100 protein-coding genes and 2 pseudogenes (1 of these 102 running past the window's edge) are annotated in these 106,211 nt (G+C 71.4%); 66 read left to right on the plus strand and 36 right to left on the minus strand.

Annotated elements, in window-relative coordinates; genetic code table 11:
- Both ACIBVL_RS21185 and ACIBVL_RS21190 read left to right on the plus strand, forming a co-directional pair.
- Positions 1-3,862, plus strand: the 3' portion of a protein-coding gene (locus ACIBVL_RS21185) for a hypothetical protein (protein WP_399098757.1). The gene continues 1,178 nt to the left of window position 1, outside the view; the window shows 3,862 of its 5,040 coding nt (coding positions 1,179-5,040); its start codon lies off the left edge, out of view; the stop codon is at positions 3,860-3,862.
- Between the two features lie 241 nt (positions 3,863-4,103).
- Positions 4,104-4,460, plus strand: a pseudogene (locus tag ACIBVL_RS21190) (ATP-binding cassette domain-containing protein); the annotation flags it as partial.
- 71 nt (positions 4,461-4,531) lie between these two features.
- Here ACIBVL_RS21190 and ACIBVL_RS21195 read toward each other — a convergent pair.
- Genes ACIBVL_RS21195 through ACIBVL_RS21205 form a run of 3 tightly spaced genes read right to left on the minus strand, consistent with a single transcriptional unit; the run spans position 4,532 to position 7,580 of the window.
- A complete protein-coding gene (locus ACIBVL_RS21195) occupies positions 4,532-5,404 on the minus strand; it encodes a class I SAM-dependent methyltransferase (protein ID WP_399098758.1) in 873 nt (290 codons plus the stop codon).
- A 45-nt stretch (positions 5,405-5,449) separates the two neighbouring features.
- On the minus strand, positions 5,450-6,811 hold the full coding sequence (locus ACIBVL_RS21200) for a 6-phospho-beta-glucosidase (protein WP_399098759.1): 1,362 nt from the start codon (positions 6,809-6,811) through the stop codon (positions 5,450-5,452).
- Between the two features lie 16 nt (positions 6,812-6,827).
- Positions 6,828-7,580 carry a DeoR/GlpR family DNA-binding transcription regulator gene (locus ACIBVL_RS21205; RefSeq protein ID WP_399098760.1) on the minus strand — a complete coding sequence of 251 codons (753 nt, stop codon included), beginning with the start codon at positions 7,578-7,580 and terminating at the stop codon, positions 6,828-6,830.
- Positions 7,581-7,938: 358 nt separating this feature from the next.
- On the opposite strand from ACIBVL_RS21205, the gene ACIBVL_RS21210 reads away from it, so the two are divergent.
- From ACIBVL_RS21210 to ACIBVL_RS21220, 3 genes are read left to right on the plus strand one after another with little or no spacing between them, the layout of a single operon-like run.
- Positions 7,939-9,216, plus strand: a complete 1,278-nt coding sequence (locus ACIBVL_RS21210) for an extracellular solute-binding protein (RefSeq protein WP_399098761.1) — start codon at positions 7,939-7,941, stop codon at positions 9,214-9,216.
- A gap of 1 nt (position 9,217) precedes the next feature.
- On the plus strand, positions 9,218-10,273 hold the full coding sequence (locus ACIBVL_RS21215; protein WP_399098762.1) for a carbohydrate ABC transporter permease: 1,056 nt from the start codon (positions 9,218-9,220) through the stop codon (positions 10,271-10,273).
- A complete protein-coding gene (locus ACIBVL_RS21220; RefSeq protein ID WP_399098763.1) occupies positions 10,270-11,103 on the plus strand; it encodes a carbohydrate ABC transporter permease in 834 nt (277 codons plus the stop codon). Before ACIBVL_RS21215 ends, ACIBVL_RS21220 begins: the two co-directional genes overlap by 4 nt.
- 30 nt (positions 11,104-11,133) lie before the next feature.
- Here ACIBVL_RS21220 and ACIBVL_RS21225 read toward each other — a convergent pair whose 3' ends face one another.
- Positions 11,134-13,209 carry a SpoIIE family protein phosphatase gene (locus tag ACIBVL_RS21225; protein ID WP_399098764.1) on the minus strand — a complete coding sequence of 692 codons (2,076 nt, stop codon included), beginning with the start codon at positions 13,207-13,209 and terminating at the stop codon, positions 11,134-11,136.
- Between the two features lie 181 nt (positions 13,210-13,390).
- On the opposite strand from ACIBVL_RS21225, the gene ACIBVL_RS21230 reads away from it, so the two are divergent.
- The 17 genes from ACIBVL_RS21230 to hypE all read left to right on the plus strand — a co-directional run bounded on the left by ACIBVL_RS21230 (position 13,391) and on the right by hypE (position 28,929).
- Positions 13,391-13,648: a DUF6400 family protein gene (locus tag ACIBVL_RS21230; protein ID WP_399098765.1), complete on the plus strand. Its 258-nt coding sequence runs from the start codon at positions 13,391-13,393 to the stop codon at positions 13,646-13,648.
- A complete protein-coding gene (locus ACIBVL_RS21235) occupies positions 13,635-13,859 on the plus strand; it encodes a hypothetical protein (RefSeq protein ID WP_399098766.1) in 225 nt (74 codons plus the stop codon). Before ACIBVL_RS21230 ends, ACIBVL_RS21235 begins: the two co-directional genes overlap by 14 nt.
- 149 nt (positions 13,860-14,008) lie before the next feature.
- Positions 14,009-15,793, plus strand: a complete 1,785-nt coding sequence (locus tag ACIBVL_RS21240; RefSeq protein WP_399098767.1) for a hydrogenase maturation protein — start codon at positions 14,009-14,011, stop codon at positions 15,791-15,793.
- A 63-nt stretch (positions 15,794-15,856) separates the two neighbouring features.
- A complete protein-coding gene (locus ACIBVL_RS21245) occupies positions 15,857-16,945 on the plus strand; it encodes a hydrogenase expression protein HypE (protein WP_399098769.1) in 1,089 nt (362 codons plus the stop codon).
- 80 nt (positions 16,946-17,025) lie between these two features.
- Positions 17,026-18,807, plus strand: a complete 1,782-nt coding sequence (locus ACIBVL_RS21250; RefSeq protein ID WP_399098771.1) for a nickel-dependent hydrogenase large subunit — start codon at positions 17,026-17,028, stop codon at positions 18,805-18,807.
- Positions 18,804-19,343, plus strand: a complete 540-nt coding sequence (locus tag ACIBVL_RS21255; protein ID WP_399098772.1) for a hypothetical protein — start codon at positions 18,804-18,806, stop codon at positions 19,341-19,343. Before ACIBVL_RS21250 ends, ACIBVL_RS21255 begins: the two co-directional genes overlap by 4 nt.
- Positions 19,340-19,969, plus strand: coding sequence for a DUF5947 family protein (locus ACIBVL_RS21260; RefSeq protein ID WP_399098773.1), 630 nt, complete (start codon positions 19,340-19,342; stop codon positions 19,967-19,969). Before ACIBVL_RS21255 ends, ACIBVL_RS21260 begins: the two co-directional genes overlap by 4 nt.
- Positions 19,966-20,649, plus strand: coding sequence for a DUF6084 family protein (locus ACIBVL_RS21265; RefSeq protein WP_399098774.1), 684 nt, complete (start codon positions 19,966-19,968; stop codon positions 20,647-20,649). Before ACIBVL_RS21260 ends, ACIBVL_RS21265 begins: the two co-directional genes overlap by 4 nt.
- Entirely contained in the window at positions 20,646-22,064 is a 1,419-nt protein-coding gene (locus tag ACIBVL_RS21270) for a hypothetical protein (protein WP_399098775.1), read from the plus strand. Before ACIBVL_RS21265 ends, ACIBVL_RS21270 begins: the two co-directional genes overlap by 4 nt.
- Entirely contained in the window at positions 22,061-22,600 is a 540-nt protein-coding gene (locus ACIBVL_RS21275) for a hydrogenase maturation protease (RefSeq protein ID WP_399098776.1), read from the plus strand. Before ACIBVL_RS21270 ends, ACIBVL_RS21275 begins: the two co-directional genes overlap by 4 nt.
- An 11-nt stretch (positions 22,601-22,611) precedes the next feature.
- Positions 22,612-22,716, plus strand: a complete 105-nt coding sequence (locus ACIBVL_RS21280; RefSeq protein ID WP_399098777.1) for a DUF6893 family small protein — start codon at positions 22,612-22,614, stop codon at positions 22,714-22,716.
- Between the two features lie 157 nt (positions 22,717-22,873).
- Positions 22,874-23,266, plus strand: coding sequence for a hydrogenase maturation nickel metallochaperone HypA (hypA, locus tag ACIBVL_RS21285; RefSeq protein ID WP_399098778.1), 393 nt, complete (start codon positions 22,874-22,876; stop codon positions 23,264-23,266).
- 3 nt (positions 23,267-23,269) lie between these two features.
- The gene (gene hypB / locus ACIBVL_RS21290; RefSeq protein WP_399098779.1) at positions 23,270-24,028 is read left to right on the plus strand and encodes a hydrogenase nickel incorporation protein HypB; all 759 of its coding nucleotides are present in this window, start codon (positions 23,270-23,272) and stop codon (positions 24,026-24,028) included.
- A complete protein-coding gene (gene hypF / locus ACIBVL_RS21295; protein ID WP_399098780.1) occupies positions 24,025-26,400 on the plus strand; it encodes a carbamoyltransferase HypF in 2,376 nt (791 codons plus the stop codon). The genes hypB and hypF overlap by 4 nt, the downstream gene beginning before the upstream one ends.
- 30 nt (positions 26,401-26,430) lie before the next feature.
- Positions 26,431-26,733 carry a HypC/HybG/HupF family hydrogenase formation chaperone gene (locus tag ACIBVL_RS21300; protein WP_399098781.1) on the plus strand — a complete coding sequence of 101 codons (303 nt, stop codon included), beginning with the start codon at positions 26,431-26,433 and terminating at the stop codon, positions 26,731-26,733.
- On the plus strand, positions 26,733-27,863 hold the full coding sequence (hypD, locus tag ACIBVL_RS21305; RefSeq protein ID WP_399098782.1) for a hydrogenase formation protein HypD: 1,131 nt from the start codon (positions 26,733-26,735) through the stop codon (positions 27,861-27,863). Before ACIBVL_RS21300 ends, hypD begins: the two co-directional genes overlap by 1 nt.
- On the plus strand, positions 27,856-28,929 hold the full coding sequence (gene hypE / locus ACIBVL_RS21310; RefSeq protein WP_399098783.1) for a hydrogenase expression/formation protein HypE: 1,074 nt from the start codon (positions 27,856-27,858) through the stop codon (positions 28,927-28,929). The genes hypD and hypE overlap by 8 nt, the downstream gene beginning before the upstream one ends.
- Positions 28,930-29,003: 74 nt before the next feature.
- Here hypE and ACIBVL_RS21315 read toward each other — a convergent pair whose 3' ends face one another.
- On the minus strand, positions 29,004-29,387 hold the full coding sequence (locus tag ACIBVL_RS21315) for a hypothetical protein (RefSeq protein WP_399098784.1): 384 nt from the start codon (positions 29,385-29,387) through the stop codon (positions 29,004-29,006).
- A gap of 333 nt (positions 29,388-29,720) precedes the next feature.
- Between ACIBVL_RS21315 and rfbA the strand changes: the two genes are divergently transcribed.
- The 3 genes from rfbA (at position 29,721) to ACIBVL_RS21330 (ending at position 32,288) form a co-directional block, all read left to right on the plus strand.
- The gene (gene rfbA, locus ACIBVL_RS21320; RefSeq protein ID WP_399098785.1) at positions 29,721-30,617 is read left to right on the plus strand and encodes a glucose-1-phosphate thymidylyltransferase RfbA; all 897 of its coding nucleotides are present in this window, start codon (positions 29,721-29,723) and stop codon (positions 30,615-30,617) included.
- A 4-nt stretch (positions 30,618-30,621) separates the two neighbouring features.
- On the plus strand, positions 30,622-31,221 hold the full coding sequence (gene rfbC / locus ACIBVL_RS21325) for a dTDP-4-dehydrorhamnose 3,5-epimerase (RefSeq protein ID WP_399098786.1): 600 nt from the start codon (positions 30,622-30,624) through the stop codon (positions 31,219-31,221).
- Positions 31,222-31,451: 230 nt separating this feature from the next.
- Positions 31,452-32,288, plus strand: a complete 837-nt coding sequence (locus ACIBVL_RS21330) for a hypothetical protein (RefSeq protein ID WP_399098787.1) — start codon at positions 31,452-31,454, stop codon at positions 32,286-32,288.
- A gap of 116 nt (positions 32,289-32,404) precedes the next feature.
- Here the strand turns inward: ACIBVL_RS21330 and ACIBVL_RS21335 are convergent, their stop codons facing one another.
- The gene (locus tag ACIBVL_RS21335) at positions 32,405-33,679 is read right to left on the minus strand and encodes a glycosyltransferase (RefSeq protein ID WP_399098788.1); all 1,275 of its coding nucleotides are present in this window, start codon (positions 33,677-33,679) and stop codon (positions 32,405-32,407) included.
- A gap of 125 nt (positions 33,680-33,804) precedes the next feature.
- On the minus strand, positions 33,805-35,292 hold the full coding sequence (locus ACIBVL_RS21340) for a long-chain fatty acid--CoA ligase (RefSeq protein ID WP_399098789.1): 1,488 nt from the start codon (positions 35,290-35,292) through the stop codon (positions 33,805-33,807).
- Positions 35,293-35,442: 150 nt separating this feature from the next.
- Here ACIBVL_RS21340 and ACIBVL_RS21345 point away from each other — a divergent pair, with 150 nt between their 5' ends.
- Positions 35,443-36,603 (plus strand): PucR family transcriptional regulator, encoded by a 1,161-nt coding sequence (locus tag ACIBVL_RS21345; RefSeq protein ID WP_399098790.1) that lies wholly within the window; start codon positions 35,443-35,445, stop codon positions 36,601-36,603.
- 76 nt (positions 36,604-36,679) lie between these two features.
- Here ACIBVL_RS21345 and ACIBVL_RS21350 read toward each other — a convergent pair whose 3' ends face one another.
- Positions 36,680-38,530, minus strand: coding sequence for a protein kinase (locus ACIBVL_RS21350; protein WP_399098791.1), 1,851 nt, complete (start codon positions 38,528-38,530; stop codon positions 36,680-36,682).
- Between the two features lie 249 nt (positions 38,531-38,779).
- Here ACIBVL_RS21350 and ACIBVL_RS21355 point away from each other — a divergent pair, with 249 nt between their 5' ends.
- Positions 38,780-39,343 (plus strand): hemerythrin domain-containing protein, encoded by a 564-nt coding sequence (locus ACIBVL_RS21355; RefSeq protein ID WP_399098793.1) that lies wholly within the window; start codon positions 38,780-38,782, stop codon positions 39,341-39,343.
- A gap of 107 nt (positions 39,344-39,450) precedes the next feature.
- Here the strand turns inward: ACIBVL_RS21355 and ACIBVL_RS21360 are convergent, their stop codons facing one another.
- Positions 39,451-39,972, minus strand: coding sequence for a hypothetical protein (locus ACIBVL_RS21360; protein WP_399098794.1), 522 nt, complete (start codon positions 39,970-39,972; stop codon positions 39,451-39,453).
- A 176-nt stretch (positions 39,973-40,148) separates the two neighbouring features.
- Here ACIBVL_RS21360 and ACIBVL_RS21365 point away from each other — a divergent pair, with 176 nt between their 5' ends.
- From ACIBVL_RS21365 to gndA, 4 genes are all read left to right on the plus strand, one after another.
- Positions 40,149-41,825, plus strand: a complete 1,677-nt coding sequence (locus ACIBVL_RS21365) for a cellulase family glycosylhydrolase (RefSeq protein ID WP_399098795.1) — start codon at positions 40,149-40,151, stop codon at positions 41,823-41,825.
- 226 nt (positions 41,826-42,051) lie between these two features.
- The gene (locus tag ACIBVL_RS21370) at positions 42,052-42,903 is read left to right on the plus strand and encodes an LLM class flavin-dependent oxidoreductase (RefSeq protein ID WP_399098796.1); all 852 of its coding nucleotides are present in this window, start codon (positions 42,052-42,054) and stop codon (positions 42,901-42,903) included.
- Between the two features lie 127 nt (positions 42,904-43,030).
- Complete coding sequence (locus tag ACIBVL_RS21375) at positions 43,031-43,537, plus strand: MarR family winged helix-turn-helix transcriptional regulator (RefSeq protein WP_399098797.1); 507 nt, start codon at positions 43,031-43,033, stop codon at positions 43,535-43,537.
- Positions 43,538-43,669: 132 nt separating this feature from the next.
- A complete protein-coding gene (gndA, locus tag ACIBVL_RS21380) occupies positions 43,670-45,109 on the plus strand; it encodes an NADP-dependent phosphogluconate dehydrogenase (RefSeq protein ID WP_399098798.1) in 1,440 nt (479 codons plus the stop codon).
- 105 nt (positions 45,110-45,214) lie between these two features.
- Here the strand turns inward: gndA and ACIBVL_RS21385 are convergent, their stop codons facing one another.
- The 3 genes from ACIBVL_RS21385 to ACIBVL_RS21395 form a co-directional block, all read right to left on the minus strand.
- Positions 45,215-46,660: a glyceraldehyde-3-phosphate dehydrogenase gene (locus tag ACIBVL_RS21385; RefSeq protein WP_399098799.1), complete on the minus strand. Its 1,446-nt coding sequence runs from the start codon at positions 46,658-46,660 to the stop codon at positions 45,215-45,217.
- A 178-nt stretch (positions 46,661-46,838) separates the two neighbouring features.
- The gene (locus ACIBVL_RS21390) at positions 46,839-48,281 is read right to left on the minus strand and encodes an MFS transporter (RefSeq protein WP_399098800.1); all 1,443 of its coding nucleotides are present in this window, start codon (positions 48,279-48,281) and stop codon (positions 46,839-46,841) included.
- Between the two features lie 28 nt (positions 48,282-48,309).
- Positions 48,310-48,711 (minus strand): DUF3291 domain-containing protein, encoded by a 402-nt coding sequence (locus tag ACIBVL_RS21395; protein WP_399098801.1) that lies wholly within the window; start codon positions 48,709-48,711, stop codon positions 48,310-48,312.
- Between the two features lie 135 nt (positions 48,712-48,846).
- On the opposite strand from ACIBVL_RS21395, the gene ACIBVL_RS21400 reads away from it, so the two are divergent.
- The 4 genes from ACIBVL_RS21400 to ACIBVL_RS21415 all read left to right on the plus strand — a co-directional run bounded on the left by ACIBVL_RS21400 (position 48,847) and on the right by ACIBVL_RS21415 (position 52,097).
- Positions 48,847-49,470, plus strand: coding sequence for a MerR family transcriptional regulator (locus ACIBVL_RS21400; RefSeq protein ID WP_399098803.1), 624 nt, complete (start codon positions 48,847-48,849; stop codon positions 49,468-49,470).
- Positions 49,471-49,593: 123 nt separating this feature from the next.
- On the plus strand, positions 49,594-51,063 hold the full coding sequence (locus ACIBVL_RS21405) for a purine-cytosine permease family protein (protein ID WP_399098804.1): 1,470 nt from the start codon (positions 49,594-49,596) through the stop codon (positions 51,061-51,063).
- Positions 51,060-51,605 carry a cysteine hydrolase family protein gene (locus ACIBVL_RS21410; RefSeq protein WP_399098805.1) on the plus strand — a complete coding sequence of 182 codons (546 nt, stop codon included), beginning with the start codon at positions 51,060-51,062 and terminating at the stop codon, positions 51,603-51,605. The genes ACIBVL_RS21405 and ACIBVL_RS21410 overlap by 4 nt, the downstream gene beginning before the upstream one ends.
- Positions 51,606-51,698: 93 nt before the next feature.
- Positions 51,699-52,097: an SseB family protein gene (locus ACIBVL_RS21415; RefSeq protein WP_399098806.1), complete on the plus strand. Its 399-nt coding sequence runs from the start codon at positions 51,699-51,701 to the stop codon at positions 52,095-52,097.
- Here ACIBVL_RS21415 and ACIBVL_RS21420 read toward each other — a convergent pair.
- Positions 52,060-52,245: a hypothetical protein gene (locus tag ACIBVL_RS21420; protein WP_399098883.1), complete on the minus strand. Its 186-nt coding sequence runs from the start codon at positions 52,243-52,245 to the stop codon at positions 52,060-52,062. The two genes, ACIBVL_RS21415 and ACIBVL_RS21420, sit on opposite strands and share 38 nt — an antisense overlap.
- Here ACIBVL_RS21420 and ACIBVL_RS21425 point away from each other — a divergent pair.
- Both ACIBVL_RS21425 and ACIBVL_RS21430 read left to right on the plus strand, forming a co-directional pair.
- Positions 52,177-52,386, plus strand: a complete 210-nt coding sequence (locus ACIBVL_RS21425) for a hypothetical protein (RefSeq protein ID WP_399098889.1) — start codon at positions 52,177-52,179, stop codon at positions 52,384-52,386. The genes ACIBVL_RS21420 and ACIBVL_RS21425 overlap by 69 nt on opposite strands.
- A 40-nt stretch (positions 52,387-52,426) precedes the next feature.
- On the plus strand, positions 52,427-53,518 hold the full coding sequence (locus tag ACIBVL_RS21430) for a hypothetical protein (protein WP_399098807.1): 1,092 nt from the start codon (positions 52,427-52,429) through the stop codon (positions 53,516-53,518).
- Positions 53,519-53,621: 103 nt separating this feature from the next.
- On the opposite strand, the gene ACIBVL_RS21435 is transcribed toward ACIBVL_RS21430, so the two are convergent.
- The 6 genes from ACIBVL_RS21435 to ACIBVL_RS21460 all read right to left on the minus strand — a co-directional run bounded on the left by ACIBVL_RS21435 (position 53,622) and on the right by ACIBVL_RS21460 (position 58,770).
- Positions 53,622-54,020, minus strand: a complete 399-nt coding sequence (locus ACIBVL_RS21435) for a MarR family winged helix-turn-helix transcriptional regulator (RefSeq protein ID WP_399098808.1) — start codon at positions 54,018-54,020, stop codon at positions 53,622-53,624.
- A 66-nt stretch (positions 54,021-54,086) separates the two neighbouring features.
- The gene (locus tag ACIBVL_RS21440) at positions 54,087-54,434 is read right to left on the minus strand and encodes a VOC family protein (RefSeq protein ID WP_399098809.1); all 348 of its coding nucleotides are present in this window, start codon (positions 54,432-54,434) and stop codon (positions 54,087-54,089) included.
- Between the two features lie 163 nt (positions 54,435-54,597).
- Complete coding sequence (locus tag ACIBVL_RS21445; RefSeq protein WP_399098810.1) at positions 54,598-55,632, minus strand: LacI family DNA-binding transcriptional regulator; 1,035 nt, start codon at positions 55,630-55,632, stop codon at positions 54,598-54,600.
- Positions 55,629-56,534, minus strand: a complete 906-nt coding sequence (locus ACIBVL_RS21450) for a carbohydrate ABC transporter permease (RefSeq protein ID WP_399098811.1) — start codon at positions 56,532-56,534, stop codon at positions 55,629-55,631. The genes ACIBVL_RS21445 and ACIBVL_RS21450 overlap by 4 nt, the downstream gene beginning before the upstream one ends.
- Positions 56,531-57,454, minus strand: coding sequence for a carbohydrate ABC transporter permease (locus ACIBVL_RS21455; protein WP_399098812.1), 924 nt, complete (start codon positions 57,452-57,454; stop codon positions 56,531-56,533). Before ACIBVL_RS21455 ends, ACIBVL_RS21450 begins: the two co-directional genes overlap by 4 nt.
- Positions 57,451-58,770, minus strand: a complete 1,320-nt coding sequence (locus ACIBVL_RS21460) for an ABC transporter substrate-binding protein (RefSeq protein ID WP_399098813.1) — start codon at positions 58,768-58,770, stop codon at positions 57,451-57,453. The genes ACIBVL_RS21455 and ACIBVL_RS21460 overlap by 4 nt, the downstream gene beginning before the upstream one ends.
- A gap of 229 nt (positions 58,771-58,999) precedes the next feature.
- Here ACIBVL_RS21460 and ACIBVL_RS21465 point away from each other — a divergent pair, with 229 nt between their 5' ends.
- The 15 genes from ACIBVL_RS21465 to ACIBVL_RS21535 all read left to right on the plus strand — a co-directional run bounded on the left by ACIBVL_RS21465 (position 59,000) and on the right by ACIBVL_RS21535 (position 75,344).
- Positions 59,000-61,021: a beta-galactosidase gene (locus ACIBVL_RS21465; protein WP_399098814.1), complete on the plus strand. Its 2,022-nt coding sequence runs from the start codon at positions 59,000-59,002 to the stop codon at positions 61,019-61,021.
- 103 nt (positions 61,022-61,124) lie between these two features.
- Entirely contained in the window at positions 61,125-62,693 is a 1,569-nt protein-coding gene (locus ACIBVL_RS21470; protein WP_399098884.1) for an arabinogalactan endo-beta-1,4-galactanase, read from the plus strand.
- A 186-nt stretch (positions 62,694-62,879) separates the two neighbouring features.
- Positions 62,880-63,167, plus strand: a complete 288-nt coding sequence (locus ACIBVL_RS21475) for an ArsR family transcriptional regulator (protein WP_399098815.1) — start codon at positions 62,880-62,882, stop codon at positions 63,165-63,167.
- 155 nt (positions 63,168-63,322) lie between these two features.
- On the plus strand, positions 63,323-64,291 hold the full coding sequence (locus ACIBVL_RS21480) for an SMP-30/gluconolactonase/LRE family protein (protein ID WP_399098816.1): 969 nt from the start codon (positions 63,323-63,325) through the stop codon (positions 64,289-64,291).
- Between the two features lie 22 nt (positions 64,292-64,313).
- Positions 64,314-64,769, plus strand: a complete 456-nt coding sequence (gene crcB, locus ACIBVL_RS21485; RefSeq protein WP_399098817.1) for a fluoride efflux transporter CrcB — start codon at positions 64,314-64,316, stop codon at positions 64,767-64,769.
- A complete protein-coding gene (locus ACIBVL_RS21490; protein WP_399098818.1) occupies positions 64,766-65,146 on the plus strand; it encodes a DUF190 domain-containing protein in 381 nt (126 codons plus the stop codon). Before crcB (ACIBVL_RS21485) ends, ACIBVL_RS21490 begins: the two co-directional genes overlap by 4 nt.
- On the plus strand, positions 65,143-65,508 hold the full coding sequence (gene crcB, locus ACIBVL_RS21495) for a fluoride efflux transporter CrcB (RefSeq protein ID WP_399098819.1): 366 nt from the start codon (positions 65,143-65,145) through the stop codon (positions 65,506-65,508). Before ACIBVL_RS21490 ends, crcB (ACIBVL_RS21495) begins: the two co-directional genes overlap by 4 nt.
- A gap of 83 nt (positions 65,509-65,591) precedes the next feature.
- Positions 65,592-66,428 carry an undecaprenyl-diphosphate phosphatase gene (locus ACIBVL_RS21500; protein ID WP_399098820.1) on the plus strand — a complete coding sequence of 279 codons (837 nt, stop codon included), beginning with the start codon at positions 65,592-65,594 and terminating at the stop codon, positions 66,426-66,428.
- A gap of 169 nt (positions 66,429-66,597) precedes the next feature.
- Entirely contained in the window at positions 66,598-67,275 is a 678-nt protein-coding gene (locus ACIBVL_RS21505) for a FadR/GntR family transcriptional regulator (protein WP_399098885.1), read from the plus strand.
- On the plus strand, positions 67,272-68,711 hold the full coding sequence (locus ACIBVL_RS21510) for an amino acid permease (RefSeq protein WP_399098821.1): 1,440 nt from the start codon (positions 67,272-67,274) through the stop codon (positions 68,709-68,711). Before ACIBVL_RS21505 ends, ACIBVL_RS21510 begins: the two co-directional genes overlap by 4 nt.
- Positions 68,712-68,755: 44 nt before the next feature.
- Positions 68,756-69,778 carry an asparaginase gene (locus tag ACIBVL_RS21515; protein WP_399098822.1) on the plus strand — a complete coding sequence of 341 codons (1,023 nt, stop codon included), beginning with the start codon at positions 68,756-68,758 and terminating at the stop codon, positions 69,776-69,778.
- A 242-nt stretch (positions 69,779-70,020) separates the two neighbouring features.
- Positions 70,021-71,436, plus strand: a complete 1,416-nt coding sequence (gene aspA / locus ACIBVL_RS21520) for an aspartate ammonia-lyase (RefSeq protein WP_399098823.1) — start codon at positions 70,021-70,023, stop codon at positions 71,434-71,436.
- A 56-nt stretch (positions 71,437-71,492) separates the two neighbouring features.
- Entirely contained in the window at positions 71,493-72,422 is a 930-nt protein-coding gene (locus ACIBVL_RS21525) for a glutaminase (RefSeq protein WP_399098825.1), read from the plus strand.
- A gap of 157 nt (positions 72,423-72,579) precedes the next feature.
- On the plus strand, positions 72,580-73,977 hold the full coding sequence (gene mptB, locus ACIBVL_RS21530) for a polyprenol phosphomannose-dependent alpha 1,6 mannosyltransferase MptB (RefSeq protein WP_399098826.1): 1,398 nt from the start codon (positions 72,580-72,582) through the stop codon (positions 73,975-73,977).
- Entirely contained in the window at positions 73,974-75,344 is a 1,371-nt protein-coding gene (locus ACIBVL_RS21535) for a glycosyltransferase 87 family protein (RefSeq protein ID WP_399098827.1), read from the plus strand. Before mptB ends, ACIBVL_RS21535 begins: the two co-directional genes overlap by 4 nt.
- A gap of 83 nt (positions 75,345-75,427) precedes the next feature.
- On the opposite strand, the pseudogene ACIBVL_RS21540 reads toward ACIBVL_RS21535, so the two are convergent.
- Positions 75,428-76,273 (minus strand): annotated as a pseudogene (locus ACIBVL_RS21540) (D-alanyl-D-alanine carboxypeptidase family protein); the annotation flags it as partial.
- Positions 76,274-76,355: 82 nt separating this feature from the next.
- Positions 76,356-77,501, minus strand: coding sequence for a transcription termination factor Rho (gene rho / locus ACIBVL_RS21545; RefSeq protein WP_399098828.1), 1,146 nt, complete (start codon positions 77,499-77,501; stop codon positions 76,356-76,358).
- A gap of 513 nt (positions 77,502-78,014) precedes the next feature.
- On the opposite strand from rho, the gene ACIBVL_RS21550 reads away from it, so the two are divergent.
- A complete protein-coding gene (locus ACIBVL_RS21550; protein ID WP_399098829.1) occupies positions 78,015-78,932 on the plus strand; it encodes a hypothetical protein in 918 nt (305 codons plus the stop codon).
- A 101-nt stretch (positions 78,933-79,033) separates the two neighbouring features.
- Here ACIBVL_RS21550 and ACIBVL_RS21555 read toward each other — a convergent pair whose 3' ends face one another.
- Positions 79,034-79,441 (minus strand): nuclear transport factor 2 family protein, encoded by a 408-nt coding sequence (locus tag ACIBVL_RS21555; protein ID WP_399098830.1) that lies wholly within the window; start codon positions 79,439-79,441, stop codon positions 79,034-79,036.
- 71 nt (positions 79,442-79,512) lie between these two features.
- Here ACIBVL_RS21555 and ACIBVL_RS21560 point away from each other — a divergent pair, with 71 nt between their 5' ends.
- Entirely contained in the window at positions 79,513-80,238 is a 726-nt protein-coding gene (locus tag ACIBVL_RS21560; protein WP_399098831.1) for a class I SAM-dependent methyltransferase, read from the plus strand.
- Positions 80,239-80,296: 58 nt separating this feature from the next.
- On the plus strand, positions 80,297-80,512 hold the full coding sequence (locus tag ACIBVL_RS21565) for a hypothetical protein (RefSeq protein ID WP_399098832.1): 216 nt from the start codon (positions 80,297-80,299) through the stop codon (positions 80,510-80,512).
- An 11-nt stretch (positions 80,513-80,523) separates the two neighbouring features.
- Here the strand turns inward: ACIBVL_RS21565 and ACIBVL_RS21570 are convergent, their stop codons facing one another.
- The 4 genes from ACIBVL_RS21570 to ACIBVL_RS21585 form a co-directional block, all read right to left on the minus strand.
- Positions 80,524-81,315 carry a MerR family transcriptional regulator gene (locus ACIBVL_RS21570; protein WP_399098833.1) on the minus strand — a complete coding sequence of 264 codons (792 nt, stop codon included), beginning with the start codon at positions 81,313-81,315 and terminating at the stop codon, positions 80,524-80,526.
- Between the two features lie 14 nt (positions 81,316-81,329).
- On the minus strand, positions 81,330-82,091 hold the full coding sequence (locus ACIBVL_RS21575) for an ABC transporter permease (protein ID WP_399098834.1): 762 nt from the start codon (positions 82,089-82,091) through the stop codon (positions 81,330-81,332).
- A complete protein-coding gene (locus ACIBVL_RS21580) occupies positions 82,088-82,894 on the minus strand; it encodes an ABC transporter ATP-binding protein (RefSeq protein WP_399098835.1) in 807 nt (268 codons plus the stop codon). The genes ACIBVL_RS21575 and ACIBVL_RS21580 overlap by 4 nt, the downstream gene beginning before the upstream one ends.
- Positions 82,895-83,328: 434 nt before the next feature.
- The gene (locus ACIBVL_RS21585; RefSeq protein ID WP_399098886.1) at positions 83,329-83,973 is read right to left on the minus strand and encodes a class I SAM-dependent DNA methyltransferase; all 645 of its coding nucleotides are present in this window, start codon (positions 83,971-83,973) and stop codon (positions 83,329-83,331) included.
- A 365-nt stretch (positions 83,974-84,338) separates the two neighbouring features.
- Here ACIBVL_RS21585 and ACIBVL_RS21590 point away from each other — a divergent pair, with 365 nt between their 5' ends.
- Together ACIBVL_RS21590 and ACIBVL_RS21595 are read left to right on the plus strand one after the other, a co-directional pair.
- Positions 84,339-85,277: an aldo/keto reductase gene (locus ACIBVL_RS21590; RefSeq protein ID WP_399098836.1), complete on the plus strand. Its 939-nt coding sequence runs from the start codon at positions 84,339-84,341 to the stop codon at positions 85,275-85,277.
- 22 nt (positions 85,278-85,299) lie between these two features.
- The gene (locus ACIBVL_RS21595) at positions 85,300-85,647 is read left to right on the plus strand and encodes a MerR family transcriptional regulator (protein ID WP_399098837.1); all 348 of its coding nucleotides are present in this window, start codon (positions 85,300-85,302) and stop codon (positions 85,645-85,647) included.
- Positions 85,648-85,916: 269 nt separating this feature from the next.
- Here ACIBVL_RS21595 and ACIBVL_RS21600 read toward each other — a convergent pair whose 3' ends face one another.
- The 4 genes from ACIBVL_RS21600 to ACIBVL_RS21615 form a co-directional block, all read right to left on the minus strand.
- On the minus strand, positions 85,917-86,885 hold the full coding sequence (locus ACIBVL_RS21600; RefSeq protein ID WP_399098838.1) for an acetylxylan esterase: 969 nt from the start codon (positions 86,883-86,885) through the stop codon (positions 85,917-85,919).
- Positions 86,886-87,013: 128 nt separating this feature from the next.
- On the minus strand, positions 87,014-87,601 hold the full coding sequence (locus ACIBVL_RS21605; protein WP_399098839.1) for a hypothetical protein: 588 nt from the start codon (positions 87,599-87,601) through the stop codon (positions 87,014-87,016).
- A 94-nt stretch (positions 87,602-87,695) separates the two neighbouring features.
- On the minus strand, positions 87,696-88,490 hold the full coding sequence (locus tag ACIBVL_RS21610) for a ferredoxin reductase (protein ID WP_399098840.1): 795 nt from the start codon (positions 88,488-88,490) through the stop codon (positions 87,696-87,698).
- Positions 88,483-89,088, minus strand: coding sequence for a sulfite oxidase-like oxidoreductase (locus ACIBVL_RS21615; protein ID WP_399098841.1), 606 nt, complete (start codon positions 89,086-89,088; stop codon positions 88,483-88,485). Before ACIBVL_RS21615 ends, ACIBVL_RS21610 begins: the two co-directional genes overlap by 8 nt.
- A gap of 168 nt (positions 89,089-89,256) precedes the next feature.
- Between ACIBVL_RS21615 and ACIBVL_RS21620 the strand changes: the two genes are divergently transcribed.
- Both ACIBVL_RS21620 and ACIBVL_RS21625 read left to right on the plus strand, forming a co-directional pair.
- A complete protein-coding gene (locus ACIBVL_RS21620; protein ID WP_399098842.1) occupies positions 89,257-90,189 on the plus strand; it encodes an NADP-dependent oxidoreductase in 933 nt (310 codons plus the stop codon).
- Positions 90,186-90,887 (plus strand): GNAT family N-acetyltransferase, encoded by a 702-nt coding sequence (locus ACIBVL_RS21625; RefSeq protein ID WP_399098844.1) that lies wholly within the window; start codon positions 90,186-90,188, stop codon positions 90,885-90,887. The genes ACIBVL_RS21620 and ACIBVL_RS21625 overlap by 4 nt, the downstream gene beginning before the upstream one ends.
- Positions 90,888-90,935: 48 nt before the next feature.
- Here ACIBVL_RS21625 and ACIBVL_RS21630 read toward each other — a convergent pair whose 3' ends face one another.
- Positions 90,936-91,367, minus strand: coding sequence for a MarR family winged helix-turn-helix transcriptional regulator (locus ACIBVL_RS21630; RefSeq protein ID WP_399098846.1), 432 nt, complete (start codon positions 91,365-91,367; stop codon positions 90,936-90,938).
- A gap of 97 nt (positions 91,368-91,464) precedes the next feature.
- Here ACIBVL_RS21630 and ACIBVL_RS21635 point away from each other — a divergent pair, with 97 nt between their 5' ends.
- On the plus strand, positions 91,465-92,286 hold the full coding sequence (locus ACIBVL_RS21635) for a putative protein N(5)-glutamine methyltransferase (RefSeq protein WP_399098847.1): 822 nt from the start codon (positions 91,465-91,467) through the stop codon (positions 92,284-92,286).
- Here ACIBVL_RS21635 and ACIBVL_RS21640 read toward each other — a convergent pair.
- Both ACIBVL_RS21640 and ACIBVL_RS21645 read right to left on the minus strand, forming a co-directional pair.
- On the minus strand, positions 92,279-92,974 hold the full coding sequence (locus tag ACIBVL_RS21640; RefSeq protein WP_399098848.1) for a hypothetical protein: 696 nt from the start codon (positions 92,972-92,974) through the stop codon (positions 92,279-92,281). The two genes, ACIBVL_RS21635 and ACIBVL_RS21640, sit on opposite strands and share 8 nt — an antisense overlap.
- 117 nt (positions 92,975-93,091) lie before the next feature.
- On the minus strand, positions 93,092-95,140 hold the full coding sequence (locus ACIBVL_RS21645) for a SpoIIE family protein phosphatase (protein WP_399098849.1): 2,049 nt from the start codon (positions 95,138-95,140) through the stop codon (positions 93,092-93,094).
- Positions 95,141-95,382: 242 nt separating this feature from the next.
- Here ACIBVL_RS21645 and ACIBVL_RS21650 point away from each other — a divergent pair, with 242 nt between their 5' ends.
- The 4 genes from ACIBVL_RS21650 (at position 95,383) to ACIBVL_RS21665 (ending at position 99,452) form a co-directional block, all read left to right on the plus strand.
- The gene (locus ACIBVL_RS21650) at positions 95,383-96,276 is read left to right on the plus strand and encodes a hypothetical protein (protein WP_399098850.1); all 894 of its coding nucleotides are present in this window, start codon (positions 95,383-95,385) and stop codon (positions 96,274-96,276) included.
- A gap of 112 nt (positions 96,277-96,388) precedes the next feature.
- Positions 96,389-96,757 carry a hypothetical protein gene (locus tag ACIBVL_RS21655; protein ID WP_399098851.1) on the plus strand — a complete coding sequence of 123 codons (369 nt, stop codon included), beginning with the start codon at positions 96,389-96,391 and terminating at the stop codon, positions 96,755-96,757.
- A gap of 101 nt (positions 96,758-96,858) precedes the next feature.
- Positions 96,859-98,874: an FAD-dependent oxidoreductase gene (locus tag ACIBVL_RS21660; protein ID WP_399098852.1), complete on the plus strand. Its 2,016-nt coding sequence runs from the start codon at positions 96,859-96,861 to the stop codon at positions 98,872-98,874.
- Between the two features lie 32 nt (positions 98,875-98,906).
- Entirely contained in the window at positions 98,907-99,452 is a 546-nt protein-coding gene (locus ACIBVL_RS21665; protein WP_399098853.1) for a PadR family transcriptional regulator, read from the plus strand.
- 169 nt (positions 99,453-99,621) lie between these two features.
- Here ACIBVL_RS21665 and ACIBVL_RS21670 read toward each other — a convergent pair whose 3' ends face one another.
- Positions 99,622-100,395 (minus strand): sulfite exporter TauE/SafE family protein, encoded by a 774-nt coding sequence (locus ACIBVL_RS21670; RefSeq protein ID WP_399098854.1) that lies wholly within the window; start codon positions 100,393-100,395, stop codon positions 99,622-99,624.
- 235 nt (positions 100,396-100,630) lie between these two features.
- Here ACIBVL_RS21670 and ACIBVL_RS21675 point away from each other — a divergent pair, with 235 nt between their 5' ends.
- The gene (locus ACIBVL_RS21675; protein WP_399098855.1) at positions 100,631-101,872 is read left to right on the plus strand and encodes a patatin-like phospholipase family protein; all 1,242 of its coding nucleotides are present in this window, start codon (positions 100,631-100,633) and stop codon (positions 101,870-101,872) included.
- A 90-nt stretch (positions 101,873-101,962) separates the two neighbouring features.
- Here the strand turns inward: ACIBVL_RS21675 and ACIBVL_RS21680 are convergent, their stop codons facing one another.
- Both ACIBVL_RS21680 and ACIBVL_RS21685 read right to left on the minus strand, forming a co-directional pair.
- Complete coding sequence (locus ACIBVL_RS21680; protein WP_399098856.1) at positions 101,963-103,630, minus strand: amidohydrolase; 1,668 nt, start codon at positions 103,628-103,630, stop codon at positions 101,963-101,965.
- Between the two features lie 30 nt (positions 103,631-103,660).
- Positions 103,661-105,184: an APC family permease gene (locus ACIBVL_RS21685; RefSeq protein ID WP_399098857.1), complete on the minus strand. Its 1,524-nt coding sequence runs from the start codon at positions 105,182-105,184 to the stop codon at positions 103,661-103,663.
- Positions 105,185-105,339: 155 nt separating this feature from the next.
- On the opposite strand from ACIBVL_RS21685, the gene ACIBVL_RS21690 reads away from it, so the two are divergent.
- Entirely contained in the window at positions 105,340-106,083 is a 744-nt protein-coding gene (locus ACIBVL_RS21690; protein WP_399098858.1) for a TetR/AcrR family transcriptional regulator, read from the plus strand.
- Positions 106,084-106,211 lie beyond the last annotated feature (128 nt).

Here is a 106,211-nt window from a genome sequence, read left to right on the forward strand (position 1 = left end):
GGCGGCCCACGCCGGCGGCGAACTCCTGCGGCAGCACCGCCTGCCGGTGCCCGACTCAGGTACACCGGTCTCGCCGCCCGGACAGGACTCCCGGGCACGGATGGACACCGCAGCCGGTGGACGGGACACGCGGACCGCGCCGCGCCGAGCACTCGACGCCCTGCTCGCCGTCGACCGGCGTACCGTGCGCGCCCTGGAGGCGGTACTGCCCAGCCTGGAGTCCCCGGAAACCGCGGCCGTACGTCTGTCCGACCTGTACGTGGTCCGCGACGAGCAGCAGGGACTGGTCACCCATCTGCACACCCAGTGGGCGGGGGACGACCGGCGGGCCGTCGCCGTACTGGGCGACCCCGGCAGCGGGAAGAGCTGTGTGCTGTGGGGACTGCGCCAAGCCCTGCTGGCCGAGGGCCGTGCCGTCGTGACGCTCTCGGCGGCGGCCCTGCTCGGCGGCCCCGACCAGCCCCCCGACCTGAGCGTGCCCGAACTGCTGGACGGACTGGAGGCCTACCGGGAGCAGGGGGGCCGGCCCGACTCCCGCCGTCCGCCGGCCCTGCTGCTGGACACCGCCGACCTGCTCCTGCACAACCCCCGCGACCCCGACCTGCTCGTCACCGTCGTCAGGGAGGTCCGCGCCACCGGCGTGGCGGTCGCCCTGGCCTGCCGGTCGGCGGAGGCCCGCATGCTGGAGGAACGGTACGACGACGGTGGCAGGCACCGGATCGCCGAACTGCTGCACAAGCGGCACCTGGGCAGTTACGGGGACGGCCGCCAGGAAGGCGATCGGGGCGTGGGCGACTCCTGGGTGCCCGGCTCGGAACTGGACCGGGCCGTCGACACCCATCTGCGGGTCTTCTGCCGTCCCGCAGACGCACCCGGCCCCCGCCAGAGCGGCGGCGAGCACCCCGTCGCCGAGCTCGATCCGGCCCGCGCCGGACGGATGCGTCACATCCTGGCCTCCGCGGTCGCCCGCGGCCTGCCCCTGGGCGAACTGGTCCGGCATCCGCTCTCCCTGCGCATGATCTTCGACCTGTACGCGCCGACCGGCCCGGGCGACCCCGACCTGGACGCCACCGGGCTGTTCGACGACTACTGGGAGAACCGGATCGTCACCGACACCCGGCACGCGATCGCGGTCACCGGGCCCGACGGACCCGAGGCGGGCCGGGATCTCTCCGACGCCACCCGCGTCCTCGGACTGGCCATGCTCCGCGCGGGCAAACCCGAACTGCCGCGCCCCGACGCCCGCAGAGCCCTGTCCGTCCGCCTCCGGTGCAGGCCCCAGGAGTGCGACACCCTCCTGGCCGTCCTCCTGCGGCGCGGCGTGCTGCGCCGGCTCCACGGCGACAGCATCGCCTTCCACCACCAGGCGTTCGCCGAGTACGCCGCCGGACGGGCCCTGAGCGCCGCCGGACCCGAGGCCCTGGCCCTGGCCGCCGAGAGGGTCGCCCGGCGCCCCGAGGACCTGCTCCTCGCCGAGGCCGTCCGGCACGCCTTCCACACCGCGGACCGTGACGGCGCGTACGACTGGTACCCGGCGCTCGGCGGGCTGCTCGACACCGAGGAGGCGGTGGCCCGGCTGACCGCCCTGCGGATCCACGCCGGTCTGCGCCAACCTCCCGAGGAGGCCGTCGTACAGGGGGCACGGGCCCTCCGCGCCGCCGACCCCGTGGAGACGGTGGCCTATCTGACGGTCCTCAACGGCACCAGCCACCCGGCGGCGTACGCCTGGCCGACGATGCTGCGGACCCTGTGGGACAACGGCGGGGAGGAGATCCGCCGCAGGGTGCTGACCGCCCTCATCCACCTCGCGCGCCAACAGCCGTCGGCCGCGGCCGCGTTCGTCGCGGACATCGGGCTGCTGCGGTTCCCCGACGCCGCGTCCCTCAAGTGCCTGCCGCCCGGTGGAGCCCTGATGCAACTGCTGCTCGCCCTGGACGCGGCCGACCGTGACGCGGTCGCGCGGGGCTGCGACCGTCTCATCCGGGCGGCCGCCCGGTTCCGCGACCGCACGGCCTACGAACGGGCCCTGTACGCCCTGGCGAGGCTCGCCGCCGAGCAGCCCGCCACCTATGCGGGCAGCGCCGCCGGACGCCCCGAGGACCTGGCCCTGCTGCCGCAGCAGAAGCCGTGGGACAGCAGCTTCGACGAACTCGCCGTCGCCGCCGCCGTCGCATGGGCGACCGCCCACGGCGACGGCGGGATTCCGCAGGACGTCCTGACCCGTTGTGCCGGCGCCCTCGTGCGCGGCACCACCACCGTCTCCGACCGGGCCCTGTTGCGCGGCCTCGCCGAACTGCTGCGCACCGCCGACGAGGAGACCGTCCACCAGGTCCTCGACACCGTCGCCGCGGCCGCCGGCACGCCCGCGTCCGCCGCCGACGGCGCCAAGTACCTGCTCGCACCGCTGTTGGCCGCCCCCGGCGACGTCCCCGGCAAGCGCGCGGCCCGCTCATGGTGCCGCACGGGACTGCGTGCCGTCCCCGGCACCGATCTGAAGACCGGGGTGACCGGCATGATCGCCAAAGCGCTCGACACCGACAAGGTGCCGCTGCCCGCCGCCACGGTCGCCGACTGCGTCCACCCCGGTCTCGACCCGGCCGTCCCGCCCCGCCCCGGTGAACTGGCGCACTGGCTGGCCCCGTCCTGGTCCCCGCCCGTGACCGCGGCCGCCGCCGGAGGCGGACATCCGCACGCCCGCCTCGCCCTGGAGCTCACCCTCACCGACGCCGACACCTCCCGCCGTGTCACGACCCGGCTGCGGGAGGCCGTCGCCCGCAGGGCCGCCGACGGATCCGGCCACCTGCTGGCCTGGCTGCGCGCGGACGCCGAGGTCTCCGGACGGTCCGAAGGGCTCAGACGGCTGGCGGAGATGGACCGGGACCTGCTCCGAAGCCGGCTGGACGACCCCGCGTACCTGGACGAACTGCACGCCATCGCGCTGCGTCTGCAGCGGAATCCGGGCCCCGACTGGCTGGCCGGCATGCGGCTGCGCCTCCAGCTCGTCTCCTGGGGCAGGCTCGAGCCGCCGACCGCGCGGGACACCGCCGATCAACTGCGCTTCACCCGGCAGGCCGCGTACCGGCGGCAGATCATGGACTTCACGACGGCGAACCTGCCTCGGGTGGGTGACCTGTGGCGAGCGGAGGATCCGCTGCCCGTCCTCACGCCGGTCCTCGAGGAGATCATGGCGCTGGGCCAGGAGCAGCTGGGCGCGTACGACCCGGGCGACCACCACGCCCGGCAGATCGTTCTCGCGGGCCATGAGGCGTACCTGTTCCTGGTGGCCCTCAACGCCCACTTCGCCGACCTGTCCCCGGCCGGGCTGGGCACCTCACTCGAACGCGCCAGGGGCCTCGCCTTCGCCCCGCTGGAACTGTGTCTGCCGCCCGACGACAAGGAGGCCCTGCCGCACTGCTGGCGACGCCGGCTGCGGCATCTGCCCGCCCTGGCCGTGCGGCTGGCCAAGGCAGGTCACCTCACCGAGGCGCGGGACCTGCTGGACACGGCCGTCCTGACCATGAACCGGGCCGACCCCCGGCCGCAGCAGAAGTGGCGCAACCCCGCCGCCAACACCTGGCGCCCCTATCTGCGCATCCTCAGCCGGACCGAGCGAACCGCCCTGCGGGAAGTCATCCTCGACTACGCCGAGAGGGACGTGTGGATGGGCCGTCACCTGGTCGAGGTGGCCGCTCAGACACTCGGCGACATCTCGCCCGAGCTGTACGCCCTCATGCGCCACCCGCGCACCCCGCCCGTCCTGCTGGAACCCCTGCGCCGTACGGCCTCATGGGCCGGCCGGGGCGACTTCGGGACGCCGTGGCCCGACATCTTCCCCCGGCTGGACGCGCTCGAGCACCGCTGACCACCTGTGAAACGCCGTCGGGCCGGCACCGGCCCTCGTCCAGTGGAACCCACGGCCCCGTGCACATGTGGCGGGGATCACATCGGGGAAAACCCGCGGCCCGGCCCTGGCGTCTAGCCGGTGTGAGATCAGTGAGGGCAACGCTGAGCGAGTTGGACGAGGAGCGTCTCGTCCGGCTGGTGGCGAAAGGCGACCGTGCCGCGTTCGAGGAGTTGTACCGCTCCGTGCTGGGAGCCCATCGATGACCATCGGAAAGGAACACTCCATGACGTCCGCGGTGAGCGCGGCCGACATCGCACCGACGGCCTACGCCTGGGAGATCCAGGCCACCGGGCTGAAGGTCGGGGTCGGCAGGAAACGGATGGCCGTCGACGGCCTCGACCTGTCGCTGGGCACCGGCGTCCACGGACTCCTCGGACCCAACGGGGCGGGCAGGACCACCCTCATCCGGGCTCTGGCCACCGTGCTGCGCCCCACCTAGGGCACCCTGGAACTGCTCGGCGAGTCCGTGGGCAGCAGGGGCGAGCACCGTGCGCTGCGCCGTCGGATCGGCTACCTGCCACAGGAGTTCGGCTACTACAAACGCTTCACAGTGCGTCGCGGGGACCGAGACGGTGACCGGGCCGCGCCACCGGATCGCGCCACGGCCGTGACGCACCTCGCCCTCGGTCAGGACTCCACGCCGGTCGTCCACCCCGGGTGACCGGCCCCGGGCCCGGGCGCCCGCGCGAGCAGCGAGTACAGGATCGGCAGGTGGGAGTCGCCGAAGGGGAGCCGGTAGCGGCCGTCCTCGCCCTGGTGGAGGATGCCGCGGGGGTCGAATTCGGCGGCGACGTGTTCGCCCAGGTGCTTGGTCGTGAGGCCGGCGTCCGCGGCCGCGGTGACGATCTCGCCGAGCGAGTACGGGTACTGGACGGTCTCCTGGGCCGGCGTCGTCAGGTCGCGATCGGCGTAGGTGCCGGTGACCGTCTCGCGCTGCGGCTCGCCCCCGCCGTAGGGCCAGTCGACCACCAGCGGATCGAGGGCGGCGACCGACTGGAACGCCGGATGAATGTCCACGAGCAGCAGGCTCCCGCCCGGCCTCAGGGCCATCGCCGCACCGCGCATCCACGCCTTGACGTCGGCGATCCAGCACAGGACCCCGTACGTGGCGACGACCAGGTCGAAGCCGCCCTCGAGGTGCGCGGGCAGCCGCTGGGTGTCGGCCTCGACGAAGGTGGCCGCGAGACCGGCCCGTGCGGCCAGCAGCCGGGCCCGCTCGACGGCCGCCGGTGAGAAGTCGACTCCGGTGACCCGGGCGCCCAGACGCGCCCAGTTCAGCGTGTCCATGCCGAAGTGGCACTGCAGGTGGAGGAGGTCCTTGCCGGCCACGTCGCCCGCGAGTTCGCGTTCGAGCGAATAGAGCGTCTGTCGGCCGGCGAGGAACGACTCGACGTCGTAGAAGCGGTCGGCGGGGGTCGTACCGTGGACGCGGGCCCGCAGGTCCCACAGGGCACGGTTCAGCGAGAGGCCGTCCTCGGCGCTCGGCATGGTGTCGGACATGCGCCGAGAATGGCACACGGTCCTGTCGCCCGGGGGCTTCGGACGTCAGCCGCCCAGATAGGCGAGTTCGGGGAAGTGCCGCTGGTACGCGTCGAGCAGGCGCTTGGCGACGGCGTACGAGTCGATCAGCGGGTGGATGGTCAGGGCTCTGACCGCTTGGGCGCGTTCGCCGGTCGTGGCGGCCCGGATCACCGCGCGTTCGACGGCCTTGACCGAGCACACCAGGCCCGTGCCGTGGTCGGGCAGCGGGGCTCCGGCGATGGGATGGGCGCCGTTGGCGTCCACGTGGCAGGGGACCTCGACGACGGCGGCGTCGTCGAGGACGGGGATCCGGCCGCGGCCCCGGACATTGAGGATGAGCGTGGCGCGCTCGTCCAGGGCGATGGCCCGCATGAGGGCGAGGGCCACCTGCTCGTAGCCGCCGGACTCCAGATCGCAGGAGTCGCGGTCCCCCATGCCGACGGCGTCGCGGTTCTCGGCCATGTAGGTGACCTCGCGCTCCAGTCGGGTGGCGTCCCAGGCGTCCCAGGCGGCGCGGGGCGCCGGCGCGGAGCCGCCGACGGCGCTCAGGGAGTCGTAGAAGCGCTGCTGCTGGGAATGGAGGAAGGCGCCCCGGGTCTGCTCGGCGGCCCCCGCCGAGCGCACCGACTCGCGGCCGAAGTAGTAGTAGTGCAGGTACTCGTTGGGCAGCGCCCCGAGGGTGCGCAGCAGGTCGGCACCGAAGAGCTTGCCCTCTTCGAACGAGGTCAGCGTGGTCTCGTCGGCGAGCAGGGACGGCAGCAGGTCACGGCCCTCGGCGTACAGGCCGCGCAGCCAGCCCAGGTGGTTGAGGCCGACGTAGTCCAGGCGGACGTGCGCCGGGTCGACGCCGAGCGCCCCGGCCACCCGGCGGCCCAGGCCCACCGGGGAGTCGCAGATCCCGATCACCCGGTCACCGAGGTGCGCGGTCATCGCCTCGGTCACCATGCCGGCGGGATTGGTGAAGTTGATGACCCAGGCGTCGGGCGCCAGGGCGGCGATGCGGCGGGCGATCGCGACCGCCACCGGGATGGTGCGCAGTCCGAAGGAGATGCCGCCCGCGCCGACGGTCTCCTGGCCCAGTACGCCTTCCTCGAGGGCGATGCGTTCGTCCGCCGCCCGGCCGGCGAGCCCGCCGACGCGGATCGCGGAGAACACGAAGTCCGCTCCGGTGACCGCCTCGTCCAGATCGGTGGTGGCGGTGACCTTCGGCGGGTCGGGATACCCGGCCGCCTGGTCGGCGAGGACCTTGCGAATGGTCGCCAGCCGGGAGGCGTCCAGGTCGTACAGGGTCACCTCGGTGACGCGTCCCTCGCCGCGGTCGCCGAGCAGCGCCCGGTAGACCAGCGGGACGCGGAAGCCCCCGCCGCCCAGGATCGTCAGTCTCATCCTTCGACCACCTCGCTCATACCTCGACCACCTCGACTCCCGCCTCACGCAGCCGGTTGCAGGTCTTCTCGTCGCCCGGTGCGTTGGTCACCACGACGTCGAGGTCCTCGGGGCCGCACACCCGGGCCATTCCGGTGCCCGGGAACTTGCCCGCGTCCGCCAGCAGGACCACCTGGGCGCTCGCGGCGATCATCGCCCTTTTTACGGGGACCTCGACGGCGGTGGTGTCCAGCACCTGTCCGTCGGGGCGGACCCCGCTGGTGCCGAGGAACAGCCGGTCGGCGTGGACCTGGCGCAGGTTGTCCTCGGTGAGGAAGCCGACCAGCGAACGGTAGTCGCGCCGCACCACGCCGCCCAGCAGGATCAGCTGGACGTCCTTGTCGTCCTGGAGTTCCTCGTAGACGGCCAGATTGCTGGTGATCACGGTCAGGGAACGGCCGTGGAGATGGCGGGCGACCCGGTGAGCGGTGGTGCCGATGTCGAGCAGCACGGTCTCGCCGTCCCTGACGAGGTTTGCGCACCAGGCGGCCAGGGAGTCCTTCGCCTCGACGCGGACGGCCGCCACATCGGCGAACGGGTCGTCCTCGCCCACGACGGGGGCGGCACCGCCGTAGACCCGCTTGAGCAGTCCCTCTTCCTCGAGTTGCACGAGGTCGCGCCGGATCGTGGCCTGGCTCGCCCCGACCTGCTCGGCCAGGGCGACCACGGTGGTGGGCCCGTCCGCGCGCAGGGCGCGCAGGATCAGCTGATGTCTTCGGTCAGGGAGCATGCCGCTGACCATACTCGCGATCTCGCCAAACTCAAGCAAAGTCGCGCATGAATGTCTCGATACCTGCTTGACCCTTGTCAAACCCGCGCACCGGGTGCACTCTCTTGCGTAATTCGGAGCCAGGTCCGGACCCCACTCCGGTCGGCCGAAGCGGATGAACGGCAAGTTCCGCCGTCACGGACGCGTCGGCACCGTCTGAGAGGACCAGGTCACAAGCCCCGGGTGGCTGAAGGGTTACCACCCACGCCGATGCTCTTCAGCCACCCGGTCCCGCCGCGCCCCCGCCGCGGCCCACCACGCACAGGTCCTGCCGGACATGCCGGACACGCCCGACCCCGCCGAAATCTAGGAGAAGATCGTGGACCTTTCCCGCAGACGATTCCTTCAGGCCGCCGTACTGACGGCCGCCGCGGCCGGCGCCACCGCTGCGTGCGGCGGCGGCTCCGGATCGAGCGGCAGCAAGGACAGCAAGAACCTGACCCTCTGGTACTGGTCCGGCGGACTGAGCGACAAGGTCGTGGCGGACGCCAAGAAGCACTTCTCCGACATCACCCTCAAGACCTCCGTGGTCGGCGGCGACTTCAAGACCAAGCTGCTCACCGGCCTGCGGGCCGCCCAGTCCGCCCCGGACATCACCGGCATCAAGGGCGAGGACATCGCCTCCTTCCTGCCCAACGCCAACCGCTTCGTCGACTTGAACACCGTGGGCGCGGACAAGCTGGCCCCGGAGTACCTGTCGTGGAAGCTGAAGCAGGCCACCACCCAGGACGGCAAGCTCATCGGCTTCCCGATCGACATCGGCCCCTGCGCCACGTTCTACCGCGAGGACCTCTTCGAGAAGGCGGGGCTGCCCACCGACCCGGCCAAGGTCTCCGCCCAGCTCTCGACCTGGGAGGACTACTTCAAGGCGGGCGTCGAGCTGCACAAGGCCCTGCCCAAGACCTATCTGATCAACAACATCGGCTCGGTGTTCTCGATGATCATCGGCCAGGGCACCCAGCGGTTCATCGACGAGGACAACAAGTTCATCGGCGACCAGGACCACATCCGTACCGCCTGGACCACCGCCGTGAAGCCCTACACCCTCGGCATCGACGCCAAGATCAACGACAACACCTGGAACGCGGCCATCAGCGGCGGCACCCTGGGCACCGAGATCGGCGCCGCCTGGCACGCGCTGGACATCAGCAACGCCGCCCCGGGCACCAAGGGCAAGTGGCGGGTGGCGAGCCTGCCCGGCGGGCCGTCCAACCTCGGTGGGTCCTTCCTGGCCATCCCCGCGACCAGCGGCAACCCCGAAGAGGCCTTCAAGATCATCAGCTGGATCCTCAGCCCGGACAACCAGGCCCGCGGCTTCACCGACGCGGCCCTGTTCCCGACCGCCCCGGCCGCGTACAAGCTGCCGGCCCTGACCGGCGGCGACGCCTTCTTCGGCGGCCAGAAGACCATCGAGATCTTCGGTCCGGCGGCGGAGAAGATCCCCACCGCCTACGAGGCCCCGGCCGACGCCGCGGTCTCCGCGCCCTACTTCAGCGAGCTGACCAGCATCGAGGCCAAGGGCAAGGACCCCGACGAGGCCTGGAAGGACGCGGTCAGCCAGGCCAAGCAGATCGCCCAGCGGCAGGGAGTGAAGTGACATGTCGTCAACCCCGGTAGCCGGCCCGGCCCCCACCGGACCGACCTCCGGATCCGACGCCGGGTCCACCGGCCGGCCGGCCCCGGACCGCCGACGCGGTCCGGGCCGGCCCGGACGCCGGATCCGGCCGGTGTCGGCCGGGGCCGGGCGAGGGCCACGCCGACGGGTCGCCAAGTACTGGCCGCAGTACCTGGCCGTCTCGCCGTACTACCTGATCTTCTCGGTCTTCATGCTCTTCCCGGTGCTCTACACCGTGTACCTGGCGTTCCAGAAGTGGGACGGCATCGGGGACATGCAGTTCGTCGGCTTCCAGCAGTTCCGCTTCCTGTGGGACGACCCGGTGTTCTGGCAGTCCCTGCGCAACACCCTCGTCATCTGGGTGCTGTCCACCGTGCCGATGCTCTTCATGGCGCTGGTGCTCGCGGTGCTGGTGAACTCCACCAAGCGGTTCACGGCCTTCTACCGGGTCGCCCTGTTCATCCCCAGCATCACCTCGCTGGTGGCCATCGCGATCTTCTTCGGCGCGATCTTCAGCAACAACTTCGGCCTGATCAACGCCGTTCTGAGGGCGCTGCACGTGTCGGCCGTGCCCTGGATGAGCAACGAGTGGACGATCAAGCTGGTGATCGCTGCCCTGATGACCTGGCAGTGGACGGGCTACAACGCCATCATCTACCTGGCCGGCCTCCAGGCGATCCCCTCCGAGCTCTACGAGGCCGCCCGGATGGACGGGGCGGGCCCGGTGCGGATCTTCTTCTCCCTCACCATCCCGCTGCTGCGGCCCATCATCCTGTTCACCGTGATCGTCTCCACCGTCACGGGCCTGCAGAGCTTCACCGAACCCCAGGTGCTGTTCGGCAGCGAGGCGGCCACCAACCCCAACTCCGGCGGACCGGGCCAGGCCGGTCTGACCACCTTGCTGTACTTCTACCACCAGGCCTTCGACAACAACGACTTCGGCTACGGCGCCGCGATCGTCTGGGCCTTCTTCCTGCTGATCCTGCTCATCGTCGTCATCAACTGGAGCCTGGTGCAGCGTAAGGAGCGACGGACATGAACAGCTTGAACCGCAAGCGCCTCAGGGGTCTGAGCGTCCATGTGCTGCTGATGCTGGGCGTGGTCATCTCGGTGTTCCCGTTCTACTGGATCGTCGTCATGGCGACGAACACCTCGCAGGACATCTACCGCTATCCGCCCAAGCTGTGGTTCGGCGACAACCTGCTGACCAACCTTCAGCACCTGTTCCACAGGATGGACTTCTTCGGGTCGCTGCTCAACACGGTGATCGTCGCGTTCTGCACGACCGCGCTGGTGCTGTTCTTCGACTCGCTGGCGGCCTTCGCCTTCGCCAAGTACGAGTTCCCCGGCAAGAAGTTCCTCTTCGCCCTGCTGGTGTCGATGTACATCCTGCCGACCCAGCTGGCGATCATCCCGCAGTACGAGATCATGGTGCAGCTGGGCTGGCTGGGCACCCTCAAGGCGCTCATCGTGCCCGCCGCCGCCAACGCCTTCGGCATCTTCTGGATGCGGCAGTACACCACCACCAGCGTCCCCGACGAACTGCTGGACGCCGCCCGCATCGAGGGCGCCGGGTTCTTCCGGCTGTACTGGCACGTGGTGCTGCCGTGCGTCCGGCCGGCCCTGGCGTTCCTCGGCATCTACACCTTCATCGCGGCCTGGAACGACTACATCCTGCCGTTGGTGATGCTGGTCAACCCCGACCGCCTCACCCTCCAGGTGGCGCTGGCCCAGCTGTACGCCGGCCACTCCACCGACTACAGCATGGTGATGTCCGGAGTGCTCCTGTCCGTCATCCCGCTGGTGCTGGTGTTCACCTTCTTCGCCCGCGGCTTCATCGCCGACGCCACCAAGGGGGCCCTGCGCTGACGGGGGACGAGCACGAGGAGACGGGCCCGCCTACAGGGCCCGGGCGACGAGCAGCGCGACGTCGTCGTGGTCGTCGGGGTGGCGCAGACCGTACAGCAGGAGGTCGCAGATCTCTTCCAGGGGGCGGGCGGGTTCGTCCAGGAAATTGAGGAGAACGGCCAGGCGGTCGTCGATGGCATGGTGCCGGGTCTCGACCAGGCCGTCCGTGTAGAGGACCAGGAGATCACCGGGAACGAGATCGGTCGTCACGGTCTCGAACGGGACGCCGCCCACGCCGAGCGGGGCCCCGGAGGGCAGGTCCAGCAGCACCGGGGGATGACCGGGGCCGGCCAGCGCGGGCGGCATGTGTCCGGCGTTGGCGATCCGGCACCGTCGGCTGTGGGGGTCGTAGACGGCGTAGAGGCAGGTGACGATGTAGTGCTCCAGATCGCAGGTGATCTTGTCCAGGTGCTGGAGCACGGCGCCGGGATCGAGGTCGAGGTCCGCGTAGGCGCAGGTGGCGGTGCGCAGCCGGCCCATGGTGGCGGCCGCGTCGATGCCGTTGCCCATGACGTCCCCGACGACCAGCGCGGTCTTGTCGTCGGTCAGCGGGATGACGTCGTACCAGTCGCCGCCGACCTCGCTGGTGGCCTGGGCGGGCTGGTAGCGGGAGGCGAGGTCGAGGCCCGCGTGATGGGGAGGGTGGTCGGGCAGCAGGCTGCGCTGCAGGGTGAGGGCGGTGTTGCGCACGCTTTCGAACCAGCGTGCGTTGTCGATGGCCACGGCCGCCCGGCCGGCCAGCTCGCCGGCGAGGACCACGTCGTCCTCGTCGAACGGGAGCGGGTTGCGGGTCCGCTTGAGGTCGAGGGCGCCGAGCACCTCACCGTGGGCGATCAACGGCACGGCGAGGTACGAGTGGACGCCGGCCCGGGCCAGCAGTGAGCCGGCCTCGGCGTCCCGGGCGATGCGGGGGATGTCGCGGTCGCCGACGTGGCGCACCAGGACCGGCCGGCCGGTGTGTACGCAGAGGGTGACCAGGCGGTCCCCGTCGTAGGCCGCGACGTCACCGGGAGGGTCGGCGGCGCGCAGGGCCACGGTGGGGTGGGCCGCCTTGAGCGCGAGGGCGCGGAAGAGCTCCGGGCCGTCGTCGGGCCGGCGCGAGCGGCGGCAGGCCAGAGCGGAGTCCAGGACGTCCACGGCGACCACGTCGGCGAGCTGGGGGACGGCGATGTCGGCCAGTTCACGGGCGGTCTGGTCCACCTCCAGCGTGGTGCCGACCCGGGTGGAGGCCTCGGCGATGAGCGCGAGGCGGCGCCGGGCCCGGTCCGCCTCCGCCGCCGCGCGGTGCCGTTCGCTGACGTCGACGAGCGAGGTGGCCGCGCCCAGGACCCGCCCGCCCGGATCCTCCAGCCGGTAGAAGGACAGGGACCAGGCGTGCTCGTGGTCGGGGTCGCCCGGCGGGCGGCCCACGTGGTACTGGTCGAGCAGCGGGGTGCCGGTGGTCAGCACCTGGCGCAGCAGGGACTCGATGGTGTCGACGTCGGGCAGGGGCAGGGTCTCCCTGAGCCGACGGCCCACATGGTCCTCGGCGGGGATTCCGTCGATGCGCGCCAGCGCCGGATTGACCAGGAGGTAGCGCAGGTCGGGATCGAGCAGGGCCAGGCCGATGGGTGACTGGCTGATCAGCCGCTCGCACAGGGCCAGATCGGTCTCGACGCGCTGCAGCAGGGTGTGGTCGGCCACGATGCCCAGGGCGTAGACGTCCCCGAGGTCGTCCTGCAGCCGCATGTTGCGGAACTCCATCAGCCGGCTGCTGCCGTCCTTGTGCCGGATGGGGAAGGTACCGGCCCAGCTCCGGCCGGTCTCCAGCACCTCCGTGAACAGCCGCACCACGGCCTTGAGGTGTTTGGAGTGGATGAACAGCCGCGCCGCGTACTTGCCGAGGGCTTCCTCGGCGGTGTACCCGAAGAGCCCCTCGGCCTGCGGGGTCCAGAACACGATGCGCCCCTCGGAGTCGAGGACCATGGCGGACACGTTCAGGACGTCCAGCAGACCGGTGGGCGGGGGCGCCGCGGACGCCTCGGTGCCGTACGCGTTCCCGTCGGACCGGAAGGGTTCGGCTGTCATCCCAGATCCTCCTCCCTCCATGCTGCCCCCGGCGCGGGATCTCCGGAAGCGCGGCGGCCCGGGGGGCATCCCGCCGAAGCCGTGCGCATCGGCCGCCGCTGCACAGCGGGCCCTCCGACCTGCTGTGACTTCCCCCACCTGCTCTTGCCGGAGCGAAGAAGGCTTACCTACGTTCGGTCGCATGTCCCCCCAAGGCTCCACTCCTCCCGGCGAACCGCTCGACTGGTCCCTCGATCTGAGCGCGCACGAAATGCTCCGGCGCGCCCACGTCCTGGACGCCCTCGGCCCCGACTGGGACCCCGTCGAGGCACTGCACGGCGAGGATGCGGCGTACGGCCTGCTCTACTCCGGCCTGAGCGCCGAGCAGCAGCGCCTGTACGACGAGCTGGTCGCGGCCGGTGTGCTTCCGCGCAGGGGAGAGGGCCATGCTGCCGCTTGACCCGCAGGCCGACCTCGGCCGCCGCGCCTGGGTGGCGTGCCCCAACTGCAACGACCACCGTGGGTGTGCCACCTGCGAGGAACGCCGTACCTGTTCCACGCACTGGCGCTACCTGCTCTCCAACGTCGGCAGCCTGCTCCATCTGCAGTGCCCGTCGTGCACGCACATCTGGACCCACGAGACCCGCTTCGGCGCCACCCGCTCCCGCTGACACCGGCGCCCTCGGGGTGAGCCCGGACGGCGGATCCGCGCCCGCTTTCGGATGACCCCGCCGTCTGTCGCCGGGGACGGCGGGCGGACGGGGCGGAGGATCGCCGACGGCGGTCATCCCTGCCTGCCGTTCGTCGCCCGGAGGCAGCCGTGCACATCCTGCTCCTAGCCAGCGCGTTCAACAGCCTGACCCAGCGTGTCCACGCCGAACTGCGCGACCGAGGTCACCGCGTGGCGGTGGAACTCGCCCTGCCCGGCGGTTCGTTGCCGGACGCCGTACGGCGGCACGCACCGCAGCTCGTCGTGGCGCCGATGTTGAGGACGGCGATCCCCGAGGAGGTGTGGACGGCGTACACCTGCCTCGTCGTCCACCCCGGGCCCGTCGGGGACCGCGGGCCGTCCTCCCTGGACTGGGCGATCCACGAGGGATTCGACCGGTGGGGCGTCACCGTGCTGCAGGCCGACGGCGAGATGGACGCCGGTGACGTGTGGGCGTCCGTACCGTGCCGGCTCCCTCCGGTGGCCAAGAGCGGGCTGTACCGGGGTGAGGTCGCCGACGCCGCGCTCGAGGCCGTCCTGCTCGCCGTGGAGCGCTTCGCCGGGGGGACGTACGTCCCGAGCAGGCAGGACGCGGCGAGCCCGGCCGACACCCGGCTGCGCACGCGTCCGTACCTCGACCAGAGCGTCCGGCGGATCGACTGGGCGGAGGACCCCACCCGGACCGTCCTGCGCAAGCTGCGGGCGGCGGACTCCCAGCCCGGGGTGCTGGACGTGCTGTTCGGCGACGAGTGGTATCTGCACGGTGGTCACCCCGAGCGCGTGCTGCGCGGCCGTCCCGGCGAGCTGCTGGCCACCCGGGCGGGCGCGATCTGCCGGGCCACCACCGACGGCGCCGTGTGGATCCCCGAGCTGAGGCCCCGACGGCTGCCCGGACGGCCGCCCACCTTCAAACTGCCCGCCGTCCAGGCCCTGGGCGACCGGCTGCCGCCGCTGCCCGAGGACGAACCACCCCGGCTGCCCGACGCGCGGGACGACACCACCTGGACGGACATCCGCTACCGGGAGGAGGGGAACGCGGGCTTCCTGTCCTTCTCCTTCCCCGGCGGCGCCATGAGCACCGAGCAGTGCCGGCGCCTGCTGGACGCCTACCGGGAAGCGTGCGAGCGGCCCACGTCGGTGCTGGTGCTGGGCGGTGAACGGGACTTCTTCTCCAACGGGATCCACCTCAACCTCATCGAGGCCGCCGCCGACCCCGCAGCCGAGTCCTGGGCCAACATCAACGCCATCGACGATCTGGTGGAGGCCGTCCTGACGACGACGGACCGGCTGGTCGTCGCGGCCGTCGCGGGCAACGCCGCGGCGGGCGGGGTGATGCTCGCCCTGGCGGCCGACGAGGTCTGGTGCCGCTCCGGCGCCGTACTGAACCCGCACTACCGGCTGATGGGCCTGTACGGCTCGGAGTACTGGACGTACAGCCTCCCGCGCCGAGTGGGCCCCGCGGCGGCCGAACGGCTCCTGCGGGAGGCCCTGCCGGTGAGCGCGGCGGGCGCCCTGCGGCTCGGACTCGCCGACCGGGTGGTCGAGTGCGGTCCCGAGGCCTTCGCGGGGGAGGTCGGCGCTCTGGCGGCGCGGCTGGCGTCCCTGCCGGGCACGGCGGCCCGGATCACCGCGAAGAAGACGGAGCTGGACCGTCTGCAGAGCACGACCCCGCTGAGCGGCTTCCGGGAGCGGGAGCTGGCCCGGATGCGCAGGACCTTCGACGACCCGCAGGCGCCGTACCACGCACTGCGGCGGGCGTTCGTCCACAAGACGCGTCCCGCGTGCACCCCTGCGCACCTGGGTCCGGCCCCGGTTGCGGACACCGGGTCGACCCCCTTCGCCGCCGAGGTCACCGCAATGGCCCCCCATGACGTCTCATCCCGGCCGATCCGCTGATACCAAGAGACTCGATGGTCGAAATGCAGGCCTTCATCCCTTACCTCCCCAGGAGGCGGTCCCATGACTGAGGCGACGCCGGACACGGTCGGCGCTGCGGACGCCACAGGCGCGCCCGCCGAAGAGACACCCACGATCCACATCCTCTGGATCAACGCGGGGCTGAGCTGCGACGGCGACTCGGTCGCGCTGACGGCGGCCCAGCAGCCGAGCATCGAGGACATCGCGCTCGGCGTGCTCCCGGGGCTGCCGAAGATCGCCGTGCACTGGCCGCTGATCGACTTCGAGTGCGGTCCGGTCGGCGGCGCCGACACGTTCATCGAGTGGTTCTTCAAGGGGGAGCGGGGCGAGATCGACCCGTTCGTCCTGGTCGTCGAGGGATCCATCCCCAACGAGGCGATCAAGCCGGAGGGCTACTGGTGCGGCTTCGGGGACAACCCGGAGACGGGCCAGCCGATCACGACCAGCGAGTGGATCGACCGGCTCGCGCCCAAGGCGCTGGCGGTGGTCGCCATCGGCACCTGCGCCACCTACGGCGGTATCCACGCCATGGCCGGCAACCCGACCGGCGCGATGGGCGTACCGGACTACCTCGGCTGGGACTGGAAGTCCCAGGCAGGCATCCCCATCGTGTGTGTCCCCGGCTGCCCGATCAAGCCCGACAACTTCGCCGAGACGCTCACCTATCTGCTCTACCAGGCGACCGGCGCCGCCCCGATGATCCCCCTGGACGACAAACTGCGTCCGACCTGGCTGTTCGGGGCCACCGTGCACGAGGGCTGTGACCGGGCGGGCTACTACGAGCAGGGTGAGTTCGCTCTGTCGTACGACTCGCCGAAGTGCCAGGTCAAGATCGGCTGCTGGGGCCCGGTCGTCAAGTGCAACGTGCCCAAACGCGGCTGGATGAACGGGATCGGCGGCTGCCCGAACGTCGGCGGCATCTGCATCGCCTGCACCATGCCCGGATTCCCCGACAAGTTCATGCCGTTCATGGACGAACCCCCCGGCGCCAAGGTGTCGAGCACCACGAGCACCGCCTACGGAGCCGTGGTCCGCAGGCTGCGGACGATCACCGCCAGGACGGTGGACAAGGAGCCCAAGTGGCGCCGCACCGGAGAAAAGATCACCACCGGATACCGACCCCCGTGGTGACGACCCCGCACACCTGATCCGCTTCTGCTTCGCGCACCCCCACACGAACCGACCGCGCAACGAAGGGCACGGCAAAGACGATGGCAAGGACGACGGCGGCCGGAGACGGCAGCGGCCTGGTGGAGATGGCCTGGGACCCGATCACCCGGATCGTGGGCAGCCTGGGCATCCACGCGAAGATCGACTTCAAGCAGAAGCGGATCGCGGAGTGCTACAGCACCTCCTCGGTCTTCCGCGGCTACAGCGTCTTCATGCGCGGCAAGGACCCCCGCGACGCCCACTTCATCACCAGCCGCATCTGCGGGATCTGCGGCGACAACCACGCCACCTGCTCGGTGTACGCGCAGAACATGGCGTACGGCGTGAAGCCCCCGCACCTCGCCGAGTGGATCATCAACCTCGGCGAATCCGCGGAGTACATGTTCGACCACAACATCTTCCAGGAGAACCTGGTCGGGGTCGACTACTGCGAGAAGATGGTCAAGGAGACCAACCCCGGCGTCCTCGAACTCGCCGAGCGCACCGAGGCCCCGCACGCGGCCGAGCACGGCTACCGCACGATCGCCGACATCATGCGCTCGCTGAACCCCCTGGAGGGCGAGTTCTACCGCGAGGCCCTCCACGTCAGCCGCTACACCCGGGAGATGTTCTGCCTGATGGAGGGCCGCCATGTGCACCCCTCCACGCTCTACCCGGGCGGCGTGGGCACCATCGGCTCCGTGCAGCTCTTCACGGACTACCTCAGCCGGCTGATGAAGTACGTGGAGTTCATGAAGCGGGTCGTGCCCCTCCACGACGACCTGTTCGACTTCTTCTACGAGGCGCTGCCCGGCTACGAGGAAGTGGGCCGCCGAAGGGTGCTCCTCGGCTGCTGGGGCGCGCTCAACGACCCCGAGTACTGCGACTTCACCTACGCCAACATGACGGACTGGGGCCGGCGCATGTTCGTCACGCCCGGCATCATCGTGGACGGCAAGCTCGTCACCAGCGACCTCACCGAGATCAACCTCGGCATCCGCATCCTGCTGGGCAGCTCCTACTACGAGGACTGGCTGGGCCAGGAGCAGTTCGTCACCCACGACCCGCTGGGCAACCCGGTGGACCCGCGCCACCCGTGGAACCAGCACACCATCCCCGCCCCGCAGAAGCGGAACTTCGACGACAAGTACAGCTGGGTCATGTCCCCGCGCTGGTTCGACGGCAAGGACCACCTCGCCCTGGACACCGGCGGCGGCCCCATCGCCCGGCTGTGGTCCACCGCCCTGTCCGGGCTCGTCGACACCGGCTATGTGAAGGCCACCGGCCACAGCGTGATCATCAACCTGCCCCGCACGCTGACCAAGCCGGAAACCACCTTCGAGTGGAAGATCCCGAAGTGGAGCAACGCGCTGGAACGCAACCGCGCGCGCACCTACTTCCAGGCCTACACCGCCGCCGTCGCCCTGCACTTCGCGGAGAAGGGCCTGGAGGAGGTCCGGGCCGGACGCACCCAGACCTGGGAGAAGTTCGAGGTCCCCGACGAGGGCATCGGCGTCGGCTTCACCGAGGCCGTCCGCGGCGTCCTCTCCCACCACCTGGTGATCCGCGACGGCAAGATCGCCAACTACCACCCGTACCCGCCGACCCCCTGGAACGCCAGCACCAGGGACAGCCTCGGCACACCCGGCCCGTACGAGGACGCCGTGCAGAACACCCCGATCTTCGAGGAGAACCCCCCGGAGAACTTCAAGGGCATCGACATCATGCGCACCGTGCGCAGCTTCGACCCCTGTCTGCCCTGCGGCGTCCACATGTACGTCGGCGGCGGCAAGACGGTGAAGTCGATGCACGTGCCCACCGGCCTGAGCGGACTGGGCGGATGAGCGCGACGACCGTGACCCGACCCGTGAACGCGGAGCAGACCGGGCGCCGTATCGAGGAGGTCCTCGACCGGCTGGCCGCGAGCGGCGACCCCGACGCCGCGGCGGCGGCCGAGGAACTCGTCCGCTCCCTCATGGACTTCTACGGCTCCGGCCTCGCCCGCATCCTCCACCTGCTGTCCTCCACTCCCGGCGCACCACTCGACGGGCTGCTCGGCGACGAACTCGTCGCCGGCCTGCTCGTCCTGCACGATCTGCACCCCGAGGACCGCGACACCCGTATCGCCCGCGCCCTCGACAGCGTCCGGGACCACACGCTGGAGGTGGTGGACTTCGACGAGGCCGGCGGCACGCTCAGGCTGCGCGCCCGGGCGGGCGGCGGGTGCGGCTGCGGCTCCGGCTCCGGCGCGGACGCCCGGCAGGCCGCGGAGGCGGCGCTCGCCTGCTTCGCACCCGAGGTCACCGCCGTCGACGTACAGACCCCGCCCGCCGGGCCCCCGCTCCTGCAGATCGGCACGGCACCGTCGGGGACCCGATGAGCGCGACCACCGTCGGCCTGCGGAGGTTTCTCACCGAGCGTCCGTCGCAGCCGGAGCGGTGCGAACTGTGCGCCGCAGCGGTGCCCGAGGACCACCGCCATCTGGTCGACACGGAGCAACGCGCCCTCGTCTGCGCCTGCATCGCCTGCGCGCTGCTGATGGAACAGCCGGGCGCCGCCGCGGGCCGCTTCCGCGCGGTCCCGGCCCGCTACCTCACCGACCCCGGCCACCACCTCGACGAGCAGGCGTGGGAGGCGCTGCGGATTCCGGTCGGCGTCGCCTTCTTCTTCCGCAACGCGGCGCTCGACCGACTCGTCGCCCTCTACCCGAGCCCGGCCGGAGCCACCGAGAGCGAACTCGAACCGGCCACCTGGACCGAGGTCCTCGGCGGCAGCCGCCTCGCGGAACTCCTCGAACCCGACGTGGAGGCGCTGCTGCTGCGCCGCCACGACGGCCGCTGCGAGTGCCATCTCGTACCGATCGACGTCTGCTACGCACTCGTCGGCCGGATGCGCCTGCTGTGGCAGGGTTTCGACGGCGGAGCCGAGGCCCGCGCCGCGCTGGACGCGTTCTTCGCGGACGTCGCGCGCCGCGTCCGGCCCCTGGACGAGGCGGGGCGCCCGTGACGGAGTTCTCCTTCGCCTGCGTGGACGTGCGCGCCGACCGGTTCGCCGCCGGACCGACCCTCGTCTTCCGGCTGCGCGTCACCGCCGCCGGCGGCGAGCGCGTGCACGCCGTCGCGCTGCGCTGCCAGATCCGCATCGAACCCGCCCGCCGCGGCTACGCGTCCGCCGAGGCGGACGGCCTCTCGGACCTGTTCGGCGAGCGCTCCCGCTGGGGCAGCACCCTCCAGCCGGTGCAGTTCGCCGAGGTCGCGCTGATGGTGCCCGGCTTCACCGGCGAGACCGAGACCGACCTCGTCGTGCCCTGCACCTACGACATGGACATCGCCGCCACCCGCTACCTCGCCGCCCTCACCGACGGCGAGGTCCCCTTGCTGATGCTCTTCTCCGGTACGGCCTTCACCGGTGCCGGCGGCTTCCGGGTCGAACCCGTCCCCTGGGACCGCGAGGCGGTCTTCCGGATGCCGGTCGCCACCTGGCGGGAGATGGTCGAACAGCACTTCCCCGGCTGCGGCTGGATCCGGCTGTCCCGCGCCACCATGGACGGCCTGCTCGCCTACCGCTCCCGGCACGCCCTGCCCTCCTGGGAGGCGACCCTCGAGGCCCTGCTCGGCGACGGCGACCGGCCCGCGAGCGACCCGTTCCGCGCCCTCACCCGCACCACCGGAAGGACCGATCCGTGACCGTGACCGCGTTCGCCCCCGAGACCGAGGAGCGGTTCGCCCTCGCCCGGCAGGTGGCCGACGCCGTCCTCTTCGAGGGCTATGTCCTCTACCCGTACCGCGCCTCCGCCGCCAAGAACCGGCTGCGCTGGCAGTTCGGGGTGCTCGTGCCGCCCGCCTGGGGCGCGGACTGCGAGGAGCACGACTTCCAGCACACCGAGTGCCTGATGGAGCCGAGGAGGGGCGCGACCCTGTCGGTCGAGGTGCGCTTCCTGCGCGCACGCCGGCGCGCGGTGCAGCGGTCCTGCCTCGACGGCGGCTTCGAGACCGTCGCCGAACTCCGCCTGGAGGACCGGGTGCTGGTGCCCTGGGACGAGGGCGTCGAGGAGCGCGTCGAGGTCGTCGTACCGGTGGAGGAGCTGCTGGGCGACGGCCTCACCCGTCCCTTCCGGCTGCCCGCGGGGGAGGACACCGAGCCGGTCCTGGACGCTTCCGGCCGCCCCGTCGGGCGACTCGTCCGGCGGTGGGAGAGGAGCGACGGCACGGTCCGGCTGTCCGCCCGCGAACTCGACGGCCCCTACCGGGCCATGCGGCTGACCGCCGTCGTCGAGAACACCAGCGACTGGACGCCGCCCGAGGGCCGCGCCGCCGACCGGGACGCGGCACTGCCGCACTCCCTCGTGGCCACCCATCTCCTCATGGCCCTCAGCGCCGGGTCGTTCCTGTCGATGACCGATCCCCCCGAGTGGGCGAGGGGCGCGGCCGCCGCCTGCCGCAACCTGCACACCTGGCCCGTCCTCGCCGGCGAACCCGGCCGCGCCGACCTGGTGCTGTCCTCCCCGATCATCCTGGAGGACCACCCGGCCATCGCGCCGGAGAGCCCCGGCGCGCTCTACGACGCCACGGAGATCGACGAGATCCTCGCCCTGCGCACCGCGGCCCTCACCGACGAGGAGAAACGCGAGGCCCGGGGCACCGACGAGCGCGCGGCCGCCGTGATCGACCTCGCGGACTCGATGCCGGCCGAGGTGCTGGAACGCCTGCACGGAGCGGTGCGCGGGCTCCGGGAGATCACCGGTGACAACGGCGCCGGCTTCCCCGACGAGCACGGCGTGCCGCGCCCGGACACCCCCTGGTGGGACCCGGCCGGCGACGCCGGCTTCGACCCGGCGCGGGACCGGGTGGTCGTGGACGGCCGGCCGGTGGGCCGGGGCAGCCGCGTCGCACTGCGTCCGGGCCTGCGGCACACGGACGCCCAGGACCTGTTCCTCCAGGGCCGCACGGCGATCGTCGAGGCGGTGCTGCACGACGTCGACGGCGTGGTGCACCTGGCGGTCACGGTCGAGGGCGACCCGGGCGCCGACATCCGCCGGGAGCAGGGACGGTTCCTGTACTTCCAGCCCGACGAGATCAGCCCGCTGGAGGACGCCGTATGAACTTCCCCGCACCGTCCGGCCCCAGGACCCTCGTCGCCGGTATCGGCAACATCTTCCTCGGCGACGACGGCTTCGGCGTGGAGACCGCGCGCCGCCTCGCCGAACGCGACCTCCCCGGACACGTCGAGGTCGTCGACATCGGAGTGCGCGGCGTCCACCTCGCCTACCAGCTCCTCGACGGCTACGACACCCTCGTGCTCGTCGACGCCACGGCCCGCGGCGAACCGCCCGGCACGCTGTACGTCATCGAGTACGACGGCCCCGGCGACACCGGCGCGGTTCCCGCGATCGACGGTCACCGGATGACGCCCGACACCGTCCTGGCGCTGCTCGGCACCCTCTGCGCCGGCACCGGCGGCGAGCCACCTCGCCGCGTCCTGATCGTCGGTTGCGAACCGGCCTCGGTCGAGGAGGGCATCGGCCTCAGCCCGCCGGTGTCCGACGCCGTACCGGAGGCCGTCCGGCTGATCGAAGAGCTGCTGCGAGGCGGTGAGCCGTCCGTGGCGCAGGCCTCAACCGCTGAGGCTCCGACATGAGGAGAGACGGGATGAAGAAGATCGTCATCGGTGGAGCGGCCCTCGCCGCCCTGACCGCCGTCGTGGTCGAGGTGTTTCCCGACCTCAGGCGCTACCTGCGGATCCGACGGATGTGACAGGGGGCGACCCCGGCGCCGTGCGGTTGCGTCGAACGGCGTACCCGCACGGCCGGCGACGGCGTGCCGGGCGGTACGACCCGGGTGCCCCGCCTCTAATGAAGGCCCGCCCCTCACGAAGGCCGGCGGGAGGCACGCCCCGGGAGGTCGCAGACCGATGCACGAGATGTCCGTCGCGCTGGCCGTCGTCGACCAGGTGGCAGAGGCCGCCGCACAGGCCGGCGGTGTCACGGCGGTGCGCACGGTCCGGCTCCAGGTGGGCGAACTGGCCGGAGTCGTCCCCGACTCGCTCGCCTTCTGCTTCGAACTGGCCTGCGCCGGGACCCTGCTGGAAGGCGCCGAACTCGTCACCGAGGCCGTGCCGGGCCGGGCCCGCTGCACGGCCTGCGCGCATGAATGGGCCGTCGGCATGCCGCCCCGGCTGACCTGCCCCGACTGCGGCGGCACGCGGACCGACCTCTTCGCGGGCCGGGAACTGCGAATCACCGGCGTGCGGTGGGAGGACGGCGGGCCCACCCCCACCCGCGAACCGATCTCCGAGGAGTGCTGAACCATGTGTCGTGTCGTCGACCTGCGGCAGGCGGTACTCGCGAAGAACGACGCGAGCGCCGACACGCTCCGCGCCCACCTCGCCGCTCGCGGCACCACGGTCGTCAACCTGCTGTCCAGCCCCGGCAGCGGCAAGACCGCGCTGCTGGAACAGGAACTGCTGCGGGCCCGTGAGCGGTCCGTGCCCGTCGCCGCGCTGACCGCCGATCTCGCCACCGAGAACGACGCGGAGCGCCTGGCCCGGGCGGGCGTCCCCGTCAAGCAGGTGCTCACCGACGGACTGTGCCACCTGGAGGCGGGGATGCTCGCCGGGCACCTCGACGGGTGGCTGCCCGACCCGACCCGGCTGCTGTTCGTGGAGAACGTCGGCAACCTGGTCTGCCCCGCCTCCTACGACCTGGGGGAGACCCTCAGGGTCGTCCTGGCCTCCGTCACGGAGGGCGAGGACAAGCCGCTCAAGTACCCCACCGCCTTCGGTCTCGCCCACCTCGTCGTGGTCACCAAGACCGACATCGCCGAAGCCGTCGAGTTCGACGAGCTCGCCTTCCGAGCGAACGTGGAGCAGGTCAACCCCGGTGTCGAGGTGCTCCTGACCTCGGCCCGCCGCGGGAAGGGCGTCGGCGCGCTGCTCGACAGGGCGATGGCCGCGGCGGAGGGCGCGCCGGTCCACACACCGGTCATGGCCGGTCGGCCGGACACCCCGCACGGCCCTACGCACACGGGCGAGGCCGAGGCCGGCGCCCTCGCCCCCACGCCCTCGTGAGCGCTCCACCGCCGTCGGCCGTCCTCGCCGGCGACCCGCCGCTGCGCCGTCGGGTCGTCGTGCGGGGCGTGGTGCAGGGCGTGGGCTTCCGGCCGTACGTGTACGGCCTCGCCACCGAACTCGCCCTGGTCGGACACGTGACCAACACCCCGGAGGGCGTCGTCGCCGAGGTCGAGGGCAGTGCCTCGGCCGTGGCCCGGTTCTGCGACCGGATCGCCGCCCAGGCACCCCCGTTGGCCCGGGTCGAGTCCGTCCACCACCAGGAGCTGCCCGCCAAGGGGGGCGAGGCGTTCACGATCCTCGCCTCCCGCACCGACGGGCCGGCCCGCACCCTGGTCTCCCCGGACACGGCCACCTGCGCCGACTGTCTGGCCGAGCTGACCGACCCCGCCGACCGGCGCCACCGCCACCCCTTCGTCAACTGCACCCATTGCGGCCCGCGCTTCACGATCGTCACCGGCGTCCCGTACGACCGGGCCAACACCACGATGGCCGGCTTCCCGATGTGCGGAGACTGCGCCCGCGAATACGGCGATCCGGCCGACCGGCGCTTCCACGCCCAGCCGGTCGCCTGCCCGGCCTGCGGGCCGCGACCGCGGCTGACCGTCGCGGGCTCCGGGAGTCCCGCCGGGGCGGATCCCGTCGCAGCGGCCCGCGCGTTGCTCACGCGCGGCGCGGTCGTCGCCGTGAAGGGCCTGGGCGGTTACCACCTGGCCTGCGACGCCACCAACGACACGGCCGTCGCCCTCCTCCGGCACCGGAAGGCACGGGGCGACAAGCCGTTCGCCGTCATGGCCCGCGGCACGGCCGACCTCGAGCACCTCGTCCTGCTGAGCGCCGAGGAACGGCGCCTGCTCGAAGGCGGTGCCAGGCCCGTCGTACTGCTGCGGCGGCGCCCGGACCCGTCGCCGCGCGCGGCAGGGGTCCCGTGTCCCGCGGAGGCCGTCGCACCCGGCAGCCCCGACCTCGGTGTGATGCTGCCGTACACGCCCCTGCACCATCTGCTGTTCGGCCTGCCCGGCGACCCGGACGGCCCCCGGCTGCTCGTCATGACCAGCGGCAACGTGTCCGGCGAGCCGATCGTCACCGACGACGCCGAGGCTCGGGAGCGGCTGGCGCATCTGGCCGACGCCTGGCTCACCCACGACCGGCCGATCCACGTCCCCTGCGACGACTCCGTGGTCCGCCTCTGCGACGGAGAGCCGCTGCTGATCCGCCGCTCCCGCGGCTACGCCCCTCTCCCGGTCCCCCTCCCGCTGCCCGTCCGCCCCACCCTGGCCGTCGGCGGGGACCTCAAGAACGCCTTCTGCCTCGGGGCCGGGCGTCGGGCATGGCTGTCGGCGCACATCGGCGACATGGACGATCTCGGTACCCAACGGGCCTTCGAGCGTGCGGAGGCCCACCTGGAGTCGATCACGGGTGTGCGGCCCGGGACCCTGGCCGCCGACCGGCATCCCGGCTACCGCTCCGGCCGGTGGGCCGACCGGAACGCGGGCGCAAGGCCCGTCGTGCGGGTCCAGCACCATCACGCCCATGTCGCCGCCGCGATGGCCGAGCACGGGCTGGACGGCACCCGGTCGGTGATCGGAGTCGCCTTCGACGGTACGGGCCACGGCGACGACGGCGCGGTGTGGGGCGGGGAGTTCCTGCTCGCGGACTACGACGGCTTCACCCGGTTCGGGCACCTGGCGTACGTCCCGCTGCCCGGCGGCGACGCGGCGGTGCGCAGGCCGTACCGCATGGCGCTGTCTCATCTGCGGGCTGCCGGGATCCGCTGGTCGGCCGACCTGCCCTGTACGGCCGCCTGCCCACCCGACGAACTGGCCCTTCTGGAGCGGCAGTTGGAGCGCGGCCTGCACTGCGTCCCCACGTCCAGCATGGGTCGGCTCTTCGACGCGGTGTCCTCGCTCGCCGGTGTGTGCCACCGGGCCGGATACGAGGCCCAGGCCGCCGTCGAGCTGGAGGGGGCCGCCCTGCACGCGCCCGCCGAGGACACCACCGCGTACTCCTTCGGGCTGCGGGCGCCGCGGGAGCGCGGCGACGCGGTACGGGCCGACCCGGCACCCGTCCTCGCGGCGATCGCCCGCGACCTGCGCGCGGGCCACCGGCCGGACCTGGTCGCGGCCCGCTTCCACCGGGGCGTGACCGGACTGGTGCACCGGATGTGCGCGCGGGCCCGGGAGCGGCACGGACTCGACACGGTCGCCCTGACGGGAGGCGTGTTCGCCAACACGCTGCTCTCCTCGGCCTGCGCCGCCGTTCTGCGCGAGGACGGCTTCACGGTCCTGCGGCACCGCCTGGTGCCGCCCAACGACGGCGGTCTGGCACTGGGCCAGTTGATGGTGGCCGCCCGGGCCACCTCCGCCGACTGAGCAATCCGCGACCCACAGCGAGGAGGGCCCATGTGCCTGGCGGTACCCGGCAGAGTGCTGGACATCGAGGAACGCGACGGCACCCGGATGGCCACCGTCGACTTCGGCGGAGTGGTCAAGGAGGTGTGTCTGGAGTACCTGCCCGACCTCCAGGTCGGCGAGTACGCCATCGTCCACGTCGGGTTCGCCCTGCAACGGCTGGACGAGGAGTCGGCGAAACAGACGCTCGAACTCTTCGCCGAACTCGGCATGCTGCAGGAGGAGTTCGGCGACGCCTGGGAGATGGCGGCGGCGGAGGCGGGCGCGGACACGGTGGAAGAGGTGCGCAAGTAGTGAGGTACATCGACGAGTTCCAGAACCCGGAGCTGGCCCGTCGGCTCCTCGACGACATCCACGCCACGGTGACCAGGCCCTGGGCCCTGATGGAGGTCTGCGGCGGACAGACGCACAGCATCATCCGGCACGGCATCGACCAACTCCTGCCTGACAAGATCGAGTTGATCCACGGGCCGGGGTGTCCGGTGTGCGTGACCCCGCTGGAGGTCATCGACAAGGCCCTGGAGATCGCCTCCCGGCCCGAGGTGATCTTCTGCTCCTTCGGCGACATGCTGCGCGTGCCGGGCACCGGACGGGACCTGTTCCAGGTCCGCGGCGAGGGCGGTGACGTACGCGTCGTCTACTCGCCGCTCGACGCCCTGCGGATCGCGCGGCAGAACCCCGACCGCGAGGTGGTGTTCTTCGGTATCGGCTTCGAGACGACGGCCCCGCCCAACGCCATGACGGTCCATCAGGCCCATGAGCAGGGCATCCGGAACTTCAGCATGCTGGTCTCCCATGTCCGCGTACCGCCCGCCATCGAGGCGGTCATGTCCTCGCCGAGCTGCCGGGTGCAGGGCTTCCTCGCCGCCGGGCACGTGTGCAGTGTGATGGGCGTGGGGGAGTACCCCGAACTGGCGGAGCGGTTCCGGGTGCCGATCGTCGTGACGGGCTTCGAGCCGCTGGACATCCTCGAAGGCGTCCGCAGGACAGTCCGGCAGCTGGAACGCGGCGAACACACCGTGGACAACGCCTACGCCCGTGCGGTGCGCCCGGAGGGCAACCCGGCCGCCCGGGCCATGCTGGAAGACGTCTTCGAGGTCACCGACCGTGCCTGGCGCGGCATCGGGGTGATCGCGCGGAGCGGCTGGCGGCTGTCGTCGAAGTACCGCGCGTACGACGCCGAGCACCGCTTCTCCGTGGACGGCATCCGTACGCGGGAACCGGCCGAGTGCCGCAGCGGCGAGGTCCTGCAGGGGCTGCTCAAGCCCCACGAGTGCGCGGCCTTCGGCACCCTGTGCACCCCGCGTACGCCGCTGGGCGCCACCATGGTCTCCAGCGAGGGCGCCTGCGCGGCGTACTACCTCTACCGGCGGCTGGACGTGTCCACCACCACGACGTCCCGGGAGGCGACCCCCGTTGTCTGACACCACCGATCTCCCCGCCCTCGACCTCGAAGGGTGGACCTGCCCTTCCCCGGTGCGCGACCGGCCCCGGGTCGTCATGGGCCACGGCGGCGGGGGAGTCCTCTCCGCCGAACTGGTCCAGCGGATCTTCGCCCCGGCCTTCGGCGGCGAGGTGCTCGCCCAGATGGGCGACGCCGCCGTCGTCTCCCTGGGCGGGGCCCGGCTGGCGTTCTCCACCGACTCCTACGTCGTACGGCCGCTGTTCTTCCCCGGCGGCAGCATCGGGGACCTGGCGGTCAACGGCACCGTCAACGACCTGGCGATGAGCGGCGCCCGGGCCGCCTATCTCTCCTGCGGATTCATCCTCGAGGAGGGCGTCGAACTGGACACGGTCGCGCGGGTGGCCGAGGCACTGGGCGCGGCCGCGCGCACCGCCGGTGTGGAGGTGGCCACCGGGGACACCAAGGTGGTGGAGGCCGGCCACGGCGACGGGATCTACCTCAACACGGCGGGCATCGGTGTCGTCCCGGCGGGCGTCGACCTGCGCCCCCAGCGGGTCGTCCCCGGCGACGTCGTGATCGTCAGCGGTTCCGTCGGCGTCCACGGCGTGGCGGTCATGAGCGTCCGCGAGGGCCTGGAGTTCGGGGTGGAGATCGAGAGCGACTGCGCCGCGCTCGGCGGCCTGGTCGAGGCCATGCTCGCTGTCACTCGGGATCTGCACGTGCTGCGCGATCCCACCCGGGGCGGCCTGGCGGCCGCGCTGAACGAGATCGCCGCCGCCTCCGGCACCGGGGTGGTCCTCCGGGAACGCGACATCCCCGTCCCCGAGGCCGTGGCCAACGCCTGCGCCATCCTCGGCCTGGACCCGATGTACATCGCCAACGAGGGCAAGCTGGTCGCCTTCGTCCCGCGTGAGCACGCCGAGGCCGTCCTGGAGGCGATGCGGGCACATCCGCTGGGCGCGGACTCCGTGATCATCGGGGAGACCGTCGAGGCGCATCCCGGCATGGTGGTGGCGCGCACCGGGCTGGGCGGCACACGCGTGGTCGATCTGCCGATCGGGGAGCAGCTGCCACGGATCTGCTGAGGCGGATCCGTCGAGGCCGGATCGCTCGTCGAGAGCCGGCCGGGGGTGAGCCCGGCCGGGAGTGAAGGCGTGCGCTACCTCGGTCGGCGCCCGGTCTTGGGGTCCTGCGGGTCCACGCCGGTCGTGGCGGACGCGTCCTTGGTGCCGCTGGCACGCTGGGAGCGGCCCTTGCGTCCGGTGTCCCGGCGGCCCTTCTCGTCCTCGCCGGCGTACTCCTCACCGCGGGCGCCGGCACTGCTGACCTTGTCACCCGGGACGGACTTCGTCTCCTCCTTGGACTTCGTCCGGCCCGGGCCTCGTGCGCCGGCCTGCTCCGCGTCGAAGGAGCGGCGGGCGCTGGGGTTGTCCTGCTGGTGTGTCTCGTCGACGTCGGGCGCCCAGCCGTGCTGTCCGGTGCCCTTGTGCCGGCTCGGGCCCTGTCCGTGCGGTGGCTCGGACCCGTGTGGTTTCTTCGGCATGGCCGACCTGCCTGTTCAGTGGGGGGACGCCGGTCGCGCGTCGCCGCGATGCTTGAATTATCCCCTCTCGTGATATTCGGGGCATGTCGGCAGAGGGGGCGGCCGGTCTCGGCACCTCTTGATCGTGCCGCTGATGATCATCTCGAGCTGCTCGGCTGTGCGGCCACCGCCGCGACGGGTGGGATTCCGTCGGCCGGTGGCTGCTCCTGGATCCAGTGGCGTCCGGGCCGCGCCGGCTGATCATGTCTGCGGCGCCGGCCACGATCCGCTGGCCGATGTCATAAGACCGTGTTAAAAACCGGCATTCCCGGATGATTACCCTAGGGTGATGGCGTGCGCGGAATCCTGTTGGCCGGAGGTACCGGCTCGCGACTTTGGCCCCTGACCCGCTCGGTGTCGAAACAGCTGCTGCCGGTCTTCGACAAACCGATGGTCTATTACCCGCTGTCCACTCTTGTGATGGCCGGAGTCCGCGAGATCCTCGTCATCACCACCCCGGAAGACCGGGCCCAGTTCCGCCGCTTGCTCGGTGACGGCAGTCACCTGGGACTGAGGCTGGAATACGTGGCACAGGAACGCCCGGAGGGCATCGCCCACGCATTCTTACTGGGTTCCGGATTCATCGGGCGGGAGTCCGTCGCCCTGATTCTCGGCGACAACATCTTCCACGGCAGCGGCCTCGGCACCCGGCTGGCCCGGCACGACGATCCGGTGGGCGGCAGGGTGTTCGCCTATCAGGTCGCCAACCCCTCGGCCTACGGAGTGGTGGAATTCGACGAACGGGGCCGGGCGGTCTCGATCGAGGAGAAACCGGACCGCCCCAGATCCCGCTACGCCGTGCCCGGACTGTATTTCTACGACAACCGTGCCGTGGACATCGCCCGCGGCCTACGGCCCAGCGCCAGGGGCGAGTTGGAGATCACCGACCTCAACCGCGTCTATCTGGAAGCGGGGGCGCTGCATGTCACGCGGCTCGACCGGGGCACCGCGTGGCTCGACACCGGCACCTTCACCTCCCTGGTACAGGCCTCGGAATTCGTCCGGGTCGTCGAGGAACGCCAGGGCTGCAAGGTCGGCTGTGTCGAGGAGGCGGTCTGGCGGGCCGGCCTGATCGACGACGACCGGCTCCGGGAACTGGCCCGGCCGCTGCTCAAGAGCGGATACGGGCACTATCTGCTGGGGCTGCTCGAGGACTCGCCGCAGCTCGTCACGGCCCACGGAAGGAAGTGATCGGGTGAGACCGCTCGGTATCGAAGGGGCGTGGGTGGACACGCCCAGGGTGTTCACGGACGACAGGGGCCGATTCCACGAGTGGTTCAAGAGCGACGCTTTCCGCGAGGCCGTCGGTCACGCTTTCCGGTTCGAGCAGGCCAATTGCTCCCGCTCCGTTCGCGGCACGCTCCGCGGCATTCACTACGCGGCGGTCCCGCCGGGTCAGGCGAAATACGTCACCTGTGTCAGCGGTGCCGTCCTCGACGTCGTGGTCGACATCCGTGTCGGGTCCCCGGGTTTCGGGAGATGGGAGGCGGTCCGCCTCGACGACACGACACATCGCTGCGTCTATCTCTCGGAGGGCCTCGGCCACGCCTTCATGGCGCTGGAGGACGACGCCACCGTCGTCTATCTGTGTTCGCAGGGATACGCGCCGCAGCGCGAGCACGGGATCAACCCGCTCGACCCTGCGCTGGCCATCGAATGGCCCGGTGACCTCACCCCGCTCCTCTCGGACAAGGACGCCGCCGCGCCCACGCTGGAGGAGGCCGGGCGGCGGGGTCTGCTGCCCTCGTTCGAGGAGTGCGCCGTCTATCGCGGAAGTCTGGTCGGCGGCGCCTGAAAGAACCACCTTGAATCGGGCGCCGAAGGCAACCATGAGAAGCCGCGGAGAATATGACGCCGCCCGGGTGATCCTCCTACGCGAGGCGGGTTGTTCCTTTAATCATTTTGTCATTGTGGGGGAAGGGATGACGTCGTTCATGGCCGAAGGAGATATGGCGGCCAAGCAGAAGGAAGCACAGCGAGTGCGGGCTTGCCGTCTGATCCCTCCCCAACGTGAGGAAGGTTCTCTTGAACCGTAGAACGATCCGAATCTCGCGCCTCAAGTACGTCACGCTGGTGACGTCGAGCGCGGCGGCGGTGGCGCTCGGCGTCGTGCCGAACACGGTGGCCGCCGCCGAGGCGATGCACAGTTCCGGCGGCGGCCGCGCCACGGCTCAGGTGCGCCCGACCGAGCCGGTCTCGGCGGCCATCGCCGACGCGATCCGCAGGGCGGGCCCCGGCGGGACGGCGACGGTGAACGGCCTCGTGAGTACCCCCGAAGACCGGGACCACGACTCCCACCACCGCGGCGAGCGGGGCCCCCGCGGGCCGCAGGGGCCGAGGGGTCACGAGGGCAAGCCGGGCAAGCCGGGACCGCAGGGGCCAAAGGGTCCTCAGGGCGCGCAGGGTGCCCAGGGAGCCCAGGGAGCCCAGGGAGCCCAGGGCGCACAGGGTGCCCAGGGCGCTGGGGGCACGAACGGCGTTCAGGGAGCCCAGGGAGCGCAAGGTGCCCAGGGAGCGCAGGGAGCGCAGGGGGCTCAAGGCGCCCAAGGCGCCCAGGGAGCGCAAGGTGCTCAGGGCGCTCAGGGAGCTACGGGTGTCACTGGGGTCGTCAGGCTCTACGTCAACACGTTCACCGCGACGACCGGGAACACTTCGACCGTGTTCTGCGACACCGGCGACTTCGCCACCGGCGGCGGCGGCGCCATCGGGAACGGCAACCTGCAGAGCAGCTTCCCCATCGGCGGCACGCCTCCCGCGCCTCCCAGCGGTGGCGGCAACCCGCCCACCGGGTGGCAGGTCGTGAACACCGCCACCGACGAGGCCCCCATCGCCTACGTCGTCTGCGCCGACGTGACGCCGTAACTCCCCTGTGAGCGGCGGTCAGGTCCTGGCCGTCCCGCACGACGGGTGCCCCCGAGGCTCAGGCCTCCGGGGGCACGCTCGCATGTCCCCGGCCTCCAAAGGGTGGCTGCCGCCTTTTACACCAGCAGCGGCCCCCCGCACCGTTCGGCGCCGTCCTTCATCGCGATGAGGTTGGCGATCACGTACGAGATGTTCTTCTCGGAGTGCCACTCGGACGGGAAGTGTGTGGCCAGCCGCGAGCTCTGGAACCTGGCCTCGAGCTCGGGCACGAAGGCGCGGTACCGGTCGTCCGTGTAGTACCAGAACGAGTTCTCGTTGTAGTACGCGACGTGACTCGGGTCCTGGTACGCGCCACGGCCGTCGGAGCTGGGTGTCGAGATGAGCAGCATGCCACCGGGGGCCAGGAGCCGGTACAGCTCGTTGATCAGCGGCACCTTCGCCGGCACGTGCTCGAGGAAGTCCACGGCCCGCACCAGGCCTACCGAGTCGTCGGGCAGGTCCAGCCGGCCGGGCAGGGTCGCCACGATGTCGACGCCCTCGGCCGGGAACTTGTCCACGCCCACGTAACCCGGCGGCTTGCGTCGGGCCGCGCCGAGGTCCAGCGCGGTCAGTCCCCTCCGGTAGGTCCAGGCGAGGGCGTTCGCCTCGATGTACTTGTCGTACAGGGCGACCGTCTCCCGCTGGATGTGCGCGTTGATCTCCGGGTCGCGCTGGGTGTTCGCGGGGTGCATCCGCTGGAGGTACAGACAACGGGGGATGTGGTGGAAGTCGCCGACATGGAACAGACGGCACATCAGGTCCTGATCGTCCAGGACGGTACGGGCTGCGTCGTACCCGCCCGCCTCGAGGTAGGCGTTCCTGCGGAAGGCCCGTACGTGGTTGGGCGCGTACCAGATGTACGAGACGTTGTGCGGCGTCGGCGCCATCGACCTGACCTGGAGCAGCTGGCGGCCGTCGACGCGCACCTCCTCGTAGTGCCAGCCGTGAGCCTCGTTGAACCGATCGTCGTCCCGTTTCCCGTCCTCGGTGATCTGCGCGGTGTTGCTGTAGACGAAGACGGCCTCGGGATGGTCGTCGAACGCCTTGCCCAGCTCCGCCAGACACGCCTTCGCCAGCAGGTCGTCGTGGTCGAGCTCCACGAGGATGTCTCCGCGTGCCAGCTCACAGGCCCTGCGCTTGGCCGCCCCCACACCGGTGACGTCGTCCGCGATCTCCACCCGGATCCGCTCGTCGGGATGCTCGGGGCGCCACCGGGCGCCGTTGTTGAGCAGGACGATCCACTCCCAGTCCGGACACGTCTGCGCCTGCAGGGTCGCCAGGCACTCATCGAGGAAACGGGGCCGGTGACTGGGGGTGAAGACGGAGAACCTCGGGGTGGCGGTCGACGTCAAGGGGTACTCCCTGCAGGGCTCGATGTCGGTGAGGGCGGTTCACGTTACGAGCCCGCCCCCACGACGCCGCAGTTCGGCAGGCGGTTGGGTGCACGGACCACCCGAATGCAGCCGCGCAGCCGGGCTCACTTCGCGGGAGCCGTGATCTCCCTTTTGAGGATCTTGCCGCTGGGGCCGGTCGGGAGAGTGTCCATGAGCCAGATCTCTCGGGGGTACTTGTACGCGGCGACCCGGTCCTTGACGAATGCGCCCAGTTCGTCGGGGGTGGCCCGGGCGCCGGGGCGCAGGACGACCGCGGCCGCGATCTCCTCGCCCAGGTGGGCGTGCGCCACGCCCACCACGGCGGCCAGGGCGACGGCCGGGTGCTCGTGCAGGACCTCCTCGATCTCGCGCGGATAGACGTTGTAGCCACCGCGGATGATCATGTCCTTCTTGCGGTCGACGATGTAGAGATAGCCGTCCTCGTCCCACCGAGCGAGGTCGCCGGAGCGCAGCCAGCCGTCCGGGATGGCGGCGGCCGTCTCCTCCGGGCGGTTCCAGTACCCCTTCATCACGTTCGGCCCGCGGACCGCGAGTTCGCCGACCCGGCCGGGCGGGACGTCCTGCCCCTTGTCGTCCAGGAGCCGCACCTCCACGTCCCGGATCGGAGTGCCTACGGACCCGGCCTTGCGCGGCCGGTCGGGGTGGTTGAACGTGACCACCGGACTGGTCTCGGACATGCCGAAGCCCTCGAGGACCACGCAGCCGAAGCGCCGCTCGAAGCCGTGCAGGACCTCCACCGGCAGCGAGGCGCCGCCCGAGACGCACATCCGCAGCGTCGACACGTCCGACTCCTGCGGGTGTTGCAGCAGCGCCGCGTACATGGTGGGTACGCCTTCGAAGACCGTGGCCCGGTCGCGCGCGATGGCGTCCAGGACCGCCTGCGGCTCGAACCGGGGGACCAGCGTGAGGGAGGCCCCTGCCCGGACGGCCACGCTCATCGTGCAGATCTGGCCGAAGATGTGGAACAGCGGCAGACAGCCCACCACCACGTCGTCCGGCGTCATCCGCTGCACATGGACCGTGTTGACCTCGGTGTTGTGCCGCAGCCCTCCGTGGGTGAGGGCGGCACCCTTGGGACGCCCGGTAGTGCCGGAGGTGTACAGCAGCACGGCCACGTCGTCGTCGTTCGTCTCCGTCACGCCCGGCAGCGGCTCGTGCCCGGCCAGCAGACCGGCGAAGGCGGCGGGTTCCACGGCCAGATGCCGCACCCCGGCGGCGGCCGCGCCCTGCGTGCCCTCACCCGGCGCCCGGTACCACTCGAACAGCAGACGCGCCCCGGAGTCGGTGAGGTGGTACTCGGTCTCCCGCGACTTCAGCAGCGGGTTCATCGGGACGACGACCGCCCCGGCGCGCAACACGCCGTAGTACAGGACGACGAACTCGGGAACGTTGGGCAGCATCAGCGCCACCCGGTCGCCCGGCCGTACGCCCTCGGCCCGCAGCAGCGCGGCGGCCCGGGCGCTGCGCTCCTCCAGCTCCGCGTAGGCGGTGACCTGCCCGCCCAGGCGCAAGGCGGGACGGTCCGGCTGCCGCACCGCCGTCTCCACCAGAAAATCCGCCAGATTGGCCATGCCCCGCCTCCACGAATGTCACCGTCGAAATCCGTCGTTCACGTGGAGGACATGGTGCTGGCGTATCGGGCGGCGGCCTATGGGCGGCGGGACAGCGTCTCCGTCGCCTTCTTGTTCCCAGGAACAAGAAGGGATGCTTAAGCTGCGGCAATGGACCTCTCGGGTGTGACCTCCGCGCTCCACGCGCGGCTGCCTGAACTGGGCGAGCGGATGGCGCAGCGCATCCGCGCCGACGTCGCCGCCTACCAGAACGAGTCACTGATCCCCTACGACTCCTTGCGCCGCTCGTGCACCGCCAACGCCGACCTCGTCCTGAGCCACTTCCACCGGGCGGACGCCCCGGATCCCAGCCCGGCCCGTGACACCGGCCGGCTCCGCGCCGAGCAGGGCATGCCGCTGGCCGACACCCTGCACGCCTACCGGATCGGCTTCGAACTGCTCTGGTCGGAGATCATCGAGGAGTCCCGCACCCATCCCGAGGTCTCCGACGCCCAGCTGGTGTCCCAGTCCGCGGAGATCTGGGCGCTGTTCGGCCGCTACGCGGAGGCCGTGGCGGCGGCCCACCGGGAGACCGCCGCCGAGTTGACCTTGCAGCGCGAGGCGCGGCGCTCGGCACTGGTGGAGGCGCTGTTCACCGGTGTCATCTCGGAGCGCACCACGCTGTGGGAGGCCGCCCGTGAACTGGGCCTGCCGGAACAAGGGCCGTACGCGGTCGTCGCGGCGGTGGCGGGCGCGCCCGGCCAGGAGCCCCTCGCGGGTATCGAAACGGCCCTGCGTCAGTCCCAACTCCCCTCTGCCTGGCGGCTGTTGCCCGACCAGCAGATCGGTGTGGTCGCCCTGGCCACGCCGACGGCCGAGCAGACCTGCCTGCGCACCCTGCGCCGCGCTCACGCCCGGGTGGGTGTCAGCCCCGGCTTCCCCTCCTTGCGGGACGCACCGCAGGCCCTGCGCTTCGCGCGGCTGGCCCTGGCCGGTCTGCCGGGCACCGGTCCCGGGGTCGCACGCTTCGACGACAACCCCCTCGCCATGCTCGTCGCCGCCGCTCCGGCCGAGGCGGCGCACCTGACGGAGGTGGTCCTCGCACCGCTGCTCGGCCTCCCCGCCGCCGAACGCGCCCGCCTTCTGGCCACCCTGGAACACTGGTTCGCCGCCGCCGGGTCGGCCGCTGACACCGCCCGGACCCTCTTCGTCCACCCCAACACGGTCCGCTACCGGCTCCGCCGGATCGAGGAACTGACCGGCCGCTCCCTCTCGGACCCCCGCACGGCCGCGGATTTCGGCGCCGCCCTGCTCGCCGTCCGCACCTCGTGACGAGCCGGCGATCGGGGCGCCGGACTCGACGGGCCTGCCGTGGATCTCTCAGGGGATGAAGCCCGCCGTGCGAAGCTCAGTCGTCGGCGCGCAGCGCGGTCCAGGTGCTGCGTGCCACGACACCGTCGGAGGAGAGGCCCCTGTCGGTCTGGAAGGCGCGCACCGCGCTCTCCGTGTCGGGGCCGAACTCACCGTTCACGCCGGCGCTTCCCACGGTGTACCCGCGCTTGGTGAGCATGCACTGCACCTGCAGCACCTTGGTGCCGCTGTCCCCTTGGCGGGTGCGCCCGTTGCCGTCGTAGTACGTGCAGTCGGTGTTCCAGGGCTGGGCGGCCGGTTCCGCCGACGGGCTGTCGGGGGCCGAGCTCGGGCCGGCGGAGGAGCCGGCGCCGGGAGTGGGCGCACTGCTGCCGGCGGCCGTGGAAGCGGATGCCCCGGGCTGCGAGGCGCCACTGTCACCGGCGTCGTCGACGTCGGCGCGTTCGCTGGACGCGCCCGCGGCGGAGGCTCTGTCTCCCACGGTGGGCGTGCCCGGCAGAGCGGCGTTGCTGGGCAGATCACCGGGCACGACTTCGGTCGCCGTGTCAACTCCCCTCGGTGGCAGGGCTGTTGCCGATCCATCCGGACGGGCGAGGACGAGGACGCCCGCGACGGCGGCGCACATGCCGGCGCCCGCCGCGACGGCCAGCACCCGTTTCCGACGCGTCCATGGCCGGGCTCCGCCAAGCCGTAAACGCCCTGACGCCGCCTCGGCGGACACGGCCTCGGCCGACCCGGGCGTGAGCCCGGGGACGTCCTCCGACGGCGCCGCGGCGATGCCGGGCGCGGCGGGCGGGCTCGTGCGGGAGGCGGCGATACCGGACGGAGCGGGGCGGCTCACCGGCCCGGGCGGGGGAGTCGGCGTGGCCGCGGCACGGCGGCCCGAGGGGAGCAGCCGAGCCGCCTGCTCGGCCGGGAGCCGGTGCAGCGTCTCGTACGCCCGCTGTCGGGCCAGCACCTCGCCCAGGAGCGGTTCGGGCCAGTCGGACTCCACGGCGCGCGCTCCGGCGATCTCGATCAGCTCCGGTGCGGTGGGGCGCCGGTCGGGCTCCTTGGCCAGACATCCGGACAGCAGCGCGGCGAGTTCCGGGTCGGCCGCCGAGAGCGCGGCGGTGACCTCCGGATTCGGCTCCTCGAACGCCACGCGGTGCATCACGTCGACCCCGGTGCCGTCACCGAACGGGGCCCGCCCGGTCGCCGCGTAGACCAGCGTCCCCGCCAGCGAGAACACGTCCGACGCGCTGTCGCAGTGGCCCGTCCTGAGGTACTCCGGCGACATGTAGGCCGGGGTGCCCACCCTGTTTCCCGTGCCGGTCAGCGCACTGGCGTCCGCGGCCTTGGAGATCCCGAAGTCGATCAGATGCGTCCCCTGGACCGAGAGCAGGACGTTGGACGGCTTCAGATCCCGGTGGACGACACCGACGTCCGACAGGGCGGCGAGCGCCCGCCCCAGTTCCGCCACCAGCCGCCACACGGTCACCGTCGGCAGGGCGCCGTCCCCCTGTACGACATCCGTCAGATCGAGCCCCGGGACGTAGTCGGTGGCCATCCACAGCAACTCGTCCTCGAACCCCGTACCGCACAGACGGGGCGCGTACGGCGGGCCGAGCCGGGCGTGCACCGCCGCCTCGCGCTCGAAACGGCGCTGGAAGCGGACGTCCTCGGCGTACTCGGGCCGGATCACCTTCACGGCGAAGAGCCCCGGGGAGTCGTCCGCGGCCCGGGCCAGATAGACCCGTCCCATTCCGCCGCTGCCGAGCAGTGCCAGCGGCACATAGGGTCCGACCCGGCCCGGGTCGCCGACCCGCAGGGGGGAGGCACCCGTCTGCCGAAGCGCGGCGGCTTCGTGGGCCGTGGATCTCGGTGGCGTCGGCCGCTGGTCAGTCACGAAACTCCCGAAGTGATGTTCGCCGTACGTCAGTTCGCACCAGGGGTGGGAGAACGAGGCTAGCCCAGTCGCAGCGTGTGCTCAGGCTTTCAATTACTTCCGTCGTCCGCATGATCAGCGAAGCGTTCGCCACCTGCCCTCCGGGCGCGTCGGAGCAGGGCCCCGCCGACGTTCAGGCGGAGGCGCGCGGGGCACCCGTGGCCTGGCGGGTCTTTCCCGATCCGCCACGTCCTGCTGGAGGTGGACGACATGGCTCATGGTGGAAACGTCATCGACGAGCTGGTGACCGATCATCGCGAGGTCGAGGAGCTCTTCGGGAAGATGGAGGCGCTGCCGTCCGGGCACAAGAACCGCAAGACGTACGCGGATCAGGTCACGATGGAGCTGGTCCGGCACTCGGTGGCCGAGGAGGCCTATCTCTACCCGGCGGTGCGCGAGCACATCCCCGGGGGTGACGCGCTGGCCGACAAGGAGCTGCGGGACCACGCCGAGGCGGAGCAGATCATGAAGGACCTGGAGGGCTGCTCGGCGGATGACGCGGACTTCGACCGGCTCGTCGGGAAGCTGATGCGGGAGATCCGCGAGCACGTGGCCGACGAGGAGCAGAACCTCTTCCCCCGGCTGCGTGCCGCGTGTCCGGCGGACGCCCTGGACAGCCTGGGGGACAAGGTGCGCATGGCGAAGAAGACGGCGCCGACCCGGCCGCACCCGACGGCGCCGGACAAGCCCCCGGCGAACAAGCTGCTGGCCCCGGGCGTCGGCATGGTCGACCGCCTGCGGGACGCGCTGTCCGGCCGAGGCAAGATGGACTGACGCCCGAGGCAGGCAGGACCGAAACCCACGGCCGGCACGGCTGCCCGAGGCGATCAACCGTGGCGAAGGTCGCCCCGAGCCAGCAGCACGGACGCCCGCCCCGCCTCTCAGGCGATCAGAGCCTGCTCCGGCCCGAGGAGGTCCAGGAGCCGCTCCTGGTGGAGGGCGGCCACGGGTGCGACCAGGTCGGGGTGGCGCAGCAGGGCCGCCGCGCGCCGGTCGTGGTCGTCGGGGGTGATCAGACGACGGAACTCCACCGGCGTACAGCTCGTGTGATCGCCCCCGGTGAGGCCGGCCACAGCGCGTGCGGCCAGCTCCGGATCGGCGAGCAGACTGGCCGCCCAGCTGGCCACGACCTCGTCGACCCAACTGCGCCACGGCGCCTCGTCACGGGAAGGGTCGCCCTCGGCGCCGCTCATCCAGTCCAGCCCGGCCGAGCCGCCGGGACCCGCCATCCCGACGAGTGCCGCGTCCGTCGCCGTCGGATAGCGCAGCCACGCCGCGACCGTGACGGCCTGGCGCGCCTGCGCCTCGCAGAGGGCGGCGGCGAGTGCGCCGCCGGACGCCGGATAGGCGCGCGTCAGCCACTGGGTCGTCGCGGCTATGAGGGGAGCGAGGTCAGCGAGCACTGGGGGACCGTCCGAGCTGTGTGCGGGGGACGCGGGGATCCGGGGGGTTCTCCCGAAACGGTAGCGGAGCCCTGCGCGATCTCTTGACGTGTACTTGGCATAGTGGCTTTCATGGGAGCGCTCCCACGTGCGCGTCCACCTCCCCCTGCCTTCTTGGCCTCACTCCTGGAGTCGCAGTGAGAACGACAAGAAGCACGACCGGCAGTCCGCCGCGAACAATCTGCTTAACCACCCTCCTGACCAGGCTGACAGTCCTCCTCGGGCTCATCGCCCTCGGCGCCCTCTCCCCGGCCGCCGCCCACGCCCGGCCCTCGGGTGACCTCGCCGCCACCGGCCTCCACATCAGCGGCGGCCGGCTGGTCGAAGCCAATGGGAACGACTTCGTGATGCGTGGCGTGAATCACGCCCACACCTGGTATCCCGGCGAGACCCAGTCGCTCGCCGACATCAAGTCGTTCGGCGCCAACACCGTCCGCGTCGTCCTGGCCGACGGTCACCGCTGGAGCGCGAACAGCGCCGCCGACGTGGCGAACGTCGTCGCCCAGTGCAAGGCCAACCGTCTCATCTGCGTCCTGGAGGTGCACGACACCACCGGATACGGCGAGGACAGCGCGGCCGGCACCCTCGACCAGGCCGCCGACTACTGGATCGGTCTGAAGGACGTGCTGGCCGGCCAGGAGAACTACGTCATCATCAACATCGGCAACGAGCCCTGGGGCAACACCGCCCCCGAAGGCTGGACCGACCCCACGATCGCCGCGATCAAGAAGCTGCGCGACGCCGGCTTCCAGCACACGCTCATGGTGGATGCGCCCAACTGGGGCCAGGACTGGCAGGGCGTGATGCGTGCCAACGCCCGGTCCGTGTACGCCGCCGACACCACCGGCAACCTGATCTTCTCGATCCACATGTACAGCGTCTTCGACACCGCCGCCGAGGTCACCGACTACCTCAATGCCTTCGTGGACGCCGAACTCCCCATCCTCATCGGTGAGTTCGGCGGCCCCGCCGACCAGTGGGGCGACCCGGACGAGGACACCATGATGGCCGCCGCCCAGCAGTTGAAGCTGGGCTATCTGGCCTGGTCCTGGAGCGGCAACACCGACCCGATCCTCGACCTGGCGATCGACTTCGACCCCACGCGCCTCAGCGCCTGGGGCCAGCGCGTCTTCAACGGCGCCAACGGCATCGCCCAGACCGCCGAGGAGGCCACGGTCTACGGCGGTGGCACCCCCGGCGACACCCAGGCCCCGACCGCCCCCGGCACCCCGACGGCCTCCGCGGTGACGGCCACCTCCGCGACCCTCGCCTGGCCCGCCGCGACCGACAACGTCGGCGTCGTCGGCTACGACGTCGTCCGCGTCGCCGGCGGCACCGAGACCGCCCTCGCCGCCTCCACCACCAACAGCGTCACCGTGACCGGGCTCAGCGCGAGCACCGCGTACACCTTCGCCGTCTACGCCCGGGACGCCGCCGGCAACCGCTCGGCCCGCTCGGGCACGGTCGCCGTCACCACGACCGGCGCCCCCAGCACCCCCTGCTCCGTCGGCTACCGCGTGGTGGGCGAGTGGCCCGGCGGCTTCCAGGCCGAGATCGCCCTCCGCAACCCCGGCACCGCCGCGATCACCGGCTGGAAGCTCGTCTTCACCTTCGCCGACGGCCAGACCGTGACCAACATGTGGGGCGGGACCCCCACCCAGAGCGGCGGCACGGTGAGCGTCGCCCCCGCCTCCTACACCTCCACCATCCCCGCCGGCGGCTCGGTCACCGTCGGCTTCCTCGGCAGCAAGGGCGCCACCAACACCGCACCGACCACCTTCACCCTCAACGGCACGACCTGCACCACCACTTGACGTGCCCTGCCCCCGGCCGGCGAAGTCCCGTCGGCCGGCCGGGGGCACCGCACGGGCACCACAAAACGGTTTGCGCGGGGTACACCCGGCGTCTTACGGTCACGGCACTCTTACGCACCACGCTCTCTCGAACCATCGCCGCAGAACGGGAGCAAGCCCGCGCACAGCGCGCGGAGCCAGGAGGGGCGGCCACCGTGTTTCCGCATGCCCTCCGGAGGAGTGCTCCATGAAGATCGGCCTCGGCCTGCCCATCGACGACCCCGCCCTGCTGCTGAACTGGGCACACCGCGCCGACGCGGGCCCGTTCAGCACGCTCGGCCTGCTCGACCGGCTCGTGTTCGACAACCCCGAGCCCCTGATCACCCTCGCGACCCTCGCCGGTGCCACCTCCCGCATCCGTCTCCAGACCGAGGTGCTCATCGCGCCCCTTCACAACACCGCCCTGCTCGCCAAACAGACCGCCACCCTCGACCGCATGTCCGGCGGCCGCTTCACCCTCGGCATCGGCGTCGGCGGCCGCGCCGACGACTGCCTCGCCGCCGGCATCGACATCCGCAGCCGGGGCCGCCGTCTCGACGAGCAGATGACCCGGCTGCGCCACACCTGGGCCGGCGCACCGTACGGCGACGGCGCGGGCCCCATCGGACCCGCGCCCGTCACCCCCGGCGGCCCGGAGGTGCTCTTCGGCGGGTTCGCCCCGGCCGCCGTCGAACGCGTGGGACGCTTCGGCGACGGCTTCCTCGGCGCCGCACTGCCCCCGAAACACCTGAGCGGCCTGTTCCGCGAGGTGGAGAGGGTATGGGAGAAGTACGACCGCTCCGGCAGGCCGCGCCTGGTCGCCCAGATCAGCGTCGCGCTCGGCCCGGGGGACACCGTGGACCGGGCCCGCCGCAACCTGCTCGACTACTACGAGTTCAGCGGCCGCGCCGGCTACATGGCCGAGGGCCTGCTCACCACTCCCGGGCGGATCCGATCGGCCGTCGCCGCCCTCTCCGGCATCGGCGCCGACGAGGTCGTCCTCTACTGCTGGTCCTCGGACCCCGACCAGGTGGACCGCGTGGCCGGCGCCGTGTTCTGACCGCCTGACAGAAGCCTCGCGAACCCGAAGCGGCCAGGGAATGTGTTTGATCCTTCAAGCCTCCGCCTGCGAGCGCGAACTGTGAGTTTGATGATTCACACAAAAGCTCCGTGAGTAGGGTGGGACCATGCCCCCGACGCCGCGCTGGCTCAACCCGGACGAACGACGGGCCTGGCTGGCCTACGTCGACTTCTCCACCCTGCTCGCCGACTACCTCAACCGGCAGCTGCGGCGCGAAGCGGGCATGACGCACGCCGACTACAGCCTGCTCGCCCACCTCTCACTGGAGCCCGACGGAGCCCTCGGCATGTCCGAGCTGGCCCGGAGACTGAAGATCACCCGCAGCCGGCTCACCCACGCGGTCGACCGGCTGCGGGAGGTCGGTCTCGTCGACCGCCGCGAGGACCCCGCCGACGGCCGCGGCCAGCGCGCCTTCCTCACCGACGCGGGCAAGGCCCTGCTCGTGGAGATCGCCCCCGGTCACGTCGAGGCCGTCCGCCGGGCGGTGTTCGACGTGCTCACCCCCGAGCAGGTACGCCAGTTCGCGGAGATCGGCGAGGCCATCAGCGACGCCCTGCACAGGGCCGAGAGCACCGAGGCCGACCCGGCGGTGCTGCCCTGGCGACGCCGCTGAGGTCACCCGGGCGGGTGTTCACGCAGATCGATCGGCGCGGCATCGAGAAGAACCGGCCCACGGCGCGTACCTGGGGGTACGGGGCTGCCCGCCCCCCTCCGCAACACGCCACCGATCAAAGGGACGTACCTCGTGAACGCAACCGCCGCCATCGGCGTCACCGGCCTCGGCGTGATGGGTCGCAACCTCGCGCGCAACTTCGCCCGCAACGGCTACACCGTCGCCGTCCACAACCGCTCCGCCGGCCGTACCCGCGCGCTCGTCGAGGAGTTCGGCCACGAGGGCGCCTTCGTCCCCGCCGAGTCGGCCGAGGACTTCGTGGCCGCGCTCGAACGTCCCCGCCGCCTGATGATCATGGTGCAGGCGGGCGCGGTCACCGACGCCGTCATCGACGAGTTCGCCCCGCTCCTGGAACCGGGCGACATGATCATCGATGGCGGCAACGCCCACTTCGCCGACACCCGCCGCCGCGAGGCCGCCCTGCGCGAGAAGGGCATCCACTTCGTCGGCACCGGCGTCTCGGGCGGCGAGGAGGGCGCCCTCAACGGCCCGTCGATCATGGTCGGCGGTTCGAGCGAGTCGTACGACGTCCTCGGTCCGATGTTCGACTCCATCAGTGCGAAGGTGGACGGCGACTCCTGTGCCGCCCACGTCGGCACCGACGGCGCCGGCCACTTCGTGAAGATGGTCCACAACGGCATCGAATACGCCGACATGCAGCTCATCGCCGAGGCGTACGACCTGCTGCGCCAGGTCGCCGGCTACACCCCCGCCGAGATCGCCGACATCTTCCGCACCTGGAACGAGGGCCGCCTCGGCTCCTATCTGATCGAGATCACCGCAGAGGTCCTCGCCCACACCGACGCCACCACGGGCCTGGCGTTCGTCGACATCGTCACCGACGCCGCCGGTCAGAAGGGCACCGGCCGCTGGACCGTGCAGACCGCCCTGGACCTGGGCTCCCCGGTCACCGCCATCGCCCAGGCCACCTTCGCCCGCGCCGCCTCCGGCCAGAGCGAACTGCGCGCCGCCTACGCCGGACTGCCCGGCGGCACCACACCCCCGCTCAGCCGCACCGAGGCCGCCCGCTTCACCTCCCAGGTCGAACACGCCCTCTACGCCTCGAAGGTCATCGCCTACGACCAGGGCTGGAAGATGATCCAGGACGCGGCCGCCGAGTTCGGCTGGAAGATCGACCTCGGCGCGGTCGCCAGGATCTGGCGCGGCGGCTGCATCATCCGCGCCTCGTTCCTCGACCGCATCCGCGCCGCGTACGCCGCCGACCCGGAACTGGTCAGCCTCCTCGGCGAGATGGAGTTCGCCATGGAGATCACCGACGCGCAGGTGCCGTGGCGGGAAACGGTCGCCTCCGCCGCCCGCCGGGGCATCCCCGTCCCCGCCTTCTCCGCCGCCCTGTCGCACTACGACACCCTGCGCGCCGGCCGGCTGCCCGCCGCCCTCCTGCAGGGGCAGCGCGACTACTTCGGCGCCCACACCTACGGCCGCACCGACCGCCCCGGCGCCTATCACACCCACTGGGCCGTCCCGGGCCGCCCGGAGACCTCGGCCTGACCGTTCGCTCCGACGCGACGGTCGCGAGGCCGCCGGGCTCCTCGCCGGTCCGTACGGCCACCTGCCGTACGGACCGGGACGTCCCCTCTCCCGCCCGCCCGTCGGCTAGACGCTCGTGGCCGGGTACGTCGGGTACTCCACCCCCGAGACGTGCTGGACGACGCGGACGACCTGGCAGGAGTACCCGAACTCGTTGTCGTACCAGAGGTAGAGGATGGCGTTGTCGCCGTCGACCTTGGTGGCGCCGGCGTCGATGATCGAGGCGTGGCGCGAGCCGATGAAGTCCATCGAGACCGCGTCGGGGGCCGTGGTGAAGTCGATCTGACGCTTGAGCGGCGAGGTCAGCGAGACCTCGCGGAGATGGTCGAGGACCTCCTCGCGGGAGGTCTCGCGGCCGAGCCGCAGGCTGAGGATCGCGATCGAGACGTCCGGCACCGGCACCCGGATCGAGCTGCCGGTGATCGGCGCCTTGAGGTCGGGCAGCGCCTTGGCGACGGCGGACGCGGCACCGGTCTCGGTGATCACCATGTTCAGCGGCGCTGAGCGGCCACGACGGTCGGCCTTGTGGTAGTTGTCCAGCAGGTTCTGGTCGTTGGTGAACGAGTGGACGGTCTCCACGTGGCCGCGCAGCACGCCGTACTCGTCGTTCATCGCCTTCAGCGGCGGGACGATCGCGTTGGTGGTGCAGGAGGCGCAGGACAGGATCTGCTCGTCCGGCTTGATGGTGTCGTGGTTGACGCCGTGGACGATGTTGGGGACGTCGCCCTTGCCCGGAGCGGTGAGGACGACCTTGTCGATACCGGGCCGCAGGTGCTTCGACAGGCCCTCGCGGTCGCGCCACTTGCCGGTGTTGTCGATCAGGATGGCGTTGTCGATGCCGTAGGCCGTGTAGTCGACCTCGGTGGGGTCGTCGGCGTAGATCACCGTGATCTCGTTGCCGTTGGCGATGATCCTGTTGTTGGCCTCGTCGACCGTGATCGTGCCCTGGAACTGCCCGTGCACGGAGTCGCGGCGCAGCAGCGAAGCCCGCTTGACCAGGTCCTGGTCGCCACCCCCGCGCACGACGACGGCGCGCAGCCGCAGGCCGTTGCCCGATCCGGACTTCTCGATCAGCAGACGGGCCACGAGCCGGCCGATGCGGCCGAAGCCGTACAGGACGACATCGCGCGGCTCCCGGCGGTCGATCTTGTTCGCACCCGTCGCGCCGGCGACGGCCTCGGCGGTGAAGTCCCGCACCGACAGGCCGCGGTCGTCGGCCCGGTAGGTGGCGGCGAGCATGCCGATGTCGATCTGGGAGGGGCCGAGGTCGAGGGTGGTGAGGGCCTCGAGGAACGGCAGCGTCTCGGTGACCGAGAGCTCCTCGCCGGCGATCTGCCGGGCGAACCGGTGGGTCTTGAGGATGCTGACCACCGACTTGTTCACCAGGGAGCGGCTGTGCAGCAGGACCGTCACGTCCCGCTCACGGTGCAGCTTCCCGATCATCGGGATCATCGACTCCGCGATCTCCTCGCGGTTCTTCCAGTTGGTGAACGAGTCGTCGTTGAGAGTCACAGCGCCTATCTTTCGAGCTAGGTGGCGCTCAGATGCTAACCCGACGGCCATCTGATCATTGAAGCGGGGGCCTGCTCAGGTGTGCAGGACGGCCGGGGGGCGGACACCACGGCAGGGGAGTGGAAGGTGTCCGCCCCGACCGCCCGTCGGGGCGGGGATATGGGTGGTGCGGGGCGGTTCAGGCCTCGTCGGACGGTCGAGGCCGGCGCGGGATCCCCAGGGCGCACAGCGCACCCGCGAACACCACCGCGACGCCCGCCCACACCGCGGGGTGCAGACCGTCGACGAACTGCTGCGGTCCCCGTGTGCTGCCGTGCGCCACGAACACCGTGCTGAGTACGGCGATCCCGAGTGCGCCGCCGATCTCGCGGACGGTGGTGTTGGCGCCGGACGCCTTGCCCGCGTGCTCCTTGGCGACCGAGCCGAGCACGACCGCCGCCGTCGGTGCGAACACGAAGCCCATGCCGATACCGGCCACGATCATCGGGCCGACCAACGACGCGTACTCCGTGTCGACGTCGGCGACCAGATTGATCCAGCCCAGGCCGACGCCCTGGAGGAAGAGGCCGAGGGCCATCAGCCGGCCGCCGCCCACCTTGTCGGTGAGCAGTCCCGCGACGGGGGCGACGAACATCGGCATCAGCGTCCATGCGAGGGTGCGCACACCGGCCTCCAGCGGGGTGCGCGGCGGCACGATCTGGAGGTACTGGGCCAGCAGGAACAACGAGCCGAAGACGCCGAAGTACATGGTCGCGGACACGATGTTGGTGAGGGTGAAGGCCCTTACCCTGTAGAACGACAGCGGCAGCATCGGCTCGGGCACTCGCGACTCCCAGGCCACGAACCCGGCCAGCAGCACCAGGCCCGCCGCGAACGCGCCCAGCACCTTGCCCGAGGCCCAGCCGTCCGGCTCGCCGTGCACGATCGCCCACACCACCGCGCACAGCCCGGCCGCCGCCAGCACCATGCCGACCAGGTCTAGCCGCACGCCGGGCAGCGCGCTCTCCCGCAGCGCGAACAGCACCAGCGGGACCGCGATCGCACACACCGGCACGTTGATCCAGAAGATCCACCGCCAGTCCAGACCGTCCACGACCGCACCGCCGACGACCGGGCCCATCGCCACGGCCAGACCGCTCACCCCGGACCACACCCCGAGCGCCATGCCGCGCAGCCGCTCGGGCACTGCCTGCGACAGCAGCGTCAGCGACAGCGGCATCACGGCGGCCGCGCCGAAGCCCTGGATCGTACGGAAGGTGATCAGCTGGGAGCTGGTGTCGGACAGGCCGCAGCCGATGGAGGCCAGCGTGAACACGACGATGCCGATGACGAAGACGAGCCGTCGTCCGAAACGGTCGCCGAGCGCGGCACCGGTCATGAGCAGGCAGGCGAAGCTCAGCACATAGGCGTTGACGAACCACTGCAGTTCCTGCGTGTCCGCCTTCAGATCGACGGCCAGGGTGTGCAGGGCCGTGGAGACGACGAGGTTGTCGAGCGCGACCATGAACATGGGCACGCTCGCTGCGACGATCGCGAGCCAGAGGGGTGTACGGCGGCCCTCGGGCGAGGGAGCTGGAACAGTCGGCCGGTCAAGGGCCGGGCTCTCTTCGGACAGCGTCATGGTGGGGATCTCTCCTGGGTGAGGGGTTTCAGAAGCCGGTGCGGGCCTGCTCGGCGAGGCGGCGCCGGGCGTCCGTCCAGTCGATGGGCAGGTCGGCAGCCGGGACCTGCCAGAACGTGAAGACCGAGTCCTTCATCGTGGGCCGCAGCCCGTGCATGACCGACCGGTGCGGCTCGGTCCGTGCGTACCTGTAGAGCGCGTCCTTGTCCTCCCAGGCCGACAGGGTCCAGAAGGTGCGCTTCAGGGGTTCCGCGATCAGGGAGGCGCCGTACGCGCCGGGCGCCCCGGAGACCTGCTTCCACGCGGCCAGCGACTTCAGGAAGAAGCGCGGTACGTCCTTGAGCGAGCGGACCTCGAACCGGGACGCCATGACGAACGCCTCGGCGTCGGGTGCGGGGGTACTGACAGTCGTCCAGGGCAGGGTGGGCATGGCTGAGGCCTTCTCTTCGGCGGCGCGGGGGCATATTGGATACCTCTACTATCTATGTTAGACAGTAGAGGTATCCAATTTTCAAGGGCTGGGTCCGACCGGAAACCGAAACCGCAAGAACCGGAGCCGAACCGAATGCGCATCTCCGAACTGAGCCGCCGCAGCGGCGTCTCCGTGACGACGATCAAGTACTACCTCCGCGAGGGCCTGCTCCCGCCAGGCCGCCAGACGTCCGCCACTCAGGCCGAATACGACGACCAGCATCTGCGCCGGCTCCGCCTCATCCGCGTCCTGACCGGCGTACGCGGCCTGTCGGTCAGCACCACCCGTCAGGTGCTGGACGCCCTGGCGGGGCCCGAGCACACCGGCGACACCCATCGCCTGCTGGGTCTCGCCCTGGGTTCCGTCCGGGTCGGTGAGGGGCCCGCGCCGGACGCCCCGGAGGCGGCCGAAGTCGAGGCCCTCGTCAGGGAGCTGGGCTGGAACGTGCACGAGTCGGCACCCGCCCGCGCCACCCTCGCCGAGACCCTGAACTCCCTGCACGCCCTCGGTGTCCCGCTCGACTGGCGGACCCTGCTGCCGTACGCCCACCTCGCCGAGCGCACCGCGGTCCTCGACCTCGACCAGATCGAGGGGATCGAGAACTCGTTGGAGGCCGCCGAGCGCGCCCTGTTGCTGACCGTCCTCCTGGAGCCCGCCCTGATGGCGCTCAGGCGCATGGCCCAGGAGAACGAGTCGTCCCGCCGCCACGCGCCCTAGGGACGTCCTGGCCATGGCGCCCGACTCGCACCGCTTCATGTCCGCGCCGTGGATCGGCCGATCCCGCAGGGTAGGAGTGTCTCGGACAAGCGCCCGCCCCCCACCCGAACAGGCAGGTCGACGATGACGGACACCCAGAGCCGCCCGGGCGGCACGGCGGCGGACAGACCGCTCCAGGTGGAGACGCACGGCCTCGACGTCATCCGCGACACCGAACGCAAGGGCACGCCACGCACCCTCTTCTGGCCCTGGTTCGGTGCGAATGTCTCCATTCTCGGACTGAGCTACGGCGCCTTCGCACTCGGCTTCGGCATCTCCTTCCGGCAGGCCCTGGCCGCCGGTGTCATCGGCATCGTCTTCTCCTTCCTGCTCTGCGGGTTCGTCGCCGTCGCCGGGAAACGCGGCTCCGCGCCGACGATGGTCCTCAGCCGCGCCGCCTACGGTGTACGCGGCAACCGCCTGCCGTCCGCGCTCTCCTGGATACTCACGGTCGGCTGGGAGACGGTCCTCGTCGCCCTCGCCGCCATGGCCACGGCCACCGTCTTCGACCGCCTCGGCTGGGGCGGCGGCACCGGGACCAAGGTCGTCGCACTGGTCCTGGTCGGCGCCCTGACCGTCATGGGCGGCGTCATGGGCTTCGACCTGATCATGCGCCTGCAGACCGTGATCACCGCGGTCACGGGGGTCCTCACCCTTGTCTACGTCGGACTCGTCGCCGACCACGTCCACTGGAGCGCCGTCAGCGCGATCCCGGCAGGCTCCGCCCAGGAGTTCGTCGGCGCCCTGGTGTTCATGATGACCGGCTTCGGCCTCGGCTGGGTCAACGCCGCCGCCGACTACTCCCGCTACCTGCCCCGCTCCTCCGCCGGCGCGGGCGTGATCGGCTGGACCGCCTTCGGCGCCTCCGTCGCCCCGCTGCTCCTGCTCGTCTTCGGCCTGCTGCTCGCCGGCTCCTCCGAGGACCTCTCCACCGCCGTCGCCGCCGACCCGATCGGCGCGCTGACGACACTCCTGCCGACCTGGTTCCTCGTGCCGTTCGCCGTGGTCGCCGTGCTCGGCCTGGTCGGCGGCGCCGTCCTCGACATCTACTCCTCGGGCCTGGCGCTGCTCTCGGCGGGCCTGCGCGTTCCGCGTCCGCTCGCCGCGCTCGTCGACGGGATCCTGATGATCGCGGGCTCCGTCTACATCGTCTTCTTCGCCGACGACTTCCTCGGCCCGTTCATGGGCTTCCTCACCACGCTCGGTGTCCCCATCGCCGCCTGGTGCGGCATCATGCTCGCCGACCTCGCCCTGCGCCGCCGCGACTACGCCGAGGCCGACCTCTACCGGCCCGACGGCCGCTACGGCGACGTACCGGCGCTCCCGCTCCTGCTCACCCTCGCCGCCACCGCCCTCGGCTGGGGCCTGGTCACCAACGCCTCCGCCGACTGGCTGACCTGGCAGGGCTACCTCCTCGGCCCCTTCGGACTCGGCGGCAAGTCCGGCTCCTGGGCCTACGCCAACCTCGGCGTCCTCGCCGCCCTCGCCCTCGGCTTCCTCGGCACCCTCACCCTGGGCCGCAACCGCGTCCGTGCCCAGGAACACACGGCATGATCGGCCACCTCGCCGTCATCGACATGCAGCACGTGTTCGCTGACCCCGACAGCCCCTGGGCGGCCCCCCGCTACACCGAGGCGGCGGCAGGAGTACGACGCCTGCTGCCGGCCTTCGCCGGACACGTCACCTTCACCCGCTTTCTGGCCCCCGAGCGGCCGACCGGAGCCTGGCGTGCCTACTACGACCGGTGGCCGTTCGCCGTGCGGCCGCCCGAAGACCCCCTCTGGCGGCTCACAGACCAGTTCGCCCCGCTCGCCGGCGACATCCTGGACGCGACCACCTTCGGCAAGTGGACCCCCGAGCTCGCCGCCCGCGCCGCCCCCTCGGGCCGGCTGGTGCTGGCCGGCGTCAGTACCGACTGCTGCGTGCTGTCGACGGCTCTTGCGGCCGCCGACGCGGGCACCGAGGTCCTGGTCGTCGCCGACGCCTGCGCGGGATCGGACGACGCCTCCCACACCAGGGCCCTGCAGGTGATGGACCTGTACCGGCCCCTGGTGACCGTCACCACCGTCGACGAAGTGCTCGGCGGAGGGGATTGATCCGTGCCCGGCCGGGGTACGCGAGGCCGGACCGCGCCCGGACGGATCTCGTTCGGGGCGGACCGTACGACCGCACCCACGAGGGGACCTGCCATGGAGACTCCCGCCCACGACCGCAAGGCCAACCCCGCCCAGTGGGCGCTGGACGCGCTGGCCCGGGACACCGAGGACACGGCGGCACTGGACACGCTCGCGCACTGCGACGTGCTCGTGCCGGTGCCCGACGACGCCACCGACGAGGATGTGACCAACCCCGCCACGGTGGCCCTGCCGGTACTGGACAACCCCGGCGGCGCACCCGTCGTACCGGTGTTCACGTCCGAACCCGAGATGGCCGGGCTGCTGCCCGGGATCGACCGTTACCGGCTGGTGCCCCTCGGCGCGCTCGCCGCCCAGTGGCCGACCGACGAGCTGTCGCTCTCCATCGACGCGGCCGGCGACCACCCGCTCACCCTCACTTCGGAAGGGGTACGCACCCTGCTGGCCCGCTGAACAGACGCATCGGAGGCTCTTGCCGGGATTTGAGGATCCCGCGCGGATCGAACGCCGCCTTCAGACGCCGCCGGGGAGCGTGGGCCGCGGGGAGCGTGGGCCCTGGGCCCAGCTCCTCGGCCACCCACGGCCGCTCCGGCACGGCCACCTCGTGCTCACCGGTGAGCGTGCCGCCGTGATGCGAGCGGGTCGGCGGTCGCGGGCCCCCGACGGTGTCACCCCGTGCCCCGACCTGCCCGCCGTCACCCCGCGGGCGGTGTTCGGGTCGGTGCGCGAACTGCTGCGCTGAGAGCACACCCCGCCCGGAGCGTGTGATCCAGAATGACCGCATGATCTGGCTCTCCGGCGTGGCCGGCGGACTCGTGCTCGCGCTGGTCCTCGGCAGTATCCTGCGCACCCTTGTCGTGCCGCGCGGCCTGTACTCCGTGGTCGTGTACCGGCTGTGGGCGACCCTGCGCCGCCTGCTGCACCTCGCGGCCCTCCGACGGGGCTACGAGGCCATCGACCGCCTGCAGACCTGGCTCGCCCCGCTGACGCTCGTCGGCATGCTGGCGACCTGGCTCGGCGGCGCCCTGATCGGCTACGGCCTCCTGCTGTACGCGCTGTCCCCGCTCGACTGGACCACCTCGTTCCGGGAGGCCGGCTCCAGCCTCTTCACCCTCGGCTTCGCCAGTGGCGCCCGCCTCAGACTGACCGGCCTCGACTTCGCCGCCGCGGTCACCGGACCGGTCGTCATCGCCCTGCAGATCGCCTACCTCCCCACGCTCTACGCCGCCTACAACCGCCGTGAGCTGGAGGTCACTCTGCTGCAGTCGCGGGCCGGCGAGCCCGCCTGGGGCCCGGAGATCCTCGCCAGGCAGTGGCTCGTCGACACCGAGACCGCGCTGCCCGAGCTGTACCGGGGCTGGGAGCGGCTGGCCTCGGACATGGGGGAGAGCCACGCGACGTACCCCGTGCTGCTGGCGTTCCGCTCCCCGCGCCCCTACCGCAGCTGGCTGGTCGGACTCATCGCGGTGATGGACGCGGCGGCCATGCAGCTCGCGCTCTCACCGCACTCCGCCCCGCCGGAGGCCCGGCTCGTGCTGCGCGCCGGGTTCACCGCCCTGCGCGACATCGCCCGCTCGATCCGCTTTCCCTTCGACCCCGACCCCTCACCGGACACCGCCATCCGTCTCACCTACGTCGAGTTCGACGCGGCGGTGTCGATGCTGGAGTCCGCCGGCTTCCAGGCCGAACGCGGCACCGAGGAGGCCTGGCCGCACTTCCGTGGCTGGCGGGTCAACTACGAGGCCGTCGGGTACGAACTCTGCCGCCGCTGCGACGCGGTCCCCGCCCTCTGGACGGGCCCCCGCGACTTCCCCTCCACCCCGATCCCGCCCCGGCGCCCGGCCGACCGCAGACCGGGGGAGAGGGAGGAGTGAGGGGCACCAGGGCTGAAGGTCAGCTGGCCTGAGGAGCCGCAGGAACGAGGAGCCCAGGGAGCGGGCCCCCCAGCCGCAGCACCGGGAGCCGCACCGCATCCGTTCAAGGCCTGGGTCCGCCCAGCATCCGCTCCAGCACCCCCCGCTGCAGCGGCAGTACCTCGGAGTGCAGGTCGCGGCCCTTGCGGGTGAGGGTGACGTACACCCCGCGCCGGTCCTCCATGCAGAGGGCGCGCTCCACCAGGCCGTCCTTCTCCAGCCGGCCGATGAGGCGGGACAGGGCGCTCTGGCTGAGGTGCACCCGTCCCACGAGGTCCTGCACCCGGCACTGGTCGCCCTGCCGGGGCGTCTCGGCGGCGAGGAGGTCGAGCACTTCGAAGTCACTGGCGCCGAGGCCGTGCGGATGCAGCGCACGGTCGATCTCGCACATGGTGCGCGCGTGCACCGACAGGATGTCCCGCCACCGTTCCTCGAGGCGCGCCCCGGCTGTCTTCGCTGCCATACCCGCACGGTAACACCGTCACCGCATTTTATTGAGGGTGCAATTAGTGCGGGTGCAAGCAGTCGCTCAGGAAGGGTCCTGGAGCAGCCCCACCAGGTTGCCGTCCGTGTCCTTCACGAAGGCGATCAGCCGGCCCCCGCCGACGTCCTGTGCGTCCTGGAGCAGTTCCGCGCCCGCCGCCAGCAGCGCCGCGAGCCGCTCGCGCAGATCCGTGACGTGCCAGTACGGAACCGGGCCGGTCATGCCCTTGGCGTGCCCGTTCGGGTCGAGGCCGACGTCCTGGCCGGCGGCCTTGAAGCCGACGTAGTAGGGCTCGTCCGCGTACGGCTCGACCTCCAGCAGCGCTCTGAACACGGCCTTCGCCCGGTCGAGGTCCTTGACGGGGTAGATGATCGTCTGCAGTCCGGCAGTCATGGCTGGTCACTCCTCGCTGGTGCGTGCCGCCGACGGGATCGTCGGCGTCGGTGGTTTCACGCTAGGCCGAGGACCAGTCAGGACGCTTCTCGAATCCTGACCGAATCGTGGTGCGGGCACGGAAACGGGGCCGGTCGTCGTGACCGGCCCCGCTCGCGATCCGTCAGGTCGACTCCCGCTTCACCAGCTCCGTCGGCAGGATCACCGCCGCGGGATCCTCACCGCCTATCTGGGCGAGCAGCACGCGTACCATCTCGGCGCTGATGCGGTCGTAGGGCTGACGGATCGTGGTGAGGGCGGGGGTGGCCTCCGTCGCCGCGACGGAGTCGTCGAAGCCGCCCACGGACACGTCCTCCGGAACCCGCCGGCCCGCCTGGTGCAGCGCGGTCAGGGCGCCCTGGGCCATGAGGTCGGACGCCACGAACACGGCGTCCATGTCCGGAGCCTGCGCCAGCAGCCGTTCGGCGCCCGCCTTGCCGCTGGCCCGGCTGTAGTCGCCGGAGACGATGAGCCGCTCGTCGACCTCGATGCCCGCTTCCGTGAGCACCTCCTTGTATCCGGCGAGGCGATCGACCCCGCCCGGGGTGTCCAGCGGGCCGCTCACGACGCCGATACGGCGGCGGCCCAGCGACAACAGGTGGCGCACCATGTCACGGGCGCCGTCCCGGTCGTCCGCGGCCACGTAGCTCACCTTGGAGCGGAGCCCCATCGGCTTGCCGCACTGGACGAGAGGCACCCCCGCCTCGCGCAGTTCCTCCGCCACCGGGTCCCCGGAGTGGCTGGAGACCAGCAGTACCCCGTCGACGTGCCCGGCCGTGATGTACCGCGCGATGCGCCGCCTCTCGTCCTTCGTACCCGCCAGCATCAGCAGCAGCGGGATGTCGTGCGCCGCAAGGGCCTGGGTGCAACCGCTCAGCAGGACATTGAAGTTGGGGTCCTCGAAGAACCGCTCCTGGGGCTCTGTCAGCAGGAAGCCCACGGAGTCCGAACGGCCGGTGATCAGGGAGCGGGCGTGCCGGTTCACGACGTAACCCGTCCTGCGGATGGCGGCGTTGACCGCCTCCGCCGCGGCCGGGCTGACGTAGTGCCCGCCGTTGAGCACACGAGAGACGGTGCCTCGTGAGACCCCTGCCTCCCGTGCCACGTCGTGGATCGTCGGCGGTTTGCGCCGGCCCCCCGCACCATTGCTCATGGTCATGACTTTACGGCCCCGGACAGGAGATCCAGACTCCAGAACCGCTGAATGACCAGGAACAGCGCCACCAGCGGGATCACCGCCAGGAACGCGCCCGTGATCACCAGCGTGTACAGCGCCGGCTGGTTCGAGCCCTGCTCGAGGAGGGTGAACAGACCCAGCGTGATCGGGAACTTCTCGTCGTCGCTGAGCATGATGTACGGCAGCAGGAAGTTGTTCCACACCGCCACGAACTGGAACAGGAACACCGTCACCAGTCCCGGCACCATCATCGGCAGCGCGATCCGGATGAAGATTCGCCACTCGCTCGCCCCGTCCATCCGGCCCGCCTCCACCACGTCACCGGGCACGGCCGCGGCCGCGTAGATGCGCGAGAGGTAGACGCCGTAGGGGGAGAGGATCTGCGGCAGCAGCACGGACCAGTAGGAGTCCGTGAGATCGGCCTTCGCCAGCAGCAGGTACTGCGGGATGGCCAGGATGATCGGCGGCATCAGCACGCCCGCGAGCAGGATGTTGAAGATCGACTCACGGCCGCGGAAGCGGTAGGTCGCCAGCGCGTAGCCGCTGAACGCCGACACGCACGTCGACAGCAGTGCGCCGAGACCGGCGTACAGGGCGGAGTTGCCCATCCACTTCCAGTAGACGCCGTCACGGTAGGAATTGAGGTCCTTGATGTTGTCGGCGAAGCCCGTGCCCGGCAGGAAGGTGAACGTGGAGAACAGCTCATGCCCGGACTTGGTGGACGCGATCACCACCCACGCCACGGGGAGGAGGCAGTAGAGCGCGCCCAGCAGCAGCGTGATCGTCGGGACCAGCGCGATCCGGTTGCGCAGCGGCGGACGGCCCTGCGCGGCGCCGGTCGCGCCGGCCGCCGACGGCACCTTCTGTACGGCAAGAGAACTCATCCCGCTGCCTCCTGCCTGTTGCGACGGTTCGCGGCCCGCAGGAAGCCGAAGGACAGCACCAGCGTGGCGAGGGCGATGATCACGGCCTCGGCGGCCGCCTGGTAGATGTCGCCGGTGCCGAAGGCGTCCCGGTACACCTTCATCAGCGGACTCCAGGTGGTGGACACGGAGTTGGTGAGCGGCTTCAGCGTGGTCGGCTCGTTGAACACCTGCAGCGTCGCGATGATCGAGAAGAAGAAGGTCAGCACCAGCGAGGGGGCCACCATCGGAATCTTGATCCGCAGCGCGATCTGCAGCGGGGTGGCGCCGTCCAGCTTCGCCGCCTCGTACACCTCGGCCGGGATAGCCTGCAGCGAGGTGTAGATGACGATCATGTTGAAGCCGGTGCCGCCCCAGACCGCGATGTTGGAGAGGGCGAGATACAGCGGACCGCCGTCCAGCAGATCCGGCTGCGGCAGGCCCAGCTTCCCCAGCACGAAGTAGAAGGGGCTGACGTCCGGCAGGTACAGGAAGCCCCACAGCAGCGCCGCCACCACGCCGGGGATGGCGTACGGCAGGAAGATCGCGAGCCGGGTGAACGGAGCGAGCCGCACCTTCTCGGAGTCCAGCATCAGCGCGAACAGCAGGGCCAGCCCCAGCATCAACGGGACGACGATGCAGCCGTAGCCGAGGACGCGCAGGGCGCCGTCGAGCAACTCGTTGTCCGTGAAGGCGTCGGTGTAGTTCTCGATGCCGGCCCAGACTTCCTTCCGGGCCCCCGCGCCCAGGCCGAGCCCGGACACGCGCACCTTGTGGAAGCTGAGCCAGACCGCGTACCCGATGGGCAGCGCGAAGAACAGGGCGAAGAGGATCGTCGCGGGAAGGAGGAAGGCGTACGGGGCCCCCTTGACCCCGTACGGCCTCCGGCGTGCGCTGGTCACTCGGAGACCTCGAAGCCCTGCTTCTTGAGGTCGGCGACGGTGTCCGCCTGCATCTTGTCCAGGGCGGCGGAGAAGTCGGACTTGTCCTTCGCGGCGGCGCCGAACGCGTCCTTGAAGGTCGTGTAGGCGACGTTCACGTTCGGGCCCCAGGCCGAGGGCGCCGTCGTTTTCGCGATCTTGGCGGCCAGGGTGTAGAACTCCGGCTGCGTGGAGAAGTAGTCCGGCGGGTTGGTGAAGGCGCCGCTGGTCTGGGCGTTCGTGGCCGCCGGGTAGATGCCGCTCTCCTTGGCCAGCGCCTGCAGGGCCTCGCCGTCGGTGTTCAGCCAGGCGGCGAACTTGGCGGCGGCCTCCTTGTGCCGGGAATCCGTCGTCACAGCGGTGGAGGAGCCGCCCCAGCTCCCGGTGACGTCCTCGCCGGCCGACCACTGGGGGAGCGGGGCCATGGCCCACTTGCCCTTGGTGTCGGGCGCGGCCGTGGTCAGCGTGCCCGGCGCCCACACGGCCGAGACCCACGCGATCTGCTTGCCGGTGTTCAGCGCCTTGTTCCAGGCGGGGGTGTACATCGGCTGGTTGTCGATGGCGCCCTCCTTGACGAGGCCGCCCCAGAAGTCGGCGACCTTCTTGGTGGCCGTGTCGTCGATGCCGACCTTCCACTTGTCGCCGGAGGTGGTCCACCACCGGGCGCCGGCCTGCTGGGCCAGGCCCGCGAAGAGACCGGAGTCGTTGGCGGAGAACGTCGTGAGGTCGGTGTCCGGCGCCTTCTTCTTCAGCGCGCGGGCGGTCTCGGCGAACTCGTCCCAGGTGGTGGGGACCGTCAGGTCGTACTTCTTGAAGAGGTCGGCGCGGTAGTAGAACATCATCGGGCCGATGTCCTGCGGCACCGCGTACACCGCGTCCGTGCCGAGCGTCGTCTGCTGCCAGACGCCGTCGGCGAACTTGCCCTTCGCGTCCCCGACGTTCTTCGCTATGTCCGCCAGCGCGTCATTGCTGACCAGCGTCGGCAGCGCCTGGTACTCGGCCTGGACCAGGTCCGGCGCCTTGCCCGCCTTGTGCGCGGTGAGGATCTTCGTGACCAGCGTGTCGCCGGACGCCTGCTTCTTCACCGTGACCGTGATCCGGTCCTTCTCGCCCTGGCCCTTGTTCCAGAGGTCGACGACCTTGTCCATGCCGGGCGTCCAGGTCCAGTACGTCAGCGAGACCGGACCGGACTCGGTACCGCTGTCCTTGTCGGACGAGCCGCAGGCGGCGAGTGCGGTGGCGCCGAGCGTGACGGCGATGGCGGAAGCCACGAGGCGACGGTGCTTCGTGATGGGCATGGATCTCTCCCCTGACCTGGGTCCCCGCCGGATGCGGGAACCTGCCATGCGAATGGCACGACCTGGGTCCCCACCCGTCGCGAGGCCCTGTCATGCTCTCTGTGAGCGTTCACAGTAGAGAAACATCCCGGACACTTGTCAATGGTTGTTGCTGTGCGGTTATGTTGGGCCTCGAACGCCGCCGCTGTGTGTGCACGTTCCCAAATGATCGACAAAACGGGAGACATCCATGCCGGAGACCACCCCCAGGGGCCTGGCCAGGCTCGCCTTCGGTGGGGACTACAACCCCGAGCAGTGGCCGGAAAGCGTCTGGCAGGACGACGTCCGGCTGATGCGGGAGGCCGGCGTCACCATGGTGAGCGTCGGGATCTTCTCCTGGGCCCTCCTCGAGCCCTCACCCGGGGACTACGACTTCGGCTGGCTGGACCGGATCATCGACCTGCTGCACGACAACGGCATCCGCGTCGACCTGGGCACCCCCACCGTCGTCCCGCCGGTCTGGTTCTACCGTGCCCACCCCGACGCCCTGCCCATGACGCCCGAGGGCGTGCGCTACGAGTTCGGCTCCCGCGGCGCCATCTGTCACAGCAACGCGGACTACCGCGCGGCGGCGGCCACCATCACCACCAGGCTCGCAGAGCGCTACGGCGACCACCCGGCGCTCGCGATGTGGCACGTGCACAACGAGTACGGCGTCCCCGTCTCGGCCTGCTACTGCGACTCCTGCGCCGCCCACTTCCGCCGCTGGCTGGAGACCACGTACGGCACGGTCGACGCGGTGAACGAGGCCTGGGGCACCGCCTTCTGGGGCCAGCGCTACGCGAGCTTCGAGGACGTCAACCCGCCGCGCGCCACCCCGACCGTCGGCAACCCGGGCCAGGCCCTGGACTACAAGCGGTTCGCCGACGCCACCATGCGCGAGAACTTCCGCATGGAGCGGGACATCCTGCACCGCCTCGCGCCGGGCGTCCCGGTGACGACCAACTTCATGACGGCGCTCAGCCAGTGCGACTCCGTCGACTACTGGGCATGGGGCCGCGAGGTCGACATCGTCACCAACGACCACTACCTGATCACCGACGGCCGCCGCACCCACGTCAACCTGGCGATGGCCGCCGATCTGACCCGCTCGGTGGCGGGCGGCGCCCCCTGGATCCTCCTCGAACACTCCACCTCGGGCATCAACTGGCAGCAGCGCAACCCCGCCAAGGCACCCGGCCAGATGGCCCGCAACTCCCTCGGCCATGTGGCCCGCGGCTCCGAGGGCGCGATGTTCTTCCAGTGGCGGCAGTCCCGGCGCGGCGCCGAGAAGTTCCACTCGGCGATGGTCCCGCACGGCGGTACCGAGACGCGCGTGTGGCGCGAGGTGGTGGAGCTGGGCGCCTCCCTCGAATCCCTCGCCACCGTCCGCGGCACCCGCACCCAGGCCGACGCGGCCGTGCTGTGGGACTGGCACTCCTGGTGGGCGCAGAACCTCGCCTGGCGCCCCAGCGAGGACCACGACCCGCGCGAGCGCGCCGACGCCTTCTACGAGGCCCTCTACGACCGCCACCTCACCGTCGACTTCGCACACCCCGAGTCCGACCTGTCGCAGTACCCGCTGGTCGTGGTCCCCGCCCTGTACCTGATGACGGAGGCGGCCGGGAACAACGTCAAGGAGTACGTGGAGAACGGCGGCACTCTCGTGGTCTCGTTCTTCTCCGGGATCGTGGACGAGCACGACTCCGTCCACGAGGGCGCCTACCCGGGCGCGCTGCGGGACGTCCTCGGCCTGACCGTGGAGGAGTTCTCGCCCCTGCTCCAGGGCGAGAGCGTGCGCCTGACCGGGCCCGACGGCTCCGAGCTCGGCGGCGACGTGTGGACCGAGTTCGTGGTCCCGCGCGGCGCCGACACCGTCTGGACCTACGCCGACGGCCTCACCGCGGGACACCCCGCCGTCACCCGGCACCGTCTCGGCGAGGGCACCGCCTGGTACGTCTCCACCCGCCTCGGCCACCAGGGCCTGGACGCCCTGCTCGGCTGGGCCGCCGACGACGCGAACCTCGCCCCGCGCGCGGACCTGCCCCGCGACGTCGAGGTCGTACGCCGCTCCGGCGAGACGGGCAGCTACCTCTTCGCCATCAACCACACCGCCACCGACGCCAAGGTGCCGCTGGACACGTCCGGCACCGAGCTGCTGACGGGCGAACGCGCCGCCGGCCGCCTCGCGGTCCCGGCGGGAGCCGTCCGGGTCGTCCGACTCGACGGCTGAGCCGACTCCCTCTCCGCCCGTGGAGCCGCGAGCCGCGGGCGGAGGGGGTCTTCCCTCGCGAGGGAACCTCACCCCATCCATGTCGAAGGGACGACGGACGACGATGTTCCATCCCAGACGCACCCTCAGGGCCCTGCTGCTGCCGCTCCTGGCCGGGCTCGCCCTCACCGCCCTGCCCGCGGGGACCGCCCAGGCGGCCTCCACGCTCACCAACGGCGGCTTCGAGTCCGACGGCACCGGCACCGCCACCCCCACCGGCTGGTCGACGTACTCGGCGGCCGGGCAGAACTCAGCCTCCTTCACCGAGTCCGGCGGCCACGGCGGCAGTTACCGCCTCACCCACTGGGCGTCCACGGCCTACAAGGTGGAGACGTACCAGTATCTGTCCGGTCTGACCAACGGGAACCACACGCTCACCGCCTGGGTCCGTTCCGGCGGCGGCCAGAACTCCGCCTACATAGCCCTGAAGAACTGCGGCAGTTCGGAACAGCGCACCGACCTGCCGGTGTCCACCAGCAGCTGGGTCCGCATCGTCACGTCGATCAATGTGACGAACAACCAGTGCACGATCAGCGTCAACAGTGACGCGAAGGCCGGCAACTGGATCAATGTCGACGACCTGACCTTCACATCGGGCTCGACCGGCCTGGCCGTCAAGGGTGCCGACATCTCGTCCCTCGCCAAGAGCGAGGCCCTCGGTGGCGTCTACAGGACCAGCTCCGGCTCCACCGGAGACGCGGTCACCATCCTGAAGAACGCCGGCATGAACTACGCGCGCCTGAAGGTCTGGGTCAACCCCGCCGACGGCTACAACAACAAGACGCGCGTGCTGGCCATGGCCAAGCGGATCAAGGCCGCCGGCATGAAGCTGCTGGTCGACTTCCACTACTCGGACACCTGGGCCGACCCTGGCAAACAGACCAAGCCCGCCGCCTGGTCCGGCCACTCCTACAGCCAGCTGAAGACGGACGTCTACAACCACACGTACGACGTCCTCAACGCCCTGAAGTCCCAGGGCACCACGGCCGACATGGTCCAGGTCGGCAACGAGATCAACGGCGGCATGCTGTGGTCCGAGGGCTCGACCGACAACTGGTCGCAGCTCGCCGGTCTCATCAACGCCGGCTACAGCGCGGTGAAGGCGGTCTCCACCGGCACGCAGGTCGCGCTGCACCTGGCCAACGCCGGTGACGACTCCACGGTCCGCTGGTGGTTCGACAGCGCCAAGACGTACGGCATCAACTACGACGTGATCGGCCTGTCGTACTACGGCTACTGGCACGGCTCACTGGCCGCCGCCCAGACCACCCTCGACGACGTGGCCTCGCGGTACGGCAAACCGGTCTTCATCGCCGAGACGGCCTACCCCTTCCGTCTCGACAGCGACGACTCGCTCGTCAACCAGATCGACACCACCGGTGAGCTGGTCTCCGGCTACCCGGCCAGTGCGGCCGGCCAGCTGGCCTGGATGAACGCCGTCGCGAACATCGTGGAGGCGGTTCCGAACGGCCGCGGACTCGGCGTCTTCTACTGGGAGGCGACCTGGACGGCCGTCAGCGGCAACGGCTGGGACCCGACCGACGCCACCTCCGGCAACGGCTGGGAGAACCAGGCCCTGTTCGGCTACGACGACAAGGCCCTGTCCTCGATGGCGTGGTTCAGCCACCGCTGATCCACCGGACGCGTCACAGCGGGGCCCGACCGCACACGCGACCGGGCCCCGTCGCACGCGGGCACCCTCCGACGGCAGCTCCCCTCGGTTCGATCCCGGCCAAGGCTCCCGGAGTGCGGGACACGGCACCCCCGACTGCGGAACAGTGGAGGACGCGGTACGAGGAGGCCGGACGGAGGGGTGACGATGCCGACGATTCCCGTTGGTGAGAGGCGACTGGACATCCTGGAGTGGCTCAAGGAACCGGCCCGGCACTTCCCGCCCCAGCGACACGGCGACCTCGTCGAGGACGGCGTCGACGCGGACGCGATCGCGGCGAAACTCGGCGTGCCCCGCCAGGTCGCCGACACCCACCTCAGCCTGCTCGCCGGCATCGGTCTGCTGCGCGCCAAGCGCATCCGGCGGCGCGTCCACTACCGGCGCGACGAGATCCGGATCGCCGAGGTGGCACGCATGTTCGAGAAGGGCTGGTGAGGGGCGGCGCAAGGGGCGCCTGAGCACGGCGCGCAGCGGGGTGGAAGCGAGGAGAACCGTTTCCGGAAAGCCCCGGCAAAAGACCACGGCCACGACCCACCGGCGATACCCCTGCCTGCGAGGATGGCTGCCTCCTTCAGGAAGGGCGGACCCCCATGGACCGTCGGACGGCCCTCGTCCCGATCAGGTACCTCACTCTCCCCGGAAACGGCCCCGAAGACGTCGTGGCCGACCCCAGAGGACGTGTGCTGACCGGGGTGGCCGACGGACGGATCCTGCGGATCGACGGTCTCGACGACCCCTCCTCGGCCCGCGTCGAGCACATCGGCGAGATCGGCGGCCGCCCCCTCGGACTCGAACTCCTCCCGGACGGCGACCTGCTGGTGTGCGACGCCGAGGGCGCCCTGCTGCGCCTCGACCCGGAGGGCGGCCCCGGGAACGTCCGCGTCCTGACCGAGTCGGCGGCGGGGGAGCGGCTGCGTTTCTGCAGCAACGTCGTCGCCCTGCCGGACGGCACGGTCTACTTCACCGTCTCCAGTCGGGTCCACCCGCTACGGGACTGGATGGGCGACATCGTCGAACACACCGGCACGGGACGGCTGTTGCGCCTCGCGCCGGGCGACCGCGAGGCCGAGGTCGTGCTGGAGGGCCTGCAGTTCGCCAACGGTCTGGTCCGCGGCGCCGACGACGCGTTCCTGGTCGTCGCCGAGACCGGCGCACGCCGCCTCACCCGCTTCCACCTCACGGGCCCCCGGGCCGGTGAGGCCGAACCCTTCGTCGAGAACCTGCCGGGCTTCCCGGACAACATGTGGCGCGGCGCCCCCGACGGGCCCGTCTGGATCGCCCTGGCCGGCCCGCGCGTCCCCCCGCTCGACCTCCTGCACCGCGCGGGCCCCGCCGTGCGCCGCCGCGCCGCCCGCCTGGCCCTGCGCGCCCCTTACCGCCCCTCGGGTACGACCGGGGTCCTCGCGGTCGACGACGACGGCCGGATCGTCGAACACCTCGCCCGCCACCGCTCCGGCTTCCGCATGGTGACCAGCGTCTGCGAGACCGGCGGCCGCCTGATCCTGGGCAGCCTGTGGGAGCGCGGCATCGCGGTCTGCGAGGCGCCCGTGACCAAGTGAGACGGCGTTACGCTGGTGCGCCATGACAGCTCCCGAGGCCCAGAGCCTCCGCACCAGCGCTCCACGGAGGGCCACCGGGACCGGACGGCTCCCGGTGGTCGCCGTGGTCGCCGTCGGCGGCGGGATCGGCGCCGCGGCCCGGTACGGGGCCTCGTTGGGGTGGCCCACACACAGCGGCGGCTTCCCCTGGACCGTCTTCTGGGTGAACGTCGTCGGCTGTGCCGTGATCGGTGTCTTTCTGGTGCTCGTCACCGAGGCCCTGACCGTCCACCGGCTGGTGCGGCCCTTCTTCGGCACCGGCGTCCTCGGCGGTTTCACCACCTTCTCGACGTACGCCGTCGACATCCAGCGACTGGTCGACGAGGGCCGCCCGGGCACCGCCCTGGCCTACCTGGCCGCGACGCTGTTCGCCGCCCTGGCGGCGGTGTGGCTCGCGGCGACGGCGACACGCCGGCTTCTCACGTGGAGGCAGCCATGACGAGACTGACCGGGAACGCCCTGCGCCTGACCGTCTTCGTCGGCGAGAACGACACCTGGCACCGCAAGCCGCTCTACACCGAGATCGTCCACCGCGCCCACGCGGCCGGTCTCGCCGGAGCCAGCGTCTTCCACGGCGTCGAGGGCTTCGGCGCCTCCTCCCTGATCCACACCTCGCGACTGCTCTCCCTCAGCGAGGACCTGCCCGTCGCCGTCGTCATCGTCGACACGGAGGAGCGGGTGCGCGACTTCCTGCCACACCTCGACGAACTGGTCACGGAGGGGCTGGTCGTGCTCGACGAGTGCCAGGTCATCCGGTACGTCGGCCGTGGCCAGAACCAGGGCGAACCGGACGCGAAGGGTAAGAAGTCGTTGTGAACTGGCTGGTGGTCGTCGCGGGCGGGATGATCGGCGCCCCCCTTCGCTATCTGACCGACCTCGCTGTGCAGTCCCGGCACGACTCGGTCTTCCCCTGGGGCACCTTCCTCGTCAACATCACCGGCAGCCTGATCCTGGGCACCCTCACCGGGGCCGCCGACGTCGGCCCCGACCTGCGGTTGTTCCTGGGCACGGGCCTGTGCGGGGCGCTGACGACGTACTCGACCTTCTCGTACGAGACGCTGCGGCTGACCGAGACCGGCGCCGGCCTCTACGCCCTCTTCAACGCCGTCGGGAGCGTGGTGGCCGGTGTCGGCGCCGCGTTCGCCGGTGTGGCCATAGGCCAGGCGGTGTGGCCCTAGCCGGTCCGCCGCGCCCCCGATTTCCAGGCCTCGCCTGGTAGGACTGTCCACCGCAGTTGTCGACTCACCCAGAACTGGATTCCATGAGCGCCATCTCCGTCGGCCAAGCCGTCGTCCTCGGAGCCGTAGAGGGAGTGACCGAGTTCCTCCCCGTCTCCTCCACCGGCCATCTCAAGATCACCGAGGGCCTGATGAGTATCCCGGTGGACGACGACGCCGTCGTCGGATTCTCGGCCGTGATCCAGGTCGGGGCGATCGCCGCCGTGCTGGTGTACTTCCGCAAGGACATCGCGCGGATCGTCTCGGCCTGGTTCCGGGGGCTGCGCAGGCGCGAGGAGCGCGTGCACCACGACTACAAGTTCGCCTGGTGGGTGATCTACGCGACGATCCCGATCGTGGCCGTCGGCCTCGCCGCCAAGAAGCTCATCGAGGGCCCGCTGGCCTCCCTCTGGGTGGTCGCCGGCTCGCTGATCGTCGGCAGCGGCGTGATGTGGGCGGCCGACCAGATGGGCCGGCACAAGCGCGGCGAGGACGACACCTCCTTCAAGGACGCGATGCTGGTCGGCAGCTCCCAGATCCTCGCGCTGCTCTTCCCCGGCTTCTCCCGCTCCGGCGCCACCATGTCCACCGCGCTCATCCTCGACCTGGACCGTGTCGCGGCCACCCGCCTCTCCTTCTTCCTCGGCATCCCGGCGCTGACCGGAGCCGGCCTGTACGAGCTCAAGGACGCCCTCGGCACGGGGGCGGGGGCGGCCCCGCTGGCGGTCGGGACCGTCGTCTCGTTCGTCGTGGCGTACGCCTCCATCGCCTGGCTGCTGAAGTTCGTCGCCAAGCACTCCTTCAATGCCTTCGTGATCTACCGGATCGCCGTCGGCGTGCTGCTGTTCGGGCTGCTCGGCAGCGGTGTACTGAGCGGCTGAGCGTCTTTCTCCCCCTGCCCACGGGCGGGAAGTCCGATTTCAGGCTTCCCGTCCGTTGAATTTTTTCTTTCACGCGGCTTGACACCACCCGCGCGTCACCCGGAACATCTCTCCCGTGAACCTGTCAGACAGCCAGACAGGTGGAAGGGTGCCGCGGCGCGTCAGCGCGATGGAAGCGGTTCTCGGTCACCTCCGTGGCGCCATCGAGCGCGGCGACTACGCCATCGGCGACAAGCTGCCTTCCGAGGCCGAGCTCTGCCGCACCCTCGAGGTGTCCCGGCCCGTGCTGCGGGAGGCCCTGCGCGCCCTGCAGACCATGGGCCTGACGGTCGCCAAGACCGGCAAGGGCACCTTCGTGATCGCGAACACCGTCGAGGACCCCACCTTCGGCGACTACGCGGCCAGCGACCTGCTGGAGGTGCGCCGCCACGTCGAGATCCCGGTCGCCGGGTACGCGGCCCGGCGCCGCACCCCGGAGAACCTGGACCACCTGGCCCATCTGCTCGACCGCATGGAGCGGGAGACGGACACCACCGCGTGGGTCGCGATGGACACCCTCTTCCACCTGGCCGTCGCCGAGGCAGCCCAGAACCCGGTCTTCCGCCGGGTCATCGAGGAGATCCGGGACGCACTGGCGCGTCAGTCGGCCTTCCTCAACGAGCTGGGCGGCCGCCGCGAGCAGTCCAACCGCGAGCACCGGGCCATCGTCGAGGCGCTGATCGACGGTTCCGAGCACGACGCGGTGGAGGCGATGAGCCACCACCTCGACCGCGTCGAGACGACCCTCACCGACATCGTGCGTTCCCCCGGCACGAACACCCCACTGGAAGGCGGACCCGAGGCGTGAGCGAACAGCACCTCAAAGACGAGACGCGCCCCTCGACCCGTCACGTCGACGCCGGCGACCACGGCTACAGCAAGTCGCTGAAGCACCGGCACGTCAACATGATCGCCATCGGCGGCGCCATAGGCACCGGCCTCTTCCTCGGCGCGGGCGGCCGGCTGGCCGACGCCGGGCCCTCCCTCTTCGTCGCGTACGCCGTCTGCGGCGTCTTCGCCTTCCTGGTCGTGCGCGCCCTCGGCGAGCTCGTCCTGTACCGCCCGTCCTCCGGCGCCTTCGTGTCGTACGCCCGCGAGTTCCTCGGCGAGAAGGGAGCGTACACGGCCGGCTGGATGTACTTCCTGAACTGGGCCACCACCGGCATCGCCGACATCACCGCGGTGGCCACCTACACCCACTACTGGGGCATGTTCTCCGACATCCCCCAGTGGGTGATCGCGCTCATCGCCCTGGCCGTGGTCCTCGCCGTGAACCTGATCTCCGTGAAGATCTTCGGCGAACTGGAGTTCTGGTTCGCCATCGTCAAGGTCAGCGCGCTCGTGATCTTCATGTGCATCGGCATCTTCCTCCTGGTCACCCAGCACCCGGTGGACGGCGCCACCCCCGGCCCGTCCCTGATCACCGACAACGGCGGCGTCTTCCCCAACGGCCTGCTGCCCATGCTGCTGATCATCCAGGGCGTCGTCTTCGCCTACGCCTCGGTCGAACTGGTCGGCGTCGCCGCCGGCGAGACCGAGAACCCCGAGAAGATCATGCCCAAGGCGATCAACTCGATCATGTGGCGCGTGGGCCTCTTCTACGTCGGCTCGGTCGTCCTGCTGTCGATGCTGCTCCCGTGGAACAAGTACACGTCCGGCGAGAGCCCCTTCGTGACGGTCCTGTCCAACATCGGCATCCCCGCGGCGGGCGGAGTGATGAACCTGGTCGTCCTGACCGCGGCGATGTCGTCCTTGAACTCCGGCCTGTACTCGACGGGCCGCATCCTGCGCTCCATGGCCGTCAGCGGCTCCGCCCCGAAGTTCACCGCGAAGATGAGCCGCACCCAGGTCCCCTACGGCGGCATCCTGCTCACCAGCGGCATCTGCGTCCTCGGCGTCGGCCTCAACTTCGTCGTCCCGGCGGACGCCTTCGAGATCGTCCTGAACTTCGCGGCGCTCGGGATCCTCTCCACCTGGGGCATGATCATGATCTGTCACCTCCTCTTCTGGCAGAAGACCCAGAAGGGCGAGCTGACCCGCCCGGCCTACCGGCTCCCGGGCTCCCCCTGGACCGAACTGGTGACGCTGTTCTTCCTCGCCTCGGTCCTGGTCCTCATGTACGCCGACGGCGGCGCCGGACGCACCACCGTGCTGTGCCTGCCGCTGATCGTCGGAGCGCTCGTCGCCGGCTGGTACGCCGTCCGCCGCAACCTCGCGCGCACCTCAGCCAAGGCCGACGCGTGAACCCGGCGCCGGCCCACGACAACCCACCAGTGATCCAGGCAGTGATGTACAGCAGTTCCAGTTCCCTCGCCGACGCCCCCGCGATACGCGAACCCCTCCACGCCCCCGTCGCCCACCTCGTGCGCGGCGGGGTGACCGAGGGCATCCACTACGGCTCCGTCGTCGTCCTCGGCACGGGTGGTGAGGTCGAGTTCCAGCTCGGCGACATCGAGGCCGCCTTCTACCCGCGCTCGGCGCTCAAGCCCGTCCAGGCCGTGGCCATGCTGCGGGCCGGTCTGCCGCTCGACGGCGAGCTGCTCTCGCTCGCCGCCGCCAGTCACTCCGGCGAGGAACGCCACCTCGCCGGAACCCGCCGGATCCTCGAGCTGGCGGGCGTCACGGAGGACGACCTGCGCAACGTCGTGGACCTGCCGTACGACCCAGTGGTACGCGACGCGTGGACACGCGAGGGCCGCCTGCCCTCCCGCCTGGCCCAGAACTGCTCCGGCAAGCACGCGGCCATGCTGTACACCTGCAAGCTCAACGGCTGGTCCCTCGACGGCTACCTCGACCCGGAGCACCCGCTCCAGCAGGCGATCGCCGAGATCGTCGAGGACCTCACCGGGCAGCGGATCGCACGGGTCACCGTCGACGGGTGCGGCGCCCCCCTCTTCTCCGTCTCCCTGCACGGCCTCGCCCGGGCCGCCGCGCGCATCACCACCGCGGCCCCGGGCACCCCGGAGGCCCGGGTCGCGGACGCCATGCGCGACCACGCCGAGATGGCCTCCGGCTCCGGCAGGGACGTGGCCGCCCTGATGCGGGCCGTCCCCGGCCTGCTCGCCAAGGACGGCTTCGAGGGCGTCGAGGTCGCCGCCCTCCCGGACGGCCGCGCGGTGGCCGTCAAGATCTCCGACGGCGCCAACCGCGCCCGTGTCCCGGTGGCAGCGGCCGCCCTCGCCCGAGCCGGCGTGGACCCCGCCCTGCTCAGGGAGTTCGCGGGCGAACCCCTCCTCGGGGGCGGCGAACCGGTGGGCAGCGTCCGGCCGGTCCGCGCACTGGACCCGATCACCGTACGGGCCTGCGCCTGACGACTCCGGTGGCCACCGAGTGTGCGCGGTGGTCACCGGCGGACCACGACCCGGTCGCGCGCCGACCGGATCCCCGCGGCCGGCGCTCGAACCGCCGGCCCCCGAACCGCCGGTCCGGTCACCACCGGACCGGTGCCTGACCGGCTCGGGCGGGCGTCACCCCGTACCGCCCGAGCCGGCCACCGCCCCACCCGACGTCGCCCGCTCCCCTCACCCTCACCTCAGAAAGAGGCCGCACCCTCATGACCGCCGCCGCAGTCACCCGCAGCGAACACGACCTGCTCGGAGACCGGGACGTCCCCGCCGACGCCTACTGGGGCATCCACACCCTGCGCGCCACGGAGAACTTCCCGATCACGGGTGCCACGATCTCCGCCTACCCGCACCTCGTCGAGGCCCTGGCCGCCGTCAAGGAGGCCGCCGCCCTCGCCAACGAGGAGCTCGGACTGCTGGCGCCGGAGAAGGCCGCCGCGATCGTCGCCGCCTGCCGCGAGATCCGCGCGGGGAAGCTGCACGACCAGTTCGTCGTCGACGTCATCCAGGGCGGCGCCGGCACCTCGACCAACATGAACGCCAACGAGGTCGTCGCGAACCGGGCGCTGGAACTGCTCGGGCACCGAAAAGGGCAGTATCGGCACCTGCACCCCAACGAGGACGTCAACCTCGGACAGTCCACCAACGACGTCTACCCGACCGCCGTCAAGATAGCGACGGTCTTCGCGGTCCGTGGACTGCTCAAGGCGATGTCCGTACTGCAGGACTCGTTCGCCCGGAAGGCCGTCGAGTTCCGCGATGTGCTCAAAATGGGGCGTACCCAGTTGCAGGACGCGGTGCCCATGACGCTCGGTCAGGAGTTCTCGGCCTATGCCGTCATGATCGACGAGGACCGCAACCGTCTTGACGAGGCCGTCCAGTTGATCCATGAGATCAACCTGGGTGCCACGGCGATCGGCACCGGCCTGAACGCGCCCGCCGGATACGCCGAGTCCGCCCGCCGCCACCTCGCCGAGATCACCGGACTGCCGCTGGTCACCGCCGCCAACCTCGTCGAGGCCACCCAGGACTGCGGCGCCTTCGTCCAGATGTCCGGCGTCCTCAAGCGGATCGCCGTCAAGCTCTCCAAGAGCTGCAACGACCTGCGCCTGCTGTCCTCCGGCCCGCGCGCAGGCCTCGGCGAGATCAACCTGCCGCCCGTTCAGGCCGGTTCGTCGATCATGCCCGGCAAGGTCAATCCCGTGATCCCCGAGGTCGTCAACCAGGTCGCCTTCGAGGTCATCGGCAACGACGTCACCATCACCATGGCGGCGGAGGCCGGACAGCTCCAGCTCAACGCCTTCGAGCCGATCATCCTGCACTCCCTCTCGGAGTCCATCACCCACCTGCGCGCCGCCTGCCTCACCCTGGCCGAACGCTGCGTCGACGGCATCACCGCCAACACCGAGCGGCTGCGCGCGAGCGTGGAGAACTCCATCGGCCTGGTCACCGCCCTGAACCCGCACATCGGGTACACGGCGGCCACCGACATCGCCAAGGAGGCCCTCGTCACCGGCCGCGGTGTCGCCGAACTCGTCCTGGAGAAGGGCCTGTTGCCCGCCGAGCGGCTCGCCGACCTGCTGCGCCCCGAGGTCGTGGCGGGCAGCGGCTCCCCTCTCGTCTGAGACGCCCCTCACCTGCGACGACGCGCCAGGACCGGCGCGGAGGCACAATAGTGATCATGACAACGACGTCGTCCCTCACCTTCCAGCCGGTCCTGGAGCGCATCGCCGAGGAGATGGAGCGCACCCCCGGACGCGGCCGCCCCGCCGACTACATCCCGGCGCTCGCGGCCCGCGACCCGCGCCGTTTCGGCATGGCCGTCGCCGAACTGGACGGCACGGTGTACGGCGTGGGGGACTGGCACGAGCCGTTCTCCACACAGTCCATCACCAAGGTGTTCACCCTCGCCCTCGACCTGGCCCGCGAGGGCGACGAACTCTGGGAGCACGTGGGCCGCGAACCCTCGGGCAATCCCTTCAACTCCCTGGTCCAGCTGGAGTACGAGGAGGGCATCCCGCGGAATCCCTTCATCAACGCGGGCGCCCTGGTCGTCACCGACCGCCTCCACACCCGTACCGGAGACGCGGCCGGGGAACTCCTGGCCTTCCTGCGCACCGAGAGCGGCAACCCCACCCTGGACTTCGACGAGGAAGTCGCCGCGTCCGAGGCCGCGCACGGCGACCGCAACGCCGCCCTTGCCCATTTCATGGCGTCCTACGGCAACATCGACAACCCGGTGCCGGACCTCCTCGCCCAGTACTTCCGCCAGTGCTCGCTCACCGCGTCCTGCGCCGACCTCGCCCTGGCCACCTCCTTCCTCGCCCGCCACGGCATCCGCGCCGACGGCACCCGCCTGCTCAGCCGCAGCCAGGCCAAGCAGGTCAACGCGGTGATGCTGACCTGCGGCACGTACGACGCGGCCGGCGACTTCGCCTACCGGGTCGGGCTGCCCGGCAAGAGCGGTGTCGGCGGCGGCATCATCGCCGTCGTACCGGGCCGCTGCACACTGTGCGTATGGAGCCCGGGCCTCGACGAACGCGGCAACTCGGTGGCGGGCGTGGCGGCCCTGGACCGATTCACGACGCTGACGGGGCTGTCGGTGTTCTGAGCGGTCGGCCTGCCGGGCACAAGGCGGACCGGCCGGACCCGGGGAACGCATCGGTACGCTCCCACGATCACCCGCCGGTCACGCGCAGGCCCCCGCCCCGAGGGCGGCACGTCAGGTTCCGGCCACTCGGCGTTGACACGCTGGCGGAGTGTTGGCCATGGCTTTCCCCCTCGATCTCCGCCGCTGCCAGGTACTGGGTCTGGCCGGTACGGCCTGTCTCGCGCTGGGCGGCGAGAGCGCCGGCGCGCTGCCCGCACGGGAACTCCTGGCCCCGACCTCGGTCCACGCCGTACTGGGCCTGGTCGGCGTGTACTTCGGGCTGGTGCTGCTGACCGCGGCCTGGATCCTTCTCGGCCGCCTCGTCCGCAGCGCGGACCCGCCGACCCCGCGCGCCCTCCTCCTGGTCCTCGCGGTCTGGGCGGCGCCGCTGCTGATCGGACCGCCGCTGTTCAGCCGCGACGTCTACAGCTACCTCGCACAGGGCGCCATGGTGGACGCGCACATGGATGTGTACACGCACGGCCCGGCCCGGCTCGGCGGCCCGCTCGCGGCCGAGGTCGCCCCGCTGTGGCGGCACACCGGAGCCCCGTACGGTCCGGTCTTCATGGCCGTCGCGGCCGCGCTGTACGGACTGACCCACGGCGAGCTGCCCGCCGGGCTCCTCGGGATGCGGCTGGTCGCCCTGTGCGGGGTGGCGCTGATGGCGTTCGCGTTGCCCCGGCTGGCCCGGCACAGCGGCGCCGATCCGGCGGCCGCGCTGTGGCTCGGCGTCCTCAACCCGCTGGTCCTGCTGCACCTGGTGGCGGGTGCCCACAATGACGCGATCATGCTGGGCCTGCTCGGCGCCGGACTGGTCGCCGCGCTCGCCCGCCACCCCGTCCCGGCGGCCGTCCTCGTCACGCTCGCCGCCCTGGTCAAGGCACCCGCGATCCTGGGCCTGGCCGCCGTCGCGGTCCTGGCCGTGCGGGCGGGCCGCCACCCCGCGCGCGCCGTCCTGACCACGGCGGCCGCCTGCGCGGCCACCACGGTCGCCGCGACCGCCCTCGCGGGCACCGGATACGGCTGGATAGCCGCCCTGAACACCCCCGTCTCCCCTCAGAACTGGGCCCTCACCAGTCTCCTCGGCCGCGCCACCGGAGCCCTTCTGGAGCACCTCGGCAGCGACCTCGCCCCGCTGGCGGTCCCCGCCTGGCACGTGGTCGGCCTCGCGGTCACAGCCGCTGTCCTGGTCGCCATCTGGTGGCGGCTGCGGCCGCGCCCGGTGTACGCCCTCGGTCTGAGCCTCGCCACGGTGGCCGCCTTCGGCCCGGCGATCCGCCCCTGGTACGCGCTGTGGGGGTTGTTCCTGATCGCCGCGGCGGCCCCCAGCACCTCCGTACGGCACCGTATGGCGGCCGTGGCCGGCGTCCTCGCCCTCGCGGTGCTGCCCGACGGCGGCCCCGCCGACACCGGCCGACTGGTCCTGGCGGTCTCCGGCGGCGCGCTCGCCGTGGTCGTCCTGTGGCAGGCCCGCCTCGCGGCACAGGCCCCGGACGCGGTGGGACGTACGGCATGAGGGCACCCGCCACGGACCGTGGCCGCCTGCTGCTGCTCGGCTGCCTGGTCGCGGCCGTCACCCTTTTCACCGCGACGGTTCCCCTGCTGCGGGACTGGTTCGACCTGCGCGTCTACTACGGCACCGTCAACAGCTGGATCCACCACGGCGGCCGCCTCTACGACTACCGGGTGCCGGGCACACCGTACGGCTTCACCTACCCGCCGTTCGCGGCCGTCGCCATGCTGCCCATGGCGCTGGTCGGCCTGGGTACGGCGATCGTGGCCGCCCTGCTGCTCAATCTGGCGGCCCTCGCCGTCGTCGTACGGATACTGGCAGGTCCCCGCCGGTGGCGGCACGGCTGGTACGGCGCCGTCCTCGCCGCCTGCGTCCTCGCGCTGTTCGAACCGCTGCGGGACACCTTCAGCTTCGGCCAGGTCAACCTGCTTCTGCTGGCCCTGGTGCTGGCCGACGGTCGGCTGCTGGCGAGCGGACGGGGCCGCTGGGCGGGCGTCGGCATCGGCCTGGCGGCGGCGGTCAAGCTCACGCCCGCGGTCTTCATCGGCTTGCTGCTGCTCGCCCGGCGGTGGCGGGCGGCCGCCGTCGCCATGGCCGTCGCGCTCGCCGCCACCGCCCTCGCGGCCCTCGTCGCCCCGGACGCCTCACGCTTCTACTGGACGAAGGCCCTGTGGGACACCACCCGCGTGGGCCGGCTCGACTATGTCTCGAACCAGTCGCTGCAGGGCGTTCTGGCCCGGCTCGGCGTGGAGAGCAGGGCCGTGTGGGCGGTGCTGGTCGTGGCCGTGCTGTGCGTGTGGGCGCGGCGGGCCCGGCGGGCGGTGGGCGCGGGGGACTGGCAGGCGGCCTTCGCCCTCACCGGCGCGACCGCCTGTCTGGTCAGCCCCGTCACCTGGGTGCACCACCTGGTGTGGCTGCTGCCGTCCTTCGCCGTGCTGGTCCGCGCCGGGCACCCGCGCGCCGCGGGCGCCCTGTACGCGGTGCTGTCCACCAGTGTGGTGTGGCTCTGGTTCGACGACGCGTCCGGCATCGGCGGATTCCTCGGCGGCAACACGTACACCTGGGTCACGCTCGGGCTGGTGCTGTTCCTTCCGGTCGGTCACCTCCGCGCCGAACGGCGGCCGGAGACCCACAGCGCCAGCGCGACGACGGACCCGCCCAGCCCGGCCGCACCCGCGATCGCCGACGCCTTCGACGCGACGGAACGGCGGTCGGCGGAGGGGGCGGCGACGGCCGCGGCGGCCACCGGCTCCGCCGACGGTCCGGGCGCGGGCTGGGGCCGGGCCCGCAGCGCGTCCAGCGAACCCACCGGCTCGACCCGCCCGGCGGCCGCGAACCCCCAGTCCAGGAGCGCGCGTGCCTCCTCGTAGACGGCGTATGTGCCGCCCCTCTGAGGGTTCATCACCGTCACCACGAGGGTGCGACCACTCCGGCGGGCGGCGGCGACCAGGGTGTTTCCCGCGTTGCTGGTGTAGCCGTTCTTGACCCCGATCAGCCCCCGGTACGGCTCGACGCCGTCGTGCCCGGTCAGCAGCCGGTTGGTGTTCGTGATGTCGTACGGCCGTCCCCCGCCCCCGGGGAACGTCGCCTCCGCCATCCCGCAGTACCCCGAGAAGTCCGTCCTGCGCAGCCCCGCCCGGCCGAACACCGCGAGGTCGTACGCCGACGACACCTGGCCCGGCGTGTCGTAGCCGTCGGGCGAGCGGACGTGGGTGTCCAGGGCGCCCAGCGCTCGCGCCTTCTCCTGCATTCGCGCGGCGGTGGCGCGCCAGCCGCCGGTGAGGGCGGCCAGGACGTGCACGGCGTCGTTGCCGGAGTTGAGGAACACCCCGCGCCACAGCTCGGCGACCGAGTACCTCCGCCCCTCCGCGACCCCGACGAGACTGCTGCCGGGCCCGACGTCCGCGAGCTCCTCCTCGCCCACCTGGTGGCGGATGCCACCGGGCAGGACCGGCAGCACCGTGAGGGCGAACAGGGTCTTCAGGGTGCTGGCGGGCGGCAGCTTGCGGTGCGCGTTCGACGCGGCGAGCACCGCGCCGCTCCTCGCATCGGACACCAGCCACGACAGCGCCGAGACGTCCGGGACCTCGGGTGCTCCATGACGGGGTCCGACCTGCGTACCGGGACGATACAGAAGTGACGGTCCCGGCGCCCGCGCCTGTCCCGCACGGGGGCCGCCGGGCGGTGCCGGGTCCGCTCCGGCCGGGGCGGCGGCCGCGGCGGGCCCGAGCGCCAGGACGCCCACCGCACAGAACGCGCAGGCCGCCACGACGGCCCGAGAGGAGAATCCGATAGTCATATGATCAACGTAGGAATCGAGTGCGCCATCCCCGCGCTGCCCGTGCCGTACGCCGGCCACCGAGCACCCGGATGCCGCACGCTCACCGGTCCGCGGGCAGCGTCGGCTGGATCCGCCGCAGGAACGTGGTGTTGTCCGGGGTCTGTCGCATCCGCTCCAGCAGGGTCTCCAGGTTCCCCTGGCCGTCGCGGCTCTGCAGTGCCCGGCGCAGCCCGCGTACGGCGGTCAACTCGCCCGGCGAGAGGAGGAGTTCCTCGCGTCGGGTGCCGGATCCGTTGATGTCGACGGCCGGGAAGACGCGGCGGGAGGCCCGCTCGCGGTCGAGGCGGAGCTCCATGTTGCCGGTGCTCTTCAGCTCCTCGAAGAAGAAGTCGTCCGCGCGGGAGCCCGTTTCGACGAGGACGGTGGCCAGGATGGTGAGCGAGCCACCCTCCTCGGCCGTCCGAGCGGCACCGAAGAACCGCTTCGGGCCGATGAGAGCGGTCGCGTCGACCCCGCCGCTGAGGGTGCGGCCCCCGGCGGCGGCCGCGTTGTTGTGCGCCCGGCACAGCCGGGTCAGCGAGTCGAGCAGGATCACGACGTCCTCGCCCGCCTCCACGAGGCGCTTGGCCCGCTCGACGACGAGTTCGGCGAGCGCGATGTGCTGCCTGGGTGTCCGGTCGAAGGTCGAGGCGTAGACCTCGCCCCGCACCGAACGCCGCATGTCGGTGACTTCCTCGGGGCGTTCGTCGAGCAGCACCACCATCAGCCGGGCCTCGGGGTGGTTGCCGCTGACGGCGGCGGCGAGCTGCTGGAGCAGCACGGTCTTGCCCGTCTTCGGCGGCGCGACGATCAGGCCGCGCTGGCCCTTGCCGACGGGCGCGATCAGATCGGTGACACGTCCCGCGAGCGCGGCCGCCGGGTGTTCGAGGCGCAGCCGCTGGTGCGGGTGCAGGGGCGTGAGGTCACGGAAGTGACGGCGGCGGCCGAGGGCCTCGGGCGTGCGGCCGTTGACGCGCGCCACCTCCGTCAGGGCGCGCTGGGTGCCGCGCACCCCTTCGACCAGGTCGCCCTTGCGCAGTCCGTGACGGCGGATCAGCGCGGCCGGGACCAGGAGGTCGGCGGGCGTGGGCAGGCAGTCGGCGCCCCGCAGGTGCCCCTGCCCGCTCGCGTCGACGTCGAGGACGCCGGCGGCGACCCGGGGCGGCCGCTGCTCGTGTACTGGGGGGTGTTCGAGTGTGGTGGTCAAGGTGGTCGGTCCTTTCACGGACGGAAGGCATGAGGTGTGCGTAGGAAGGGGGTGCGGCCGCGAAGGGAGGGCGCACGGTGCGCGCCTCGGGCGGCGGGAACAGCACCTCGTGTACGGCGGACTGCGCCGCTGGGGAGGTGGTGCGGGAAAGCCACCGGGCCGGCCGACGGAAACGGCGGGCGGATCGGCTGACTGGAAGGCAACAAGGTACCGGTGCCCCGACGGGGACTTACATAGGTACCGCAAAGACCGTACCACATACTTTCTCGCGCAGTCGGCCCAGGATGTCGGGGGAGGCCGGCCTCGCGGCCTGCTGCCGCACCCGCGCCGCCCGGCTGCACCCGATCACGCGCGGCGGCGCCGTCCACAACAACGTCGCGTCCGAGGCCGCCGTGTCGTCTCCTCGCTCACCTCGAAACCCGGCCTGTCCGAGGTTTACGACAGATGTCCCTAGAGCGTAACGATCTGTGACGTCAAGCGACTTGACCGTCAACAGTGCACTATCTTCACGTCATGTCCACGCCGCCTGAGCCTCCGAAGCAGCCCCAGCAGCCGTCCGACGCTCCGGCCCAGCCGAGCGCGTACCCCTACCCGAATCCGCAGTCGCCGGCCCCCGGCGGGCCGATGGGTTTCCCGCCGGCGGCGCCCGCGACCCAAGCCGGTCAGCAGAACGTCTATGCCCAGCCGACCCTGGTCGGCGTGCCCGCCCAGCCGGGGCAGCCGGGCCAGCCGGTTCAGCCCCATCCGGGGAACCCGTACGTCCAGCAGGGTCCGTACCCCGTCGTCGGCCCGCCGCCCAGAAGCGGCGGCGGTGCCGGGAGAGCCGTCCTGTGGGCCGCCCTCGGCGCGGTGGTGGCGTCCGCCGCCTGGGCGGCCGGCGTCTTTCTGATCGGTACCGGAGCCGACCCGGACCTGCGTGGTTACACGGCACCGTCGAACCTGTGCAACGCGGCCGACTACTCGTCCTTCAGGGAGGAGTACCCGGACAACGACAGTGCCCCGACCCACAACAACCTCGAGGACGACGCCCTCGATGAAGGGCTCTGCAGCCTCAGCCTGAAGAAGTCCTCGTCGAGTTACGCGGACGCCTACCTCTACGTCCAGCTGGACCTGCACAAGAAGACCGACCCCGGGCCGGAGTTCACGGCGGCCTGGAAGAACTACGCCGACAGCCACTCGGGTTACGACGTGGAAGCCGTCACGGGCATCGGCGACGAGGCCTACCTGGTCAGTGACGACACCACGTCCGGATCGTCCAGCGGATCGCTCTACGCCACGCTCGCCGTCCGGGACGGCTGGGTGACGTACACGATGAGTTACAGTGCCTACTACTCCTCGTACGACGACGACACCGATCCGCCGGGGCTCGACGAGGTCTCGGGCTGGCTGAAGACGGACACGAGGGCGACCCTGGCGAACCTCAGGGACTGAGGCCCGGCCAGGGCTCCACGGCACGGTGGCCGACATCCCGATGGCAGCGGTCGGCCACCGGCGCGTCCAGCGCAGCCGTGATCGCCTTCACCACGACATCGTCAGGAGGCGGCGGCCGAGCGTGCCTCCGCCTCCTTCGCGATCTCGTCGAACCGTGCCCCCATGGCCGCCGCGAGCGCCTGCGCACCCGACAACGGGCGTACCATGACGGTCAGTTCGTCGATCAGGCCGTCCTCGTTCAGATGGATGAAGTCGCAGCCGCTCAGCGTCCGGTCGCCCACCCGGGCCGTGAACACGAGCGCGTGGTCGCGCCCCTCGCCCTCGGTGAGCTCACGCTCGTACCGGAAGTCCTCGAAGACCCGCGACACCGCCCGCAGGATCGCCGCGGTGATCGCCTTGCCGGCGTACGGCTTGAACACGACCGGGCTGGTGAACACCACGTCCTCGGCCAGCAGCGCCTCGACGGCGTCGAGATCGCCGGCCTCGACCGCCTCACGGAACGCGCGCATCGGATCACCTCACAGGTAGAAGTACGGCTGACCATCATCATTCATCGCCGTCCCGCCGTAGGCTGAAGGCGATGTTCAGTCCCGAAGGCCCCACGCTGCGCGAACTGGCCGTGCAGGCCCTGTCGTCCGTCGAGCACGGCTACGACCTCCTCGCGCCCAAGTTCGACCACACTCCCTTCCGCACCCCGGACTCCGTCCTGACCGCTGTCGCCTCGGCCCTGAAGGACTCGGGCCCTTACGACGACGGCCTCGACCTGTGCTGCGGCACGGGCGCCGGGATGGACGTCCTGTCGGCGGTCTGCGGGCGCAGCGCGACCGGGGTCGACTTCAGCGCGGGCATGCTCGAGAAGGCCCGCGGACGCACGCCGACGCCGGGGCCGCACGTGTCCTGGGTGCGTGCGGACGCCCGCGCCCTGCCCTTCACGACCGCCTTCGACCTGGTCGTCAGCTTCGGCGCGTTCGGGCACTTCCTGCCCCGGGAACTGCCCGGTCTGTTCGCCCAGGTGCACGGGGTGCTGCGGCCGGGAGGCCGGTTCGTGTTCCCGGTGCTCGCGCCGCCGCGCCCGTCCTCCCCGGCCTTCTGGATGCTCCTCGGCTTCGACGCCGTGATGCGGGTGCGCAACGCCGTGTGGCGGCCGCCGTTCGTGATGTACTACCGGGCCTTCCGGCTCGGTGAGGTGCGGTGCGAGCTTGAGCGCGCCGGGTTCCGGGTGGACCTTCGCGCGCTGCCCGGGTTCGGGAGGAGGAGCGACGGAAGCCCACGGGTCCGTATGGTCGAGGCGCGCCGGGCGGACTGACCCCGGAGCGGCGGGGCGTGCATATGTCGGCGAGAGCGTGTGGCGCGAGCCATGGACCATGCTGTGCATCGAGGGAGAGACCCCCGCCCCAGGGAGTCTCGCCGCGCTGCCACGTCTGGTCGCGCTCGCCCGGAGCGAAACGCGAGCGCTGGAGATGGCCGGGGCGATCGTGCGCAGTGCGATGACGGACGACCAGGGCGAGGCGGACGAGTACGCAGCCGCCAACCTCCCCACAGTGCTTTCTGTTCGACTTGCACGTTCCGAGATCGGTTGAGGGACGGCTTCTCAAGATGGCGGCGGCTCAGTGTTGAGCCTGTCGGCAGGCACTCGCTCGATGCGGGTCCAGCCCCTCCAGCCACGCTCCTTCAGAATCGCCAACACCAGTTCGGCGCCCGGTGCGGACTCAAGCATGGTTGAGTCCATCAGGGCGACGAACTGATCGTCGAAGCCGTCGGCACCCACCTCGCCGGCCTCCACGGCGCGAATCATCAGGCGCTCCAGGATGTCGGCGACCTCGACGATCCGTGGATCGCCGGCCAGCCAGTCGGGCTCCCCGGTGAAGAAGCTGTATAGCCTCACCATGTCGGGGTCGTCCAACTCCTCGTGCTTCTTGGCAATCACGGAGTCGATCAGGTCCGGCACCTGCGCGGCAATCATGATCCAGGCATCCCGCTCCAGCTCGATGTACCGCTCCCCGACGCCGAGACCGCGCAGCCGGTCGAGGTAGTCCACGACGCTCTGGGGGAGCGCCAGGTGCTCTCCGGCGGCGAGACGGGCGAGTCGGCCGCGGGTGTCCTGCAGCCGCCGGATCTCGGCGCGCAGATCCTTGTCGATCTCCTGGACGCCGCCGGCGAACTCCTCCGGGCCGGCGTCGAGGAGTTCCTGCACCCTGGCCAGCGGCACGCCGGCATCGGCCAGGGTGCGGATCCGGATCAGTCGCACGACGGCGGCGGCATCGTAGGTCCGGTAGCCGGACCGGTCGCGCTCGGGCTCGGTCAGCAGCCCGATCTTGTGGTAATGGCGTACCGCCCGTACCGTCACCCCGGCGTACGCCGCCAGCTGGCTGATGGTGAGCATGGTCTCAGCCTGCCTCAGGCGATCTTCCGGTGATAGGCGATCATCGCGAAGACGTACGCCACGACGAGGATGCCCACGCACCACACGAGGGCGATCCAGATGTCGTCGCCGACCGGCCGCCCTGTGAACAGAGCTCGGATCGTGTTGACGATCCATGTCACCGGCTGATGCTCGGCGAACCAGCGCACCGGGCCGGGCATCGTCTTTGTGGGCACGAACGCCGAGCTGACGAACGGCAGGAAGATGAGCGGGTAGGCGAACGCGCCCGCTCCCTCGACCGACGACGCGGAGAGTCCGGGGATCACGGCGAGCCAGGTCAGCGCCAGGGTGAACAGGAGGAGGATGCCCGCGACCGCGAGCCATGCCGACACTCCTGCCCCTGAGCGGAAGCCCATGAGCACGGCGACGCCCACGACGAGCACGAGCGCGATCAGGTTGGCGACCAGAGAGGTGACGACGTGAGCCCACAGCACACCCGACCGCGCGATCGGCATGGACTGGAATCGCTCGAAGATCCCGCTCTGCACATCGGTGAACAGCCGGTACGCGGTGTAGGAGATGCCTGATGCGATGGTCATGAGCAGGATGCCGGGCAGCATGTAGTTCACGTACGAAACCGACCCGGTATCAATGGCGCCGCCGAACACGTAGACGAACATCAGCATCATGGCGACCGGTGTGATGACGGTCGTGATGATGGTGTCCATGCTGCGTGTGACGTGGCGCAGGGTCCGCCGCGTGAGTGCGGCAGTGTCGCTGAAGAAGTACGCGGTCATCCTTGGCCCCCGGTTGTCGTGCCAGTGGCGTCGCTCTTGCCCCCGCCGATGACCGCGAGGAAGATCTCCTCCAGGGTCGGCTGCTTCTCGACGTACTCGACCGTGGCGGGCGGGAAGAGCTGCTTGAGCTCGGCGAGGGTGCCGTTCACGATGATCCGACCCTGGTGGAGGATCGCGATCCGGTCGGCCAGCTGCTCGGCCTCGTCCAGATGTTGCGTGGTGAGCAGCACCGTCGTCCCGTGGCCGGCGAGCTCCTTGACCGCATCCCACACCTCGATGCGCGCCTCGGGGTCGAGTCCGGCCGTCGGCTCGTCCAGGAAAATCACCGGCGAAGTCCCGATGAGGCTCATCGCGATGTCCAGCCGGCGGCGCATCCCACCCGAATACGTCGACACCCGCCGCGCGCCCGCCTCGTTCAACGAGAAACGTCTCAGCAGGTCATCGGCGATCGCGCCCGGGTCCTTGAGGTGGCGCAGCCTGGCGACGAGGACGAGGTTCTCCCGACCGCTGAGGATCTCGTCGACGGCCGCGAACTGCCCGGTGAGACTGATGGACTCCCGCACCTTCGCCGGTTGCGTGGCGACGTTGAAGCCATTGACGCTCGCCGTCCCCGCGTCGGCCCTCAGGAGCGTGGCGAGGATCCTCACGGTCGTGGTCTTGCCCGCCCCGTTGGAGCCGAGCAGGGCGAAGATGCTGCCCGGCGCCACGTCGAAGTCCACACCGCGCAGCACTTCGAGCGTCCCGTACGACTTCTCCAGACCCTGCACGCGCATCGCCGGACCGGCGATCGTTTGGGCCGTCATGGTCATCTGCCTCCTTTGCGGAGCTGTTCCACGCGTCTGCGAGGACATCCCTGCCGGAAGGATGGAGGGTTGACCCAGCGTCAAGGTCAAGCCCGCTCCGACCACGGCATCCAGGTCTTGCCGGGGACGAACGCCGTGCGGCCGGGCGGCCTGCACGCTGCGTCCGATGTCCGCTCCTCCGGCCCGAGCCGTCCCGTCGAGACCGTCTGACCGAGATCCGCGACAACCTGCTCGACCGGATCGCCGAAGCTGAGCGGGAAGGCTGGCTCGGAGAGGTCGAGGGCCTGGAGATCAGCCTGGCCGGCGCCGAGGACAAGTTGACCCGGCTCGATGCCGCTCTCAAGCCCTCAGTCATCCACTTGGGCCTGTCCACCTCCGGCGAGATCGCCGCGCGGACCACCTGATCGGCTCCGCCACGCGACCGGCGGAGCCGATCAAGGTTGACGACGAGCGAGGATGATCCCTCCCAGCTTGCTCTCGGCAGAGGTGAGAGTCTTGTGCGTCTCGACGGCGAAGCCGGCTTCGTCGAGCCACGCAATCGTCTGGTCATGCTGTCGGCGATGGACATAGACCTTCATCGGGTGCCCGCCATAGCCCTCACTCTTCAACCGCGACTCATCGCCGACATGGAAACTGAGCAGCAACGGCCCACCGGGCCGAAGCACCCGACGGAAATGCGCAAGAACCGAGCTGATCTCGTCGTCAGGAATGTGGATCAGTGAGTACCAGACGACCAGGCCAGTCACGGAGGCGTCGGCCAAGGCGAGGTCCGTCATGGAACCGAGATCGAACCGCACACCGGGGTGTTCACGACGGGCCACATCGATCATTCCAGGTGACAGATCGATGCCGAACGCGTCCAGGCCAAGGTTCCGGAGGTGGCCCGTGATCCTGCCTGTCCCGCATCCGACATCCGCGACCAGCCCGCCGCCTCGGGCACGCACCAGGTCGGCAAACAGGGCCAAGACCGCGCGTTCCTCGGGTGTTTCGTCCAAGAGGTGACGTGTCAGCTTTGCGTAGCTTGCAGCGACGGTGTCATAAGACGTCCGGGTATCCGCCAACCAGTCATCTGCGTTCAGTCCCATTTCCACCGACCGCAGGCTACACAGGTCATCAAGCGGCGTGACGGCTTGGTGTACTTCACCAACGTGTCCACCGCGTCTGCGCCGCCCGGGTGTCAGCGCTCTGAACTTGCCGGACGACACCGAAAACCCCGTGGCGCTGCGGGGCTCCGTCGGCAACCTGAACTGAGCTGCACGGCGTCACTGTCCCGCAGCCCTGTGCGACCTGTTCGGCAGGCCGGCCACTCATCAGGACGCCGCCGACGGGAGCATCGTCACGCGCGTCCGTCGCACGCGGCGCCGGGCCGCGGACATCGGGTCCCGGACCGTCCGCCACCAACGCTCTTGACCTGGAGCGCGCTCCAGATACGAGCATGGGCGGCATGAACACCACCGACCCCCAGATCGTCCTCGGAACGATGGACTTCGGCACCCGCGTCGACCCCGACCGGGCCTTCGCGATCCTGGACTCCTTCGTCGCCGGCGGCGGTGTCTGGCTCGACACCGCGAACTGCTACTCCTTCTGGACCGACCCCAGTGGCGTCGGCGGCGCCAGCGAGCGCGTCATCGGCGCATGGCTCCGGGCCCGCCCGGACGCGCGCGACGCGGTGCGGATCGCGACGAAGGTCCGGCAGAACCCGCTCGTTCCGCACTCCTGGCCGAAGAGCGCCGAAGGACTCTCCGCCCGCGCCGTCCACGCCGGTGTGGAGGAGAGCCTGGAACGTCTGGGAGTCGAGCACATCGATCTGCTGTGGGCCCACGCCGAGGACCGCGCCGTGCCGCTGGAGGAGACGGTCGGCGCCTTCGGCGAGCTGGTCGCGAAGGGGGTGGCTCTGCGGATCGGGGCGGCGAATCATGCCGCCTGGCGTGTCGAGCGCGCCCGGTCACTCGCGCGGGAGCAGCGCGTGGAACCGTGGACGGCCCTGCAACTGCGCCACTCACTCGTCCAGCCGCGCCCGCTCACCCCCGTGGCGGAGGCCGGCCACCGCATGCTCGCCGCCGAGGACCTGGACCTCGCGCGGTCGGAGGGGCTCGCCGTGTGGTCGTACAGCTCGCTGATGTGGGGTTCCTACGTGCGCACGGACAAGCCGCTTCCGCACACTTATGATCACCCCGGGACCATCCGGGTGCTCGCGGTCCTGGACGACGTCGCCGGCGAGCTCTCGGCCACGAGGAACCAGGTCGTCCTGGCGTGGCTGATGCGGCAGGGGATCGATCCCATCGTCGGCGCGAGCCGGGTGGAGCAGATCGAGGAGGCACTCGCTGCGAGCCGGGTGCGGCTCAGCGACGACCACCTGGCGCGCTTCGGCGAAGCGCGGTAGCGGCAGTTACCGAAGGAGCCCCATGACCACTCTCACCCCGGCAACGGCCGCCGACCGCACCGGTGTCTCCATCGACACGCTGCGCTACTACGAGCGCGAAGGGCTCATCGGCCCGATCCGGCGCTCCGCCGGCGGGCGCAGACAGTACACCGAGGACGACCTCTTCTGGATCGGCCTGGTCACGTGCTTCCGCGAGGCCGGCCTCGGCATCGCGGACCTGCGGGGGTTCGTCGCCATCCTGCGCGCCGAGCACCCTCCGCAGGACCGGGTCGCCTTCCTCCGCGAGCGCCGTGCCTCCCTTGAGCAGCGGGTCGCAGCGCTGCGCCGGGCCATGGAGGTTCTCGACGAGAAGATCATCTACTACAGCTGAGCGCCGGGGAACTCCGCACTCGGCTCGCGCCCTGCCCACCACACATCGCCCACGATCCCGAACTCCTCGCCTTCTGGAGCCGACAACGGCACAACCTCCGCCACTGGGTCAGGCAGCAGACGGACACAGGACAACCTCCTCTCCCTGCCCGGCCCTCAAGTCGTGGCTCGACGCCCATGCCGAGGAGTTGGCCGAGGCGATCGACAGGCCCGCGGCCCCGCAGGTGAGGCAAACCGACTGGTCGGACCGAGGGAAGGGGCGTGCGGACGTCAGGCGTAGGAGCGCAGCCAGCGCAGCTTGGCCGCCTCCTGGTAGGGGCCGCCGCCCTCGTGGTCGTTGAAGTCGTAGACCTCGATCCTCTTCTCGTCGTTCGCCCAGGCGTTGAACGCGGCGAACACGGTCGACGGGGGGCAGGTCTGGTCCTCCAGGGCCGCCGAGAAGAGCGCGGGGGCCGTGCCGCGGGAGGCGAAGTGGACACCGTCGAAATAGGAGAGGGTGCGCAGGGCGTCCTCGGTGCGGCCGCGGTGCGTCTTGAGGAACAGGCCGATCTCCCGGTACGGGTGACGGTCCGTCACCCTCGCGGCGCGCGGGAAGTCGCACAGGAACGGTACGTCCGGCGCGATCGCCACCAGGTCCGGCAGCAGACCGCCGACGGCGATCGTGATGCCGCCGCCCTGGCTCCCGCCGAGCGCCACGGTCCGGCTCGCGTCGGTGAGCGGGTGGGAGCGGGCCGCCTCGACCGCGCGCACCGCGTCCGTGAACACCCGGCGGTAGTAGTAGTTCTCGGGCGCGTCGATGCCCTGTGTCATGAAACCGGGGTACGACGGCGCGCCGCCCACCGGGTCGGCGGTGCCACCGCCGCCACCCCAGGCGCTGCCCTGGCCCCGGGTGTCCATGACGAAGTGCGCGCGGCCGGTCGACGCCCACAACAGGTTCTCGTGCGGCAGGCCGCGCCCGCCGCCGTACCCGATGAACTCCACGACCAGCGGCAGCGGTCCCTCAGCGGCGGCCGGCACCTTCAGCCAGCCCTTCACGGGGTGGCCGCCGTACCCCGCGAACGTCACGTCGTACACCCGCACGGTGGCAAGGCCCGCGTCGACCGGCTCGAAGCGGGCGTCCAGGTCGTGCTCGCGGGCCTCCTGCAGCGTCTTCGACCAGAAGGCGTCGAAGTCCTCCGGCTCGGTGGAGGCACTGCGGTACTCGTGGAGCTCCTCGAGGGACAGGTCGAAAAGGGCCATGAAGGACCGCCTTTTGTTAAGTGGCCATACGAATGAGCACACCGTACGTGGCTCCCCGGAGCCCGTGCCAGACCGCGACGGCGTCCGTGCCTTCGGGCGGGCCTGCGCCGCTCGTCGGTTCAGTGGCCTCAGGCGGGCCTGCGCCGGGTCCACAGCGGTTCCGTGCGGGCCCACTCCTGGTCCCACTCCGTCAGCCGGTGCCGCATCGCCACCCGGCGGACGACGGTATGTCCGAGGAGGATCACGGCGCCCGTCCCGCCGGCCCCGCACACGCCCAGGGTGAGTGTGTGCTGCCACACCGCCGTACCACCCGACGGCGGCGGAACGCTCCGCCCCCGCGTGTCGAACCACACGTCCACCACATCACCCCGGTGCGTGCCCTCGGGGACCCTCGCCGTCGCCGTGTGCGCCTTTTCACCGGGTGGCGTCCAGCGCACGGTCACCCGGTACATCCGCTCCCGCACACCGTCCGCCGAGGGCAGGGAGCCGGGCACCCGGCTGACGACCTCCGCCCGCACCCGGTGGCGCTCGGCCCGCTGCTGCGCCGCGACCGTGCGTGCCTCGTCGTGGGCCCAGCGGCCGACGAACGCCCCCGCCAGGGGCACGGCGACCAGCAGCAGCAGGGCGACGACCAGCGCCGTCCACGCCTCCACGACATCCGACCGGCGCCGCAGGGGATTCCTGCGCCAGCGCCAGCCACGCACCCGGGTTCGCATGTCGACCTCCTCGCCGTCACGCGTGCGAGTGCCCACATGACAGTCGTACCCCCATCGGAGTACATCCGCCACCAGGAGCCCGGTGCGGGGCGCGTCAGCCGAACCGCTCGATCCGGATCCGGTCCACCGGCTGCCCGGCCGCCACCAGCAGCCGCGACGCGTGCTCGGCGAAGGCGTCGGACCCGCAGACGTACGCCTCCCAGCCGCCCTCGGGCCGCTCGTCGAACACGGGCCGCAGATGCCCGGCCGTCAGCCGTCCCACCGGCACGCCCTGTGGCGCGCTCCGCGTGAACACGGGCGTCGTCTCCGCGCCGTACTCCCGCGCGTAGATCAGCTCCTCGGGGCTCCGCGCGGACACCAGCAGCCGCAGCGGCACCTCCAGGCCGCGCGCCCGGTGGTGCCGGACCATCGACATCAGCGGTACGACCCCGGAGCCCGCGCCGATCAGCAGCGCCGGCCGGTCGCCGGGCCAGGCGAAGAAGCCGCTGAGCGGCCCTCGCACCTCGACCCGGTCGCCCGGCTGAGCCACCGTGTGGAACCAGCCGGAGACCTCGCCGCCCTCGACATGGTCCAGGGTCAGCTCGAGGTGCCCGTCGTCGCCGGGCGCCGAGGCGATCGAGTAGTGCCGCTGGGCGGTGTAGCCGTCGCCCGCGGTCAGCCGCAGCATCAGGTGCTGGCCGGGCAGATGGCCCGCCCAGGCGGGCACCGCGAACCGGAACGTCGCCGCGTGCGGGGTCTCCCGGCGGATCTCGGTCAGGGTCGCGGTCTGCCACCTGGACGCGGTCCGGTTGCTCACGGCGATCCTGCCGGGCACGGCGAACCGGGTCGGGGGTGTGAAGGCCGGGCGAGCGGGGGTCTTCGCCACCGCCCCGGTCGCCGTCTCAGTCACCGGAGTACCTCTGCTCCTCCCACGGATTGCCCCGCTCGTGATAGCCGTTCTGCTCCCAGAACCCCGGCTCGTCGTGGTCGAGCAGCCGCAGCCCGGCGATCCACTTGGCGCTCTTCCAGAAGTACAGGTGCGGCACCAGCAGCCGCGCCGGGCCACCGTGCTCGGGCGCGAGCGGCTTCCCGTCGTACGCGAAGGCGATCCAGGCCCGCCCCCCGGTGAGGTCCGCGAGCGGCAGGTTCGTGGTGTACCCGGTGTGCGAGTAGGCGACGGCGTGGGTGGCGGTGGCGTCCGGGCGGGCGGCGTCGAGGAAGGCGTCCAGGGACACGCCCCCGAACCGCACCCCGAACTTCGACCAGCCGGTCACACAGTGGAGGTCGCCCGCGTAGGCGGACTCCGGCAGCGCCTGCGCCTCCTCCCAGTCCCAGGTCCGGGGATGCGCGACCAGTCCGTCGACCCGGAAGGTCCAGTCGGCGGGCGCGAGGTCGGGGGTGACCTCGGCGGAGAGCACGGGCCAGTCCTCGCCCGCGTCGTACTGGCCGGGTGGCAGCCCCGGATCGGCGCCGCGGGGGCGCCCGGTGAAGCCTCGGGTGACGTTCATGCGTCAACCGTACGCTGTGGTTCCAGGTGCTCCGTCCCTGGTCAGTGCCCCCTTCATTGCGGCCGTATGAACATCGCGCCGGTCCGGGAATAGCCGTCCCGTGCCGCTCCTTGGCGCTGAGTGCCGGGGCTGGTGCCCGGTGGCGGCACGAGGAGAGTGAGGAAGAAGATGCCGAAGGCGTATGTCTTCACGCGGTACGGCGGACCGGAGACCGAGGCGTTCGTGGATCTGGACCGGCCGGTCCCGGGCCCCGGGCAGCTGCTGATCGCGGTACGCGCGGCCGGGGTCAACCCCGTCGACTGGAAGCTGCGCACGGGCTATCGGCGCCCCGGCGACACCGGTGAGCGCGTCTTCCCCTCCGTCCTGGGCAGCGAGGTCGCCGGAGTCGTCGAGGAGATGGGCGAGGGCGTCACCGGGTTCGCGCCAGGCGACGAGGTGTTCGGCGCCGCCGTCTCGGGCGGCTACGCCGAGTACGCGCTGCTCACGACCGCTTTCGCGGCACCAAAGCCCGCCGCACTGTCCTTCGCCGAAGCGGCCACCCTCCCGGTGGCCGCCGCCACCGCCTACGACGGTGTCCACCAGCTCGGTCTGCCCGCCGGGGCGACGCTGCTCGTCACCGGCGCGGGCGGCGGAGTCGGCGCGGCGGCCGTGCAGATCGCCCGGGCGCTCGGCGTACGGGTCGTGGGCGTCGCGAGCGAGGGCAAGAAGGAGTTCCTCCAGGCGCTGGGCGCCGTTCACGTGCCCTCCGGCCCGGGCTGGGAGGAGCGGGTCCGCGCGGCGGCGCCCGAGGGCGTCGACGGTGTCTACGACCTCGTCGGCGGCGAGGTGCTGCACCGGGCGGCGGCCCTGGTGACGGACCGCTCGAAGCTGATCACCGCCGGAGCCCCGGCGGAGGAGGTCGAGGAACTCGGCGGTGCCCGGGTCGCCCGCGTGCGCGAGAGGGCCGTGCTCGAGGCGGTGGCGGCCCTCGTCGTGCGCGGCGACCTGAGCCCCCACATCACCCGCTCCTTCCCGCTGGAGCAGGCGGGCGAGGCCCTGCGCACGGTCGAGGACGGCCATGCCCAGGGCAAGATCGTGATCGAGGTCGGAGCCGCGATATGACCGCGCACGTCCTGGACAACCCCGCCCTCGCCTCGCTCACCGGCCCGCACGCGCACTTCGCCGAGCGCCGTGGCCGTGTCCTGCGCTACCCGGCCGACGTCTCGCCCTGGCTGGCCCTCCCGGCCGAACCCGACGCCGACGACTGGGCGGACCTCGCGGCCCTCGCCGGACCCGGCGCGGAGGTGCCGCTGCCCGGCTTCCGGGGCGAGGTCCCCGACGGCTGGGAGATCACCTTCCGGATGGAGGGCGTGCAGTTCGTCGACGACGGGCTGGCCGCGGCGCCCGACCCGGAGGCGGTCCGGCTCGGCCCCGCCGACGTCCCCGAGATGCTCGACCTGGTCGCCCGCACCAAGCCCGGACCCTTCGAACAGCGCACCGTCGAACTCGGCACCTACCTGGGCGTCCGACGCGACGGCGCACTGATCGCCATGGCAGGCGAGCGCCTCCGGCCGCCGGGCTGGACCGAGATCAGCGCGGTCTGCACCGACCCCGCCTTCCGCGGCGAGGGCCTCGCCACCCGGCTGATCCTCGCCGTCGCCCACGGCATCCGCGAACGCGGCGAGACCCCCTTCCTGCACACCGGCGCGGGCAACACCGGCGCGATCCGGCTCTACGAGTCCCTGGGTTTCCGGCTGCGCCGCAGAACGGCGTTCCTGGCCGCGAGGACGCCGGAACGACCGGAGGCGCTGGTGCCGTAGAAGAAGCGGGTCGTCGCGCGCCGGGGGCGGCGGGGCTGCCGCGGCGGCTCAGTCACCCCCGGGGACCCAGCCGTTGTACCGCTCCAGGTACTGCGCGAACCGCTCCAGATCCCCGGCCGGCCACCCGGCGAGCCGCTCCCGGAAGGCAGCCCGGCGGCTCTCGGTGACCTGGGCGAGGATGTGGCGGCCGACGTCGGTCAGGCGGAGCACCTGGACGCGGTGGTCGTCGGGATCCGGGCGCCGCTCCACCAGGGCCGCCCGCTCCAGCGCGGCGACCTGGCGGCTGACCGTCGACTTGTCCAGAGCGTAGTGCGCCGCCAGGTCGGTCGCCCGGCAGCCGCCGCTCTCCTCCAGGTGGCCGAGGAGCGTGTACGACACCAGCGACAGCTCGGGATGCAGTCGGCCGGCGGAGGCGCGGGCGCGCCGGGCGAAGACCGTCATCTCGTGTTGGATGGTCTCCACGGCCTCGGCTGGGTCCATGGGTCCTCCCTCGCTCCTGTAGTTGCATAGTACAACTTGGCGGCCCCCGAGGGCCTCCCCGGGAGCCGCCTCGGGATAGGGTCTTCGAGGTCTTCAGATGGCGAAAGGCTCTCGGCTCTCCATGCATCCGTCTTCTCCACCGACGTACCCGTCCCCTGACGCCGTCGTCGCCGCGTTGCGCGCCGCCGGGTGCGTCTTCGCCGAGGACGAGGCGGAACTGATCCTCGCCGCCGCCCGTACGCCCGCCGAACGCGATGCCATGGTGGCGCGCCGCGTGGCCGGTCACCCTCTCGAACTCGTCGTCGGCTGGGCCGAGTTCCACGGTCTGCGCATCACCGTCGAACCGGGCGTCTTCGTGCCCCGGCGCCGCACCGAGTTCCTGGTCGAGCAGGCTCTCGCGCACGCGCCGCACGCGTCGGTCGTCGTGGACCTGTGCTGCGGCTCGGGCGCGGTCGGCGCGGCCCTGGCGGCCTCCCTCGGCCCGGTCGAACTGCACGCCGCCGACATCGACCCGGCGGCCGTGCGGTGCGCCCGCGACAACGTCGCCGCCCACGGCGGCCAGGCCTACGAGGGCGACCTGTTCGAGGCGCTCCCCGGCCGGCTGCGGGGCCGGGTCGACATCCTGGCCGCCAATGTGCCGTACGTCCCGACCGAGGAGGTTCCCCTGCTGCCGGCGGAGGCCCGTGACCACGAGCCGCTCACCGCCCTGGACGGCGGCGGCGACGGGCTCGACGTCTTGCGCAGGGTCGCCGCCGAGGCCCCGCGGTGGCTCGCGCCCGGCGGGATCCTCCTGGTGGAGACCAGCGAACGGCAGGCCATGGACGCCGTGGAGGCCTTCACCCGCGCCGGTCTGGCGGTGCGTCATGCCGAGGACGAGGAGCGGTACGCCCACGTGATCCTCGGAACCCGGGTCAGGTAGCGGCGCCGCTGCCGGTGGGGCCGGGGGAGCGGTCGTCGCCGTCCCGGTTCCACGGGCCGTGCCCCGGGAAGCCGCCGCGTCGGTCGTCCTGGTCCGGCCCGCGGTCGCCGAGGTCGCCGGACATGACGCGGGTGGCTGTGTACGTGTCGCCGGAACGGGAGCCGACGACGACCACCGTGTCGCCCTTCTTCAGCGCGTCGGCTCCCGAGCCGGACGTGCCGTCCGTGAACACGGACGTGTCGGAGCCGACCGTCCATGTCCACGAGGTGCCGTCCTCACTCCTGACGCCCACCCGGTCGCCGTCCACCTTCTCGACGGTGCCGCGCTGCCAGACCCGTACGACCCACTTGCCGGTGTCACGGTCCTTGACGGTCGCCTCGCCGTGCGCCGCGTCGTCGCCGAGCCCGAAACCGAACCACGGGCCGCCGCGGCCGTGCCGGTCACCGGGGCCGTGCGAGGGGGACGACGAAGCCGACGGCGACGCGGAGGCCGAACCGTCGGCCGAGCCACCCGACGTCGCCGCGTACGCGACCGTGCCGCCGAGGGCCAGGACCGCGACCGTCGTCGCCGCGATCACCGCCCGTCCGCGCCTCGACCGGCGTTCCCACAGGGTGCGCGGGGAGCGGCGCTCCTTCTCCTCGCCGCCCGGGCCCGAGAGGACCTCGACCTCTTCCGGCTCCTCAACCATGGCACACCCTCCTCGGCCACGACCGCGGCACCGACGCCACGCCTTACTGTGATTGTCCGCGGAGCGCGGTAAAGGGCCGGTAACGGAGACCTGTGAATCCGAGTCGGCGGGTCCCCGTCAACGACGCGCCCGTGCCACCAGCAGCGCCACGTCGTCGTGGTTGTCGGGGTGGTGCAGCGCGGTCAGCAGATGGTCGCAGAGCTCCTCCAGCGGACGCGCGGGATCGTCCAGGAGCGCGAGCAGCGCGTCCAGGCGCTCGTCCAGGGAGTGCCGTCGGGTCTCCACCAGACCGTCCGTGTAGAGCACGAGCTGATCGCCGGACGCGAAGTCGACGTCGGTCGTGGAGAACGCCACGCCGCCCACGCCCAGCGGCGCGCCCGTGGGCAGATCGAGCAGCTCCGGGGGCACGCCCGGTCGCACCCGCGCCGGCGGCAGATGCCCGGCGTTGGCGATGCGGCACCTGCCCAGGCGGGGGTCGTGGACGGCGTACACACAGGTGGCGATGGAGTGGTCCAGGCCCTCGGTGATCTTGTCGAGGTGCTCCAGGAGCACCGCCGGGTCGAGGTCGAGGGAGGCCAGGGTGGTCGTCGCCGTGCGCAGCCGGCCCATCGTGGCGGCGGCGTCGATACCGCTGCCCATCACGTCGCCGACGACGAGCGCGGTCTTGCCGTCCTGCAGCGGGATGACGTCGAACCAGTCGCCGCCGACCTCGCTGGTGGCGCCCGCCGGCTGGTAGCGGGAGGCGACCTCCAGGCCTCCGGTGACCGGCGGATGGCTGGGCAGGAGGCTGCGCTGGAGGGTGAGCGCGGTCGTGCGCGCGTTCTGGTACCAGCGGGCGTTGTCGATCTGTACGGCCGCGCGGGCGGCGAGCTCCCGGGCGAGCAGCAGGTCGTCCCGGCCGAAGGGAAGCGGATTGTGGATCCGTTTCAGGTCCAGGGCGCCGAGCACCTCGCCCCGCGCGATGAGCGGGACGGCCAGGTAGGAGTGCACCCCGGCCCGGGCCAGCAGTTCGGCGGCCTCGGGGGAGGGCGCGATGCGGGCGAGGTCCTCGTCCTTGACCTGCGCCACCATGACGGGCTGCCCGGTGCGCACGCACTCCGTGACCAGCTGGTCCGGGGCGTAACGGACCACCTGCCCGGCCGGATCGGCGGCCCGTAGCGCGTCCGGCGCGTCGACGGCCCGGACCGCCAGGGAGCGGATGGCGGCCGCCTCGGTGGGCTGCAGGCTCGAGCGCCGGCCCGCCACCACCGCGTCCAGCAGGTCCACCGAGGCCACGTCCGCCAGCTCCGGCACGGCGACCTCGGCCAGTTCGCGGGCGGTGCGCTCCAGGTCCAGCGTGGTGCCGATCCGGGCGGAGGCGTCGGCGATCACCGCCAGCCGGCGCCGGGCCGCCTCGGCCTCCACGCTCGCCCGGTACTGCTCGGTGACGTCGATGACCGAGGCGGCCACGCCCAGCACCGTGCCGCGCGAGTCCTCCAGCCGGTACAGGGAGAGCGACCAGGCGTGGTCCTGGTCCGGGTCCGCCCGGGTGCGCCCCACCGTGGACCGGTCGACCAGCGGCTCCCCGGTGCGCAGCACCTCGCGCACGGCCGCCTCCAGGGCGTCCGCGTCCACCGTGGGCAGCACATCGCACATCCTGCGGCCGACGTGGTCCGCCACCGGCACGCCGTTGATCCGGGCCAGCGCCTCGTTGACCGAGACGTAGCGCAACTCCGTGTCCACGACGGCCAGGCCGATGGGGGACTGCGCGACCATCCGCGTCGACAGCGCCACGTCCCGCTCCAGGCGGCGCACCGTCGACTGGTCCGCCGCGAGACCCAGGGCGAAGACGTCGCCCCGGTCGTTGACGAGCCGCATGTTGCGGAACTCCACCATCCGGGTGGTGCCGTCCTTGCAGCGGACGGGGAACGCCCCCGCCCAGCTCTGACCGGTCGCCATGACATCGGCGAACAGCTTGACGACCAGGTCGACATGGCGTTCGTGGATCATCACCTGGGCCGCGTACCGCCCCAGCGCCTCCGCCGCCGAGTAGCCGAACAGCTCCTCGGCCTGCGGGCTCCACAGCACGATGCGTCCCTCGGTGTCGAGCACCACCGAGGCCACGTTGAGCACGTCCAGCAGCCCGCTGGGCCCGACCGGGCCCGTGGACGATTCGGCTGCACCCATGCCACGCACCGCCTCCGAAGGTCGTCGCGGCACGCTGTTCCCCCGTGCCGACTCCCCCTGTTCTACCGCGCTCAACCCTTTTCTCCCACGGCTCGGGACGACCTTCTCCATGCTCCTCCAGTACGGCGGCGACCGCTGTTCTCCTCAAGGCCCGTCCGCGTCCATCGGATTGGTCTGTACATGACCACCGAACCACGCCAGACTGTCCGCCGACCGCGCCCCCTCCAACGAGGAGCTCCCGCATGCCCCTGCGCCCGGCCCGGCCCCGCCGTCACGTGGTCCGCACCGTCCGCACCGCCTTCGTCGCGCTGGCCACCGCGACGGCCGTCGCCCTCTTCGCCGCACCGCCCGCCTCGGCCGCCGACACCTGGACCGAGGTCGGCTCCGACCGTGCCGACCCGCTCACCGAGAGCCAGGGCCTGACCTCGGTCGAGGTTCCCGCGAACAGCGCCAACCGCTACACCGGCATCGGCACCATCCCCCTGTCCGTCTCCACCCGCGGCTGGAACCACGTCGGCGACCCCGACGCCTCCTACGACGGCTATTACGTCGAGCCCTATCAGAGCGACTCGGGCACCTCGAAGATGTACCGGGTGCAGACGCCGGGCGGCACCTGGGCGGAGTACGTCCACGCCCTCGGCTCGGGCGAGGCCCTCAACAACTCCTGGGTCGCCGTCACCCCGAACAGTCAGTGGATGCTGTCGGGCGAGTGGGGCACCATGACCCGGTTCCTCGTCTTCCCGACCCCGGGCGCCAACGCGTCCACGTCGCCCTCGGCGAACCTGCCGCAGGTGTCGACGATCCGCCTCGACCACGCCGTACGCGACGTGCAGGGCTGCGACTTCACCGGACCGACCACCCTGCTGTGCTCCTCCGACGACCCGGCCGGCACCCTCTTCGGCATCACCAAGCCGCTCCTGCGGATCGACCTGTCCGCCGAGCCGAACGGCACGTCCGACGTCACGGGTCATGTCACCGCCCTGCGCCAGCTGCCGCTGCGCAGCTCCTGCTCGGGCACGTTCGAGGCGGAGGGCATCGACTACGACCGCCGTACCGGCACGCTGCGCGTGATCGTCGTGTCGCCCGGCTTCTGCGTGCTGACGGACAGCAAGACGTACCGCTTCACCAAGGGCTGACGCCGGCGGGCGGGCGCTGGTCCGGCCCGGAAAGTGGTGCTTTTCTGGGGATGTGGCGCGGTGCGCGGGGAACCCGCACTGCCGCGCCACTGCCATGAGAGGAGCGACCACGATGGACCGTGAGCGACAGCACGAGGAGCCCGTCTCCCTCGAGATCAGCGGATGCAGCAAGGAGGACGCCCGGATCGTCTTCGACACGCTGGCCACGTGCTTCGAGTCCGACCGGGGCCCCGACGAGGTGCCGCAGCAGCTCCACGAGAGCCGCCCGATGGTGTGGCTGGGCACCTTCGAGGTCACCGAGACCCACTCGTGCCCGCCGCCCGCCCGGCTCTCGGCCACCGTCGAGGCGGACGCGCAGGGCGGCTACTGGGCGATCGAGCGGCTGCGCTCCGCGCTGGACTCCCTGTTCTCGGTGCGCGACCTCTCCTCGGCCTCCGGCGACCAGGAGCGGGAGCTGCACGTCCTGCTCGAAAGCAGGTGAGGTGGGGCACATCACCCCTGAGGCTGTTTTGCAACTAGTTGCATAAGCCGTGCGCGGTCCTCTAGAAATGGAGGTGAACACTGCCGCGCACGGAGGCCGCCATGAGCCGTTACCCGCACCTGCTGAGCCCGCTGGACCTGGGCTTCACCACGCTGCCCAACCGCGTCCTGATGGGCTCGATGCACGTCGGTCTGGAGGAGGCCGAGCGCGGCTTCGAGCGCATGGCGGAGTTCTACGCCGCCCGGGCCCGCGGGGGAGTGGGACTGATCGTCACCGGCGGCATCGCCCCCAACGACGAGGGACGCCCGTACGAGGGCGGCGCCAAGCTCACCACCGACGAAGAGGCCGAGCAGCACCGGCAGATCACCGAGGCGGTGCACCGCGAGGGCGGCCGGATCGCGCTGCAGATCCTGCACTTCGGCCGCTACGCCTACCATCGCGACCTGGTCGCCCCCAGCCCGCTCCAGGCGCCCATCAGTCCCTTTCCGCCCCGCGAGCTGACCGACGCCGACGTCGAGCGCACGATCGACGACTACGCCCGTGCCGCCCGCCTCGCCCGCCGGGCCGGTTACGACGGCGTCGAGATCATGGGCTCCGAGGGTTATCTCGTCAACGAGTTCATCGCCGCCCCGACCAACCGGCGCACCGACCGCTGGGGCGGCTCCTACGAGAACCGCATGCGCTTCCCCGTCGAGATCGTGCGGCGGGTGCGCGAAGCCGTCGGCGAGGACTTCATCGTCGTCTACCGGCTGTCCATGCTGGACCTCGTCCCCGGCGGCTCCACGCTCGAGGAGGTCGTCACCCTCGCCCAGGCCGTCGAGCGGGCCGGCGCGACCATCATCAACACCGGCATCGGCTGGCACGAGGCCCGCATCCCCACCATCGCCACCTCCGTGCCGCGCGGCGCCTACACCTGGGTGACGAAGAAGCTGATGGGTGCGGTGTCCGTCCCGCTCGTCACCACCAACCGCATCAACACCCCCGAAGTCGCGGAGCAGTTGCTCGCCGACGGCTGCGCGGACATGATCTCGATGGCCCGCCCGATGCTCGCCGACCCCGACTTCGTCAACAAGGCCGCCGTCGGCACGCCCGAGGCCATCAACACCTGCATCGGCTGCAACCAGGCCTGTCTCGACCACACCTTCAGCGGCAAGATCACCTCCTGTCTGGTCAACCCGCGCGCCTGCCACGAGACCGAGCTGGTCCTCTCCCCGACCCGGCTGCGCAAGCGCGTCGCCGTCGTGGGCGCGGGACCGGCCGGCCTCGCCTGCGCGGTCTCGGCGGCCGAACGAGGGCACGAGGTCACCCTGTTCGACGCGGCGGGCGAGATCGGCGGTCAGCTCAACGTCGCCCGCAAGGTCCCCGGCAAGCAGGAGTTCGACGAGACCCTGCGCTACTTCCGCCATCAGCTGGACGCGCACGGCGTGGACGTACGCCTCAACACCCCTGTGACGGCAGGCGACTTGACGAGCTGGGACGAGGTGGTCGTCGCCACCGGCGTCACCCCGCGCACCCCCGGGATCCCCGGCGTCGACCACCCAAGCGTCGTCGGCTACCTCGACGTCCTGCGGGACGGCGCGCCCGTCGGCGACCGGGTCGCGATCCTCGGCGCCGGCGGCATCGGCTTCGACGTCGCCGAGTTCCTGACCGACGGCGGGGACAAGACGAGCGAGGACCCGGCCGCGTACTTCCGCCAGTGGGGCGTCGACATGGACTACACGGAACCCGGCGGACTCGCACGGCCCGAGCGTCCCACCCCGCCCCGCACGGTCCACCTGCTCCAGCGCAAGACCACCAAGGTCGGCGCGGGCCTCGGCAAGACCACCGGCTGGATCCACCGCACCGAACTCAAGCACCGGGGCGTCACCATGGTCCCGGGTGTGCGCTACGACCGTATCGACGACGCCGGACTGCACATCACCGTCGGCGACGAGAGCACGGTGCTGGAGGTCGACACCATCGTGCTGTGCACCGGCCAGGACCCGCGCCGGGACCTGTACGACGAACTCGTCGCCGCAGGTGTCGGGGCGCATCTGATCGGCGGCGCCGACGTGGCCGCCGAGCTGGACGCCAAGCGGGCGATCAAGCAGGGCACGGAGCTGGCGGCGGCACTGTAGGGCCGTACGGGCGCGTCCCTAGGATTGATCCCATGTCACTCCCGCACGCGATCCTCACCGCCCTGCTCGAGAAGCCGTCGTCGGGGCTGGATCTGACCCGCCGCTTCGACAAGTCGATCGGCTACTTCTGGTCGGCGACGCACCAGCAGATCTATCGCGAGCTGGGGAAACTGGAGGCCGAGGGTCATATCCGCGCCCTGCCGACCGTACAGCCGGCCCGCGGGCAGAAGAAAGCCTACGAGGTCCTGCCCGCGGGCCGCGCCGAACTGGCCCGCTGGACGTCCGCGTCCCAGGACCCCAAGCCGCACCGCGACGCCCTGCTGCTCAGGCTGCGTGCCGCGGCCGTCGTCGGCACGGCGGGGCTGGAGGCCGACCTGCGCCGGCACCTCGATCTGCACCGGCGGCAGTTGGCCGAGTACGAGGAGATCGAGAGGCGCGACTTCCCGCCCGGCAACGACAGCGCGCAGGCCAGGCTGCAGCACCTGGTCCTGCGCGCGGGCATCGAACTGGAGACCTTCTGGGCCCAGTGGCTCACCGAGGCACTGGAGGAGCTGCCCGTGGTGGAGGACACCCCCTAGGGCGACACCGCCGCCAGGGCGGTCGACGGCTCCACCACCACCCGCTGTGCGCGACGCCGTCGGGGACGGCGGGCTGACGTGCCCGGAACGGATCGTCAAGGCATCGGCAAGTCCGTCCGGACGAGGTGAACCGGCCTCGAGCCGTAGCGCGGCGGCAGCCGCCACCCCGTCAGCGCAGCAGCAACTGCACGATCGCGACGATGCCGACGGCGACGATGACGGCGCGCAGGCCGGTGGGCGGAAGGCGGCGGCCGGCCCTGGCGCCGATCTGCCCGCCGAGGGCCGAGCCGACGGCGATCAGCAGGACCGCCGTCCAGTCGAACTCGGCGACGAAGAGGAAGAAGCAGGCGGCGACGCCGTTGACGACGGCTCCGAGGATGTTCTTGACCGCGTTGACGCGTTGCAGGTCCTCGTCGAGGAGCAGGCCCATCAGGGAGAGGTAGAGGATGCCCTGGGCGGCGCCGAAGTAGCCGCCGTACATGCTCGCGAGGAGCAGTCCGGCCATCAGGACGGGGCCGCCGTGCGGGCGGTGGGTGGTGCCGGTGGTCTCGCGGCGGCGCCGTACGGCTTTGGCGATGCGCGGCTGGAGCAGTACGAGGACGAGCGCGAGGGCGATCAGTACCGGGACGATCGTGTCGAAGGCGTCGGAGGGCAGGGTGAGCAGCAGGATCGCGCCGCAGAGCCCGCCGATGAGAGCGGTGACGCCGAGGACGAGTGCGCGGCGGCCCTGTCCGCGGAGCTCGGCGCGGTAGCCGATGGCCCCGCTGACGGAGCCGGGGACGAGGCCGAGGGCGTTGGAGACGTTGGCGGTGATCGGCGGCAGCCCGGTGGCGAGCAGCACCGGGAAGGTGATCAGGGTCCCGGAGCCGACGATGGTGTTGATCGTGCCGGCTCCGATGCCCGCTGCGAAAACGGCCAGTGCTTCCCAGATGGACAACGCCATCTCCTTACCTGATCAGTGTGTCGCCTCCCCGCCGCCCGGCAGGCGGTCGAGGGGCTCGCCTTGATCATGCACGATCAAGCCGATGGCTCGGCGTGCTTGCCCAGTATCCGGGCTCGGTCGTCGGGGCTGCTCCGTACGGCGTAATCGCCCGCCTTTTCGGATGCGCTGTGGCGCGACCTCATGTCAGCTGAGGGCAGTTCGCCCCAACACTTCATGATGTGGCAGGAGATGACCGATGGCGGAAGCGCAATGGGACGTCGATTCCCCGGACGGGACGGGAGGCGGCAACGGTGCGGTCGGCGTGGTCCTGGCGGGGGCGGGAGCACGCGGAGCCTATGAGGCCGGAATCCTGTCGAGACTGCTGCCGGCGCTCGAGGCCAGGAACGAGCGGCCGACCGTCTTCGTCGGCACGAGCGCCGGAGCCATCAACGCGGCGCTGTTCGCCTCCCTGGCCCATCTGCCCGCGAGCCAGGCGGCGGAGCGCGCGCTGGAGACCTGGCTGTCCGTCGGCAAGGACGACGTCTTCCGGCCGGTGTTCCTGAGCGTTCCCACGGCCGCCGCACGCCACGTCGCCGGCTTGTTCAACATCCCGGCCGGCCGCACGGGCGGTGTCCTGGACACCGCTCCGCTGCGGAAGACCGTCGAGCGCAGGCTGGACTGGCGCCAGCTGCACGACAACATCAGTCAGCGGCGGGTCAGAGCGGTGGCCCTGGCGACGACGGCCTGCCGCACCGGGCTCACGGAAGTCTTCATCGAGAGCCGCACCCCCCTCGGTCTCCCCCGGGACGTCGACCGGGCCGTGGACTACGTGGACGTGCCGGAAGGCCTGGCGCCGGAACACCTGATGGCCTCGGCAGCCATCCCTCTCCTGTTCCCGCCCGTGCCCCTTCGCCAGCGCGAAAACGGAGTCACCGGCTGGTACATGGACGGAGGAGTGCGGCTCAACGCACCGATCAAACCGCTCATCGAACTGGGCGCGGACAAGGTGGTCGTCGTCGCGACCGACCCGGAGGAGTACGCGGCACGTCCGGCCGGCCGGGAAGCGGGCCCGCCCCCGCTGGTGCAGGACTCCTTCGCCCAGCTGATGAACGGCGCCCTGGTCGACCGCATGATCGAGGACCTGCGCGCGCTGTCGAAGATCAACCGGCTCACGCAGGCGGATCCGGACGCGAAGAGCACGGCCGGGCGGCCGTACCGCGTCATCGAGCACCTCTTCGCCGGACCGGCTCCCGGCCGCGTCGACGAACTCGGCCGGATCGCCGACGAAGTGCTCGGCACCGACTTCGCCGGGGCGCGCGCCCTCGGGCATCTCGATCTGCGGCTGCTGAGCATGTTCATCGGCCCCACCGTGAGCCGCGGCGAACTGCTCAGCTATGTGCTCTTCGAACGCGAGTTCATCGAGGCCGCGATCGAGATGGGCCAGCGCGACGCCGACCGCGTCCTGCGCCGTGAGCAGGGCGGCCTCTGGCGCATGTGACGACCGCGGTGCTGGGCGTGGGCGGCGAGGCGGTCGACGTCGGCACGGTACGACCACCCGGGGCGCGGCCCGCCCCGGGTGGGCCGCGGGTCAGGCGTCCGGGGCCGCGTGGACGCGCCGTCCTTCGACGAAGGTCTGCAGGACCCGGGTGGCGGCGATCTCCTCGGGCGGGCCCGCGAACGGGTCGCGGTCGAGGACGACCAGGTCGGCCCACTTGCCGACGGTGATGCTGCCGGTGACGCCGTCGAGGTGGTTCACATGGGCACTGCCCGCCGTGTACGCGGCGATGGCGGTGCCCAGGTCGAGGCGCTGCTCCGGGAGGAAGGCCGGGGTGCCGTCGGGCGCGCCGGGGGCGATCCGGTTGACGGCGACATGGATGGCCTGGAGCGGATCGGGGCTGCTGACCGGCCAGTCGCTGCCCGCGGCCAGGGTCGCTCCCGCCCGCAACAGGTCGCCGAAGGGATACTGCCGGGTGCCGCGTTCCGCGCCGAGGAACGGCAGGGTCAGTTCGTCCATCTGCGGTTCGTGGGCGGCCCACAGCAGCTGCAGGTTCGCACTCGCGCCGAGCACGCGGAACCGGGTCACGTCGTCCGGGTGGACGACCTGGAGATGCGCCAGGTGATGCCGTGTGTCGCACCACCCGTTGGCCGTCCGGGCGGCCTCCACGGCGTCGAGGGCCTCGCGCACCGCGCGGTCGCCGAGTGCGTGGAAGTGGACCTGGAAGCCGAGCGCGTCGAGTTCGGTGACGTACTTCCGCAGCTCCCCGGGCTCGATGAAGCTGATGCCGCTGTTGTCCGAGGAGCAGCCGCAGCCGGTCAGGTACGGGTCGAGCAGGGCGGCGGTGTGGTTCTCGGTGATGCCGTCCTGCATGATCTTCACGGTGGTGGCGTGGAAACGGCCTCCGCTCAGCTCCTCGCGGCGGGCGGCCAGCTCGGGGATCTGTTCGGCGCCGCGTTCCCGGTCCCACCACAGGGCGCCGACGACGCGGGCGGTGAGCAGACCCCCGTCGAGGGCCGCCCGGTAGGCGGGCGCCGCGTCGGTCATGTTGGCGAACGTGCCGATGATGGCGTCCTGCCAGGCGGTGACGCCGTGGGAGTGGAGTACCGCCTGGGCCCGCAGCAGGGCGGCGAGCTGCTCCTCCGGCGTAGGGTCGGGCACCAGCCTGCCGACGAGGTGGACAGCGCCCTCCTGGAGCATGCCGGTGGGGTTTCCCTCGGCGTCGCGCTCGATCCGGCCGTCGGCGGGGTCGGGGGTGCGGGAGTCGATGCCGGCGCGCTCCAGGCCCCGGCTGTTGACCCAGGCGCCGTGGTGGTCGCGGTTGGGCAGGAAGACGGGGCGGTCCGGGACGACCGCGTCGAGGGCGGCGGCGGTGGGGGAGCCGCCGGGGAACGCCTCCAGGGACCAGCCGCCGCCGGTGATCCACTCGACGTCCGGGTGCCCGTCGGCGTACTCCTTGATCCTGCGCAGGTACTCGGCCGGGTCGACGGTGTCGGCGAGGTGGCACAGGCCGAGCTCGATGCCCGCGCCCTGCGGGTGGACGTGGGCGTCCTGGAAGCCCGGCAGCAGCAGTCTCCCGGCGAGGTCCACGACCTCCGTGCGGGGCCCGATCAGCTCGTGCACCTCGTCGTGGCCGACGGCGGCGATCCGCCCGCCGCGCACGGCCACGGAGGTGGCGCGGCTGCGGGCGGGATCGACGGTGTGCACCGGGCCGCCGGTGAGGACGAGATCGGCCGGTCCTGCGGCCTGGGGGTGTGTCATCGGGGGTGAACTCCGTAACGTGGGTGGGGGTCAGACGGCGGCGCGGTCCATCGGGAGGGTGAGGGCCTCGGCGTCGGTGCCGCGTCCCGTCGTGAAGTACGGCGAGTGGCGCACGTACTTGGCCACGGCGGCCATGCCCAGGCCGGCGAGCACGATCACGGTGGGCAGCGAGAACATGAACCAGCCGTTGTCCGGGCGCAGCGCGAAGTGGTCGCTCATGATCAGGTACGAGTAGCCGAGGTAGCCGCCGAGGCCCAGCAGGACCAGGCCCGACACGGCGGGCACCCCGACGGCGAGCAGCGCCTCGCGTGCCCCCTCGCGCAGCGCGGAGCGGAAGCGCACGGCGCAGGCGAGCGCGGTGAGGCCGTAGTAGAGGGCGACGATCAGGCCGATGGCGTTGACGGCGGCCAGCAGCATGTCGCTCAGCTTGGGGATCGCGACGGCGAGCAGGGCGATCACCGCGGCGATGGACATCACCACGACCGTGCCGGCGGCGGGTGTGCCGTACCGGGAGTGGATCCGGGTCCACAGCGGCCCCATGGTGCGGTCGCGGCCCATGGCGAGCAGCCCGCGGGCCGTGGGGATCAGGGTGGCCTGCACGGAGGCGAACGCCGAGAACATCAGCGCGACCAGGGGCAGGGTGGCCCAGGGCTCGGCCGCCAGCTTCTCACCGAGGTAGGGCAGGGCCTGGGGGCCGTTGCGGACGAGTTCCGTCAGGCTCATCTCCCGCTGGAAGGCGACCGCGGCGAAGAGGAACAGGCCGAGCATGGCGAAGAGGGCGATGAGGCCTCCCCGGGCCGCGTCGCCCGGGCTCTTCGTCTCCTCGTTGACGCTGAAGGCCGCGTCCCAGCCCCAGAAGAAGAACACAGCGAGGACCATGCCCTGGGCGAAGGCGGTGCCGCTGGAGATCTCGAACGGGTTGAACCAGGAGAAGGAGAAGGCGTGGTCGCCGGTGACCAGGGCCCAGCCGCAGAAGGTCAGCAGCACCGAGTACTCGAACACCAGCAGCGCGAACTGGAACCGGGTGGCGGCCCGCATCCCGGTGACGGCCAGGGCCGTGAGGGCGAGGAGGATCACCAGCCCGACCGCCGTGCTGACACCGGTGGACGTTGGATCGAGGGCGACGCCCGCGAAACTGTGCAGGCCGGACTTGTTGGCGAAGATCAGGACGACCGAGCCCATGATCGCGCTGGTGTAGGCGCAGAAGATGATCGAGCCGACCAGGGTGACCCAGCCGGTCAGGAAGCCGGGCCAGGGCCCCAGGGACTTGCCGACCCAGACGTAGCCGTTGCCGCAGTTCGGCTCCGAGCGGTTGAGCCGGGCGTAGGCCGTGGCGATGCCGAGCACCGGCAGGAACGCCAGGAGCAGCAGCGCCGGGGCCTGAAGACCCACGATGGACGCGATCGTGCCCATGCCGATGGCGATGCTGGTGGTGGCCGCGGTGCTGGAGGCGGCGATGGCGACGCCGTCGACGACGCCGAGGGAGCGGCGCAGTACGGGGGCGGGGCCCGCGGAGGGGCTCGGGGCGGAGGGAAGAGACGGTGCGGACGACATGAAGGGCTCCTCGGGGGACGAGGGTGGGAAGAGCCGCGCGGAGAATGCGATGGAACAGCCGACGTCCACATTGGGTCAACCCTGTTGACGTAAGGTGCCCCGCAGCCGTTCACTGAGCGGGCATGGCCCGGCGCAGAACGGAGAGGAAGCCGCTCATGTCGACCCGTGTCCCGGAGGAACGCAGACGCCGGCGGCCCACCCGCTCCGGGGTCCTGCTGTCGGAGGACCTGATCGTGGAGACGGCCCTGCGGCTGATCGGCGAGCACGGTCCCGAGGCGCTGAGCGTGCGCCGGCTCGGCGCGGCCCTGGGCTGCGACCCGACGGCTCTCTACCGCTACTTCCACGGCACCGACGACCTGGTGCTCGCCGTCGCCGACCGGATCATCGGCGACGCGATGGCGGGCTTCGTCCCCGGGGACGACTGGGTGGCCGCGTTGCGCGAGATGGCCCTGCGGGTGCGGGCCGGATACCTCGCCCATCCCCGGGCGGCCGCCCTTGCCGCGCACCGGGTGACCCGGCGCAAGAGCGAGATCCGGGCGGTGGAGACAGGCATCGCCCTGCTGCTGTCCGCGGGCTTCGAGCCGGCCGTCGCGGCACGGCTGTACCTGGCCTTCATCGACACCGTCCTCAGCCACGCGGCCGCGGACGCCGCGTTCCAGGCGCTCCCGCGCCAGCAGCGCGAGGCCGATCAGCGGGCGTGGCGGGACGTATACCAGGACCTGGACCCGCAGGCGTACCCGGCACTCACCGCGGTGCGCCCCGAGCTGCCCGGGATGGCGGACGGCTCGTTCGAGGCGGCGGTGGAACTCCTGCTGGAGGCCCTCGCGGCCCGCGCACCGGCACCCCGTTCTCGCGCTGGGAACGCCGGTCGAAACAAGGGCAACCGGGACGGGCCCTGACGGGTCTGGCCAGCTAGTCCCCTGGGGCGTGTGGTGAAAGTAGCGTCGTCCGCCCGGAGGGCGGGCCCGGCGGTGCCTGGTGCGTGCGATCGCAAGGCGGAGGGTCGCCCCGATACTGGATGTATCGG

The organism is Streptomyces sp. NPDC049687, assembly GCF_044465285.1.
Classification (GTDB): Bacteria; Actinomycetota; Actinomycetes; order Streptomycetales; family Streptomycetaceae; genus Streptomyces.

What these genes read in the sequence shown, in the direction of transcription:
- ACIBVL_RS21315 (WP_399098784.1), bottom strand. Translation starts at nt 29,387, where the DNA reads ATGCCGAAGAAACCACACGGGTCCGAGCCACCGCACGGACAGGGCCCG.
- ACIBVL_RS21560 (WP_399098831.1), top strand. Translation starts at nt 79,513, where the DNA reads ATGTTCAGTCCCGAAGGCCCCACGCTGCGCGAACTGGCCGTGCAGGCC.
- ACIBVL_RS21630 (WP_399098846.1), bottom strand. Translation starts at nt 91,367, where the DNA reads ATGGACCCAGCCGAGGCCGTGGAGACCATCCAACACGAGATGACGGTC.
- ACIBVL_RS21470 (WP_399098884.1), top strand. Translation starts at nt 61,125, where the DNA reads ATGTTCCATCCCAGACGCACCCTCAGGGCCCTGCTGCTGCCGCTCCTG.
- ACIBVL_RS21415 (WP_399098806.1), top strand. Translation starts at nt 51,699, where the DNA reads ATGGAGACTCCCGCCCACGACCGCAAGGCCAACCCCGCCCAGTGGGCG.
- ACIBVL_RS21215 (WP_399098762.1), top strand. Translation starts at nt 9,218, where the DNA reads ATGTCGTCAACCCCGGTAGCCGGCCCGGCCCCCACCGGACCGACCTCC.
- ACIBVL_RS21345 (WP_399098790.1), top strand. Translation starts at nt 35,443, where the DNA reads ATGGACCTCTCGGGTGTGACCTCCGCGCTCCACGCGCGGCTGCCTGAA.
- ACIBVL_RS21635 (WP_399098847.1), top strand. Translation starts at nt 91,465, where the DNA reads ATGGCGAAAGGCTCTCGGCTCTCCATGCATCCGTCTTCTCCACCGACG.
- ACIBVL_RS21440 (WP_399098809.1), bottom strand. Translation starts at nt 54,434, where the DNA reads ATGACTGCCGGACTGCAGACGATCATCTACCCCGTCAAGGACCTCGAC.
- hypB (WP_399098779.1), top strand. Translation starts at nt 23,270, where the DNA reads ATGTGTCGTGTCGTCGACCTGCGGCAGGCGGTACTCGCGAAGAACGAC.
- ACIBVL_RS21640 (WP_399098848.1), bottom strand. Translation starts at nt 92,974, where the DNA reads ATGGTTGAGGAGCCGGAAGAGGTCGAGGTCCTCTCGGGCCCGGGCGGC.
- ACIBVL_RS21355 (WP_399098793.1), top strand. Translation starts at nt 38,780, where the DNA reads ATGGCTCATGGTGGAAACGTCATCGACGAGCTGGTGACCGATCATCGC.
- ACIBVL_RS21675 (WP_399098855.1), top strand. Translation starts at nt 100,631, where the DNA reads ATGGCGGAAGCGCAATGGGACGTCGATTCCCCGGACGGGACGGGAGGC.
- hypA (WP_399098778.1), top strand. Translation starts at nt 22,874, where the DNA reads ATGCACGAGATGTCCGTCGCGCTGGCCGTCGTCGACCAGGTGGCAGAG.
- ACIBVL_RS21600 (WP_399098838.1), bottom strand. Translation starts at nt 86,885, where the DNA reads ATGGCCCTTTTCGACCTGTCCCTCGAGGAGCTCCACGAGTACCGCAGT.
- ACIBVL_RS21595 (WP_399098837.1), top strand. Translation starts at nt 85,300, where the DNA reads ATGACCACTCTCACCCCGGCAACGGCCGCCGACCGCACCGGTGTCTCC.
- ACIBVL_RS21670 (WP_399098854.1), bottom strand. Translation starts at nt 100,395, where the DNA reads ATGGCGTTGTCCATCTGGGAAGCACTGGCCGTTTTCGCAGCGGGCATC.
- ACIBVL_RS21525 (WP_399098825.1), top strand. Translation starts at nt 71,493, where the DNA reads ATGACAACGACGTCGTCCCTCACCTTCCAGCCGGTCCTGGAGCGCATC.
- ACIBVL_RS21390 (WP_399098800.1), bottom strand. Translation starts at nt 48,281, where the DNA reads ATGACGCTGTCCGAAGAGAGCCCGGCCCTTGACCGGCCGACTGTTCCA.
- ACIBVL_RS21490 (WP_399098818.1), top strand. Translation starts at nt 64,766, where the DNA reads ATGACGAGACTGACCGGGAACGCCCTGCGCCTGACCGTCTTCGTCGGC.
- mptB (WP_399098826.1), top strand. Translation starts at nt 72,580, where the DNA reads ATGGCTTTCCCCCTCGATCTCCGCCGCTGCCAGGTACTGGGTCTGGCC.
- aspA (WP_399098823.1), top strand. Translation starts at nt 70,021, where the DNA reads ATGACCGCCGCCGCAGTCACCCGCAGCGAACACGACCTGCTCGGAGAC.
- ACIBVL_RS21690 (WP_399098858.1), top strand. Translation starts at nt 105,340, where the DNA reads ATGTCGACCCGTGTCCCGGAGGAACGCAGACGCCGGCGGCCCACCCGC.
- ACIBVL_RS21205 (WP_399098760.1), bottom strand. Translation starts at nt 7,580, where the DNA reads ATGCTCCCTGACCGAAGACATCAGCTGATCCTGCGCGCCCTGCGCGCG.
- ACIBVL_RS21655 (WP_399098851.1), top strand. Translation starts at nt 96,389, where the DNA reads ATGGACCGTGAGCGACAGCACGAGGAGCCCGTCTCCCTCGAGATCAGC.
- ACIBVL_RS21575 (WP_399098834.1), bottom strand. Translation starts at nt 82,091, where the DNA reads ATGACCGCGTACTTCTTCAGCGACACTGCCGCACTCACGCGGCGGACC.
- ACIBVL_RS21550 (WP_399098829.1), top strand. Translation starts at nt 78,015, where the DNA reads ATGTCCACGCCGCCTGAGCCTCCGAAGCAGCCCCAGCAGCCGTCCGAC.
- ACIBVL_RS21445 (WP_399098810.1), bottom strand. Translation starts at nt 55,632, where the DNA reads ATGACCATGAGCAATGGTGCGGGGGGCCGGCGCAAACCGCCGACGATC.
- ACIBVL_RS21435 (WP_399098808.1), bottom strand. Translation starts at nt 54,020, where the DNA reads ATGGCAGCGAAGACAGCCGGGGCGCGCCTCGAGGAACGGTGGCGGGAC.
- ACIBVL_RS21375 (WP_399098797.1), top strand. Translation starts at nt 43,031, where the DNA reads ATGCCCCCGACGCCGCGCTGGCTCAACCCGGACGAACGACGGGCCTGG.
- ACIBVL_RS21645 (WP_399098849.1), bottom strand. Translation starts at nt 95,140, where the DNA reads ATGGGTGCAGCCGAATCGTCCACGGGCCCGGTCGGGCCCAGCGGGCTG.
- ACIBVL_RS21660 (WP_399098852.1), top strand. Translation starts at nt 96,859, where the DNA reads ATGAGCCGTTACCCGCACCTGCTGAGCCCGCTGGACCTGGGCTTCACC.
- ACIBVL_RS21650 (WP_399098850.1), top strand. Translation starts at nt 95,383, where the DNA reads ATGCCCCTGCGCCCGGCCCGGCCCCGCCGTCACGTGGTCCGCACCGTC.
- ACIBVL_RS21275 (WP_399098776.1), top strand. Translation starts at nt 22,061, where the DNA reads ATGAACTTCCCCGCACCGTCCGGCCCCAGGACCCTCGTCGCCGGTATC.
- ACIBVL_RS21410 (WP_399098805.1), top strand. Translation starts at nt 51,060, where the DNA reads ATGATCGGCCACCTCGCCGTCATCGACATGCAGCACGTGTTCGCTGAC.
- ACIBVL_RS21395 (WP_399098801.1), bottom strand. Translation starts at nt 48,711, where the DNA reads ATGCCCACCCTGCCCTGGACGACTGTCAGTACCCCCGCACCCGACGCC.
- ACIBVL_RS21300 (WP_399098781.1), top strand. Translation starts at nt 26,431, where the DNA reads ATGTGCCTGGCGGTACCCGGCAGAGTGCTGGACATCGAGGAACGCGAC.
- ACIBVL_RS21230 (WP_399098765.1), top strand. Translation starts at nt 13,391, where the DNA reads ATGTCCCCCCAAGGCTCCACTCCTCCCGGCGAACCGCTCGACTGGTCC.
- ACIBVL_RS21590 (WP_399098836.1), top strand. Translation starts at nt 84,339, where the DNA reads ATGAACACCACCGACCCCCAGATCGTCCTCGGAACGATGGACTTCGGC.
- ACIBVL_RS21465 (WP_399098814.1), top strand. Translation starts at nt 59,000, where the DNA reads ATGCCGGAGACCACCCCCAGGGGCCTGGCCAGGCTCGCCTTCGGTGGG.
- ACIBVL_RS21430 (WP_399098807.1), top strand. Translation starts at nt 52,427, where the DNA reads ATGATCTGGCTCTCCGGCGTGGCCGGCGGACTCGTGCTCGCGCTGGTC.
- ACIBVL_RS21620 (WP_399098842.1), top strand. Translation starts at nt 89,257, where the DNA reads ATGCCGAAGGCGTATGTCTTCACGCGGTACGGCGGACCGGAGACCGAG.
- ACIBVL_RS21535 (WP_399098827.1), top strand. Translation starts at nt 73,974, where the DNA reads ATGAGGGCACCCGCCACGGACCGTGGCCGCCTGCTGCTGCTCGGCTGC.
- ACIBVL_RS21220 (WP_399098763.1), top strand. Translation starts at nt 10,270, where the DNA reads ATGAACAGCTTGAACCGCAAGCGCCTCAGGGGTCTGAGCGTCCATGTG.
- ACIBVL_RS21405 (WP_399098804.1), top strand. Translation starts at nt 49,594, where the DNA reads ATGACGGACACCCAGAGCCGCCCGGGCGGCACGGCGGCGGACAGACCG.
- ACIBVL_RS21580 (WP_399098835.1), bottom strand. Translation starts at nt 82,894, where the DNA reads ATGACGGCCCAAACGATCGCCGGTCCGGCGATGCGCGTGCAGGGTCTG.
- crcB (WP_399098817.1), top strand. Translation starts at nt 64,314, where the DNA reads ATGACAGCTCCCGAGGCCCAGAGCCTCCGCACCAGCGCTCCACGGAGG.
- ACIBVL_RS21235 (WP_399098766.1), top strand. Translation starts at nt 13,635, where the DNA reads ATGCTGCCGCTTGACCCGCAGGCCGACCTCGGCCGCCGCGCCTGGGTG.
- ACIBVL_RS21450 (WP_399098811.1), bottom strand. Translation starts at nt 56,534, where the DNA reads ATGAGTTCTCTTGCCGTACAGAAGGTGCCGTCGGCGGCCGGCGCGACC.
- ACIBVL_RS21225 (WP_399098764.1), bottom strand. Translation starts at nt 13,209, where the DNA reads ATGACAGCCGAACCCTTCCGGTCCGACGGGAACGCGTACGGCACCGAG.
- ACIBVL_RS21460 (WP_399098813.1), bottom strand. Translation starts at nt 58,770, where the DNA reads ATGCCCATCACGAAGCACCGTCGCCTCGTGGCTTCCGCCATCGCCGTC.
- ACIBVL_RS21625 (WP_399098844.1), top strand. Translation starts at nt 90,186, where the DNA reads ATGACCGCGCACGTCCTGGACAACCCCGCCCTCGCCTCGCTCACCGGC.
- ACIBVL_RS21480 (WP_399098816.1), top strand. Translation starts at nt 63,323, where the DNA reads ATGGACCGTCGGACGGCCCTCGTCCCGATCAGGTACCTCACTCTCCCC.
- ACIBVL_RS21400 (WP_399098803.1), top strand. Translation starts at nt 48,847, where the DNA reads ATGCGCATCTCCGAACTGAGCCGCCGCAGCGGCGTCTCCGTGACGACG.
- ACIBVL_RS21370 (WP_399098796.1), top strand. Translation starts at nt 42,052, where the DNA reads ATGAAGATCGGCCTCGGCCTGCCCATCGACGACCCCGCCCTGCTGCTG.
- ACIBVL_RS21280 (WP_399098777.1), top strand. Translation starts at nt 22,612, where the DNA reads ATGAAGAAGATCGTCATCGGTGGAGCGGCCCTCGCCGCCCTGACCGCC.
- ACIBVL_RS21195 (WP_399098758.1), bottom strand. Translation starts at nt 5,404, where the DNA reads ATGTCCGACACCATGCCGAGCGCCGAGGACGGCCTCTCGCTGAACCGT.
- ACIBVL_RS21515 (WP_399098822.1), top strand. Translation starts at nt 68,756, where the DNA reads ATGTACAGCAGTTCCAGTTCCCTCGCCGACGCCCCCGCGATACGCGAA.
- ACIBVL_RS21260 (WP_399098773.1), top strand. Translation starts at nt 19,340, where the DNA reads ATGAGCGCGACCACCGTCGGCCTGCGGAGGTTTCTCACCGAGCGTCCG.
- ACIBVL_RS21685 (WP_399098857.1), bottom strand. Translation starts at nt 105,184, where the DNA reads ATGTCGTCCGCACCGTCTCTTCCCTCCGCCCCGAGCCCCTCCGCGGGC.
- ACIBVL_RS21245 (WP_399098769.1), top strand. Translation starts at nt 15,857, where the DNA reads ATGACTGAGGCGACGCCGGACACGGTCGGCGCTGCGGACGCCACAGGC.
- ACIBVL_RS21665 (WP_399098853.1), top strand. Translation starts at nt 98,907, where the DNA reads ATGTCACTCCCGCACGCGATCCTCACCGCCCTGCTCGAGAAGCCGTCG.
- ACIBVL_RS21505 (WP_399098885.1), top strand. Translation starts at nt 66,598, where the DNA reads ATGGAAGCGGTTCTCGGTCACCTCCGTGGCGCCATCGAGCGCGGCGAC.
- ACIBVL_RS21680 (WP_399098856.1), bottom strand. Translation starts at nt 103,630, where the DNA reads ATGACACACCCCCAGGCCGCAGGACCGGCCGATCTCGTCCTCACCGGC.
- ACIBVL_RS21555 (WP_399098830.1), bottom strand. Translation starts at nt 79,441, where the DNA reads ATGCGCGCGTTCCGTGAGGCGGTCGAGGCCGGCGATCTCGACGCCGTC.
- ACIBVL_RS21200 (WP_399098759.1), bottom strand. Translation starts at nt 6,811, where the DNA reads ATGAGACTGACGATCCTGGGCGGCGGGGGCTTCCGCGTCCCGCTGGTC.
- ACIBVL_RS21500 (WP_399098820.1), top strand. Translation starts at nt 65,592, where the DNA reads ATGAGCGCCATCTCCGTCGGCCAAGCCGTCGTCCTCGGAGCCGTAGAG.
- ACIBVL_RS21250 (WP_399098771.1), top strand. Translation starts at nt 17,026, where the DNA reads ATGGCAAGGACGACGGCGGCCGGAGACGGCAGCGGCCTGGTGGAGATG.
- ACIBVL_RS21605 (WP_399098839.1), bottom strand. Translation starts at nt 87,601, where the DNA reads ATGCGAACCCGGGTGCGTGGCTGGCGCTGGCGCAGGAATCCCCTGCGG.
- ACIBVL_RS21255 (WP_399098772.1), top strand. Translation starts at nt 18,804, where the DNA reads ATGAGCGCGACGACCGTGACCCGACCCGTGAACGCGGAGCAGACCGGG.
- ACIBVL_RS21565 (WP_399098832.1), top strand. Translation starts at nt 80,297, where the DNA reads ATGCTGTGCATCGAGGGAGAGACCCCCGCCCCAGGGAGTCTCGCCGCG.
- ACIBVL_RS21615 (WP_399098841.1), bottom strand. Translation starts at nt 89,088, where the DNA reads ATGAACGTCACCCGAGGCTTCACCGGGCGCCCCCGCGGCGCCGATCCG.
- ACIBVL_RS21570 (WP_399098833.1), bottom strand. Translation starts at nt 81,315, where the DNA reads ATGCTCACCATCAGCCAGCTGGCGGCGTACGCCGGGGTGACGGTACGG.
- ACIBVL_RS21340 (WP_399098789.1), bottom strand. Translation starts at nt 35,292, where the DNA reads ATGGCCAATCTGGCGGATTTTCTGGTGGAGACGGCGGTGCGGCAGCCG.
- ACIBVL_RS21475 (WP_399098815.1), top strand. Translation starts at nt 62,880, where the DNA reads ATGCCGACGATTCCCGTTGGTGAGAGGCGACTGGACATCCTGGAGTGG.